This window comes from Rathayibacter sp. VKM Ac-2927 (genome assembly GCF_022815525.1).
Classification (GTDB): Bacteria; Actinomycetota; Actinomycetes; order Actinomycetales; family Microbacteriaceae; genus Rathayibacter; species Rathayibacter festucae.
On sequence record NZ_JALGRT010000007.1, the window covers coordinates 170,143 to 282,178 of the forward strand.

The window sequence follows — 112,036 nt, forward strand, 5'->3', positions numbered from 1 at the left end:
ACGACGACACCGACCTTGCGCGAGCCATAGACGCCGCGGTGCGAAACGTAAAAAAACACGACTGGGTCGACAACCTAATGAAGCGCAAGCAGGTCCGGCAGGCCATAGTCCGCTCGTTGCCTGATTGCGACCCGCGGGTCGACGCCGTCTTTGACCTCATCAAATCGCGTGATGAATATCGCTAGCGCGCACCTAACCGTCCGTGGACTCGATATCGACGTCATCCGTAAGGACATCAAGCACCTTCACGTCGGTGTTTACCCGCCTGCGGGTCGGGTTCGCGTTGCCGCCCCGATGGGGTTCGACGACGAACACATTCGCCTGGCGGTGGTGCAACGGCTTGGCTGGATTCGTCGGCAACGCAAGGTACTCCAGGCTGCTGAGCGTCAGTCTGTGCGCGAGATGATGACAGGAGAGTCCCACTACGTGTGGGGGCTTCGGAAGCGACTCAGGGTAGTCGAGCGCGCCGGCCGCGCAGATGTTGAGGTCGACGGGAATCGACTCACGCTGTACGTGGCACCGGATGCGTCAGTCGAGCAGCGCCGCACCTGCCTCGATCGGTGGTACCGCAAGCAGCTGCGTTCGGCCCTACCAGACTTGATCAGCACTTGGGAGCAGCGCCTTGAGGTGAGCGTGCCAAAGTGGACGATCCGAAAAATGAAGACGAAGTGGGGATCGTGCAACCGCGCTACGCACGACCTTTGCTTTAACGTGGAGCTTGCTAAGAAGCATCCCGACTGCCTCGAGTACATCGTCGTGCACGAGCTCACCCACTACTTCAACGCGAATCATGGTGCACGCTTTACAGCGCTGATGGATTGCAACCTGCCGGATTGGCGGTCGCGCCGCGATGAACTCAACGGGGCGCCTTTGGCGGAAGAGGATTGGACGGCGTGAGTAGTTGAGCGAAGGCCATGACAGCGCGCGCAGCGCCGCGCGCGTTGCAAAAGGAATGGCAGGCGCGTCTGCTGACGAACAGGTGACATCTCATCTGGCTTGCCTGCTAGAGTGGCCTGGAAGATAGGCCGACGAAAGCGTGATTAGCTCATTCTGCTCGCGCTTGACGTGTCGGAGGGCGCTGTCATAGTCAGGGGTGCTAAGGGGAGCGAGCGCTGATGACCGCACGCAAGGAGATGGACCGACAACAGGGATGACAGAAGTCGTCTACTTTGAGGAAGAGTCCGCGTCAGACTTTCGGGATATCTCTGCCGAGTGAACACTAGTGCGATCGATCCGCGCGGCGACTGCTGCTGCCCCATCAGTCCGACGTGCACTACGACGGTCCTCGACCGCCCCGACTCGAGGCCGGCGAAGTGACCCTCGAGGATGTCCCCGACGGCGATCGCCTGATCGTGGTTTCGCGCCTTGATCGGCGAGAGCTTACAGAGGTCGCTGTTAACGATCTCGGGCATCGTCCGCTGGGAGAGGTGCTCCTCCGTGCGCCGACGTCGAACACCTCGTAGAACGTCCGGGGTAGAACTCGCGGTCGAAGTAGTCCGCGTCGATGATCCCGGCGTTGTGGTTCAGGACCGTGAGCCTGCCCTCGCCGGAGAGTATCCGCAGCAGGAAGGACTCGAGGTCAAGCCACACTGACTTGTTGCAGGTGTCGTCCAGGACGTCCTGCACACGCTCGAGTCGGCTCTTCTCGGAGAAGTCCAGATGCTGACGTAGGCGCCCCTCCGCATTGAAGGACTCGCCGCCGTAGACCTCCGCCGCACTGTCGAGGAAGTAGACGACGGGGCAGTTGCGGTGCCGTGGATGGGTGGCTTCCCACGCGCGGACCTGATCTGAGTCGAAGGGCGATCGCTCGAAGCTAGAGCCGGCTCTACTTGTCGCTCCGCCCACGCGCCGTTTCGACGGGGTACTTCCCACGGGTCTTCCGGCGTTTGGCGAGCACGATATCGTCGCGGTCGACGCCGAGCCTGTCGACGGGCGGGAAGCAATAGGTCAGCACGTCGGCGAACTCCTCGACGGCCGAAGGCAGGCGGCGTGCGTCCGGAGGCTACTGTCGTCTTTCGGTGCCGAGTTCTTATTTGGCTGCAACCTTGTCCCGGCCTCACCGCCGGATGAACAGCGGGATATGGTTAAATTAGTGACCAGATTGATTCTGGTTCAGTTGTTCTTGGTTCGAGGCCAGGTACCCCAGCACTGAAGGTCTAGGCACCCCAGCGCTGAATTGCTCGCAAGAGTCGAAGCTTCGCCCGGATCCTCCGCCGCGACGGCTCCTCTCGCCGCCTCCGCTCACTTAGATCTCGCCGGCTGTGCGTCCGCCCGCTGCGATTCCGCTCGCTGTGAGAGCGGCGATCCGGTTTGCGTATCGGCGTCCCGAGGGCGGTCGTGCCCTCCGTCCGGCACCGCCGCACGTCCCGCGCGAACCACCCCGCATCCGCCGTCCGGCCGACGCCCGGGAATCCCGTCCATGCCACGATGAACCTGTACATCGCTCAGAAACCCGCCCCCCGCGGGTTCCGAGAAGGGGGTCCCTCGTCCATGCAATCTGATCTGTTCTGGATCGTCGGCGCCGGCATCGCCGTCGGTGTCGTCCTGCTGCTCGCCATCATCGGCTTCTTCATCTTCCGGGCCTGGTACCAGGTCCCGCAGGCCGACGAGGCCATCGTGATCGTCGGAAAGAAGCAGAAGGGCGACGACGGGCTGACGTCCAACATGACCGTCATCACCGGCGGCGGCGCCTTCGTCAACAAGCTGACCCAGCGCTCCGACCGCATCTCGCTGCGGTCGCGGCAGATCAAGATGGAGCCGGTCGCGCAGACCAAGAACGGCGTGACCATCCACCTCGCGGGCGTCGCCCTCGTCAAGATCGGCTCGACGCCGGATCAGGTGCGCGCCGCCGCCGAGCGGTTCGCCTCGCAGGACCAGTCGATCGACGTCTTCACCACCGAGCAGCTCGAGGGCGCACTGCGCGGCGTCGTCGCGAAGCTCAGTGTCGAGGAGGTCATGCAGGACCGCCAGAAGCTCGGCGACGAGATCGCCGAGGGCATCAAGGGCGACCTGCTCGCCCAGGGACTCGTCCTCGACTCCTTCGCCATCCAGGGCGTCACCGACCGCAACGGCTACATCGAGGCGCTCGGTGCGCAGGAGATCGAGCGCGTCCGCCGCGAGGCCGACGTCGCCCGGATCAACGCGGCCCGCGAGGTCAAGGCCCGCCAGCTCGCCACCGACGAGGCGAACCTGATCGAGCAGACCGCCTTCGACAAGAACACCGCCGCCTCGAAGTCCGAGGTCGGCCGGGCCAACGCCGAGGCCGAGCAGGCCGAGAACCTGGCCCGCGCCGAGCGCGAGCAGGCCGTCCTCGTCCAGCGCGCCGAGAACCGGCAGGCCGAGCTCGACGCCGACGTCAAGCGCGTGGCCGACGCCGAGAAGTACCGGCGCCAGACCGAGGCCGACGCCGACGCCTACGGCCGCGCGAAGAAGGCCGAGACCGACCGCCAGGTCGCGCAGCAGGTGTCCGACGCCGAGGCCTACGCCGTCCAGCGCCAGGCGGAGGCCCGCCAGGCGTCCGCCGCGGCCGAGGCGGCAGCGGTGAGTGCCCGCGCCGAGGCGGAGGCCCACGCGCTGCGCGCCAAGGCCGGCGCCGAGGCCGAGGCCCTGCGCGCGAACGCCTCCGCCGAGGCGGAGGCCATCCGCACCAAGGGTGAGGCGAGCGCGGCCGCGATCCAGGCCGAGGCGGAGGCGCTCCGCGAGAACCAGGAGGCGATCCTGGGCCGCGAGCTGATCGGCCAGCTCCCCTCCCTCATGGCCGAGTTCGCGAAGGGCTACCAGAACGTCGGCACCATCACCCTGATCGGAGGCGACACCGCGGCCACCCACATCGCCCGCGAGCAGGCGGCGAGCCTCTCGGCCACGTTCGACAGCGTCAAGTCCGCGACCGGCGTCGACCTCGGAGCCATCCTGCAGGGCCAGGCCTTCGGCCGGGGCGTGGCCTCGACCTCGGCCGCCGAGCCCGCCCCGTCGGCCGATCCCACCGCCGTCCCCTCGACGAGCTGACCCCCGGGGCCGCCCGCCCTCGACGCGGGCGGCCCCGACCTGCCCCGCCCCCGCCGCTGCCGCCGCATCGATCCGTCACCAACGGCTGCCTCGACGGTCTCCAGACGACCCTCCGCGCCGGGTCGATGCGCCCTCCTGCGCACCGAGCACGCGGAGGCCGATCCGTCCACTCCCGGTGCGCTCCGCAGCTGCGACGTACGCTGGCGCGATGAGGCAGGGTCGGACGCGCGGGTTCGGCCTCGCGGCCCTCGCCCTGACGGCGGTACTCCTGCTGGCCGGCTGCAGCGGCGACTCCTTCCGCGCCGACTTCACACGCACCTTCGCCACTGACGAGGCGGTCGCCCACGTCGAGCTCGCGACGGTCGAGGACATGCCGTTCACCGGCGGCGTCAGCGCCGAGATCGTGGCCCGCGGGGACCTGTCCGACGCCGACCTGACGTCCCTCGCCGAGCGGTTGGCCGCCTTCGCCGCGAAGCGCCCGACGGGTGACGTGCGGATCCTCCTCGACGCCGACGACCTCACCCTGCCCGTGTCCGGCGACGAGGACCTCACGTCCGGCCGGATCGCCGCCGCCCTCGCGCTCCGGGACGCCCCGCGGGTCTCCTCCCTCGCCCTCGCGGCCGATGACAGCGAGGACCGCGTGAGCGGCCTGAGCCTCTTCCTGGCGGAGCAGGCGACCGCCGACGACGCCTTCGCGCTCGCCCGCGACGCCCCCGCGCTCCTCCCCGACGCCCCGCCCCTGCACGTGAGCGTCCAGAGCGCCGACCGCTCGCTGCTCGTCACCGGCACTCCGGGCCCCTGGCTCGACGACGCCCAGCGCCTCTGGACGGCGATCTCGGCCGCCGTCCCCACCGCGGGCTTCCGCGCCGCCCCCGACCACCTCGACGTGACCCTGACGAGCGACGCCGACCGCGCCGCGGCGACACTCGCGGCCGCCGCGGTCCCCAGCGGCGCGACCGCCGTCACGTTCTCCGGCCCCTGACCGCCGAGGACGCCACTCCGTTCGCTGCCCATCACGCAGCGCACGCCAGAATGACGCTCACCGGGCCGACCACGGTCAAAACAGTCCTGATTTCGGTACTGTTTTGGCAGAGGAGGGCGAGATGGGATATCGCAGAGACCTGTGGGAGTTGGCCGCCGCGCGGAGCGGCGTGGTGACCATCGCGGAGGCGGGGGATGCCGGCGTTCCGGCCGTCGAGGTCCGGAAGCTCGCTGCTCGTGGGGCGCTCCGGGCGCACGGCCAGGGTGTGTACACGCACCGCGACGTGCCGACGACCCGGGTCACCCAGCCGGCGATCGCCGTCGCGCTCGCGGGGGAGGGTGCGTTCCTGCATCGGGAGTCCGTGCTCGATCTGCTGACACTCGGGCAGTTCAATCCGCCGAAGGTGCGCGTGGGCACCCGCCGCCGGGTTCGGCGGGCTCTGCCGGACTGGCTCGATCTGCAGAACCGGACCGACCTCTCCGACCACGAGCTCACCCGCTACGAGGGTGTCCCGGCGACGACCGTTCGGCGAGCGCTGGAGGACATGGAGCACCGGATGCCGCCCGACCGCTGGTCCGCCCTGGTCGAGGAGGCAGGGCGGCGGGAACTGGTCGAAGACCAGGAGGTCAGGACGTGGACGGCAGCGGCGCGATGACGGCGGTGCCTCCGCTGAACGTGACACAGCTGAACGAGAGACTCGCGCAGTCGGCGAGCGAGCTGGGGATCCCGGTAGCGCGTGCACGGGTGATGCTCTGCACGCTGATCGTGTCGCAGATGCTTCCCGACTCCGTCGCGGTGAAGGGTGGAATGGGTGTGAAGCTCCGCTTCGGTGAGCGCGGCACTCGCGCCACCTCGGACTTCGATGTCTCCACCCGTGACCGCGGGGAGGAGTTCGAGCGCGACTTCCGCTCGCGTCTGGCCGAGGGGTGGGGCGCGGTTCCGGCGTCCCGGGGCGAGCAGCGCCGCGACCCGGATGCGCCACCCCGTGTGGCGTTCACCGCGACGGTGCGCGCCGTCAGGCTCCACGATCCAGGGCTCACCCGCCCCGAGTACGTGATGCACCCTTACCGGGTATCGATCGCTTTCCTCGGCAGTTCTTGGGGTGCCCTCGACGTCGAGGTGTCCGACCCGGAGACGGAGCCGGACGGACACCTGCCTTCGAAGATCGACGACGAGCTCGTGCGGTTCGGGGCCGCCTTCGGCTTCGGTGATCTGCGGCCCGTCCGGGTGGTCGGTCTCGAATACCAGATCGCGCAGAAGCTCCACGCCGTGACCGACCCCACCTGCGTGCGGGCGCACGATCTGGTCGACCTGCAGCTGCTGTGGGAGGCCGGTCCCGATCCGGCGCTCGTCCTCAGCCTGTGCGTCCGGACCTTCGGCTGGCGACGTCGACAGCCGTGGCCGCCTCTCCCTCTGCGGTCCATGGACGGCTGGGGGTCCGCCTATCAGGACGCTCGTGCGGAGACGGAGGTCGGTGGTCGGACTCCGGTTGTGCCGACAGCCGATGCTGCGAGGACCTGGCTGACCCGGATCCTCGAGGAGGTCGCCGGCTGTGGCGACACTGATGGGTGAGCTGATGACCTCGGACCCCGCTCAGAAGTAGCGCGCCAGGTGCGCGCGGAGCGCTTCGTCGCAGACGTACACGTAGGTCCCCCTGATTCCGCGGGTGAGCAGCACCGTGTAGATGTTGCGGACGTACGCGAGCAGGTCCTCGTCGCTGTAGGTGATGCCGAGCTTCTTGTTGTTCTCGCGGCCCTTCTTGTCGAAGGAGTGCGCGCGATCGAAGACGATGCGGCCCGAGGCGGTGTCGTAGCGCAGGTCCCGGCCGATGATCACTCCGGCGTAGTTGAGGTCGTAGCCCTGCACCGTGTGAATGGAGCCGACCTCGTCGATCGCGCCGGCGGAGTTGATCCAGTCGCGCTGCGTCTGATTCCAGCGGAGCGATTCGTCGCCGATCACGATGTCGAAGGCGCCCTTGTCCGTCTTCGTGACCCACTTCCACGCATAGCCGGCGACCAGGCGCGAGAGGCCGTGCTCCAGGTCACGCTGAACCACGGCCCGCCGCAGCTCGCTCGGATCGTCGAAGAAGCGCAGGTCGTACCCGCCGAAGTCCTCGCGATGCTCGGGAGGCTCGTCGGACAGCACTGCGCGCACGTAGCCGACGTAGTCCTTGTCCGCGGCGACGCGCATCTGCGAGCGGAGCGGGTAGAGCCGACCCGCGGCCGACGCCTCCGCCAGCACCCCGCGGGTGACCCGGGCGGGCAGGTCCGCCGGGCGCACGGTCTGCGCGGTGTCCAGCATCAGGATCGTGTGCCGGCTCTGCGCGCGGATCCAGTCGAGCTGCGTGTGCTCCAGCGAGTCCTCGCCGAAGAGGTGCTCGTTGATGTCGATGAACTTCCGGTTGAGCGGCCCCGACGGCTGGTTCGCGCGCTGGCTGAGCCGGTGCGCCTCGTCCACGAGCAGCAGATCGAACGGCTCGTGGCTCTCGCCGACCTGGAACGGCGTCAGCACGGGGTCCTTCGACAGCCCCGGCGTGAGGGTGAACACCCGCGAGATCGACCCGCGCAGCGACTGCTGCGGCACGACGAGGCCGACCCGCAGGGTCGACAGCAGCTCGGCGTGCCCCGGGGTGAAGAACTCGCTGAAGACGGAGTCGGCGTCCAGCGGCTCCTCCGGGTCGTGCCGGCGGATGTCCTGCAGGAGCTTCAGCAGGTAGATCGCGACCACGGTCTTTCCGGTGCCCGGGTCGCCCTGCACGACGACGGTGCTCCGCTCGCCGGACTCGAGGTCGGCGAACAGCCCCTCGAGGATGTCCTCGACGGCGACGGCCTGATCATGGTTGAGCGCCTTGAACGGCGACAGCTTGAAGAGGTCGCTGTTGACGATCTCCGGGAGCGTCCGCTGGAAGAGGTGCTCCTGGGTGCGGAGCACCTCGAAGACCTCGTCGAACGTCTCCCGGTAGGAGGCGCGGTCGAAGTAGTCGGCGTCGGTGATGCCGGCGTTCTGATTGAGGACCGTCAGACGTCCCTCGCCGGCGAGCATCCGCAGGAGGAACGACTCGAGATCGAGGCAGGCCGACTTGTTGAACGTGTCGTCGAAGACCACCCGCACGCGCTCGAGTCGGCTCTTCGCCGGCGAGTCCAGGTGCTGGCGCAGCCGTGCCTCCGCGTTCAGCGACTCGCCGACGTAGACCTCCGAGGCGCTGTCGAGGACGTACACGACGGGCCAGTTGCGGTGGCGAGGGTCGGCGGCTCCCCACACGCGCACCCGGTCCGCCTCGAACGGGAGCCGCTCGAGCTCAAAGCCGGTCATGCTTCTCGCTCCGGCCCCGCGCCTTCTCCACCGGGTACTTCGCGCGCGTCTTCTCGAGCTTGTCGAGGACGATCGCGCCGGGATCGACCCCGAGCCGGTCGGCGAGGAGGAAGCAGTACGTCAGGACGTCCGCGAGCTCCTCGACCGCCGCCGGGAGGTCGCTCCCGCCCCACTGGAAGCACTCGAGCAGCTCGCCCGACTCGATGCTGATGCTCTTCGCGAGGTTCTCCGGCGAGTGGAACTGCGCCCACTCCCGCTCCCGGACGAAGGCGCGGAGGGCGTCGAGGACGTCGTCATCGGACATGGCTGCCAACCTACAGCGGTGCTCCCGATACCCCCTTCCTCCGACGAGAGGTGTCCCGCCGCCCCGGTCATCGGACCGTTGTGGCCCCGTTCCGCGTCCACTCGACTCTCGGTCCGTCGCCGACCGGACCCGAACGGGGCCCCGCGGCGACGCCGGGCCGCGTTCCGCGTCCGGTCAGCCGAACTCCTTGCGCATCTGGATCGACGTCGGCTCGTAGCCGAGCGACTCGTACAGTCCCCGCGCCGTCGTGTTGAAGCCGAAGACGTTGAGCGCGAGCGCCCGGTAGCCGCGCGAGCGGGCGTGCTCCTCCGCCAGCAGCATCGCCGCGCGGCCGAACCCGCGGCCGCGCTCCGACGGGTCGACCTCGACGTCCCAGATGTAGGCGACGCCCTCGAGCTCCTGCGGGTGCGGGCCGACCCAGATCACGCCGACCGGGCGTCCCTCGTCGAGGACCCGCAGCAGGTCGTGGCCCGGTGCGAGCACTCCGCCCGGGAACAGCCGCTCGTCGTTCGCGTCCGCGTTCCGCAACGCCGCGGCCTCGTCGTCGCCCGCGCGCATCCGGTCCGCGACGTAGGACGCGCGCTGGACGGACATCCACTCGGCGAGTTCGGCGAGCGGGAACGGCGCGAGCGACACGGGCATGCCCCCACGCTCGCACACCCGCCGCGCAACATCAGCTGAGACGGGTGGGCCTCGCCCCACAGGGGAGGCCCACCCCTCTCAGCTGATGTTGCGCGCGGCTCCGGCGCCGAACCGCGATCAGGAGCGGTCCGCGCCCTCGCGCTCCGCCGCCGCGGTCTGCTCCGCGTGCTTCTTCTTGCCGAAGCGCGTCGCCAGGAACAGCAGCGTGCCCACGATCACGTAGCCGGCGGTACCCAGCCAGACCACGCCGGTCTGCTGCGTCAGCAGCACGACGCTCGCGATGATCGCGAGGATCGGAACGACCCGCGGCACCGAGAAGTGCGGGTGGTCGACGCGGTCCTTCTTCAGCACCAGCACCGAGATGTTCGCCGAGATGAAGACCAGGAGCAGCAGGAGCACGGTCGTCTCGGCCAGCGTGCCGACGTCGCCGATCAGGCTGAGCAGCATGGTCACGCCGCCGACGACGACGATCGAGACCCAGGGGGTGCGGCGGTTCGGCAGCACGCGGCCGAAGGCGCTGGGCAGCAGACCGGAGGACGCCAGTCCGAACCCGACCCTGCTCGCCATCACCATGAACAGCAGCGCGCCGTTCGCGATCGCGATGAGCGCGATCAGGCCGAACAGCCACGGCGGCACCGCCACGCCGCTGGCCGCGACCACGTCGAGCAGCGGGCCGGTCGACTCCGCGAGCTCCTCGTTCGGCAGCACGATCACCGCGCCGAGGGCGATCAGCAGGTAGACCACGGCGGCGGTGATCAGCGCGCCGAACAGCGCGCGCGGGTAGACCTTCGAGGGATTGCGCACCTCCTCGGCCATGTTCGCCGCGGCCTCGAAGCCGAGGAAGGAGAAGAAGGCGACGATGGAGGCGGCGAACGCGCCCTGCAGCGGCGCGACCTCCGGGTTGAACTCCAGGACGCGGCCGGCGTCGCCGTTGCCGCCGCCGAAGAAGATCGCGGCGCAGACGATCACGATCACGAGTCCGCTGACCTCGATCACCGAGGCGACCAGGTTCGCGGTCAGCGACTCCTTCACCCCGCGCAGGTTGATCAGCGTGAGCACCGCGATGAAGACGATCGCGGTCGGCACGGGCGGCACGTCGAGCAGCGCACCGAGGTAGTCGCCGGCGAACGCGTTGGCGAGCGAGGCGGCGGTGGTGATCCCGGAGGCCATCATCAGGAAGCCGACCAGGAACGACAGGTACGGCTTGCCGAAGGCCCGGTCCACGTAGCGGGCGGCGCCGCCGGCGTGCGGGTACTTGGTGATCAGCTCGGCGTAGGTGCCGGCGGTCAGCAGCGCGATGACGAGCGCGATCAGCAGCGGCAGCCAGATGACGCCGCCGACGTCCGCGGCCATCGTGCCGACGAGCGTGTAGATGCCGGCGCCGAGCGTGTCGCCGACGATGAAGGCGAAGAGCAGCGGGCCGGTGATGACCTTCTTCAGCGACCCTCCGCCCTTCACGGGGGCACTGGCGGCGGCGTTCGTCGTTTCGGTCATCCGGTGATTCCAACGAGAACGGGCGCCAGGCGCAACCCCTGCCGCGAGATCGCTGCGTGATTTCTCATGCTCGAAACACGCGGCCCCTCCCGCCGTGCGCCACGATGGGCCCACGCCCCGCGACGGATCGAGGACCCCCTGTACGACAGCACCCCGCGTCCCGGTCTGCCCGAGCGGCTCGCGCGCCTGATCCGCCTCCGCACCGTCTCCGCCGAGCTCGAGACCGTCGACGAGGCGCTCGCGCTGCTCCGCGAGCTCTACCCCCTGACTCACGAGCATCTCGAGCCCGAGCGGATCACCGACCGCGGACTCCTCTACCGCTGGCCGGGCCGCGACTCCCGTGCGGACCCGCTGGTCCTGATGGCGCACCTGGACGTGGTGCCGGTCGAGGACCCGGCCGCCTGGACGCACCCGCCCTTCGGCGGCGACATCGTCGAGGGCGCCGTCTGGGGCCGTGGCGCCCTCGACGACAAGGGCCCGCTCGTCGTCGTGCTCGAGGCGGTCGAGAACCTGCTGTCCGCCGGCGTCGTGCCGGCCCGCGACGTCCTGCTGGCGTTCGGCGGCGACGAGGAGGTGCGCGGGGCATCGGCCCGCGCGATCGCCGAGACGCTGCACGAGCGCGGGATCGTTCCCTGGCTCGTGCTCGACGAGGGCAGCGCCGTCGTCGAGGCGCCGCTGCCCGGAGTCGTCGGGCCGGTCGCGATGATCGGCGTCGGCGAGAAGGGCCTGCTCACGCTCCGGCTGACCGCGCGCTCCGCCGGCGGTCACGCCTCCGCCCCGCCGCGACTCACCGCGGTCGGCAGCCTGGCGCGGGCGATCACCCGGCTCACGCCCTCGACCTTCCCCGCCCGGGTCCCGGAGGCGCTGGCCCGCGCGCTCGCGCTCCTCGCCGACCGAGCACCCGGCGCCCGCGGCGCGCTCTATCGGCTGCTCGGCGCCCGGCCGCAGCTCGCCGGGCCCGTGCTCGCGGCGCTCGGCGGCGAGACGGCAGCCCTGGTCCGCACCACGATCGCGCCGACGATGCTCCGCGCGGGGACCGCCGACAACGTGCTCGCGGCGGAGGCGTCCGCCGTGCTGAACCTGCGACTCGCCCCCGGGGAGACCGCGGCCGGGGCCGCCGAGCGCGTCCGCCGGCGGATACGCGACCGCGAGGTGACCGTCGAGGTAATGCTGGGGGAGGACCCGTCGCCGCAGTCGCCGAGTGACGGCGCCCCCTTCGCGGCGCTGCGGGCGGCGCTCGCCGTCTCGCACCCCGAGGCGGCGGTCGTCCCCTACGTCATCAACGCGGCGACCGACTCGCGCCACCTGCACCGCTTCGCCCCCGCGGTGTACCGCTTCGCACCGCTCCTGATGACGAAGGAGCAGCGCGCCGGGATCCACGGTGTCGACGAGCGCGTCGACATCGCGGCCCTCGAGCGCGGCGAGCTCTTCCACCGCGCCCTGATCACCGGGCTCGACGCGTGAGGGCCTGGTGAGCCGCAGGCCGCGCAGGCGCCGGGTGTAGGTTCGTCCGTCGTGGAGACGGTGCCGATGCAGAGCCAGGATCACGAGCGGACCCAGGACGGGCCACCGGCCGGGGACCGCGTGCTCGCCGATCTGCGCGAGCTGCTCGGCGACCGCGTCCTCACCGACGCCGACGTCCTCGAGGCCTACCGCCACGACGACGCCGAGTGGGCGCCCTCCGGGCTGCCGCTGGCGGTCGTCCTCGCCGAGAGCGCGGAGGACGTGGCGCACGCCGTCCGCGTCGCCGCCCGCGCGGGTCTGAGCGTCGTCCCGCGCGGAGCCGGCACCGGCCTCTCCGGCGGGGCCAACGCGCTCGCCGGCTGCCTCGTCGTCTCGCTCGAGCGGATGGACGCCGTCCTCGAGATCGACGCCGACGAGCGCTTCGTCGTCGCCCAGCCCGGCGTGATCAATGACGCGCTGCGGGCGGCCGTCGCCGAGGCCGGACTCTGGTACCCGCCGGACCCGGCCAGCTCCGCCATCTCGACCATCGGCGGCAACGCCGCCACCAACGCCGGCGGCATCTGCTGCGTGAAGTACGGCGTCACCCGCGACTACGTCCTCGGCATGAAGGTCGTCCTCGCCGACGGCTCGCTCGTCAGCCTCGGCCGCCGCACCGCGAAGGGCGTCGTCGGCTACGACCTCACCGGCCTGATGGTCGGCTCGGAGGGCACGCTCGGCATCATCGTCGAGCTGACGCTCCGCCTGCTCCCGCTCGCGGGCCGCGAGCAGCGCGCGATCGTCGGCTCCTTCGGCTCGCTCGAGGACGCCGGAGTCGCGGTCGCCGCGATCTCGGCCGCCGGCATCATCCCCTCCGCCCTCGAGATCATCGACAGCACCTGCCTGCGCGCCGTCGACGACTGGCAGCACCTCGGGCTGCCGCACGGCGTCGACACGCTGCTGCTGGCCAAGGTCGACGAGCCGGGGGAGGCGGGCCGCACCGCCGCCGACCGCGTCGAGGCGCTGATGGCCGGCGCCCGCGCGCTCTCGGTCGAGCAGGCCACCGACCAGGACGAGGTCGACCGGCTCTTCCTCGCCCGCCGCCTGGCCTACCCGGCGCTCGAGCGTCTCGGTCCGGTGCTCACCGAGGACGTCTGCGTGCCGCGCCGCGCCGTCCCCGAGATGCTCGCCCGCATCCGCTCGGCCGCCGCCGACCACGACGTGGTCATCGCGACCATCGCGCACGCCGGCGACGGCAATCTGCACCCGCTGATCATCGCGCCCGAGGGCGACGAGGCCGCGAAGGGCCGGGCGAAGAGCGCCTTCGACCGCATCGTCGAGGACTGCCTCGACCTCGGCGGCACCGTCACCGGCGAGCACGGCGTGGGCCTCCTGAAGCTGCCGGGGGCGGCTGAGGAGCTCGGCCCGCGCGTGCTCGGGATGCACCGCTCGATCAAGGACGCGCTCGATCCGCTCGGCGTGCTCAACCCGGGCAAGGCGTTCCCGGCCTGAGCCGGCGCGGGCGTCGGCCGTCGGCGGTCAGCGCGCCAGGAACTCCAGCAGTGCCTCGGTGAAGGCCTTCGGCTGCTCGATGTTCGCCGCGTGACCGTCCTTCTCGATGACGAGGGAGTCGCCGCGCGGGGCGAGCGAGGCCGCGGCGGCCGCGTGCTCGGCCGGCCAGAACTCGCTCTCGCGGCCGGCGACGAAGAGCACCGGCACGCTCGTCCGCGCGATCACCGGCCGCCAGTCCGCCGTCGCGTGGTCGTTCAGCAGCCGCCGCTCGGTCTCGTTCAGCTCCCGGCGCTCGCCGCCGCCGAGCGCCTTCAGCAGCCGCGCGATCCGCACCGGCCCCTTGGACGCGACACTCCAGCGGCCGGGATCCGGGATCGTCGTCGCGAAGAGGGTGTCGCGGTTCGCCTCGGTGTAGTCGTAGAAGCCGTAGGGCCAGTCGTCGCCGTTGAGCATCCGGGGCGTCTGGTCGACGATGACGATGCGGTCGACGCGGCTCTCGTCGGTGCTCTCTCCGGCGCTCTCGTCCGCGCTCGCTCCGGTACTCGCTCCGGTGCTCTCGTCGGTGCTTCCCGCCGTGCCTCCCGCGGAGCCGGCCAGGAACGCCCAGATCGAGTTCCCGCCCATCGACCCGCCGACCAGCGCCGCGCCGCACAGATCCAGGTGGCGCAGCAGCTGCGCGAGATCCGCGCCGTGCCGGAACATCGTCGCGCCGGCCTCCGTCCGCTCGGACAGCCCGTGCCCGCGCCGGTCGAACGAGATCACCCGGTAGCCGGCCTCCGCGAGCGGCCCCTGCTGGGGCTTCCAGCTCGTCGCCGGCGCCTTGAACCCGGCGATCAGCACCACCGGCCGCCCGGCCGGGTCGCCCTGCCCGGTCCAGTTCAGCCGGACCCCGTCGTCCGTGGTGAAGTCCGGCATCGTCGCCCCTCGTCGCTCTCGTCGCGACCTGCTCCGGCCGCTCCTCGCCACGCTAGTGCGGCGGGAGGCGCGGGTCGCTGCAGACGGAAGGGCGACTCGCGATCAGGCCTCCTCGAGCACGCTCCGCACCGCGTCGTTGGCCTCGCGCCACTCCTCCGGGTCCGCCTCCTCCCAGAGCTCGGTGAGCTCGCTGCCGGGCGAGTCGGAGGCGGCCAGCGCAGCGAGGGCGAGCGCCACGAGCTCGTCGTCCGGACGCCCGGCCCGCTGCACGAAGTGCGTGATCGTGTCGGCGTGCGGACCGCCCTCCCGGCCGAGCCCGCGTGCGACCACCTCGGCGGCCGCGATCGCGAGGGTCGCGGCATCCGCGTCCACCTGCGCCGGCCCGACCGCGGCGTCCAGCGCCTCGCGGACGTACTGCCAGTCGCCGGCCTCGTCGAGCTCGTAGACCCAGTCGCTCGCCGTGTCGTTGCCGAACGGCTCTCCACTCCATGCACCCATGGCCCGACGCTACGCCGACGCACGCGCGGCCGCACCGCCGACGCTCCGATCGATCCGTCGGGGAAGCACCTGCCGGAGAACGCGAGGCAGCCCTTCACGACGGATCGAAGCGGGCGGGACAGCCCTTCGCGACGGATCGATCCGCGCGGAGGAGGGTCGTGCCTCAGGCCAGCCGCTCGCTGAGCGCGACGATGACGCCCTCCGGGCCGCGGACATACGCCATCCGCCAGGCACCCTCGTACTCGCCGACACCGCCGACCAGCCCGTACCCGTCGCCTGCGAGCCGCTCGAGGACGGCGGCGAGGTCGTCGACGACGAAGGCCAGACTCCGGAGCCCCGGCTCGTCCGCCTCGACGGGGGCGGGGACGGGCCGCGGTGCGGGCCGGACGAACCGCGAGAGCTCGACGGCGGTCCCGCCGCCGGGCGGCCGCAGCATCACGATGTCGGTCCGGGCGTCCTGCATGCCGACCACCGTGTCGAGGAACTCGCCCTCCACGGGCGCCCGCCCCTCGAGCACGAGGCCCAGCCCGACGACGAAGAACGCCGTCGCCGTCTCGAGATCGTGCACTGTCACGCCGACGTGGTCGAATGCGGTGATCCCCACCATGAGCGCCTCCTCGTGTCGAGCACAGTCAGGCAGGGTGGGGGCCCGCTGTCAACGGGCGGCCGATCCCTGCTCCGGGGCGGTGAGCGGGCGGGTCGGCCCGCCGCTCCGAGTTCCCGAGGCGTTCATCACCGGGAGTCCCTCGCGCGTGACCCGGCTCGCCCGCACTGGGTAGGCTGTACTGCTCCGTCGTCGAGGGGGAGCGGTCGCGGAGGAACGATGGGCAAGAAGCGCAATCAGGGACGATCCGGGAACGGGCGCTCCGGCGGCTCCGGCGGCCAGGGCGGCGGCCGCACGGCCGAGACCGCGCTGATGGTGCGGTTCCGCAGCTGGTACCGGTCGCACCTCGCCGACGTCGCCGTCCTGCACGAGCACCTCGACGTCGACGAGGCCGTGGAGGTCCTCACCGACCTCTTCGCCATGACCCGCGACCTCCGCCCGCGCGGCTCGTTCGCCCAGCCGGACGCCGAGCTCCTCGAGGCCGTCTTCGACCAGATCGAGGCCGACCTCTCCGGCGAGGAGAGCGAGGCCGACCTGGACGACACCCTCTTCACCGTCGCCGAGGTCGTCGAGCACTTCCTCGACTTCCTCACCGACGAGGACCTCTGGACCGGCACCGACGAGGAGCTCGACGAGTGCCAGGCCGTGCTCGACGAGGTCCTCGACCTCGCCGGCTCCTTCGTCGAGGCCGTCCTCGACGACCTGCTCGAGGTCGAGGAGGTCCCGGACGCCGAGATGCTCTCCGCCGCCCGCGCCACCGCCCTCGTGCACGCCGCCGACGTCGTCGTCGAGCACCTCGCCGCCACCGACGGAGCGACGATCTCCGAGCGCGCCGCCCGCGAGATCGTGGTCGAGGCCGGTGTCGCCTCCGCCGGCTCGTCGCCGAGCGACGACGCCGTCCGCATCCCGGTCTCCGCCTGGTGGGACGCGCTGGTCGCCTCCGACGTGCTCGACGCCGACGGCTCCACCGCGGGCCTCGGTGACGCCGCGCCGGCCTGGCGCAGCTCCGAGGCGCGCGAGGCCACGGTCGAGCGCATCGCCTACATCGCCCGCTTCATCGAGCTCTGGCTCGTCAGCGCGCAGGAGGCGCTCGCCGCCGCCGACACCGAGAACGGCGCCTTCTCGCCGCGCGAGCGCGCGATCACCACCACCGACGCCGTCCTCGCGCGGATCGCGGTCGCCTGCCAGGCGCAGATCCACGAGGGCCTCGTCGTCGGCGAGCTGGTCGACGAGCTCGCCGCCGATCTCGACGTCTCGCTCGAGGACGCGCTGGACGAGCGCGAGCGGATGGTCGGCGCGGCCGAGCGGATGCTCGACGAGGCCGCCGAGCTCGGACTGCTGCTGCACTCGCCCGAGTTCGGCTACGTGCTCCCCGAGGGCCTGCAGCCGGTCCTCGCCTCGGTCGTCCGCGCGAGCATCGTGCTGCTCGGCGCCCGCGACGCCACCCGCCTCGAGATACTCGACGAGGCGACGGAGGACACCGACGCCGCCTACGCCCTGCACGTCTCGCTGCTGGGCACGAAGCCGGTCGTCTGGCGTCGGCTCGAGCTGTCCTCGGAGTCGTCGCTGCGCGATCTGCACCTCGCCCTGCAGCTCTCGCTCGGCTGGACCGACGCGCAGCCGCACTACTTCAGCGTCGGCGTGCCCGACGAGGAGCAGGCGCCGATCGGCTCGCCGGCCGACGCGGAGGAGCTCGGCTCCGGCCTCGTCGACGAGGGTGGTGTCGCGCTCGCCGAGGTGCTCGAGAGCGTCGGCGACGAGCTGTTCTACGTCTACGACCTCGAGGACGAGTGGCGGCACGTCATCCGCCTCGAGTCGGTGTCGCCGCTCGGCGCCGCTCTGCCGCGCTGCACCGGCGCGCGCGGCGCGGCTCCGCTCGACGCCCCCGGCGGCCCGGCGGCTTGGGCCGACACCGTCCGCGCCGCGACCGACCCGTCGTCCGCCGACCACGCGGAGGCGCTCGACGCCCTGGGCCTCGCCCCCGGCGCGACGTTCGACCCCGCGAGCGTCGACGTCGACGGCATCAACCGCTCGCTCGGCCTGCTCCGCGCGGCGGTCTGACCCGTCCGCGCCGCAGAACGTCAGCCGAGAGGCCCCGTCATCGCCGATCGCGGCTGACGGGGCCTCTCGGCTGATGCTGTGTCGTCAGTTCTCCGTCACGGCGTGAGCAGCAGCTTGCCGATGTGCCCGGAGGCGGTCATCCGCTCGTGCGCCCGCTCGGCCTCGGCCAGCGGGATCACCTCGTCGACCACCGGCCGCACCGTCCCGTCCGCGACGAGCGGCCAGACGCTCTCGCGCACCGCGGCGACGATCGCGCGCCGCTCCGCCAGCGGCCGGGCGCGGAGCGTCGTGGCGTGGACCGCCGCGCGCTTGCGCATCAGCGTCCCGATGTCGAGGGAGCCCTGCGCGCCGGACTGGTTGCCGATGAAGACGACGCGGCCGCCGAGCGCGAGCGCCTCGACGTCGCGGGCGAGGTAGTCGCCGCCGACCGGATCCAGGATCACGTCGACCCCGCCGTCCGTCTCGGCCGCGATCCGCTCCACGAAGTCCTGCTCGCGGTAGTCGATCAGGATGTCCGCGCCCAGCGCCCGGCAGGCGTCGAGCTTCCGCGGGCTGCCGGCCGTCACGGCCACCCGGGCGCCGATCGCGGAGGCGATCTGGATCGCGGTGGTGCCGATCCCGCTGCCGCCGCCGTGGATCAGCACGGTCTCGCCGGCGCGGAGCCCGGCGACCAGGACCAGGTTCGACCAGACGGTCGCGGTCGTCTCGGGCAGCGCGGCGGCCGAGATCAGGTCGACGCCCTCCGGCACCGGCAGCAGCAGCCCCGCGTCGACGACGACGTGCTCGGCGTAGCCGCCGCCGGAGAGCAGCGCGCAGACCTCGTCGCCCTGGGCGACCGTCGTGACGCCCTCGCCGAGGCCGACGACGGTCCCGGACACCTCCATGCCGAGGATCTCCGACGCTCCGGCCGGCGGCGGGTACACGCCGGCGCGCTGCCCGAGGTCGGCGCGGTTCACGCCCGCGGCGGCCACGCGGAGCAGCACCTCGCCGGGTCCGGGGGAGGGGGTGGCGGTCTCCTCGAGCACGAGGCGGGAGTCGGGGCCGGGGTTCTCGACGCGGATCGCAAGCATCCCGCGATGCTACGCCGCGCGCCTCCACGGGCGGTCCCGTCCGATCCGCAGGTGATCCGGCGCTCCGCCGGCGCCTCCGCGCGGACGAGAGCGCGCTCCCGCCGGGACCGCCTGCGGATCGCGCGCCGGCGTCAGGCGTGCTCCGCGAGGAACGCCAGCACCGCGTCCTTGAACGCCCGCGCCGGCACCGTGCTCGTGTGATCGCGGCCCGGGACGCTGACGAAGCGCGCGCCCGCCTCCTCCGCCAGCCGCGCCCCGCCTGGCGCGATCGGGTCGGCCCCGCCCGTCACCATCAGCGTCGGCAGCTCGGGGTGCGCGCCGAGCTCCGGATGCGCCCCACCGCGCACCCCGTCGGCCACCGCCACCAGGGCGGCCAGGTCGTTCCCGGCGACGCCCTCCGCCATGCCGATGAACGCGCGGGTGAACCGGTCGTCGATCTCGCCGCCGTCGGCCACCCGCGCCCGGGCCGCCGCCGCATCGAAGTGCCGCAGCGGCTCGCCCACCGTGAGCCCGCCGAGGCTGAGCGTCGCCAGCAGCTCCGGGCGCTCCAGCCCGAGCACCCAGCCCATCCGCGCGCCGAGCGAGTAGCCGAGATAGTGCGGAGCGATCAGGTCGTAGGTCTCGATGACCCGCACGATGTCGGCGACCATCAGGTCGACCCCGTACGCGCCGGCGCGATGCGGCTTCTCGCTGGCGCCGTGCCCGCGCTGATCGAGCGCGACGACCCGGTACCCGGCGCGAGTCAGCGTCCGCAGCCAGCCCGCCGTCTCCCAGTTCAGCACCGCGTTCGACGCGAATCCGTGCACGGCCAGCACGGTCGGCGCCCCCTCGTCGCCGAGCGCGTACGTCGCGATCCGCGTCCCGTCGTCGGCGACCACGGACACGGGCGGGGGGAAGGCGATCGGCGTCACCCCACCACCCTGCCATCCCGCGGACGCCTGCTCCTCCGCGCTCCGCGGTGTCCGGACCGGCGAGCCGGTGTCGGACCCTCGGACGGCGACGAGCCCGCGTCCGGCGCCATCCTCCCGCGAGCGCGATGAACATCGCATCGATCTCCGTCTCCGTCGTGACCACCTTCCTCATCAGCCGGCTGGTGCTCTTCCTCCGGCACCGACGACGCTGAGCACGACGACCGACGGACGCCGCGGTCAGCGTCGCGGAACAGGACCTCGAGTCGCCGTCAGCGCACCGGACGGGAGGAGCGGACGAACGGCACCGCGATGACGAGGCGGACGCTCCGGCCGCGGCCCGAGCGGACGCCGAGCACGACGCAGAGCACGAGGTTCAGCACGAAGAGGCCGAGGATGGCCGCGATGGTGAGGGTGGGCCAGCCGCCGCCCCAGGTGACGCGGACCGAGACGAGCGCGAGGTGCAGCGGCACGAGCATCAGCTGGAGGGCGAGATAGGTCAGCTGCCAGTTCACGGCGACGACGCCGTTGCGGTCGCTCAGAGTGCCGCCGCGACGCCGGGCGCCCCAGGCCAGCACCGTCGCCGTCACCGAGATCAGCGGGGAGAGGATCACGAAGCCCGCGATCGCCGACAGTCCGGCGAGCCAGACCGCGCGGGCCCCGCGGCCGTCGCGGCGACGGCGCAGCGTCTCGTCGTCGTCCATCCGCGGCCGCTCCCTCGCGATCGTCCCGGCGCACCGCCGGTCGTCCCAGTCTCGCACCGGCCCCCGGGAGTGAGCGGGGGGTTCCCCCTCCCGCCCGGGGGTTAGCCGGATGGGGGAGGATCCGCGTCCTCCGTAGCGTGGAGGCATCGCCGGGCGCCCCGGCACCGCACCCCGCAGAAGGAGCACCGACCATGTCGAACGCCGAGACCACCCCGACCGCCGCCACCACGTCCACCCGCACCACCTCCGCCGACGAGCAGCCCACCGAGGTCTACGGCTCGACCGCCGTCCTCACCGACCCGGCCCCGGAGTCGCGGCAGCAGCAGTCCGAGCAGCAGGACCCGCCGTTCGAGCGGCCCGTCGCGCAGCACCCGGCCCCGTACGGCGTCCCGCCCGTCGCCGCCGCCCCGGCCCCGTCCACCCCGTTCTCGCTGACCAGCCTCATCCTCGGCGTCACCTCCGTCTTCTTCGGCCTCACCGTCATCGCCCCCGTCGCCGGCCTCGTCTTCGGCATCCTGGGCCTCCGCCGCGAGCCGACCGGCCGCACACTCGCGATCTGGGGCATCGTCCTCAACGCGGTGATGATCAGCCTCGTCGTGCTCTTCGTCGTCGCCCTGCTCTTCCTCGGCCTGCTGGTGCCGTTCGTCGCGATCGCCACCGGCACCGACGTCGACTGACCGGGCAGGCGCTCCCGACTCAGGTCAGGAACGCCCGCAGCAGCGCCGCGGAGGCGTGCACGTGCTCGGTCATCAGCCGGGCCGCCTCCGCCGCCCGACCGGTGAGGATCGCCGTCACGAGTGCCCGGTGCTGCTCGTCCGCGTGGGCGATGTTCCGCGGCAGCAGCGGGATGTCGTCCAGCAGGGCGTTCACCCGCGTCCGGCTCTCGGCGACGAGCGGCAGCAGCGACGGGACGCCGGCCAGCTCGGCGATGGTCAGGTGCAGCCGCGAGTCGAGCCGCCGGTAGTCCTCGGGGCTCGCGTCCTCGACGTCGGCGAGAGCCCGGAACAGCTGCTCCCGATCGGCGGCCGTCAGGTCCGCGCCGGCCGCGAGCCGCGCCGCCCCCACCTCGAGGATCTCGCGCAGCGCCACCACGTCGTCGATCTCGGCCCGGTCGAAGCCGCGCCGGCCGACCGGCGCCGCCGGCAGCTCCTCCGCCACGAAGGCCCCGCCGTACCGGCCGCGCCGCACCACCAGGTAGCCCGCGTCCGCGAGCGAGGCGATCGCCTCGCGCAGGGTGTCGCGCCCCACGCCGAGCTGCGCGGCGAGCTCGCGCTCGGAGGGCAGCCGCTCCCCGGGCCCCACGAGCCCGAGGTTCACCGTCTGCATCAGCCGCTGCACCGTCTCCTCGAAGGCGTTGCCGCGGAGCAGCCGTCGCAGGACCGCCTCCGCGGCGCTCGCCGCGGGGGCCGCCCGGCGGCCCTCCGCGTCGGCGTCCGCCCCGCCCGCCCCCGTGTCCGCGCTCACTCCGGGGTCACGTAGGCGGAGGAGATGCCGCCGTCGACGAGGAACGTCGCCCCGGTGATGAAGGACGCGTCGTCGCTGGCGAGGAACGCCACCGCGGCGGCGAGTTCCTCCGGCTCCGCGAAGCGCCCGACCGGGATGTGCACCAGCCGACGCTGAGCCCGCACCGGATCGGCCGCGAACAGTTCCTGCAGCAGCGGGGTGTTCACCGGACCCGGGCAGAGCGCGTTGACCCGGATGCCCTGGCGCGCGAACTGCACGCCCAGCTCACGGCTCATCGCGAGCACCCCGCCCTTCGACGCGGTGTAGCTGATCTGCGACGTCGCCGAGCCGAGCACCGCGACGAACGAGGCCGTGTTGATGATCGATCCGCGACCCTGCTTCGTCATGTGCCGGAGTGCGGCACGGCAGCAGAGGTAGACCGACTTCAGGTTGACGTCCTGCACGCGCTCCCAGGCCGGCAGCTCGGTGGTCTCGATGGAGTCGTCGTCGGGCGGCGAGATGCCCGCGTTGTTGAAGGCGATGTCGACCGAGCCGTAGGCGTCGACCGCGGCCTGGAAGAGCGCGTCGACCTCCGCCTCGCTGGTGACGTCGACCCGCACGAACATCCCGCCGAGCGCCTCCGCCACCTCGGTGCCGCGCGCGATGTCGACGTCGGCGATCACCACGCGCGCCCCCTCGCGGGCGAAGCGCGTCGCGGTGGCGAGGCCGATCCCGCTGGCGCCGCCGGTGACGACGGCGACCTTGCCGGCGAGGCGCTGCGTGAGGTCGATCGGGGTGGTGTCGAGGGGAGGGAGAGCCATGGTGCGGCCTTTCACGGGAGGGTGCGGGGGTGGAACGGGGCGGGTCAATCGGCCGCGAAGAAGATGTTCTTGGTCTCGGTGAAGCCGAGTGCCGCGTCCGGTCCGAGCTCACGGCCGAGCCCGGACTGCTTGAAGCCGCCGAACGGGGTCGAGTAGCGGACCGAGGAGTGCGAGTTGACCGACAGGTTGCCGCTCTCGACCGCCCGTGACATCCGCAGCGCGCGGCCGAGGTCGCGGGTCCAGATCGAGCCGGAGAGGCCGTAGTCGGTGTCGTTGGCGAGCCGGATCGCGTCGGCCTCGTCCTCGAAGGGGAGGACGGAGACGACCGGACCGAAGACCTCCTCGCGCCAGACCGGGTCGCCGCTCGAGGGCAGCAGCACGGTCGGCGGGAACCAGAAGCCGGGGCCGGCGGGCGCCGAGCCGCGGAACGCGACGGGCGCTCCCTCCGGGACGAAGGCGGCGACGCGCTCGTGGTGGGCGGCCGAGACCAGCGGACCCATCTCGGTCGCCTCGTCGCGCGGGTCGCCGACGACGACGCCCTGCACGGCCGGCTCGAGCAGCTCGAGGAAGCGGTCGAGGACGCGCCGCTCGACGAGGATCCGGCTGCGGGCGCAGCAGTCCTGGCCGGCGTTCTCGAAGACGCCGTACGGGGCGGTGCTCGCGGCGCGCTCCAGGTCGGAGTCGGCGAAGACGATGTTCGCGCTCTTGCCGCCCAGCTCGAGGGTGACCCGCTTCACCTGGTCGGCGCAGCCCGCCATCACCCGCTTGCCGACGCGCGTCGATCCGGTGAAGACGACCTTGCGGACCAGCGGATGGCTGACGAAGCGCTCGCCGACGACGTCGCCGCGGCCGGGCAGCACCTGGAAGAGGCCCTCCGGCAGTCCGGACGCGAGGGCCAGCTCGGCGAGGCGGAGGCTCGTCAGCGGCGTCCACTCGGCCGGCTTCAGCACGACGGCGTTGCCCGCGGCGAGCGCCGGCGCGAAGCCCCAGGAGGCGATCGTCATCGGGAAGTTCCACGGCGTGATGATCCCGACGACGCCGAGCGGCTCGTGCACCGTCACGTCCAGGCCGCCGGCGACCGGGATCTGCGCGCCGAGCAGCCGCTCCGGAGCGGCGGAGGAGTACTCGAGGACGTCGCGGACGTGCCCCGCCTCCCAGCGCGACTGCGTGATCGGGTGACCGGAGTTCCGGGTCTCGAGCTGCGCCAGCTCCTCGATCGCGTCGTCGACGGCGGCGGCGAAGCGGCGGAGGGCGCGGGCCCGGTCGAGCGGGGCCAGCGCCGCCCAGCCGCGCTGCGCCACGGCCGCGCGCTCGATCGCGGCGTCGATGGTCGCGAGGTCGGCGAGGTCGACCTCGTCGAAGGCGGCGCCCGTCGAGGGGTCGACGAGGGTCTGCGTCGTCGTCTGCGCGGTCGTCGTCCGCGGGGCGGGCGTCTGCGGTGTCATCGGAGTGCGTCCTTCGGGGTGCTGAGGGAGGAGCCTTCTGCCGCGCCGGTGCCCGCGCGGTGCGCGAGCGCGGCGGCCACCAGGCCGGTGAAGAGGCGGGTGTCGGCGGTGTCCTCCTCCGGGTGCCACTGCACGCCTAGCGCGAAGCGGCGCCCCGGCAGCTCGAGCGCCTCGATGGTGCCGTCGGCAGTCCGCGCGGAGACCTCGAGGCCGTCGGCGACCCGGTCGACCGCCTGGTGGTGGTACACCTGCGCGACGACGGCGTCCTCGCCGAGCAGTCCGCGCAGTCGTGACTCCGGCTCGACCGCGACGTCCACGTGCGAGAACACGCCGCCGCCCGCCTGGTAGCGGCGGTCGCCGACCACGTCGGGCAGGTGCTGGTGCAGGGTGCCGCCGAGCGAGACGTTGAGCAGCTGCGCGCCGCGGCAGATGCCGAGGAACGGCAGGTCGGCCTCGAGCGCGGCGGTCATCAGGTGGTCCTCCCAGGCGTCGCGCTCGGGGCGGGGCGCGTCTGTCTCCGGGTGCGCCTCCTGGCCGTAGCGGGCGGGGTCGATGTCCTTGCCGCCGCAGACGATCAGCCCGTCGAGGCGCTCGACGACGGCGCGGGCGGTCTCCGCCGAGGCGGGCTGCGGCGGCAGGAGCAGCGCGACGCCGCCTGCCCGCGTCACCGAGTCGATGTAGTTCGCGGGCAGGAAGGACGCCTCGACGTCCCAGACGCCGGAGACGGCGCGCTCGCGGTAGGTGGTGAGCCCGATGATCGGACGCGGGGCGACGGGACCCTGCTCGGAGTCCGTCCGCGGGTCAGAGCCGCTCAAAGCCGCGCACCCTCTCCCAGTCGGTGACGGCGGCGTCGTAGGCGGCGAGCTCCACCCGGGCGTTGTTCACGTAGTGGTCGACGACCTCGTCGCCGAAGGCTGCCCTCGCCAGGGCGGAGGACTCGAACAGGTCGGCGGCCTCGCGCAGGGTCGTCGGGACGCGCGGCGCTCCGGACCCGTAGGCGTTCCCGGTGCAGACGTCCTCGAGCTCCAGCTCGTTCTCGATGCCGTGCAGCCCCGCGGCGACGAGTGCGGCGACGGCCAGGTACTGGTTGACGTCGCCTCCCGGAACCCGGTTCTCGACGCGCATCCCGGCGCCGTGGCCGACGACGCGCAGGGCGCAGGTGCGGTTGTCGAGACCCCAGGCGACGGCGGTCGGCGCGAACGACCCGTCGACGTAGCGCTTGTAGGAGTTGATGTTCGGCGCGAAGAAGAGGGTGAACTCGCGCATCGCGGCGAGCTGGCCGGCCAGGTAGTGCCGGAAGAGCGGCGACATCCCGTGCTCGCTCTCCGCGTCGGCGAAGACGGGCGTGCCGTCGGTGCCGCGGAGGGAGAGGTGGATGTGGCACGAGTTGCCCTCGCGCTCGTTGAACTTGGCCATGAAGGTCAGGCTCTTGCCGTGCTTGTCGGCGATCTCCTTCGCCCCCGACTTGTAGATCGAGTGGTTGTCGCAGGTGACGAGCGCGGCGTCGTAGCGGAAGCCGATCTCCTGCTGGCCCAGGTTGCACTCGCCCTTGATGCCCTCGCAGTACAGGCCGGCGCCCTCCATCGACACCCGGATGTCCCGCATCAGCGGCTCCATCCGGGTCGAGGCGAGCAGCGCGTAGTCGATGTTGTAGTCGCTGGCGGGCGTGAGGCCGCGGTAGCCCTTCGCGAAGGCCTCGCGGTAGGAGTCGTCGAACACGATGAACTCGAGCTCGGTGGCGACGAACGCCTCGAGGCCGCGCTCGGCCAGGCGGTTCAGCTGCGCGCGGAGGATCTGCCGCGGCGCCTCGCCGACCGGAGCGTCGTCGAGCCAGGTGAGATCGGCCGTGACCAGCGCGGTCCCCGGCAGCCACGGCGCGAGACGCAGCGTCGAGAGGTCCGGGATCATCTTCATGTCGCCGTAGCCGCGCTCCCAGCTCGAGATCGCGTAGCCCGCGACGGTGTTCATCTCGACGTCCACGGCGAGCAGGTAGTTGCAGCACTCGGCGCCGTGCGCGGCGACGTCGTCCTGGAACAGCCGCGCCGAGATCCGCTTGCCGACGAGCCGGCCCTGCATGTCGGTGAAGGCGACGATCACCGTGTCGATCTCGCCGGCCCCGATGAGGGTGTCGAGTCGCTCGAGGGTGAGCATGCCCCGCACCGGGGCGGGGTCGGCGGCACGGCGTCGATCGGCGGCACTGCTCTCGGCGCTGACAGGTGCCATGGGATGCCTCCGGGGGTCACTCCGCCGGGTGGCCGGACGAGGCCGCATGGTCGGATCGGGGTCCATTGAAGCACAGCCGCTGTCGCCGGGGAGTGACGCCGCGCTCGCTGGCGCGGAGCTCGCGCCGATCGTCGGATCCTTCGGATCGCGCCGTTCACACCGTCGTAACGCCATCGGTCTTCCCAGCGTCCATTGAGGTCCCTATGCTCGGACCACCCGAGCCGAGGAGACCCGATGGCAGAGCAGACGAAGCAGACTCCGACGAGCAAGGGTGCGAGGCGTCCGGCGGCGTCCGGACCCGACTCCGCGAACGTCACCAGCACCGCGGGGGTGACCTACCGCGAGGCCGAGGCCGGCTACTTCGAGAAGCGCACCCTGCGCCGCTCCGCCGGCGTCTGGGGGCTGTGGGGCCTGGCGGTCGCCGCCGTCATCTCCGGCGACTTCTCCGGCTGGAACTTCGGCATCGACTTCGCCGGCTTCGGCGGGATGCTGATCGCCTTCGCCGTCCTCGTGGTGATGTACTACGGCCTCATCTTCTCGATCGGCGAGATGTCCGCCGCGATGCCGCACACCGGCGGCGCCTACTCCTTCGCCCGCTCGGCCATGGGGCCCTGGGGCGGCCTGGTCACGGGGCTGGCCGAGACCATCGAGTACGTGGCCACCACCGCCGTGGTCGTGTTCTTCTCCGCGCAGTACGCGAACGGGGTGACGAGCGAGCTGCTCGGCTTCGATCTCTCCGGTGCGATGTGGATCTGGTGGCTGGTGCTCTACATCGTCTTCGTCGCCCTGAACTCGGCGGGCGCGGCGATCTCGTTCCGCTTCGCGATCGTCGTCTCGATCGTGTCCATCGCGATCCTCCTGGCCTTCTCCGTGATGGCGCTGCTGTCGCCGGCGCTGGACTGGTCGAGTCTGTGGAACATCGCGCCGGACGCGGGTCAGACCGAGTTCCTCCCGCACGGCGTCCTGCCGATCCTCTTCGCGCTGCCGTTCGCCATGTGGTTCTTCCTCGGCATCGAGGAGCTGCCGCTCGCGGCCGAGGAGGCGCACGACCCGGTCCGCGACATCCCCCGCGCCGGCTTCTGGGCCCGCGGCACCCTGATCGTGACCGGCCTGCTCGTGCTCTTCCTCAACACGGCGCTGATCGGCTCCGAGGACATGGGCGTCTCGACCGAGCCGCTGCTCGACGGCTTCCGCGCGATGGTCGGCGACGGCGCGGCCGCTGTGCTCGCGCTCTTCGCCCTGATCGGGCTGCTCGCGTCGCTGCAGGGCATCATGTTCGCCTACGGGCGCAACATGTACTCGCTCTCCCGGGCCGGCTACTACCCGCGGGTGTTCTCGCTCACCGGCAAGCGCCAGACTCCGTGGATCGCGCTCACCGTGGGGGCCGTGATCGGCTTCGTCGCCCTCGTCGTCGTCGACGTGCTCAGCAGGCTCGACCCGGACAACGCCGGCGCCGTCGCGGGCGCGATCGTGCTGAACATCGCGGTCTGGGGCGCGGTCGTCGCCTACTTCATGCAGATGGTGTCGTTCGTGCTGCTGCGCCGCCGGTTCCCGAACGCGAGCCGGCCCTACCGCAGCCCGTGGGGCCTCCCGGGTGCGGTGATCGCGGCACTGATCAACGTGCTGATCTTCCTCGGCTTCCTCTTCAACGACGCGTTCCAGCCGGCGATCATCGCCATCGCCGTGGTGTACGTGATCATCCTGATCGGCTTCGCCGTCTGGGGCCGGAAGCGCCTCGTCCTCTCGCCCGAGGAGCGCTACGCGCTGAGCGGCGGACTGCAGGCCGCGCCGAGCATCCCGGAGCCGGACCGCGTCGACTGAGCGCGGGGTGGCGGCACCGTGTCAGGCGCCGCCGCCCCGGCTGTCGTAGGCGCGGTCGAACGCGACGGGGGAGTAGCCGTCGCGCCGGACCGCGAGTGCGAGCGGAACCGCGACGGCGGCGAGGAGAGCGAGGACGAGGAGCAGGGCGAGCATGGGGCATCCGATCTCGAGGTGATGCTCCGAGAGTGGCCCGGTCCACGCGTCCCTGGGGGCGAGAAGAAGGGCCACTCTGCGCGCCACGGTCTTTCGGTGGCCGCTTCGTCCGAGGTGGCCCGACCGACGGTGGATCCGTCCACCCGTCCGGCGTCCGGTGATCCGTCGAGCAGGAGGCGAGCCGGAGCCTGCGCCGAACGCCGCCGATCCGCCCGGAGAGGAGCCCGGCGTAGGCTGGCGGCGCAGTTCGCGGACCCCCTGCACCCTTCGGGGCCGCACGACGACAGCGACGGAGCTGACGTGACATCCGCCTCGACCACCCTCCCCGAGAGCACCGACCCTGCGAGCACCGAACCTGCGAGCAACGACCCCCTAAGCAACGGCCCGCGGGGCGCCGCCCTGCAGGCCCCGCCGGAAGGACCCCCCGTGGACGCCGACACCCGCACCGAGACCGACTCGCTCGGCTCGCTCGAGATCCCGGCCGACGCCTACTGGGGCATCCACACCGCCCGAGCGCTGGACAACTTCCCGATCTCCAAGCGCCCGATCTCGATCTACCCCGATCTGGTCCGCGCCCTGGCGACCGTCAAGCTCGCCGCCGCGCGGGCGAACACCGAGATCGGCAGCCTCGCCCCGGCGAAGGCCGAGCTGATCGAGCAGGCCTGCCGCCGGATCATCGACGGCGAGTTCCACGACCAGTTCGTGGTCGGCGTGATCCAGGGCGGCGCGGGCACCTCGACCAACATGAACGCGAACGAGGTCGTCGCCAACGTCGCCCTCGAGATCGCCGGGCGCCCCAAGGGCGACTACGCCTTCCTGCACCCGCTCGACGACGTGAACCGCAGCCAGTCGACGAACGACGTCTACCCCACCTCGATCAAGATCGCGATGACGTGGTCGCTGCGCCGCCTGCTCGACGAGCTCGCCCTGCTCCAGGCCGCGTTCTCGCGGAAGGCCGTCGAGTTCGGCAGCGTCCTCAAGGTCGGCCGCACCCAGCTGCAGGACGCCGTCCCGATGACCCTCGGCCAGGAGTTCCACGGCTTCGCCACCACGCTCGGCGAGGACCACGCCCGCCTCTCGGAGACGATCTGGCTGCTCGCCGAGGTCAACATCGGCGCCACCGCGATCGGCACCGGCATCACCGCCGACCCGCGCTACGGCGCGGCCGCCGTCCGCCACCTCAACGAGCTCACCGACCTCGACCTCGAGATGGCGCAGGACCTCGTGGAGGCCACCAGCGACACCGGGGTCTTCATGTCGTTCTCGAGCGCGCTGAAGCGCTCGGCCATCAAGCTGTCGAAGATCTGCAACGACCTGCGCCTGCTCTCCTCCGGCCCGCAGGCCGGCTTCGGCGAGATCAACCTGCCGTCACGCCAGGCGGGCTCGAGCATCATGCCCGGCAAGGTGAACCCGGTGATCCCCGAGGTGGTCAACCAGGTCGCCTACTCGGTGGCGGGCGCCGACGTCACCGTGACGATGGCGGCCGAGGCGGGTCAGCTGCAGCTGAACGCGTTCGAGCCCGTCATCGCGCACTCGCTCCTGCAGAGCATCACCTGGATGACCCAGGCCTGCCTCACCCTTCGCATCAACTGCATCGACGGCATCACCGCGAACGTCGACCGGCTCGAGGCGATGGTCGCCTCCTCCGTCGGCGTCGTGACCGCGCTGACCCCGAGCATCGGCTACACCGCGTCGGCGGCGATCGCGAAGGCGGCGCTCGCCACCGGCCGCAACGTCGCCGACCTCGTCGTCGAGGCCGGCCTGATGTCCCGCGAGGAGGTCCTGCGCCTCATCTCGCCCGCCCGCCTCTCCGGCATCGAGGCGATGACCGCGTCCCTCCCGATCATCGAGCCCCCCACGGAGTAGCCCGCCCCGCCCCCTCCGCGAGATGCCACTTGTGCACGCTTTCCTCGGCGTGTCGCGCTTATAAGTGGCATCTCGCGGGGAGCGATTGCGCGAGCAGCCGCCGAGACGCATCACTCGGGCGGGTCGCACTCAGCGGCAGTGCGTCGCGGTCAGCTTTCCGCGAGATGCCACTTGTGCGCGCCCTTTGCGGCGTGTCGCGCTCATAAGTGGCATCTCGCGGCGAGGTGGCGGGCGGCGTAGCTGCGCCAGGGGGCCCAGGGGCGAGCGGTCTCGGCGAGGGCTCGGGGAGTCGAGGGGAGGCCGAGTGCGGCGGCGCTGGCGCGGACGGCGCGGTCGCCGGCCGGCAGGACGTCCGGGTCGCCGGTGATCCGCGCCGCGACGGAGACGGCCGTCGCCGGGTCGATGCCGTCGACGGCGAGCAGGCGCTCCACCAGGTCCTCGCGGCGGAGGCCCGCGTCCAGGCGCAGAGTGCCGTCAGCCAGGAGGGCCGCGCTCCGCCGGACCGTCTCGATGAGGCGTTCGGAGCCGCGCAGCACGTCCGCTCCGTTCTCCGCGATCGCCGCGGGAGACGGGAACGCGTGGGTGACGCCGCCGGCGGCGAGGCCGGCGGGCAGCGGCTCGCCGAGCGCCGCGACCAGCCGGGTCAGCGCCGTGCGCGCGACCGCAGCCGGCGCACCGAGCCCGATCAGCGCGCGCAGCAGGGTCTCGGCCGGGTCGACGGAGCCCGCCAGGCGTATCCCGGGGGTCTCGGCGACCAGCGGCGCCAGCACCGGATCGGCGCCGAGCGCCTCGTCGATCGCGGCGGAGTCGGCGTCGAGGTCGAGCAGCCGGCGCACCCGCGCGACCAGGGGGCCGACGTCGGCCACCGAGACCAGGGTCGCGGTGCAGCGGATCGCCTCGCCGTCCGGCTCGAGCCGCACGACCGCCGGGCCGCCGGGCAGCGCGAGCGAGCGCGAGTACCGGCCCTGCCCCGCCTCCTCGAGCCCCGGCACTGCGTCGGCGCCGAGGACGGCGAGCACGCCCGGATCGAACGGCGCCCGCACGGCGAGCCGCAGCTCGAGCGTCGTCGCGCCCGCGTGGACGGCCGCCTCCGACCGGCCTCCCCGGGCCGAGGCCCGCAGTGCGCTCGGGCTCCGCTCGTACACCTCCTGGATCGTCGCGTTGAACTGCCGGATGCTCGCGAACCCCGCGGCGAACGCCACCTCCGACACCGGCAGCTCCGTGCCGGTGAGCAGCAGCCGGGCGGTCTGCGCCCGCTGCGCCCGGGCGAGGGCGAGCGGCGGCGCACCCAGCTCGACGCGCAGGATCCGCCCGAGCTGGCGGGCGCCGTAGCCCAGGCGCCCGGCCAGCCCCTCGACCCCCTCGCGATCGACCACACCGTCGCCGATCAGCCGCATCGCGCGCGCCGCGGTGTCGTCGCGCAGGTTCCACTCCGGCGACCCGGGCACCGCGTCCGGCAGGCAGCGCTTGCAGGCGCGCAGGCCCGCCTCGTGCGCGGCCGCCGCGGTCGGGTAGAACCGGACGTTCGCGGGCCGGGGCGTCGTGGCGGGACAGCTCGGCCGGCAGTAGATGCCGGTCGAGTGCACCCCGGTGATGAACCGGCCGTCGAAGCGGGAGTCGCGCGAGGCGACCGCGCGGTAGCGCTCCTCGAACAGCGGATCCTCGATCATGCTCCGAGACTGGCACGCCCCGCGGCCGGAGGATCGCGGGAATCGGACACGGCTCCGCGCGCTGCGCTGCCTCCGACCCGCACGACGAAGCCGCTTCGCGACTCGGTGGTGAGGGGGAGGATGCGGCGGCGTCCGTCTTCACGGTGGTGGATCTCGATACGCCCGCTGCGCGGGCTCCTCGATCAGCAGGGACCTCCCGGCACCGACGAGGTCATGGTGGTCGAGTGGCCCCGGAGGGGCGTATCGAGACCCGCCGTGGCCAGCGGGGCGGGTCTGCGGACCGGGCTTCTGACGGTGGTGGATCTCGATAAGCCCGCTGCGCGGGCTACTCGATCAGCATGGACATCCCCGCACCGACGAGGTCATGGTGGTCGAGTAGCCCCGGAGGGGCGTATCGAGACCCGCCGTCGTCGGCGGGGCGGGTCTGCGGACAGGGCTTCTGACAACGGCGGATCTCGATGCGCCCGCTCCGCGGGCTACTCGATCACCCTGGCGGTCCCGCGGCACGCCACACCCGCACCCCCTGTCAACCGCCGGACCGCGCGCCCGCCGGTGCCCTACCCTCGGAGCCCATGAGCGCCTATCCGCCGCCGGCCCCCGCCCGCCCCTCGATCGTCCCGACGGTGCTGGGCGCGATCGGCGTCGCGCTGCTCGGGGTCCTGCTGCTCCTCGTCCTCGCCTACGTCGTCTCCGGGCTCGGCGCGACCGCGGCCGGGATCTGCGCGGTCGTCGCCCTGGTGCCGCTGCTGATCGTGCTGGCCGGCGTCCGCTGGGTCGACCGCTGGGAGCCCGAAGCGCCGCTCGGCCTCTGGTTCGCCTTCCTCTGGGGAGCGGCCGGCTCGGTGGCCATCTCGCTGCTGGTCGACCTCGGCGTGCAGATCGCGGTCTACGCCTCCGGTGCGCAGCCGAGCGAGTCGGACTTCGTCGGCGCCGTGATCCAGGCGCCGATCGTCGAGGAGTCGGCGAAGGGCCTCGGCGTGCTGCTGATCCTGCTGATCTGGCGCCGCAGCTTCGACGGACCGGTCGACGGCATCGTCTACGCGGCGGTCGTCGCCTCCGGCTTCGCCTTCGTCGAGAACATCCTCTACTTCGGCAGCGCGCTGGTGGAGGGCGGTCTCGGCTCGCTCGCCGTCACGTTCTTCCTCCGCGGCGTGCTGTCGCCCTTCGCGCACGTGCTCTTCACGTCCTGCACCGGTGCGGCCCTCGGGTTCGCGATGAGCCGCCCGCCGGCCGCGCGCCTGCCGATCGCGCTCCTGGGACTCGCCCTCGCGGCGTTCCTGCACGCGCTCTGGAACGGCTCGTCCTTCCTCGTCGCCGACTGGTTCGGCTTCTACGGCGTGGTGCAGGTGCCGCTGTTCGTGGTCGCCGTGGTGGTCGTGGCGCTCCTGCGCCGGCAGGAGCGGCGGGTCACGCTCGAGCGACTCGGCGATTACGCGGCTGCGGGCTGGCTCTCGCCGACCGAGGTGCGGATGATCGGCACAGCCGAGGGTCGTCGCACCGCGGCGCGCTGGGCCCGGGTGGCCGGGGGCGACCGGCCCCGGGCGATGCGCGGCTTCATCCGCTCCGCGACGAGGCTCGCGCACGTGCGCCAGCAGCAGCTCGCCGGCCGCGGCGGTCGAGCGGCCGCCGTCGACGAGCGCGTGCTGCTCGACGAGCTCGTCGCCCGCCGCGCGGCGCTCACCGGCGGTTGAGCGGTCCGGACCGAGGCATCAGCGGGCCGCGGGGTCCGCGAGAGGACAGGAGCAGGACATGGCCCCCACCATCGAGGTCGCGACCGGCGACGGCAGGACGCTCGTCGTCCACGACAGTGGCGACGAGGGGCGGCCGCTGCTCTGGCAGCACGGCTCCCCGCAGACCGGCGCCCTGCTCCCCCCGGTGCTCGAGGCCGCCCGCGCGCGCGGACTCCGCCTCCTCTCCTACGCTCGCCCCGGCTACGGCGGCTCGACCGAGCTCCCGGGCCGCGACGTCGCCTCCGCGGCGGAGGACGTCCGCGCCGTGCTCGACGCGCTGGGCCTCGACCGGATCCTCACCGCGGGCGCCTCGGGTGGCGGCCCGCACGCCCTGGCCTGCGCCGCACTGCTCGGCGACAGGGTCGACGGCGTCGTCGTCCTCGCCTCACCCGCCCCGGACGACGGCGACCCCGCCTGGTTCGACGGCATGGCCGCTCCGGGCGGCCTCGCGTCGGCGCGCGACGGCCGCGAGGCGCGCGCCCGCTTCGCCGAGACCGACGAGTTCGACCCCGAGTCGTTCGTGGCGGCCGACTACGCGGCCCTCGAGGAGGAGTGGACGGCCCTCGGCGAGGACGTCGCGCGCTCGGAGGAGTGGGGTGACGGCGGCCTGATCGACGACGACGTCGCCTTCGCCGCGCCGTGGGGAGTCGACCTCGCGGCGATCCGCTGCCCGGTCGTCCTCGTCCAGGGCGGCCTCGACCGCGTGATCCCGGCGCACCACGCCCGACGGCTCCGGGCGCTGCTCCCGACCGCCCAGCTGATCGAGCACCCCGACGACGGCCACGTCTCGGTGCTGCGCCGGCTGCCCGAGGCGCTCGGCCGCCTGATCGCCGTCAGCTGACGCCGCCCTCAGCTGACGCCGCTCTCCGCGGTCGAGCGCGCCGATCAGCGCGGCTGGACCGCCGCGACCTCCGCGACAGGCGCCGTCTCGACGCCGCGCCCCTCCGCGAGGCGACGCCGCAGATCGACGACGGCGACGACCCCCGAGGCGAGAGCGAGGACCGCCACGGCCGGCGCGACCAGGTCGATCGCCGCCTCCAGCCCGAGCGCCGTCGCCACGGCCCCGGCCGCGACGGCCGTGATCGCCTGGACCAGATAGCTCAGGAGGTACACGGCCGAGATCATCGAGCCGCGGTGCTCGGCCGGAGCCGCCTGCCCGACCAGCGCGAGCCCGCCGGAGAAGCTGAGCGAGTAGCCGACGCCGCCGACGATCATGAAGGCGACGAACAGCACGAGCGAGCCGCTGGCCGCCGTCCACTCCATCAGCGCGAGCCCGGCGATCGCGACCACGGCGCCGACGATGATCGCGAGGTGCGCGTGCACGCGCTGGATCGCCAGGGCGGTGAGCCCGATCACGATCGACGAGAGCGCGAGCACCGAGCCGATCACGAGCAGGTCGGTCGTGCCGGTCAGCTCCCGGGCCATCTGGGCGCCGAGGGAGAGCACGAGGGCGCCGACCGCGTAGGCGACCGAGACGGCGAGGGTCGCGCCGGCGTACGCCCTTCGGAGGCCGACCGGCACGGAGGGGAGGTGCGGCCGCCAGCGGGCGCCCGCGACCGGGCGGTCGTCGCGGCCGAGCGCCAGCAGGACGAGGGTGACCGCCCCGACCAGCGCCAGGACCCAGTAGCTCAGCTGCAGCGGCAGCGGCGCGTACTGCGCCAGCGCGCCCGAGAGCAGCAGCGAGAGGGTGAGCCCCGCGGCGGTCGACACGGTCGTGAGCGAGGAGGGCAGGCGCGGGTTCGCGGACACGTTGTCGTCCACGAGGGAGGCGCTCGCCGCACTGAGCGCCAGCGCGGTCCCGACGCCCTGCATCGCCCGGCCGACGTAGAGGAGCGCGACGCCGTCCGCGAGCGAGAACACGACCGCCGAGACCGCGATCAGCGCGATGCCCAGCAGCATCGTCCGCCGCCGCCCGATCACGTCGGACAGTCCGCCGATCAGGAGCAGCGCGAGCAGCAGCGCGACGGGGTAGGCGCCGAAGACGGAGGTGATGACGACGGGGGAGAGGCCCCACTCCTGGACGTAGCTCGGGTAGAGCACGGAGGGGGCGCCGCTGGACCAGAGGCAGAGCGCCAGCACGAGCGTCGAGACCCAGAAGGCGCCTCGCCGCCCGAAGCGCGCGGAAGGGCGGACGAGAGTGCTGGGAGTCGGCATGGAGGTCACGCTAGTGCCCTGGCTTGGAATGTCCAAGCGAGGTCGAGCCGGGTTAGTCTCGGTGAGTGTCCACCGCCCGCAGCCCCGTCGACGTCGACGACGACCGCGCCGAGCGCTGCTCGGTCGCCCGGTCGCTCGAACTGCTCGGCGAGCGCTGGAGCCTCCTGATCGTCCGCGAGGCGCTGCGCGGGGCGAGCACCTACTCGGAGTTCCGCGAGCGGCTCGGGGTGCCGAGCGATGTGCTCTCGGCGCGGCTGCGGACCCTGACCGAGGCGGGCGTCTTCGAGAAGGTGCCCTACCGGCCGGAGGGCTCGCGGGAGCGCTCGCGCTACGAGCTGACCGAGCAGGGCCGTGCGCTCAAGCTCGTCCTCGTCGCGCTCGCCCAGTGGGGCGACGAGAACCGCCCGGCCCCGCACGGCGCGGCCTCGCTCGCCTCCGACGCGGACTCGGGCGAGCGGCTCGAGCTCGCCTTCGTCGACCGGGAGGGGCGTCGGTCGGCGATCGACCGCGTCCGCATTGTGCCGGGCCCTGCCGCGCGCACGACCTGGGAGAGTCTCTGAGCCGAGGCCGGCGGACCCGAGGCCGGCGCCTCCCGCGGGAGACGGCCGACCCTGAGCCCGAGCGGCCTCAGTCGGCGCGCAGCACCCGGCGCTCGCCGGCGGTGACCGCGACGCCGAGGCGGTTCTGCGCGGGCGGCAGCGGGCAGTTGTAGTGCGGCGAGAACCCGCACGGCGGGATGTAGGCGCGATTGAAGTCGAGCAGCACCGGGCCGGGCGTCCCGGCGTCGGCCGCTCCGCCCAGGCGCTGCACCACGAGGAACCGGCCGACCGGGTAGCTCTTCAGCTCCGGGTCGTCACTGCGGTTGGTCGGGTCGCCGAACGGGACGAGCAGCGTGCCGCCGTCGTCGAACGCGGCGACCGTGTACTCGTGCGCCCGCCCGTCGTCGACGAGCGAGAAGGTGATGTCGCCGGGCACGACGAGGTCGCGCGTCGCTCCGTTGTCGCGGAGGTGCTCGAACGGGATGGTGCGCGCGTCGTCGACCGGCTCGAACCAGGCCTCGAGCACCCAGGCGGCGTCGAAGGGGAAGGTCTCGATCGCGTCGAACGAGCGGATGCCCTCGGAGGCCGCGTCCCAGACGCGGTAGCCGTACTCCTCCTCGCCGGTGTCCAGGCTCGCGCGGCGCATGCGCGTGAGGGTCGCGGTCGGCCCGTAGCCGGCCAGCGCGGCCTCGTCGTCGACGCGCTCGCCCGGCTCGAGCCAGCGGGTCTCGACCAGGGCCAGGTCGCCGCGCGGGCCGGTGACCCGTTCGGCGCGGCGCGCGAGCCACGACTCCCAGCCGGCGCGGGCCGACTCGGTGGTGTCGATCGAGGCGCGGGAGGGGGCGGTGACAGTGCTGCTCGTCGAAGGCATGCACCGTGCAACGCGGGGGCGGCCGCTTCTCTTCCCGAGCGGCGCAGCGAGACCCTCAGCCAGGTACGCCCGTTAAAAGACCTCGACGCCCTGCGGCAGCGGCAGGGCCGGCTGCTCTGACGGGGCGTCGAACTCTTCTTGGAGGACAGCATGCGCCTCTCGGCGGCCGCCCGCAAGAGGGCGGCGCCGTTCGCCCTCGGCGAGGCGCGAGAAGCCCCGTCGCGCCGGTCGGCGCCCGCGCGGTCGTTAGACTGGACCGCCTGTTTTCGACGGTCCCCGGAGCGCATCCGCCTCCCGCCCGAGACCGCGGAACCGGCAGGGAAGGGCGCACGATGACGGACAGCGACACGATCCTCGAGTCCGAGCTCTCGCGCGAGCGCGCGTACGTGGCGGGGCTCTACGCCCGCCTCGACGAGCTGATCGCGCAGTCCAGGGAGGCGCTCGACTCGGTCCGGATCGAGAGCGTCGGCGGCAACCACCAGAGCCGGTCCGAGCGCGACGCGTTCGCGCGCCTCTACGAGGACCGCATCCGCTCGCTCTCGGGCGCCGACGACCGGCTCGCCTTCGGCCGGCTCACCCTCGCCGACGCCGAGACGGAGCACCGCTACATCGGCCGCATCGGCCTCCGCGACGACGAGCAGGACACCCTGCTGCTCGACTGGCGCGCTCCCCAGTCGGCCGCCTTCTACCAGGCCACCGCCGCCCGGCCGATGGGCACCCGCGCCCGCCGGCACCTGACCCTCCGCGGCCGCGAGGTGGTCCGCTTCGAGGACGAGGTCTTCGACGAGGAGCTGCTCCGCGAGGGCACGGCGCTTCAGGGCGAGGGCGCGCTGATGGCGGCCCTCGGCGCCCAGCGCACGGGGCGGATGCACGACATCGTCGCGACCATCCAGAGCGAGCAGGACCGCATCATCCGCTCCGAGCTGCGGGGCGTGCTCGTCGTGCAGGGCGGCCCTGGCACCGGCAAGACCGCGGTGGCGCTGCACCGCGCCGCGTACCTCCTCTACTCGCACCGCGACCGCATCGCCTCGTCCGGGGTGCTCGTCGTCGGGCCGTCGCGCTCCTTCCTGCGCTACATCGAGGCGGTGCTGCCGTCGCTCGGCGAGACCGGCGTCGTGCTCTCCACCCTCGGCCAGCTCTACCCGGGCCTCGACCTGATCGAGGAGGACCGCCCGGCGGTCGCCCGGGTCAAGGGCTCCGCGCGGATGGCCGAGCTGCTCAAGCGCGCCGTCCGCTCGCGCCAGGCCGTGCCGGCCGAGACGCTGGTCCTCGACGTCAACGGCGAGAAGCTGCGGCTCGAGCCGCACGAGGTCGAGCGGGCGATCACCCGCGCCCGCGACTCCCGCAAGCCGCACAACGAGGCCCGCGTCACCTTCGTCAAGGCGATGATCACCCAGCTGACGCGGCAGCTCGCCGACCAGCTCCGCAGCCACGGCAACACGGTCGACGAGGCCGACGAGGCCGTCCTCCGCGAGGACGTCCGCACCGCCTACGACGTCCGCGTCGCCCTCAACACCGCGTGGATCCCGCTCACCCCGGAGAAGCTGCTGCAGGACCTCTACGCCCGGCCGAACTGGTTCGCCTCGCTCACCCCGCGCTGGACCCCGGACCAGCGCGCCCTGCTCCGCCGCGACCGCGACGCAGCCTTCACCGTCTCCGACGTGCCGCTGCTCGACGAGGCGGCCGAGCTCCTCGGCGCCTACGACGACCACGCCGACGCGCAGAAGAAGGCCGAGAAGGAGCAGCGCCGCCGCGACGTCGAGAACGCCGAGGCCGCGATCCGCAACATGGGCGTCGACGGGCTCGTCAACGCCAAGGACCTCGCAGCCGGCTTCGCCGAGCGCACCAGTGTCGGCACCACCGCCGAGCGCGCGGCGGCCGACCGCTCCTGGACCTACGGGCACGTCGTGGTCGACGAGGCGCAGGAGCTCTCGCCGATGCAGTGGCGGGTGCTGCTGCGGCGCTGCCCGATGCGCTCCTTCACCATCGTCGGCGACGTCGCCCAGGCGTCCGGCGCCTCTGCCGCATCCAGCTGGGACGCGGCCCTCCGCGACACCTTCGGCCGCCAGGGCCGCGACGGCGAGGCCGCGCCGTGGCGCCTCGAGGAGCTGACGGTCAACTACCGCACGCCCGCGCAGATCGTCGCCTACGCCGAGCGCACCGCGCGCGAGAACGGACTCGAGATCACCCCGGGCGAGGCGGTGCGCTCCACGGAGTGGCCGGTCCGCACCGTGCGCGACCGCGGCGACGCCGTGCTCGCCGACCGGGTGCTCGCCGTCGTCCTGGAGGACCGCGCGATCGGGGACGGCACGCTCGCCGTGATCGCGCCCGACGACGAGCTCGACGCGATCACCGCACGGCTGGAGCAGGAACTGGGCCGCGAGGTCGGCCGCGGCTCCCGCGGACTCGACCGGCCGGTCGCCGTGCTCTCGACGGCCGACGCGAAGGGGCTCGAGTTCGACTCCGTCGTGATCGCCCGGCCGCGGCTGATCGCGGCGGAGGAGCGCGGCGCCGCCTCGCTGTACGTCGCGATGACCCGGCCGACGCAGCGCCTCACCCTGGTGGAGTGAGCCGGTCCGGGCGGGGGAGCGGCCGGACCGAGCGTCCAGGGCGGCCCTCCTAGGATGGAGAGCATGAGCAGCGAGAACCTGACCAAGCCCGAGCTCGACGCCCCCGACGGCCCGGCCCCCGACACCCTCGTCGTCGAGGACCTCGTCATCGGCGACGGCGCCGAGGCCCAGCCCGGCTCCACCGTCGACGTGCACTACCTCGGCGTCGAGTACGACACCGGCGAGGAGTTCGACTCCTCCTGGAGCCGCAACCAGTCGATCAACTTCCCCCTCAACAACCTCATCCGCGCCTGGCAGCAGGGCATCCCCGGCATGAAGGTCGGCGGCCGTCGCAAGCTGATCTGCCCGCCCGCCCTCGCCTACGGCCCCGCCGGCGGAGGCCACCCCCTCTCCGGCAAGACCCTGATCTTCGTGATCGACCTCCTCGGCACCAAGTAAGCCCGCACTCCGCCGCATGCTGGTCGAATAGCCCCGAAGGGGCGTATCGATTCGTGCTGGTCGAGTACCTCGAAGGGGCGTCTCGATTCATGCTGGTCGAGTAGCCCCGAAGGGGCGTATCGAGACCCACCCCGCAAGCACTGAAGGCGCAGCCCCCGGATCACCGGGGTCTGCGCCTTCGCTCGTCGACTACCGAGGCCCTCAGCGCGGCTGCGCCCTCTTCACCCGCTCGACCAGCTCGCGCCAGGCCCCGTCGAGCTCCGTCTCACCGAGCCGCACCGTGTGCGTCTGCACCCGGATCTCGTAGACGAACCGGTCGGGCCGCCCGGCGGGGGTCGCCGCGGCGCGCGGCCGGTCGTCCCAGTCGAGCGAGCCGATCAGAGCGTGCCAGGCGCCCTCGTCCGGCTGCTGATCGACATCGATCCGCCAGACCCGGCGGAGCCCGGCGAAGCCGCCACTGCGCGACACGATCACATCCATGGCCGCGATCGTACGCGCCCGCCCCCACAGCATGCTGGTCGAGCAGCCCGCGCGGCGGGACCTCATGCTGCCCGTGTGGTCCGCGCGACGGGCGCTCATGCCGGCCGTGTGACCCGCGCGTTGGGCCCCCATGCTGATCGAGTAGCCCGCGCAGCGGGCGTATCGAGATCCACCACCGCCGAGAGGCGAGCCTGCAGACGGGACTGCTGACGATGGTGGGTCTCGATACGCCCCTGCGGGGCTACTCGACCAGCAGGGGGAGGCGGCTGCGCCGGCTCCTCGACCAGCAGGGGGAGCCGGCTACTCCGGCAGCGCGACCCCCACCGTCGTCCAGCCGGTGCGGACCGCCGCCTCGACCTCGGAGCCGCCGCCGAAGCGCTCGGCCGCGGCGGCCACGGTGAGGGCGGCGAAGCCCTCGAAATCCGCCGTCGCGGTGAGCACGCCGCCGGTCAGCACGTCGTACCAGACCTGCCCCGCGCGCTCCCACGAGGGACCGCCGAGCTCGATCGCCGCGACGGCGAACGCGCGGTTGGGGATGCCGGAGTTGATGTGCACGCCGCCGTTGTCGTCCTCGGTGTCGACGTAGTCGGCCATCGAGCCGGGCTGCGGGTCCTTGCCGAGCACGTCGTCGTCGTAGGCGGTGCCCGGCGCGATCATCGAGCGCAGCGCGGTGCCCTGCACCTCGTCGGTGAAGAGGCCCTCGCCGATCAGCCAGCTCGCGTCCTCCGCGCTCTGGCCGGCGCCGAACTGCTCGAGCATCGCGCCGAACACGTCCGAGATCGACTCGTTGAGCGCCCCCGACTGCCCGCGGTAGACCAGGTTGGCGGTGTACTCGGTGATCCCGTGCGCCAGCTCGTGGCCGATCACGCTCTGCGAGACCGTGAAGCGGCGGAAGACCTGCCCGTCGCCGTCGCCGAAGACCATGCGCGAGCCGTCCCAGAAGGCGTTGTCGTAGTCCTCGCCGAAGTGCACCGTCGCGTCCAGCGGCAGCCAGGCGTCGTCGATCGAGTCGCGGCCGAAGGCCTGCTGCAGGAACTCGGACATCGCGCCGAGCCCGTCGTAGGCCTCGTCCGCCGCGGCGTCGCCGGTGGCGGGAGCGCCCTCGGTGCGCACGACGGTGCCGGGCAGGGTCTCGGTCGTCTGCGCGTCCGAGATGGTCCGCTGGAGGGCGGCGACCCGCTCCGCGCGGGGGACCGGCGACGCGGTGGCGGTCGAGCGACCGGGGGAGGGCTCGCCCGGCCGGACGCGACGGAAGGGCACGTCCTGCTCGAGCGAGCGGCTGGCCGCCCGCGCGGCCCGGGCGAACGCCGGGTCGTCGAGTCGGGCGATGCGGACGAGGAGATACGGCGGCACGACTGTTCTGCTCATGGCCCGATCCTCGCACCCACCCCCGACACGGTCGCGGGCTCGCCGCTCGCGGCCCGATGCGGTAGCGGGGCGCCGCGCGCTAGCCTGGCGAGCGACGAGCGGCATCCACGGACCGGGGCGCACCCGAGGACTTGAGGCGGACATGGGCATCATCACGCGGGGCTTCTTCGGCAAGCGCGAGCAGAACCCGGACATCCCGCCGGGCCAGTACCTGGAGAAGGGCTTCCCCGTCCTCTCGATCGGACCGACCCCGAACATCCACGAGTGGGCCTTCTCGATCGACGCCGGCCCCGCAGGAGTGCGCCGCTGGACGGCGGACGAGTTCGCCGCGCTGCCCCGCGAGGACATCCACACCGATCTCCACTGCGTCACGCGCTGGTCCAAGCTCGCGACGAACTGGCGCGGCGTCTCGGTCGACCTCCTGCTCGACGGCATCGAGAGCGACGCCGGCTTCGTGATGGCGCAGAGCTACGGCGGCTACACGACCAACCTGCCGCTCTCCGAGATCCGTGACGGCAAGGCCTGGATCGCGACCGAGTTCGAGGGGGCGCCGCTCGCGGCCGAGCACGGCGGCCCCGCGCGGCTGCTCGTGCCGCACCTCTACCTCTGGAAGAGCGCGAAGTGGGTCCGCAGCCTCCGCCTCATGCCCGGCGACGAGCCCGGCTTCTGGGAGCAGAACGGCTACCACATGCACGGCGATCCCTGGAAGGAGGAGCGCTACTGGTGATCTGGACGGAGGCGGTGACCGAGTCGGTCCTGCCGCTCACTCCGACCTCTCGCCTCATCGCGCTCCGCGTCCCCGGCTGGCCCGGGCACCTCGCCGGGCAGCACCTCGACGTGCGGCTGACCGCGCCCGACGGCTACCAGGCGAGCCGCTCCTACTCCATCGGCGCGCCCTCCGACGGCGAGCGCGTCGAGCTGGCCGTCGAGCGCCTCGACGACGGGGAGGTCTCGCCCTACCTGGTCGAGGGCCTGGAGGCGGGTGACCGCCTCGAGGTGCGCGGTCCGATCGGCGGCTGGTTCGTCTGGCGTCCCGAGCAGACCGAGCCGGTGCAGCTGATCGCCGGCGGCAGCGGTCTGGTCCCGCTGATGGCGATGGCTCGCGAGCACGGCCGCGTCGGCAGCGCCGCCCCGATGCGCCTGCTCTACTCCGTGCGCTCCAGCGTCTTCGCCTACTACCGCGACGACCTGCGCGCACTCGGCGAGCTTCCCGCCGACCGCGGCGGCGTCGAGACCGAGCTCGTGTACACCCGCGTCGCCCCGCCCGACGCCGCACGTCCCGCGGGCCGGCTCACGCCCGAGCTGCTGGCCGCCACGGCGATCCCCGCCTCGGAGGAGCCGACGGTCTACGTCTGCGGCCCCACCGCCTTCGTCGAGGCCGTCGCCACCGCCCTCGTCGCCCAGGGCCACGACCCCGCCCGAGTCCGCACCGAGCGCTTCGGCGGCCCGTAACCTCTGCCCCCCTCCGCGAGATGCCACTTGTGCACGCGACACGCCGCAAAAGGCGTGCACAACTGGCATCTCGCGGAAAGAGTCCGCACTTCTACCCCTCCCGCGAGATGCCACTTATGAGCAAGACACGCCGTGAAAAGCGTGCACAAGTGGCATCTCGCGGAGAGGAAGGAGCCGCGGCTACTCGAAGGAGACGGTGCGGTTCTCGCCGATGTCGGGCTGGCCGCCGGTGACGGCCGCCTTGGCGACCTTGAAGAGCACGACGGGGGCGGGGGAGTCGGTCACCCAGAGCTCGACGGTCTCGGCCGAGACGCGCAGCAGCGCAACGGTCGGGTCGTCCTTGCCGTCGGGGAACCAGGCCGAGATCGAGGGCGACCACAGCTCGTCCACCTTGGCGGGGTCGTGCACGACGGTCGCCGAGCCGGCCACCGACAGGTAGCCCTTCTTCGATTCGAAGGCGACGTTGACGCTCGGGTTGGCGCGGATGTCGTCGACCTTCGCCGACGGGTCCTGAGTGAAGAACCAGAGGTCGCCGTCGAAGTCGACGTCCTGCGCGGCGAGCGGCCGGCTGACGAGCTGCCCGGTCTCGTTGACGGTGGTGAGGAGTCCGATCTTCGCGCTCTTCACGATCTCGGTGATCTGAGCGCGGTCGTCGTCCGTGGCGGGGGTGATGGTGGTGTCGGTCATGCTGCCGACGCTACGCGGAAGCACGGCCGCCGCAAGGGGTGGCGAGCGCGCCGACGGCCTGGCTAGCGTCGAGGGATGGACACCACCACGTACACGGCCATGCTCGACAGCGGCGCGGAGCAGGAGAGCATCCGCCTCGAACTCATCGACGGCTCCCCGCAGCGCTCCCTCACCCGCGTCGCCGACATCGACGGCGAGGAGGTCGAGGTCGTCTGGGAGCTGGACGGCGAGATCGACGGCTTCCACGTCTACCGCCCCGTCCGCGTCGAGGGACGCGACGACGACAGCGGCGAGGTCTCGAACGACCTCACCGACGGCAACGCCGCCGGCGCCTACGCGGGCGAGTAGCCCGTCGACCGCGTCGCACGCCCGTCCAGCGGGGTGCGGCGCGGTCCCCCGGGCCTCAGGCCACCGGGTGCAGCGCGTCGTAGCGCCGGAAGCCCGGGCTGAGCCGCAGCACCGCCGCCAGGATCAAGACGATCGCCAGTCCGCCGGCCAGCGGCGGCAGCCAGAGCAGTGCGAGCGAGGCGAGCAGCCCCGTGTAGAGGTCGCCCACCCGCGGCCCGCCCGTGACCACCACGATGAAGACGCCCTGCAGCCGCCCGCGCATGTTGTCGGGCACCGCGGTCTGCAGCATCGTCTGCCGGAAGATCGAGCTGACGTTGTCGGCCGCACCGGCTCCCGCGAGCGCGACCGACGCCGCCGCGATCAGGCCGAGGTTCGGCTCGGAGGCGTCGTGCGCCGTCAGCTCCGCGACCAGCAGCACCGCGCCGAAGCCGAGGATCAGCGCGCCGTAGGCCTGGATCGACCGGCCGATCGCGAGCCCCTGATGCCGCACCCCGGTCAGCCGCCCCGAGAAGACGCTGCTCAGCAGCGCCCCGACCGCGTACGCCGCGGTGAGGAAGCCGACGGTCACCGCCCCGCCGCCCAGCAGCAGCGCGGCCGCCGCCGGGAAGACGACCCGCGGCTGCCCGAACGTCATCGCCACGATGTCGACGAGGAAGGACAGCCGGATGTTCGGCGCCCCGCGGAGGAACCGCAGCCCGTAGCGCAGCGACTCCAGCCCCGGCCGCTGCCGCTCGCCCTCGGGCACCAGCGCGGGCAGCCCGGCGATGCCGAGGAATGCCGCGAGGAAGAGCACCACGTCGATCGTGTAGGTCACCGCGAAGCCGGAGGAGGCGACCAGCACGCCCGCGAGAGCCGGCCCGACCGTCACCTCCACGCCGCCCGCTATCCCGCCGAGCGCCGCCGCCGCCGGCACCAGCTCGAGCCGCAGCAGCCGCGGCGCCACCGTCATCCGGGTCGCGCCGATGATGGTCGTCGCCACGGCGTTGACCGCCGTCAGCGCGTAGAGGGTGAGCGGGGTCTCCGCCCCGAACCAGGCGAGCGCCGCGATCGCCGCGGTCGAACCCCAGGCGACGATCGCGGAGAGCAGCAGCACCAGCCGCCGGTCGAAGGCGTCCGCGAGCATGCCGCCGTACAGCCCGGCGATCACGGTCGGCACCAGCGCCACCACGCCGACCATCGCGACGGCGAGCGTCGATCCGGTCAGCTCGTAGATGTGCAGGCCGACGGCGACGATCGTCATCTGCCCGCCGATGCCGGAGATCACGTTGCCCGCCCAGAGGCGGGCGAAGGCGGGGGACTCGCGGAGGGGGGAGAGGTCGACGACGTGGCTGCGCCGGGGCGCGGAGGGGGGCTGGCTCACCCGCTCCATTCTCGTGCCTGCCCGCAGGGTCCGTGCGGAGGCGACGGCGGTGGTGCTGGGCGGTGGTGCTGCGCGGCGGTGCAGCGCGGCGATCGGGCGCGCGGGGCCGTCAGGACGGAGCCCGTAGGGTGGGGAGCATGAGCACGTCATCCGACGGCGCGCCCCGACGCCCGCGCACCACCGCGCCGCGCGCCGCCGGCGCCGCCCCCGCGCGCCGCGCCGCCCCCGCTCCGCGCACCCGGACCCGCACCGCGAGCTCGAGCGCCGCGGCCTCGGGAGGCCGCTTCGCCGCGCTCCGCCGACGCTACGGGGCCGCGACGGCGTCGATCCTCCTCGCGATCGTCGTCGTCCCGATCGCGTTCTTCGTCTGGTACGCGATCATCTCGCTCGGCGCCTACCCGGGCGACCAGGCCGTCAGCGACCTGCTCGTGGGCGTCCTCTACACCGCGATCATCCACGCGCTCCTGCTCGCCGGCGTGCTGCTCGGCGTCTCCTCGATCCGCGCGCGACGCCGCGAGGGCCGTCCGGCGATCGCCGGCTGGATCGGCGTCGGGCTGAACGTGCTCGTCGTCCTCTTCTGGGAGCTGCTCGTCTCGCCGTGGCTCGTCGAGCTCTGGAACCGGGCCGTCGGCGCCTGACCCACCGGTCCCCGCCGGCCCCCGCCGGCAGGCGACCGATCCGCTCGACCACCGGCCCCTGTGCTCTGGTAGGCTCCTCAGGTTGCCGTCCAACGGCCGCGGATCAAGAGAGCCCACGCATCAGGCGCCGGGCACCGCGCAACGAGAGAGAGGGGATCCCATTCATGGCACTCGAAGCAGACGTCAAGAAGGCGATCATCGAAGAGTACGCGACCCACCCCGGTGACACCGGATCCCCCGAGGTGCAGGTGGCCGTCCTGACCAAGCGGATCAAGGACCTCACCGAGCACCTCAAGGAGCACAAGCACGATCACCACTCGCGACGTGGTCTGCTGCTGCTCGTGGGTCAGCGCCGTCGACTCCTCGGCTACCTGTCGGACGTGGACATCAGCCGCTACCGCTCGCTGATCGAGCGTCTCGGCCTGCGTCGATAGTCCTCCCCGCTCCTCCCCTCACCGGGTCGAGCGCGGGGTCTCGATGACACCGCGATCTTCTTCAGAACGGGCCGCTCTCCTCCGGGAGGGCGGCCCGTTCCGCGTTCCCGGCCACCGAGTTCCCCGGCATCGCGCGCCCCGGCGGCGTGCTCAGTCCAGGCGCTCCGGCCGGTCGACGCCGCCCCAGGAGAAGCCGGCCGACGCCGCGAACCAGTCGGCCGCCGACCGCGCGAGCGCGGCGTCCGCCTCGGGTCGTCCGGGCAGCGCCAGGGCCTCGGCGAGACCGGGGAGGGTCCACCGGTCGTCGAGGGCCTTCGCCTGCGCCCGCTGCCAGGCGTCCGAGCAGGCGGGCTCGCCGGCCGCCCGGGTGATCGACGCGGCGCCGGGGGCGGCGCCGTCCCGCACGAGCGCGAGCGCGCAGGTCAGCGCCGCCGTCCGGACCACGCTCCGCGGCGCTCGCGCCGGCTCGGTGGCCCGCACCTGATCCTGGGCGCCGACGATCGCCGTCAGCGCGAGGAACAGCCGGGTCGCCTCCTCGTCCGGTCGCGGCGCCAGCCGGCCCGGACCGGCCGAGATCGCGGCGGACGCTCCCGGAGGGAGCACCAGGCCGCGACCGATCCGAGCGGAGTACGCGCTCAGCAGACCGGTGACTCCGGCGTCGCGGCGCGGGTCGCTCTGACCGACCACCCCGCGCACCCCGGGATCGCTCAGCACCCAGGCGACGGGGGTGTCATTGTGGATGGTCAGACTCCGGTGGTCGGCGTCGACGCAGGCCAGCAGATGCCCGGCCAGCGCCTCGCCCTCGCGGTCGACCACTGAGGAGGCGGCGAGCAGCTCGCGCGGCTCGTCGCACGGCCCGGTCGTCCCGCCGGCCGCGGAGGGCAGCCCGGCGAGGGGAGCGAGGGCGGCGAGGGCGAGCGCGAGCACCGCGATCGCGGCGGCGGAGGCGGCGGTCGCGCCGAGGAGCCGGCCGGGGGAGTCGCGGCGACGCACGGCGGCGACGGAGCGAGTCGGCCGCACTCCACCCCGCCGCACCCGATCGAGCGCGGACGCCACCGTGCCTCGACGCACCATGCGGGACTCCCTCTCCTCGGAGGCTAGACCCGGAACCGGGCCCTGACCAGGCCCTGAGCGCGACCGGTGGGGAAGGGACGGGAATTCCTTCGAGAATTCTCCGGTCCGGTGCATCCGCGGAGGCCCCTCGGCCGGAAGTAGTGGTGAAGGCCCTTCTCGAGAACCCACCGACCCGCCCGCGGGTCCCGTCGTGAAAGAGGAACACCGTGACCACCTCCCGCCTCACCCACCGCCTGCTCGCCGGAGCCTGCCTCGGCACCCTCGCCGTCGCCGGTCTCGCCGCCGCCCCCGCGAGCGCGGCCGACGCCGACTCGGCCGACCTCTACGTGCTGCACGCGGTCCCCGACACCCCGGTCGACGTGTACGTCAACGGAGCACTGACGCTCGACGACTTCACGCCCGGCTCGCTGGCCGGCCCGCTCGACCTGCCCACCGGGACGTACACCGTCGCGATCACCGCCGCGGACGCCGCCGACGCGAGCGCTCCCGTCATCGGCCCGGTCGACCTCGCGCTCGAGGCCGGCAAGAGCTACACCGTCGCCGCGCACCTCACGCCCGACAACACCCCCACCGCGACGCTGTTCCCGAACGACATCTCCGCCACCGCGGCCGGAGAGGGACGCCTCACGGTCCGCCACATCGCCGCGGCGCCCGCCGTGGACATCCTCGCCGGCGGCTCGCCCGTGCTGACGAACGTGACCAACCCGAACGAGGGCGTCCTGAACCTCGCTCCGGCCACGATCTCGACCGTGGTCGCCGCGACCGGGACCACCACCCCGGTCATCGGCCCGGCCGACGTCCAGGTCCAGGAGGGCGTCAACACGATCGTCTACGCCTGGGGCAGCCTGGAGAAGGGCAACCTCGCCCTCGCGACGCAGACCATCGGCGGTCTGCACTCCTCGCCGTCCGGTGTCCCCGCCGGTGAGGCCGGCCTCGCCGCCGACAACCGCACCGACGCGGCCGCGGGCTGGTGGGGCGCTGCCGCCCTCGCCTCGCTCGCGCTGATCGGCGCCGCACTGGTCGGCCGCCGCAAGGCCGCCGCCGGTCGCTGACCGACGCGGACGACCGCCGGTCCCCGACCGGCACCGAAGACCGCCGGCCCGGTGTGCCCCCGCACCCGGGCCGGCCGCCGACCACGACGAGAGGAGGACGTGATGAGCAGGATCCCCACCCGGCCGCGCGCTCTCCTCGTGGTCGGCGCGATCGCGGTCGGCCTCGGCCTCGGCGGCTGCTCGGCACAGGCGGTCGGGGTCGTGCCCGCCCCTGACGCGAGTGCGCCGCTCCCGACGTCGACGCCGGCCGCGATCCCCTCCAGCACTCCCGGCCCGTCCGCCGCCGCGGTGCCGGACGTCCCGGTCGCGGACGCCCGCCTCGGTGCGACTCCCGCGCCGGTGGTGCTCGCGCCGACGCGCCTGGTCGTCGACGGCCTGCCGATCGACATGCCCGTGCAGCCGGTCGGCGTCGCCGACGACGGCACGATGGAGCTGGTCGCCGACACCGACGTGGCCGGCTGGTACCGCTACGGCCGGGGGCTCGACGCCGCGGAGGGGACGACCGTGATCGCCGCCCACGTCGACTCCCTCACCTACGGCCTCGGCCCGTTCGCCGAGCTGAAGAAGGCGCAGCCCGGCCAGCGCATCGGCCTCACGGGCGACGACGGCGTCCAGCGTGTCTACACGGTGGACACCGTCGAGACCACGGAGAAGACCACGGTCGACCTCTCCAGCGTCTTCGTCCAGGACGGCGCTGCCCGGCTGGTCCTGATCACCTGCGGCGGCGACTTCGACTACGACACCCGCCACTACCTCAGCAACGTGGTCGTCACCGCGACCCCCTCGCCGTGACCGCCCGACGATGACTCCCGCCGGCCGCTTCCGTGCTCCCGCCGTGAGCGAGCCGTAGCATGAGCGTCACCGCAGCGCCGCCGGCCGCAGAGCCACTCGCGACCGGGCTCCGCTGCCGCCCCCAGTCCAGGAGGACCCCCCTGAGCGACGCCCAGACCCGCGAGCCCGACGACGAGGCCGCCGACGAGCGCGCCCTCGTCCAGCGCCTCGGCCTCCGGTTCGCCGCGGGGGAGGAGTCGGCGCTCGCCGAGGCCTACTCCCGCTGGTCCCCGCTCGTGTTCACCCTCGCCCTGCGCTCGCTCGGCGACCGCGGCGACGCCGAGGACGTCGTCCAGCGGGTCTTCGTCTCCGCCTGGACCGGGCGCGGCAGCTTCGACCCCGGCCGCGCGGCGCTCGGCGCCTGGCTGGTCGGAATCTCGCGCAAGCGCATCGCGGACGCCCACGAGAACCGCTCGCGCGAGCGCCGGCTCACCGCCGCGCTGGTCGCGGTCGCCCCGGCGGACGAGGGCGAGCCGGCGGTCGATCTCGAGGAGCGGGTCCTGGTGGCCGACGAGCTCGCCCGCCTCGACCCTGTCCCGCGGCGGGTGATGAGCCTCGCCTTCTACGACGACCTGACCCACACCGAGATCGCCGAGCTGACGGGCCTGCCGCTCGGCACCGTCAAGAGCCACATCCGCCGCAGTCTCGACAGACTCCGCTCCCGATTGGAGGTGAGCAGCACATGACCCACCTCGATCCCGACGAGCTCGCCCTCCTCGCCCTCGGCGAGGACTCCTCCGCCGACGCCGCCGCCCACCTCGAGGCGTGCCCCGAGTGCGCTCAGCAGCTGGTCGAGCTCGGCCACGCCGCCGGTCTCGGCCGGCAGAGCCGCTCGCTGACCCTCGAGGCGCCGCCGGCGGAGGTCTGGGACCGGATCCGCGGGGAGCTCGCGCTGGGGAGCGCGGATGCGCCGATCGCCCCGGTCACCGCGCTCCCGGTGGGCCGCCACACGCCCTCGCACCGCCGACCGCGCGCTCGCCGGCTGCTCCCCGCAGCGCTCGCCGCCCTCGCGGCCCTGGCGATCGGCGTCGTCGGCGGCTTCTGGCTGCAGGCGTCGCAGGGCACCGACGCGGTCGTGGTCGCCCGCGCCGATCTCGCCGCCTTCCCCGACTGGCAGGGCGCGAGCGGCAGCGCCGAGCTCGAGGACGCCGACGGCGAGCGCCGGCTGGTCGTGCACCTCGACGCGGCCGGCGCGACCGACTCCTACCGCGAGGTCTGGCTGATCGCCGCCGACGCCACCGGACTGGTGGGGCTCGGGGTGCTGGACGGCACGGACGGCCGCTTCACGGTCCCCGCCGACATCGACCTCTCCGAGTACTCGCTCGTCGACATCTCCGAGGAGCCCGACGACGGAGACCCGCAGCACTCGGGAGACTCGATCGTCCGCGGGCCCCTACGCGAGGGCTGAGCGCGCGCCGGGCCGGACCGGCCGAGGCGTCAGACCGCCCCGGTCCGCTCCGCCAGCAGCGCGGTGAGGGCCTGCACGGCCGCGGAGGGACGCTGCGCACTGCAGACCGAGACCTCCCAGACCAGCCCGGGCCAGTCGAGCTCGATCGCGGTCACCCCCTCCAGTGGCGCGATGCCCGATCGGGGGACCACCGCCGGTCCCAGACCGGCCTGCACGAAGAGCGGGATGGCGGGCAGATCGGCGACCTCGGTCGCGACCCGTCGCGTCGCTCCCGCCGCGCGGAAGGCCCGGTCCACGCTGACGCGGTTGCCGAACCCGGATGGGGTGTCGATGAACGCCGCGCCCTCCAGGTCCGCGGGGGAGGGCCGCACGAGCCCCGCCAGCGGGTCCGCGCTGTCGACCAGCAGCACGTACCGGTCGCGGACGACGGTCGTCACGGCGAGATCGTCCAGCTCGGCGACAGGCAGCGCGAGCAGCGCGACGTCGAGCCGGCCACGGCGCAGGTCCTCCGCCAGCCCGGTCGATCCGCTCGGCGAGGTGCGCAGGAGCAGGTCGACCAGCGGATGCCGCCGCCGGAACGCGCCGAGGACACCCGGCAGGTCGAGGATGTCGAGCGCCGAGAAGGTGCCGACCCGGACCCGGCCGCGGAGCCCCGCCGCGTCCTCCGCCGCGAGCGAGCGCATCCGGTCGACGCTGTCGATCGCCGCGCGGGCCGAGGGCAGCAGCGCCTCGCCGACGGCCGTCAGCGCCACGCGCCGCGTCGAGCGGGTGAACAGCGGCGCCCCCAGGTCCTGCTCGAGCGCGCGGACGGTCGCCGACAGCGTCGACTGCACCACGTAGAGGCGGGCGGCCGCGCGGGTGAAGCTGAGCTCCTCCGCGACGGCGACGAAGGCGGCGAGCTGACGATCGTCCATCCGAGAATCATGCAGGATCGTCGATCAATGCGTCCATGATCCTCCGTTGGACGTGGACGATCGGGAGGAGCAGTCTGGGCGCATGCCGACCACCGGAACCCCCGCCGAGCGCACGACCGCCCGCACCGCCTCCTCCGCCGCACGCCGCCCCGAGCTCGGGCACCACCTCGGCTTCTGGGTGATCGCGGTCGCCTTCCTCTCCGTGATGGCCTTCTCGACCGTGCCGACCCCGCTCTACGCGATCTACCAGCAGCGCGACGGCTTCCCCGCCTTCGTCGTGACGGTGATCTTCGCGGCCTACGCCGTCGGAGTGGTGGCCAGCCTCTTCCTCGCCGGTCACGTCAGCGACTGGCTCGGCCGGCGGCGCATCCTGCTCGCCGCGATCCTCGTCGAAGTGCTGGCGAGCATCGTCTTCCTGCTCTGGCCGGACGTGCCGGGCCTGATCGTCGCCCGCCTGCTGACCGGCATCGGCGTCGGCGCGCTCACCGCGACCGCCACCGCCCACCTCTCCGAGCTCCGCGCGATCGCCCGGCCGGAGGAGGGACCCGGCGCCTCGCGCGCCGTCTCGACCCTCGTCAACGTCGGCGGCCTCGCCCTCGGCCCGCTGATCGGCGGCGTCCTCGCGGTGACCGTCGACCGCCCCCTCGTCGTGCCCTACGAGGTCTTCCTGGTACTGCTCGTCGTGCTCGGCATCGCGGTCGCCCTCGTCCCCGAGACCGTCGAGCGCCGCGAGGAGCTGCCCGCCTACCGCCCGCAGCGGCTCGCCGTCCCCGCCGCCTCGCGCGGCACCTTCCTGTCGGCCGCGGTCGGCGCGTTCGCCGGCTTCGCCGTCTTCGGCCTCTTCACCTCGCTCGCACCGATCTTCCTGGCCGGCCGCTTCGGCGAGACCTCGCACCTGCTGGCGGGCGTCGTCTCCTTCGGTGTCTTCGCCGCCGGAGCCGTCGCCCAGCTGACCGCCGCGCGCCTGCCGGTCCGCCGCGCGCTGCTCCTCTCCGCCGCGGCCCTCACCGTCGGGCTCGCCCTGGTCGCCTGGGGCGCCGTCGCCGTGGTGCTGCCCGCCTTCATCGGCGGCGGCGTGATCGCCGGGGCCGGCGTCGGCCTGATCTTCCGCCTGGCGCTCGGGGTCGCCGGCTCGCTCGCCTCCGACGAGACCCGCGGCGAGGTCCTCGCCGGGATGTTCCTCGCCTCCTACGTCGGTCTCGCGGTCCCGGTGCTCCTGATCGGCGCGGCGCTCGCCGTGCTCCCCGCCGTCCCGGTGCTGGTCGGCTTCGTCGCGATCGTGCTCGCGCTGGTGCTGGTGGCGATCGCGCGGATGCTGCGCTCGGCCGTCTGAGGACGCCCGCCGCGGGAGGCGGGCGCGGCCCGCGACACGGGCGGCCCCGGCGCTCCATGATGGAGGCATGAAGCTCTTCTCGTTCGGCCGCTCCGACTCCGACCCCCTGCCCGCCGGCGACCGCGGCTCGGGCAAGCTCGACGACTACGACTACGAGCTGCGGCCGAAGTCCAAGCGCGGCGACACCCTCCTGGGCATCGCCGACTCCCTGCCGCACCAGGACGAGCTGGCCCGCGTGCACGCCCTCGGCGAGGAGGAGATCACGGCGGTCATCCCGCGCCGCACGATCGAGGAGGAGCGCACCGACGCCCCGATGCCGGTCCGCCTCTTCGCGAACCACCGGCCGACCGATCTCGTCGGCTACGTGCCCCGCGGGCTCGAGAACGTGGTCGAGGCGGCCCTGGCCCGGCTCGCCGAGGCCGGCAAGCAGCCGCGCATCCCCGCCCGCATCGTGAAGGGCAAGGGCGGTCTCCGGGTCCAGCTGCTGATGCACGAGACCCGTGGCTGACGCCGAGGGCCCGGCCGGCGCCGACCGCTCGGCGGCCGGCTTCTGGGACGAGCCGGCTGCGGCGGGTCCGCCGGCCGGCTGGTACCCGGACCCGGCGCAGGTGAACACGCAGCGCTACTGGGACGGCCGCGCGTGGACCGGCGACCTCGCTCCGCTCGCACCGCCCGCGGCCCCGCTCGGCAACGCCGCCGCGACCGCGTCTCTCGTCCTCGGGATCCTGGGCGTGCTCCTCACCCCGATCCCGCTGTTCATCGGCCTGCTGCTCGGCGGCCCGCTCGACCTGCTCGCCGTCGTCTTCGGTGTCGTCGGACTCGTCAAGGGCGGCGCGCGGCGGGGCGCGGGCGTGACCCGCGCGGTGGTCGGACTCGTCCTCGGCGCGCTGATGCTCGCGGCGATCACCGTCGGGGCCGGCACGATCTGGTAGCCGTGCGGCGGTGATCCCGGGGCGGAGCCGCGCGGCGATCCCGCGGTTCCTGGTCGATCGGGGCCCGCACTGATAGCATGAACCGGTTCCGAATCCGGGAGCGACCGCCGGTCGCCGTCGGGTTCGAACCACGGAGCAGGCCGGCAGGAAGCTGGTCCTCGGTGGTGGAGTCCCGGTTCGCGACATCACGCGCTGCTGCAGCGCAGTGGACGATGTCGGGCAGACCCGGAGCCCTTCTACTGGTGGCCAGCACGAACGCCCTCCACACGACGGCACGGCGCGAAGCCCTGCCGTGGGATCGCGTGCGATTCCTGACCGTCATGCCGCTCCGACGAACGCCGGCGCCCAGAGGGGTGCCGCTGCAGACGTTAAGGAGACAGACCTCTTGGAAGGTCCTGAAATCACATTCGCCGAAGCCGTTCTCGACAACGGCTCGTACGGCACCCGCACCGTCCGCTTCGAGACCGGCCGCCTCGCGCAGCAGGCTCAGGGCGCGGTCGCCGCGTACCTCGACGAGGACACCATGCTCCTCTCCGCCACCTCGGCGTCGAAGAACCCGAAGGACAACTTCGACTTCTTCCCGCTGACCGTCGACGTCGAGGAGCGCTCCTACGCCGCCGGCAAGATCCCCGGCTCGTTCTTCCGCCGCGAGGGCCGCCCCTCCACCGAGGCGATCCTGGTCTGCCGTCTGATCGACCGGCCGCTGCGCCCCTCGTTCGTCGAGGGCCTGCGCAACGAGGTCCAGATCGTCATCACGGTCCTCAGCATCGCCCCGGACGAGTTCTACGACGCCCTCGCGATCAACGCCGCGAGCGCCTCGACCCAGATCTCCGGCCTGCCCTTCTCGGGCCCGGTCGCCGGTGTGCGCCTCGCGCTCATGTCCGACGGCTCCGGCAACGACCAGTGGGTCGCCTTCCCCAAGGCCTCGCAGCTCGAGAACGCCGTCTTCGACCTCACCGTGGCCGGCCGCGTCGTCACCAACGAGGACGGCTCCTCGGACGTCGCCATCATGATGGTCGAGGCCGAGGCCACCGACGTCTCGTGGAACCTCATCAAGGCGGGCGCCACCAAGCCCGACGAGGCCGTCGTCGCCCAGGGCCTCGAGGCCGCCAAGCCCTTCCTCCGCGCGCTCGTCGAGGCGCAGTCGAAGCTGGCCGCCGAGACCGCGAAGCCGGTCAAGGACTACCCGGTCTTCCTGCCCTACGCGCAGGAGACCTACGACAACGTCGCCGAGCTCAGCTACGACGAGCTCGTCCGCGTCTACCAGATCGCCGACAAGGTCGAGCGTCAGGACGCCGACGACGCCCTCAAGGCGAAGGTCAAGGAGCAGATCGCCGAGCGCATCGCCTCCGGCCGCCTCTCCGCCGAGGCCTTCGCGCAGGTCGGCGCCGCGTACAAGTCCGTCACGAAGGTGGTCGTCCGCGGCCGCATCCTCCGCGACGGCGTCCGCATCGACGGCCGCGGCCTGGCCGACATCCGACCGCTCGACGCCGAGGTGCAGGTCATCCCGCGCGTCCACGGCTCGGCGATCTTCCAGCGCGGCGAGACCCAGATCCTGGGCGTCACCACGCTGAACATGCTCAAGATGGAGCAGCAGATCGACTCGCTGTCGCCCGTCACGAAGAAGCGCTACCTGCACCACTACAACTTCCCGCCCTACTCGACCGGTGAGACCGGCCGCGTCGGGTCGCCGAAACGTCGCGAGATCGGGCACGGCTTCCTCGCCGAGCGCGCCCTCGTGCCGGTGCTGCCGAGCCGCGAGGAGTTCCCCTACGCGATCCGCCAGGTGTCCGAGGCGCTCAGCTCCAACGGCTCCACCTCGATGGGCTCCGTCTGCGCATCGACCCTGTCGCTCCTCAACGCCGGTGTGCCGCTGCGCGCCCCGGTCGCGGGCATCGCGATGGGCCTCGTCTCCGACGTGGTCGACGGTCACACCCGCTACGCGGCGCTGACCGACATCCTGGGCGCCGAGGACGCGCTCGGCGACATGGACTTCAAGGTCGCCGGCACCTCCGAGTACGTCACGGCCATCCAGCTCGACACGAAGCTCGACGGCATCCCGTCGTCGGTCCTCGACGCCGCGCTCAAGCAGGCCAAGGACGCGCGCACCACGATCCTCGCGGTGCTCACGGCGGCCATCGACCAGCCCGACGAGATGGCCCCGACCGCGCCCCGCGTGATCTCGGTCCAGATCCCCGTCGACAAGATCGGCGAGCTGATCGGCCCCAAGGGCAAGACGATCAACGCGATCCAGGACGAGACCGGCGCCGACATCTCCATCGAGGAGGACGGCACCGTCTACATCGGTGCCGTCGACGGACCGTCGGCCGAGGCCGCTCGCGCCCAGGTCAACGCCATCGCGAACCCGACCAACCCCGAGGTCGGCGAGCAGTTCCTCGGAACCGTCGTCAAGATCGCGACCTTCGGTGCGTTCGTCTCGCTCCTCCCCGGCAAGGACGGCCTCCTGCACATCAGCGAGGTCCGCAAGCTCGCCGGCGGCAAGCGCGTCGAGAACGTCGAGGACGTCCTCGGAGTCGGCCAGAAGCTGCTCGTCTCGATCACCAAGATCGACGACCGCGGCAAGCTGTCCCTCGCGCCCGTCGTGGCCGAGGACGCCGAGGCGCCCGTCGAGGTCCCCGCCGAGAGCTGATCCCTCCCGCACGACCGACGCCCGTCCCACTCCGGTGGGGCGGGCGTCCGTCGTTCCTTGGTGCGGCCGCACCCCGGTGGGCCGGCGGCCCGTCGTCCGTGGGGTACGGTGGCGGGACCGTGCCGTCGCACCGCCCCGACCGGAGGACCCCGTGACCGACTCGACGCCCCCGGCCTTTGCGCCGGAGACGCCCCTTCCGCCCCGCCTCCTCGGAGCCACCGGTCTGCCCGTGCACCCGGTCGCCCTCGACGGCTCCGTCTTCGGCTGGGCCGCGAGCATCGACGAGACCACCGAGGTCCTCGACGCGTTCGCCGAGCTCGGCGGGACGCTGATCTCGACCGCCGACCACTACGCCACCGGGCGCAGCGAGTACATGATCGGCCGCTGGCTCGAGCAGTCCACCCGGCGCGACGAGCTGCTCGTCGCCACCAAGGTCGGCCGCCACCCCGACGCCCCGGGCCTCGCGGCCGAGGACGTGCGGGTCGCGATCGAGGGCTGCCTGGAGCGGCTCGGCACCCGGATCGACCTGCTCTCCTTCGACAGCGAGGACCCGGAGGTCCCGATCGCCGAGAGCCTCGCCGCCGTCGCCCCGTTCATCGAGAACGGCTCGGTCGGCGCCCTGGGCGCGGCGCACTTCAGCGGAGCCGCCCTGGCCGAGGCGGAGGCGGCGGCTCGCGACCTCGGCCTGCCCGCCTTCACCACGGTGATCGCCGAGTACAACCTGATGGAGCGCAAGCACTACGAGGCCGACGTCGCCCCCGAGGTGCTCCGCCAGGGTCTCGGCACCCTCGCCCGCCTGCCGCTCGCGAGCGGCTACCTGACGGGTCGGCTGCGCCACCGCTCCGACGAGCCGGAGTCGGTCATGTTCGAGGCCGCGCTCGACTACGTCGGCCGGCACGGCAACAAGGTGCTCGCGGCGCTCGACGAGGTCGCGGAGGCGCACGGCAGCAACCCCGGCACCGCCGCGCTCGCCTGGGTGCTCGCGCACCAGGAGGTCTCGGCCGTCATCGTGCGCGCCCGCGGCGCCGAGGAACTGGCGTCGATCTTCGGAGCCGCCACGCTGCCGATCACCCGGAGCGAGATCGCCCAGCTCGACCGCGCCTCCGCCTGAGCGGCGCCCCCACAGGTCGGTGGGCAGCACAGGCCGGCTCGGCAGCACCCCGCCGGAGCAGGGGCGCTGCCGAGCCGGCGGTCAGCGACGCAGGATGCGCGCCTCCCACGGTCCGAGCGTCGAGCCCGACGCGCCCGCGACGTTGCCCAGCACCGTCTCGGCTGCGGCCCACTCCTCGAGCAGCGCGACCTCGAGCGGCTCACCGGAGACGTTGCCGACCACGAGCAGCTCGCTCGCCCCGGTGCGGGTGAACGCGAAGAGCGTCGGATGCTCGGCCTCGAGCAGGGCGAAGCGGCCCAGCTGCACCGTCTCGTCCTCGTGCCGCAGCGCGATCAGCGCGCGGTAGTACTCGAAGACGGAGCGCTCCGCCCCGCGGTCGGCCGCGACGTTCACCTCGACGTGGTTCGGGTTGACCGGGATCCACGGCTCGCCCGTCGTGAAGCCGGCCTGCGGTCCGCCGTCCCACTGCACCGGCGTCCGCGCGTTGTCGCGGCTCTGCGCGCGCAGTCCCGCGAGCACCTGCTCCGGGTCCTCGCCGCGCTCCTCGACCGCCTCGGCGTAGTAGTTCAGCGACTCGACGTCGCGGAAGTCCTCGATGCCGGCGAACGGCACGTTGGTCATGCCGATCTCGTCGCCCTGGTAGATGTACGGCGTGCCGCGCTGCAGGTGCAGGAGCGTCGCCCAGAGCGTGGCCGACTCGTAGCGCCAGGCGCCGTCGTCGCCGAAGCGGGAGACCAGCCGGGGCTGGTCGTGGTTGCCGAGGTAGAGGCTGTTCCAGCCGCGCTCGGCCAGTCCGTCCTGCCAGCGGGCGAGATTCGCCTTGAGGGCGACGAGATCGAGTGGGATCGGGTGAAACTTGTCGACGCCGTGGTCGATCCCGACGTGCTCGAACTGGAAGACCATGTCGAGCTCGCGCCGCTCCGGGTCGGTGACGAGCACCGCCTCCTCGAGCGTGACGCCCGGCATCTCGCCGACCGTCATCAGCGCGGCGTCGCGCCCGGCGAACACCGCCTCGTTCATCTCGCGGAGGTACTCGTGCAGCCGGGGGCCCACCCCGCCGACGATCCCGGAGCCGCCGCCCGGCCCGTCGATCTCCTCGACGTTCTTCGAGACCAGGTTGATGACGTCCATCCGGAAGCCGTCGACCCCGCGGTCGAGCCACCAGTTCATCATCGCGTGCACCGCGTGCCGGACCTCCGGGTTCTCCCAGTTGAGGTCGGGCTGCTGCACCGCGAAGAGGTGCAGGAAGTACTCGTCGGTCGCCGGATCGAGGGTCCAGGCCGGGCCGGAGAAGTAGGAGCGCCAGCCGTTGGGCTCGGCGACGTCGAGGCCCGCCTCCGCGGTCGCCTCGAGCTCGGCGTCCGGCGCGAGCACCGCCTCCCGAGCCGCGTTCTCGCGCCCCTGCCGCCACCAGTACCAGTCGCGCTTCGCGTCCTCCTGCGAGGAGCGCGACTGCACGAACCAGGCGTGCTCGTCGCTGGTGTGGTTCACCACGAGGTCCATCACCAGCTTGATGCCGCGCTCGTGCGCCTCGGCGAGCAGCAGGTCGAACTCCTCGAGCGAGCCGAACAGCGGATCGATGTCCTGGTAGTCCGAGATGTCGTAGCCGTTGTCGTGCTGGGGTGACGGGTAGACCGGCGACAGCCAGACGACGTCCACGCCGAGGTCGGCGAGGTGGTCGAGATGCGCGCGGATGCCGCCGAGGTCGCCGAATCCGTCGCCGTTCGAGTCGGCGAACGAGCGGGGGTAGATCTGGTAGACGACCGCGCTCGTCCACCAGGGCGTCGCGGGGGTCGGGGTGAGGGGCTCCATGGCCCGAATCTAGCCGCCGCCACCGACGCCGGCGGGGTCGCCGCACCGTCGCCGGGCACCCTCGCGAAACTGCCGGAGAACACCGTGTAACGATCGGATTAAGCGTTCCCGAGCGCCCCGCGAGGCGCCCGCCGCGCTCGGATACTCTCGGTCTCGGCGGACCCGACCGCCGCGGGGGAGTGGGCGAGTGGCGAGGGTGAAGGCCGGCTCCGGCGCGCGGACGACGCGCGGCACCGCGGCGCATCCGCCCCTCGCGGACAGCGGGCCCGTCGTGGCCCCCGCCGCCCTCCGCCGCTCGCTCGGCGACACGGCCGAGGCCCTCTTCCCGCTCGTCCTCGACGCCGCAGCGCTCGCGCGGCGCGAGGTCGACGGCCCCGAGCTGCTCGAGCGCTTCGCGGCCTGGGGCGGCGACGGCGTCGTCGTCGCGGACACGGCCGGATCCGCGCCGGGGGAGGAGCGGGTCGGCGCCTGGCTCGCCGGCCACCGCGACCGCGATCGGTTCCGGCTGCTCGGCCGATTCGGCGGCTCCCCGTCCGCCGTCGCCTCCCCGCGCGCCCTGGTGACCCGCGTCGAGGAGTCGCTGCGACGCCTCGGAGTCGAGCGACTCGACGTCCTCGCAGTCCGCCCCGACGGCGCCGGTCGCCTCGACCAGCTGCTCAGCGCCGTCGAGGTGCTGCTCGCGCGCGGTCTCGTCGGCACCGCCGTCGCCTCGGGATTCGCCGCCGAGGAGCTCTTCGAGGCGCGCGTGCTCGCCGGCCACGGCCACCCGCGGTTCGCCGGCGTCGAGCTGCCCTACAGCCTGCTCGACAGCACCCGGGCGGACGGCGACCTCGGTCTGGTCGCGGCCGGCCAGGGTCTCTCGCTGCTCTGCACGGCGCCGCTCGCGCACGGCTTCCTCGAGGGCGTCGAGCGCGGGCGACGGCAGCTCGGCCGGCTCCCCGACGGCGTCCTCGCCGCCGCCCACGTCGGGCGGCGCGGGCGGCGCGTGCTGGTCGCCCTCGACGCCATCGGCGCCGAGCTCTCGGCCACCCCGGCCGCCGTCGCACTGGCCTGGCTGCTCTCCCGGCCGGGAGTGACCGCGGCTGCGGTCGCCCCGCGATCTCCCGCCGACGTCGACGCCGTGGTGCGCGCCGTCTCGCTCGAGCTCGACGCCGGGCACCTGGCGGCCCTGGAGCGCGCCCGCCGCTGACGGGTCGCGCAGGGATCACCCGGTGCAGGTGGCCTAGGCTGTGCCGGATGAACCACGGTGTCGCACTCCCTCTCGAACAGCCGGAGACGACCATCGGGGCCGCCGGCGGCTCGCTCGTCCGCCGGACCGTCCTCTCGAGCGGTGTCCGCATCCTCAGCGAGGCGATGCCCGGGGCTCGCAGCGCGACGATCGGCTTCTGGGTCGCGGCCGGCTCCCGCGACGAGGCGCCCGCCCTTCCCGCGGTCGACGGCCGTCCCGCCGTGCCGTCCAACTTCGGCTCCACGCACTTCCTCGAGCACCTGCTCTTCAAGGGCACGGGCACCCGGTCTGCGCTCGACATCGCGGTCGCCTTCGACTCGGTCGGCGGCGAGCACAACGCGCTGACCGCCAAGGAGTACACCTGCTACTACGCCAAGGTGCAGGACCGCGATCTGCCGATGGCGGTCGAGGTCATCGGCGACATGGTCACGTCGAGCCTGCTCGACCCGGCCGAGTTCGAGACGGAGCGGGGCGTCATCCTCGAGGAGCTCGCGATGGCCGACGACGACCCGGCCGACGTCGCCAGCGAGCGGCTCTTCGAGGCCGTCTTCGGCGAGCATCCGCTCGGGCGCCCGATCGGCGGCACCCCCGCCATCATCGGCGAGGCCACCCGAGACGCCGTCTGGGCGCACTACCGCGCCGCCTACCGCCCGCGCGACCTCGTCGTCACGGTCGCGGGAGCGGTCGACCACGAGGTGCTCGTCGCGCAGCTCGAGCGCGTCCTCGCCGCCGACGGCTGGGATCTCGGCACGCCGGCCGCGCCGGTCGAGCGCCGGGTCGGCGGCTCGGCCGTCTTCACCCGCGGTACCGCCCTCTCGATCACGCACCGCCCGACCGAGCAGGCGAACCTGCTGATCGGCTTCCCCGGCCTGGCCGCCGCGGACGACCGGCGGATGACGATGGGCGTGCTGAACTCGATCCTCGGCGGCGGCATGTCCTCGCGCCTCTTCCAGGAGGTGCGCGAGAAGCGCGGCCTGGCCTACTCCGTCTACTCCTTCGCCCCGTCCTACTCCGACGCCGGGCTCTTCGGCCTCTACGCGGCCTGCACGCCGTCGAAGGCCGGCACCGTCGCCGAGCTGCTGCTGGCCGAGTTCACCCGGCTGGCGGAGCACGGCGTCACCGCCGAGGAGCTCGCCCGCGCCCGCGGCCAGCTCTCGGGCGCGGCAGCGCTCGCCCTGGAGGACTCGGACACCCGGATGTCGCGGCTCGGCCGCTCCGAGCTCACCTTCGGCGAGTTCGTCGACCTCGACGAGAGCCTGCGCCGACTCGCCCTCGTCGGCGCGGAGGACGTCCAGGCACTCGCGGCAGACTTGGCCCGGGGGCCGTCGTCGATCTCGGCCGTCGGGGCGGTCGACGAGTCGACCTTCGCCGGCATCGCCGAGATCGAGACCACTCCAGCGGCCTGATCCGCTCTGAGAACACCCGCTGACCGCGCACCGTCGCGCCGCACCAGGGAGGACCTCCGTGTCCCACTACATCTACCTCGTCCGCCACGGCGAGCAGCAGGACGCCGAGCACGGCATGCCCGACGGGCCGCTGTCGGCCCGTGGCGAGCGCCAGGCCCGGCTCATCGCCGAGCGGCTCGGCGGCGTCCCCTTCACCGGGGCGTGGCACTCGCCGCTGCGCCGGGCGGAGGAGACCGCCGCACGCTTCCAGGCGGTCCTGCCCGGGCTGTCGATCGAGCCGTCCTCGCTGCTGTTCGACTGCATCCCCTCCGGCCCGACCCCGGACATGCCGCGCGCCTTCGAGCCGTTCTTCGGCAGCGTCACCCCGGCCGAGATCGACGCCGGGCACGCGCAGATGCAGGACGCCGTGGCCGAGTTCCTCGCCCCGTCCCGCGAGGACCGCCACGACCTGCTCATCACGCACAACTTCGTCATCGGCTGGTTCGTCCGGCACGTCTTCGACGCCCCCGACTGGCGCTGGCTCGGCGTGAACCAGGCCAACTGCGGCCTGACGATCATCCGCGTCCGCTCCCGCAAGCCCCCGGTCCTCGTCGTCCACAACGACCTCGCCCACCTCCCGGTCGAGCTGCGCACCGGCCTCCCCGAGGCCCAGTCCTACTGACATCGCCTGCATGCTGATCGAGCAGCCCGCGCAGCGGGCGTCTCGAGATCCACCAGCGTCAGAACAGAAGCCTGCAGACCCGCCCTGCCGGCGACGGTCGGTCTCGATACGCCCCACCGGGGCTGCTCGACCAGCATGAAGCGGAGCTGTCGCCGTCCCCGTGATCGCGCAGTCGCCTGCGGCCGTGTCGCCCTCATGCTGATCGAGTAGCTCGCGCAGCGGGCGTATCGAGATCCCGCTCCGCCCGCAGTCCCACCCCACCCGCGGTCGTTAGGCTGGCACGGTGACCACCTCCGTCGCCGTCGTCGGTGCAACCGGCAAACTCGGCTCCCTCACCTGCTCGCTCCTCGAGGCCTCGGAGGAGTTCGACCTCGTCGCCCGGCTCGGCTCGCGCAGCGACCCGCGCGAGATGCTCGCGGCGGACGTCGTCGTGGACATGACGCTTCCCGCCGTCAGCCAGCAGATCGTCGACCTCGCCGTCGCGAACGGCAGGAAGGTGCTCGTCGGCACCTCCGGCTGGACCGGCGACCGCATCGCGGCGCTCCGCCGCAGCGTCGACGCGCAGCCCGGCGCGGGCGTGGTGATCATCCCCAACTTCTCGCTCGGCTCGGTCCTCGCCACCGCGCTGTCCACCGTCGCGGCGCGCTTCTTCGACGCGGTCGAGATCGTCGAGACCCACGGCGCGCGCAAGGTCGACTCGCCCTCCGGCACCGCCGTGCGCACCGCCGAGCTGCTGCTCCGCGCGCGCGCCGAGCTGGGCCCCGTTCAGGCGCCGCACACCGACCAGCGCGCCCGCGGCCAGCAGGTGGCGAGCATCCCGGTGCACAGCCTGCGCCTGCCCGGGGTCGAGGCGCGCCAGGAGGTGGTCTTCGGCGGCACCGGCGAGACGGTCACGATCCGCCATGACACCACGTCCTCCGCGTCCTACGAGGCCGGCATCCTCCGCGCCCTCGACGCCGTGCGCAGCACCACCGGCGTGGTCGTCGGCCTCGACGCGCTGATCGACCTCCGCGCCGCCTTCGACGCCGCACCCCTGGCCGAGCAGGTCCGCGACGAGCCGGCGATCAGCGACGACGTGCCCTCCGGCCAGGCCGCGGCCGCCACGAGCGCCCCGTGAGGACCCGCATCGGCGTCGGCCTGATGGCCGTCCTCCTCGCGCTCTACCTCTTCGTCTGCCTGCAGTACTCGTACGTCGCCTTCGCCGCCGGAACGGTGCCGGGCATCGTGATGGGCATCGGCCTGCTCGTCCTCGGCGGAGTCGGCGTCTGGGGGCTCGTGCGCGAGATCTCCTTCGGCGTCCGCGCCGAGAAGCTGGCCCGGCGCCTCGAGTCCGAGGACGCCCTGCCCTCCGAGGTCCTCGAATCCAGTGCGACCGGCCGACTCGACCGGACCGAGGCCGACGCGCTCTTCCCGCGCTACGCGGCCGACGTCGACGAGGACCCCGAGAGCTGGCGCGCCTGGTACCGGCTCGGCCTCGCCTACGACGCGAGCGGTGACCGCAAGCGCGCCCGCGGGGCGATCCGCCGCTCGATCGCCCTGGAGCGCGAGCGGCCCGCCTGATCGGCGGCGCTCAGTCCGCCAGCACCGCCTGCAGCGCCTCGGCCACCGTGCGGTGCCGGAAGACGAAGCCGTCGTCGAGCAGCCGCTGCGGCACCAGCCGCTGACTCGAGAGCAGCAGCTCGTGCCCCGCGTCGCGCAGTGCGAGCTCGATGATCTTCTCGGGGACGGGCAGCTTGAACGGCCGGTGCAGCAGCTCGGCCAGCGTGCTCATGACCTCGTTCGCCGTCGCGGCCTCGGGCCCCGCGAGGTTGACCGGGCCGGACAGCGACGAGGTCAGCAGGTGCCGGATCGCGGCGGCCTCGTCGTAGTGGCTGATCCACGGCCAGTACTGCTGTCCGCCGCCGAGCGGGCCGCTCAGTCCCAGCTTCGTCAACGGCAGCAGCGGCTTCAGGGCGCCGCCGTTCCCGAGCACGAGCCCGGTGCGCACCGTCACGACGCGCGCGGTCTCGGGAGCGAGCAGCGCCGCCTGCTCCCAGCGCTCGACGACGTCGGCGAGGAAGCCCTCGCCGCGGGGGGACTCCTCGGTCAGCTCCTCGCCCGGCCGGTCGCCGTAGTAGCCGACGGCCGAGGCGTTGAGCAGGATCGACGGGGGAGTGGACGCCATCCGCATCGCGTCGGTGATGGTCTGCGTGGCCTGCACCCGCGAATCGAGGATCTCGCGCTTGTACGAGGAGGTCCACGGGAGGCGGCTGATCGAGGCGCCCGAGAGGTTGATCACGGCGTCGACCCGGTCGAGCACGCTGAAGTCGAGCATGTGCGAGGCGGGCGCCCAGTGGAACTCGTCCGGGCTGGTCGGGGCGTGGCGGACCAGGCGGAAGATCTCGTGCCCGTCCGAGCGGAGCTGGCGCACCAGCTCCGAGCCGATCATGCCGCTCGCCCCGGAGATCAGGACCCGCAGCCGCTTCGGAGCCGCGGGCTCCTCCTGCGCGCGGGTCGCCGTGTCCGGCGCCTCGCCGGGCGGCACGGCCGGCCGCGGTGCCGCCGTGCGGGTGGAGCGCCGGGGGGAGTCGCCGGCGCTGCCGGTGCCGTCCTGGTCCGAGTGCCGTGCGGTCGATTCGCTCATGGTGCCTCCCGAGGCCCGTCGCGGGCCGCCCGCGAAGCGGGATTCAGCCTAGGGCCTCAGGCCCGGGAGCCGGCCGTGCGGCCGAGGACCCCGGCGCGCACCAGGAGCAGGTAGAGCTCGCAGCCCAGGCAGAGGCCGAACGCCGCGTTGAGGAAGGCGGCGAGGAAGGCGATCGCTGCGGCGACGGGGACCGCGCCCGGCACTCCGGCGAGGTGCAGGACGACTCCCGCGGCGGTGACGAGCAGCCCGACCAGCTGGGCGAAGCGCGGGGGGCGGGCGTCCTCCCACTCCGCCGGCGGAGCGAGGCGGGGCCGGATGAGGCGGCGGAAGACGACCGCCCAGGGCCCCGAGCCGACACCGCGGGAGGCCGACCAGGCGAACAGCGCCGCGAGGACCGCCAGCAGCAGGAAGCCGGGCTGGACGAGTCGGGCGGTGGAGTCCGCCGGCACCGGCGCCGCGAGCCCGAGCCCCACGGCAGCGAGCAGCAGCACGGCGGTGACGGAGGCGGCGAAGCGCGGTCCGCGCGGATCGACGGAGCCGGCAGGCGGGGCGGTGGTCATGCTGTCTCCAGTCGGTCGAGCTCGGCGAGGACGACGGCGCGGGCCGGAGCGCCGGCGATGCGGCTGCGGGCCACGCCGTCGGCGTCGAGCACGAGCAGGGTCGGGGTCTGCAGGATGCGGAAGCGGTCGGCCAGGTCGGCGCGGCGGGTCAGGTCGACGTCGAGGTGCACGACGCCGTCGCGACCGCCGGAGACGTCCGTGAGCATCCGGTGCACCGCCGGGCAGCGCGCGCAGTAGTCGGTGGAGAACTGCACGATCGTCGCTCGCCGGCCGAGGACCGCGCCGTCGACCAGCGCGGCCGGATCGATGCGCTCGGCGGAGGCGTCGGGCCGCGCGCGGACACGCCCGGCCGCGCGGCGGCGCAGCAGCCCGAGGGCGGTTCCGAGCGCGACGAGACCCAGCAGGGCGGCCGCGATCTGGAGAGGGTCCACGCGATCACGGTAGGCGCCGACTGCCCTGCACGCCCGTTCATTGCGCTCTGCGTCGACGGACCGTGCTCTATCGTCGAAGCCGTGACCGAGCAGAGCGAACCCGACAGCCCCGTTTTCCGCTCCGATGTCGTGGTCGAGCTCGTCCGCTCCAGTGCCCACGACTCCGATGTCCTCTTCGCCGCCCGCGTCTCGACGCAGGGCGAGAAGACCCTCGCCGGCGCCCTCGACGAGGAGTCGGCCGACAGCGAGCTGCAGGGCAAGCGCGACCGCGGCCTGATCAACTACCTGATGCGCGACCGCCACGGCTCGCCCTTCGAGCACAACTCGATGACCTTCTACGTGCAGGCGCCGATCTTCGTCTTCCGCGAGTTCATGCGGCACCGCATCGCCTCCTACAACGAGGAGTCGGGCCGCTACCGCGAGCTCCGCCCCGTCTTCTACGTGCCCGGCCCCCAGCGCAACCTCGTCCAGGTCGGCAAGCCCGGCGCCTACTCCTTCGAGCCCGGCACCCCCGAGCAGACGGAGCTCGTGGTAGACGAGACGCGACGCGCCAGCACCCAGGCCTTCGAGGCGTACCAGCGGATGCTCGGCGAGGGCGTCGCCCGCGAGGTCGCCCGCATCGTCCTGCCGCTCAACATCTACTCCTCGATGTACGTGACGCTGAACGCCCGCTCGCTGATGAACTTCCTCTCCCTCCGCACCAAGCGCGAGGACTCGACGTTCCCCTCCTTCCCGCAGCGCGAGATCGAGATGGCCGCCGAGCAGATGGAGCAGCACTTCGAGCAGCTCATGCCCCTCACCGCCGCCGCCTTCACCGCGAACGGCCGCGTCGCCCCCTAGCAGCGTCCCTGCCCGCACCGCGTCCGCTCTGCAGGCGCCTCTCCGTTGTGCAGGTACCTGTCCGGTCTGCAGGCGATCCGAGGACGAAGCCGCCTCGAGCCGCGCGCGTAGGCCCGGGCAGGCCGGGATCGCCTGCACACCGCACCACTCCCCGCGGAGGCATCACCCTCCACAGGAGCCGTGGCGTCGGATTCTCCACCGATCGGAGCCCGCGCCGCCCGCGCGCCCTTCCTGCGCGGCCACGCTCTCCCTGTGCGCGCGTCCTCCGGCTCCGTCCTCCGCGCCGGAGGCCTGGTGAAGACCGAGCAGTTCCTCCGCGAGGGCTCCTCCGCACGCGAGCTCCGCGAGGCGGTGAAGACCGGAGCGCTCCTCCGCGTCAGGAAGGGCTGGTACGCCCTTCCCGGAGTCGACACCGGAGTCGAGCGCGCCTTCCGCGTCGGCGGGGCCCTCGCCTGCGCGAACGCCGCCGTCGCGCACGGGCTCTGGGTGCCGCGCTTCCGTGGCCTGCACATCGCTGTCCGCGCCCACGCCTCGCGACTCCGCGATCCGGACCGTCACGCCGTCCGGCTCTCCCATGATCCCGGCGTCGTCGTCCACTGGTCGAAGGAGGCACCGCGGCCCTCCGCGCTGATCCAGGCGCTCGAGGACTGCGTCGTCGAGGCGGCGGCCTGCCAGGGTGCCGAGTTCGCCTTCGTCCTCCTGGAATCGGCGCTGCACCGGCGGCTCCTCGACTCCGCAGGTCGAGCGCGGCTCCTCGCGCGGCTGCCGGCTCCCCATCGGCGGCTCCTCCGCTGGGCCGGTTCGTCCTCCGAGAGCGGGCTGGAGTCGATGGTCGCCTTCCGGCTGCGAACTCTCGGGATCGCCTTCCGCCAGCAGGTGCGCATCGGCCACCGGCGCATCGACTTCCTGCTCGGCGAGGTGCTCGCCCTCGAGGTGGACGGTGCTGCGTTCCACGATCCCGAGCACGACAACCGGCGCGATGTCGAGCTCGGCCTGCTCGGCTACCGCGTCCGCCACTACCGCACCTCCCTCGTCCTCGACGACTGGCCCCTCGTCGAGGCCGACATCCTCGCCGCCCTCTCCCGCGGAGATCACGTCCGCACCTGACTCCCTCCGTCGGCGCACGGCGGGGATCCGTTCGATCTGCAGGTGTTCCAGCCCCGTCGAGGTCTCCGGCGCGGCTGAAGAGCCGTTCGGCTCGGCGACGCCTGCAGATCGAACGAGCGCCCGCAGACCCGGCCGGCACCCGCGGATCAGAACGCCTCCAGCCCGCGGCCGCCGACCCGTTACCCTGGGCTCGTGTCAACTCCGGAGAATCCTTTCGGCCAGGTCCTGGTCGCCCTGGTCACCCCGTTCACCGCCGACGGCGAGGTCGACTGGCCCGGTGTCGAGAAGCACATCGACGACTGCATCGCGAAGGGCGCCGACGGCATCGTCGTGACCGGCACCACCGGCGAGACCAGCACCCTCACCGACCCGGAGAAGATCCGGCTCGTCGAGGTCGGCAAGTCCGTCGCCGCGGGACGCGCGAAGATCATCACCGGCGGCGGCTCGAACGAGACCGCGCACGCGATGCAGCTCGCCCGCCAGAGCGAGAAGGCCGGCGCCGACGGCAACATGATCGTCACGCCGTACTACAACAAGCCCACCCAGGCCGGCATCCTCACCCACTTCCGGATGATCGCCGACGTGACGGACCTCCCGGTCATCCTCTACGACATCCCCGGCCGCACCGGCGTGCCCATCCGCTACGAGACGATCCTCCGCGCGGCCAAGCACCCGAACATCCTCGCCGTGAAGGACGCCAAGGGCGATCTCTCCGAGGTCAGCCGCGTCCTCAACCAGACCGACCTGATGTACTTCTGCGGCGACGACGCCAACGTCCTGCCCGAGCTGGCCATCGGCGCCACCGGCCTGATCGGCGTCACCGCCAACATCGCCGCCTCGCCGTACCGCACCATCGTCGACGCCGTGAACTCCGGCGACCTCAGGGCCGCCACCCTCGCGCACCAGCAGCTCGAGCCGCTCGTGCGCGCCGTGATGACCCACGTCCCCGGCACCGTCGCGGCGAAGTACATCCTGCACGGCCTCGGCCGCATCTCCTCGCCCCGCGTGCGCCTGCCGCTGGTCGGCCCCGAGGAGTCGGAGGCCGCCCTGATCGAGGACGAGCTCGGCCTCGTGCGGGACATCCCCGGCGTCGACTTCCGCAACTTCCGGCCCGACCGCAACGCCGCCGCGGGCGGCGCGCTGCCGAAGGTCGCCGGCACCACACGCTGACGCCGCACGAGCGGCACGGACGACTCCCGACCGAGGAAGAGGAGGGCGCATGCCCAGTCCCGTGATCACTCCTGCCGCGCTCGAGGCGGGCACGCTGCGGATCATCCCGCTCGGCGGCCTCGGTGAGATCGGCCGCAACATGACGGTCTTCGAGATCGACGGCAAGATCCTCGTGGTGGACTGCGGCGTGCTCTTCCCGGAGGAGAACCAGCCGGGCGTGGACCTGATCCTCCCCGACTTCACCCCGATCAAGGGCCGCCTCGAGGACATCGTCGGCGTCGTGCTGACCCACGGCCACGAGGACCACATCGGCGCCGTCCCCTACCTCCTCAAGCTCAAGCGGGACATCCCGCTGATCGGCTCGACCCTGACGCTCGCACTGGTCGAGGCGAAGCTGAAGGAGCACCGGATCAAGCCGTACACGCTCGCGGTGAAGGAGGGCGACGTCGAGAACCTCGGGCCCTTCGAGCTCGAGTTCGTGGCCGTCAACCACTCCATCCCGGACGCTCTCGCCGTCGCGATCATCACCGACGCGGGCTCGGTGCTGCACACCGGCGACTTCAAGATGGACCAGCTCCCCCTCGACGGTCGCATCACCGATCTCCGCGCCTTCGCCCGCCTCGGCGAGGAGGGCATCGACCTCTTCCTGGTCGACTCGACCAACGCGGACGTTCCCGGCTTCACGCCGAACGAGCGCGACATCGGCCCGGTCATCGAGAGCGTGATCGCGAAGGCGACCCGCCGGGTGATCGTGGCCAGCTTCTCCAGCCACGTGCACCGGGTGCAGCAGGTGCTCGACGCCGCGCACGCGAACGGGCGCCGCGTGGCACTGCTCGGCCGCTCGATGGTGCGCAACATGGGCATCGCGGCCACCCTGGGGTACCTCAAGGTGCCGGAGGGTGTGCTGATCGACGTCAAGAAGGCGGGCGACATCCCGGAGGACAGGATCGTCTACATGTCCACCGGCTCGCAGGGCGAGCCGATGGCGGTGCTCAGCCGGATGGCGAACCTCGACCATCAGATCCAGCCCGGCGAGGGCGACACCGTCATCCTCGCGTCGAGCCTCATCCCGGGCAACGAGAACGCCGTCTACCGCGTGATCAACGGCCTGACCAAGCTCGGCGCCACCGTGGTGCACAAGGGCAACGCGAAGGTGCACGTCTCGGGTCACGCCGCCGCCGGCGAGCTGATCTACTGCTACAACATCCTCAAGCCGCTCAACGTCCTGCCGGTGCACGGCGAGTACCGCCACCTCGTCGCCAACGCGAAGCTCGCGCAGGCCACCGGCATCGCGGAGGAGAACACGATCATCGCCGAGGACGGCACGGTCCTCGACCTCCGCGACGGCGTGGTGACCGTGGCCGGCCAGCTCGACCTCGGCTTCGTCTACGTCGACGGCTCGTCCGTCGGCGAGATCACCGACGCCGACCTCAAGGACCGCCGCATCCTCAGCGAGGAGGGCTTCATCTCGATCATCGTCGTCGTGGAGGCGGGCACCGGCCGGATCGTCGTCGGTCCCGAGATCCACGCCAAGGGGTTCGCCGAGGACGACCGCGTCTTCGACGACGTGAAGCCGCGCATCGCAAAGGCCCTCGAGGAGGCGGTGCAGAGCGGAGTCAGCGACCAGCACGCGCTCTCGCAGAGCATCCGCCGCGTCGTCGGCCGCTGGGTGAACACCACCTACCGCCGCCGCCCGATGATCGTCCCCCTCGTCATCGAGGCCTGACCCCGGGCGGAGTGCCCCCGACGCTCCGACCCGTTCCCGCACCGTCACCCGCCCCCGGGCACCCGTCCGCACCTCATGCCAGACCCGATCCCCCACGGAGACCGCGCATGGACCACTCGATCCGCCCCGCCCGCCGCGAGGACGCCCCCTTCCTCGCCGACATGCTCGTCGACGCGGCGAACTGGAACTGGACGGCGGCCCGCACCCGCATCGACGTCCTCGAGGAGGAGTCGACCCGCCGCTACGTCGCCGGCTGGCCCCGGCCCGGCGATCTCGGCTCGGTCGCCGAGACCGCCGACGGCGAGCGGATCGGCGCCTGCTGGTTCCGCCTCTTCAGCGCCGCCGAACCCGGCCGCGGGTTCGTCGCCGCGGGCGTGCCCGAGCTGACCCTCGGGGTGCGGCCGGTCTGGCGCGCGCAGGGCATCGGCCGCGGGCTGCTGCGCGCCGCACTGGATCAGGCACGCACCGCCGGCTACGCGCGCGTCTCGCTCAACGTGTCGACGGACAACTTCGCCCGCCGGCTCTACCGGAGCGAGGGCTTCAGCGCGGTGGCCGACCGCGGCGACGCGGAGACGATGGTCGCGACGCTGCGCTGAGCAGGCGCGGTGAGGGCGCGGTACGGGCCCCGCGCGCCCGCCGCCCCCCGGCGCGGGTCCGCGGCGATGACGGAGGCGGCGGGTACGGTGGACCTATGGCGACGACTCCGAAGACGACCCCCCGCGCGAAGGCGAGCGCCCCCGCGCGCTCGAGCACTCCGCGCAACGGCCGCGGCTCCGGGCGGGGATCGTCCGAGAAGAGCACGGTCGCGTTCAGCTCGACCCCGCGCACCAATCCGCTCGTCACCGTCTGGATGGCGCTGGCGCACCTGGCCGGCGGTGCCGCCCGCGCGCTCGGTCCGGAGCGCCTGGCGAAGGAGGAGCGCCGCGACGGCGTCCCCTTCCTGCTCCTGCTGCTCGCAATCACCGGCGCGGTGGTGGAGTGGTTCCTCGCGACCGACCCGGTCGCCCTCGTGCTCGACGCCTGGAGCTTCGGCGGCCTGTTCGGCCGCGTCGCCTACGTCCTCCCCGTGGTGCTGCTGCTCTTCTCGCTCTGGCTGTTCCGCCACCCGCGCTCGGTCGACGACAACGGCCGCATCGGCGTCGGCCTCGCCGTCCTGCTGATCTCCTCCGCCGGGCTCTGCCACGCGCACCTCGGCGCGCCGCAGCCGGGGTCGGGCATCGAGCAGATGGCCGCCGCCGGTGGTGTCCTCGGCTGGCTCGTGGGCGCGCCCCTCGTGGCGATCGCGACCGTGCCGGGCGCCACGGTGCTCCTCTCCCTGGTCGTCCTGCTCTCCCTCTTCATCATCACCAAGACCCCGCCGAACCGGATCGCCGCCCGCTCGCGCGAGCTCTACGGCTACCTCTTCGGCGCCCCCGTCCTCGACGACGAGGAGCGCGCGCGCCTCAAGGCGGAGAGGGCGGCGAGCAAGGCCGCCGCGAAGGCCGAGAGCGAGAAGGCCGAGGACGAGCAGGAGGACGGCGGCGAGCTGCCCTGGTGGCGCCGCACGGACTCCGGTCGCGAGGACGAGCCGACCGTCCAGGCCGAGCTGCCGATCGACGCGCTCGGCGACGAGGACGAGGCGCCGAAGGGCCGGAAGGGCCGCGGCCGCGCGAAGGGCTTCGACACCGCGCTCGAGGAGCCGGCGTCCGCCGAGCGTGACGAGCCGGCCGACCCGCCCACCCGCTCCTACGCGACCGAGGTGATCTCCGAGGCCGAGTCGGCCGAGGCCGCCCTGGCCCGCCACGATCAGAGCGCGACCACCCGCATCCCGCTGGGCGTGGTGGACGACGACGCGACCGGCGTCATCGCGCTCGACGACCTCGACGTCGCCCCCGCGGTCCCGCTCCCGCCGGTGATCGAGACCGGTCCGATCGCGCCGATCGCCGCCGACCCGACCGCCGATTTCGACTCCTCCTTCGAGGAGGAGACCCCCTACCGCCTGCCGTCCGCCTCCGCCCTCTCCACCGGCACGCCGTCGAAGGCGCGCTCGGCGGCGAACGACGAGATGGTCCGCGCGCTCACCGAGGTGCTCCAGCAGTTCAACGTGGACGCGACGGTCACCGGCTTCTCCCGCGGCCCGACGGTCACCCGCTACGAGATCGAGCTCGGCCCGGGCGTCAAGGTCGAGCGCGTCACGGCGCTGAGCAAGAACCTCTCCTACGCGGTCGCCAGCAACGAGGTGCGGATCCTCTCGCCGATCCCGGGCAAGAGCGCGATCGGCGTCGAGATCCCGAACACCGACCGCGAGATCGTCTCGCTCGGCGACGTCCTGCGCTCCGCCGCGTCGACCACGTCGACCCACCCGATGACGATCGGCGTCGGCAAGGACGTCGAGGGCGGCTACGTGGTGGCCAACCTCGCCAAGATGCCGCACCTCCTCGTCGCCGGCTCCACCGGCTCCGGCAAGTCCAGCTTCGTGAACTCGATGATCACGAGCCTGCTGATGCGCGCGAGCCCGCAGGACGTCCGGATGGTGCTGATCGACCCCAAGCGCGTCGAGCTCACGATCTACGGCGGGGTCCCGCACCTGATCACGCCCATCATCACGAACCCCAAGAAGGCCGCCGAGGCACTCCAGTGGGTCGTGAAGGAGATGGACATGCGGTACGACGACCTCGCGTCGTTCGGCTACCGGCACATCGACGACTTCAACGCGGCGGTGCGCAGCGGCGAGATCAAGCTCCCCGCGGGCAGCAACCGCGTCCTCCGGCCCTACCCCTACCTCCTGGTGGTCGTCGACGAGCTCGCCGACCTGATGATGGTCGCCCCGCGCGACGTCGAGGACTCGATCGTCCGCATCACCCAGCTCGCCCGGGCCTCCGGCATCCACCTCGTGCTCGCCACCCAGCGGCCGAGCGTCGACGTCGTCACCGGCCTGATCAAGGCCAATGTGCCCAGCCGCCTGGCCTTCGCCGTGACGAGCGTCACCGACTCTCGGGTCATCCTCGACCAGCCCGGCGCCGACAAGCTCATCGGCCAGGGCGACGGCCTGTTCCTGCCGATGGGCACGAACAAGCCGATGCGCGTCCAGGGCGCCTGGGTCCGCGAGGAGGAGATCGCCAAGGTCGTCGAGCACGTCACGCGGCAGGCCCAGCCGGAGTACCGCCAGGACATCACGGTCCAGGCGCAGCGCAAGGAGATCGACTCCGACATCGGCGACGATCTCGAGCTGCTGATGGCCGCGGCGGAGCTCGTGGTCAGCACGCAGTTCGGCTCGACCTCGATGCTGCAGCGCAAGCTCCGCGTCGGCTTCGCTAAGGCGGGCCGCCTGATGGATCTGCTCGAGTCCCGCGAGGTCGTCGGCCCCTCCGAGGGGTCCAAGGCGCGCGACGTGCTGGTGACCGCCGAGCAGCTGCCGGGGGTCCTCTCGCGGATGCGCGGCGAGGAGCCCGGCGAGCACGCCGCCGCGCCGTCGCCGACCGCACCCGACGCCTACGCCGATCCGCTGGCGGAGCCCTCGGGCCCGGTCGCGACCGACTACCACGACGACGACGAGGGCTCCGACGACGACGCCTGGGCGCTCACGGGGCGCGACTGAGCGATGACCACGCCGCCGAATCGACCGATCACGAGGAACGGCTCAGACCGATGACCAGCCCCACCGCGCACGCCGACGCCGCCCCGAGCAACTGGAACCTGCCCAACGCGATCACCGTGGTGCGCATCCTGCTCGCCCCGGTGTTCTTCTGGCTGCTCCTGGCCGACAACGGCGAGGACGGCGGCGTGCGCATCGCGGCCGCGCTGCTCTTCGTCGTCGCGATCGCGACCGACGGGATCGACGGCCACATCGCGCGCAGCCGCGGGCTGGTCACCGACCTCGGCAAGCTGCTCGACCCGATCGCGGACAAGGTGCTCACCGGCGCCGCGCTGGTCGGCCTCTCGATCCTCGCCGAGCTGCCCTGGTGGGTGACGATCGTCATCCTCGTCCGCGAGATCGGCATCACCGTCTTCCGGATGGCCGTCCTCTCGGACCGGGTGATCCCCGCCTCCCGCGGCGGCAAGCTGAAGACGATCGTGCAGTCCGTCGCGATCTCACTCGCGCTCCTGCCGCTCTGGACCTTCCTCGGCGAGTGGGTGCACTGGCTGAACGGCATCACGATGACGGCCGCGGTCGTGCTCACCGTCGTGACCGGCATCGACTACCTCGCCGACGCGGCGCGCCAGAGTCGCGCGGCCCGCGGGCGCCGATGAGCGCCGAGGAGCTGCTGCAGGCACTCGCGGAGCGCGGTCTCGCGCTGGCGGTCGCGGAGTCGCTGACGGGCGGGGCGCTGAGCTCCGCACTGGTCGAGGTGCCCGGCGCCTCCGCCGTCTACCGCGGGGGAGTGGTGTCCTACGCCACGGACCTGAAGCACCGCCTGCTCGGGGTCGACGCGGAGCTCCTGGCGCAGGAGGGACCCGTCCACCCCGTGGTCGCCGTGCAGATGGCGCGCGGCGTCGCCCGGCAGCTCGGCGAGGCCGGCGCGCGGACCGTCGGCGTCGCGACGACGGGGGTCGCGGGCCCGGAGCCGCAGGGCGGAGCGGCCGTCGGCACCGTGTTCGTCGCGGCGGTCCTGGGCGGGGTCGAGCTCGTGCGCGAGTACCGCTTCGGCGGCGGGCGGCCCGAGATCCGCGCCGCGTCCGTCGCCGCGGCACTCGATCTGGCCGGCGAGCTCGCGGCCTCGGCCGTGTGACGTCCGAGAGTCCCGAACCGCCTCGGAATCGTGGAATGCGCGGGGTTTCGGCCGGGTTACATCTGACGTCGCTCACACGCAAAGTCCAGTCATCCGGTATTAGAGTCGACTCACACGAGCCGGGTAGTGAACAGCTATCCGGCTCTCTCGTACACATCCCCTTCGAATCCGATGCTCCGGCATTCCTCGAAGCGGTGCGCGAGAAGCGGTTGACGTGGAGAAGGAGGGTCCAGTGGTTCTAGTTCGTCAGGAGATCGGCGATGTCCTCAGGGACTTTCGCCTGCAGAAAGGTCGCACCCTGCGCCAGGTGGCGAGCAAGGCGAGTGTCGCTCTCGGCTACCTCAGCGAGGTCGAGCGCGGTCAGAAGGAGGCGTCGTCCGAGATCCTCGCTTCGGTGGCCGATGCGCTCGACACTCCGATCTCGGTGATCATGCGCGAGGTCGGCGACCGTCTCGCGGTCATCGAGGGGATCGACACGATCCCCGACACCATCCCGGCCGACATGGTCGCCGGATTCGACGCGGACCTCGTCTCGCAGTAGCGGATCCGACCTCTTCCCACCCACCGCACCGCACCTCGCGAAGGGCGCCCGAGCTCCGGCTCCGGCGCCCTTCGTCGTTCCCGGAGACGCACCCGCCCGCACCCTCCGGGCTTCCGCCCCGGTTCGGCTTGTTACCGTGGACGCATGCGCCTGAGCGAGTTCCAGCAGCTGGTCGACGACGAGTTCGGCGACGCGTACGCGCGCGTCCTCGTCTCCGACCTCGTGCTGACCGAGCTCGGCGGGAGGACCGCGCAGAGCGCCCTCCGCGACGGCGCGGAGCCCCGAGAGGTCTGGATCGCGCTGTGCCGCGCCAACGACGTCCCCGAGGGCCGCTGGCACGGGATCGACCCGGCGAAGCGCCGGCACTGACGTCGCGCGGCTCCGGCGGCGGTCTGCGGCCCGAAGTCGTGTTCGACACGCCGGGCGCGCCACCATCGAATCCCTGTTCGAACGGGTCTAAGCTCCTCACCAGAAGCAGGATCGCCTCCGTCTCCACAGAAGCGGTCCGGCTCGGCGCCGATGTCGGTGGTCGGGCCTACCGTCGACATCAGTCACACGGACTGCTTCACCGCCTTGTCGCAACCGGCCGGGACCGCATTCAGGGGCACTCACCCGCGAACGGTCCCGGTACGACACGACAGCCTGTAGGCGATACCACCACGACACGAGAGCGAGACGGCCATGCCCAGTTCCTCAGACCGCGAGAAGTCCCTCGAGACCGCACTCGCCCAGATCGACCGCCAGTTCGGCAAGGGCGCCGTCATGCGCCTCGGCAGCGACGACCGCGCCCCCGTCGAGGTGATCCAGACCGGCTCGATCGCGCTCGACGTCGCGCTCGGGATCGGCGGACTCCCGCGCGGCCGCATCGTCGAGATCTACGGCCCCGAGTCCTCGGGAAAGACCACGCTGACCCTGCACGCGATCGCCAACGCCCAGCGCAACGGCGGCATCGCGGCCTTCATCGACGCGGAGCACGCGCTCGACCCCGAGTACGCCAAGAAGCTCGGCGTCGACATCGACTCGCTCCTCGTCTCGCAGCCGGACACGGGCGAGCAGGCGCTCGAGATCGCCGACATGCTCGTGCGCTCCGGCTCCATCGACCTCATCGTCATCGACTCCGTGGCGGCGCTCGTGCCCCGCGCCGAGATCGAGGGCGAGATGGGCGACTCGCACGTCGGCCTCCAGGCCCGCCTGATGTCGCAGGCCCTCCGCAAGCTCACCGGTGGCCTGAACACCACGAACACCACGATGATCTTCATCAACCAGCTCCGCGAGAAGATCGGCGTCTTCTTCGGCAGCCCCGAGACCACCGCGGGCGGCAAGGCGCTGAAGTTCTACGCGTCGGTCCGCCTCGACATCCGCCGCATCGAGACCCTCAAGGACGGCACGGACGCGGTCGGAAACCGCACCCGTGTCAAGGTCGTCAAGAACAAGATGGCGCCGCCGTTCAAGCAGGCCGAGTTCGACATCCTCTACGGCATCGGCATCTCCCGCGAGGGCAGCCTGATCGACTTCGGTGTCGAGCACGAGATCGTCCGCAAGTCGGGCGCCTGGTACACCTACGACGGCGACCAGCTCGGCCAGGGCAAGGAGAAGGCGCGCCAGTTCCTCATCGACAACCCGGACATCGCGGCGGAGATCGAGAAGCGCATCCTGATCAAGCTCGGCGTCGTCGCCGACCCGAACGCCGTGGTTGACGCCGCCCCGGTCGCGATCGAGACGAAGCAGCCGGTCCGCGAGACCAAGCCGCCCGTCCGCAAGGGCGCCTAGCCCGTGGGGGAGAAGGCTGCGGAGGGGGCACAGGGTCGGCCCGTGGCCTTCCTCCCCTGGGTCAAGGACGACGGGGCGGCCGCCGAGGCGGCCGGGCCCGCCGTCGACGCGATCTCCGAGCTGTCGGCTCACGTCGCGCGGCGCGACGCCGCGCCCTCGAGGGCTCCGGGTCGGTCGTCCCGATCGGACGACTCCGCGGCGGACGTCGCAGAGGACTCCCCGGAGGAGGACTCCTTCGCTGAGGATCTCCCCGAGGAGCCCGACCCCGAGCAGATCGCCGACCGCATCGTCCGCGGCCTGTCACGCAAGAGCCTCTCGGTCGCCGAGGTCGAGGCACGCCTCTACACCGAGGGCGTCGCCGAGAAGGACGCGATCGACATCCTCGAGCGCTTCACCCGCTTCGGCTACCTCGACGACTACAAGATGGCGGAGTCGCTGGTGATCCAGCTGCGCGAGCGCAAGAAGCTCGGGCGCTCGTCGATCATGCAGGAGCTGCGCGCCCGCAAGCTCGACCCCGACGCGATCGCGACCGCGCTGGACGAGTTCGACGGCGACGACGAGTACCGCACCGCGATGGAACTCGCGCGCAAGCGCCTGCCGAGCCTGCGGTCGCTCTCCGACGAGGTCGCCGAGCGCCGCCTCTCCGGGTTCCTCGCGCGCCGCGGCTACGCCGGCGCGCTCGTCCAGCGCGTCGTCCGCGAGACGGTGCGCAAGCCCGGCTCGAGCGTCCGCTTCCGCTGAGCCTCCGCGCCGCCCGGTTGCCGAGAGTCGGCCGGAGCGGCGCGTAGAATCGCACACCATGAGCACGCTCGGTCCGGTGACCTCCCCCCTCGTCGATGCGCGGCCGAGGACCTACGAGGTCCGCACCTTCGGCTGCCAGATGAACGTCCACGACTCCGAGCGGCTCAGCGGCTCGCTCGAGGCGGCGGGCTACGTCTCGGCCGACGGCGCCGAGGCCGACATCGTCGTCATCAACACCTGCGCCGTCCGCGAGAACGCGGACAACAAGCTCTACGGCAACCTCGGCCACCTCGCCTCGGTCAAGCGCCGGCACGAGGGCATGCAGATCGCCGTCGGCGGCTGCCTCGCGCAGAAGGACAAGAGCGTCATCCTCGAGAAGGCTCCGTGGGTCGACGTGGTCTTCGGGACGCACAACATGGGCGCACTGCCGAGACTGCTCGAGCGGGCCCGGCACAACGACGAGGCCCAGCTCGAGATCCTCGAGTCGCTCGACGTCTTCCCCTCGACGCTGCCGACCAAGCGCGACTCGACCTACAGCGGCTGGGTCTCCATCTCCGTCGGCTGCAACAACACCTGCACCTTCTGCATCGTCCCCGCGCTGCGCGGCAAGGAGAAGGACCGCCGTCCCGGCGACGTGCTCGCCGAGATCCAGGCACTCGTCGACGACGGTGCGATCGAGGTCACCCTCCTCGGCCAGAACGTGAACTCCTACGGCGTCGAGTTCGGCGACCGGCAGGCGTTCTCGAAGCTGCTCCGCGCCGCGGGCACGATCGCGGGCCTCGAGCGGATCCGCTTCACCAGCCCGCACCCGGCCGCCTTCACCGACGACGTCATCGACGCGATGGCCGAGACGCCGGCCGTCATGCCGCAGCTGCACATGCCGCTGCAGTCCGGCTCCGACCGCATCCTCAAGGCGATGCGCCGCTCCTACCGCTCCGAGCGCTTCCTCGGGATCCTCGACCGTGTCCGCGACCGGATCCCGCATGCGGCGATCAGCACCGACATCATCGTCGGCTTCCCCGGTGAGACCGAGGCCGACTTCCAGGAGACCCTCCGCGTGGTCGAGGCGGCCCGCTTCGCCTCCGCCTTCACCTTCCAGTACTCCATCCGCCCGGGGACGCCCGCGGCGACGCTGCCCGACCAGATCCCGAAGGCCGTCGTCCAGGAGCGGTTCGAGCGACTGGCCGCGCTGCAGGACTCGATCAGCGAGAGCGAGAACCGCACGGTCGTCGGGCGCCGGGTCGAGGTGCTCGTCGCGACCGGCGAAGGCCGCCGCGACAGCGAGACGCACCGCCTCAGCGGCCGCGCCGAGGACAGCCGCCTGGTGCACTTCGACGTGCCCGCCGGCTCCGAGCGGCCGCGCCCGGGCGACGTCGTCAGTGTCGAGGTCACCCGCGCCGCACCCTTCTACCTGATCGCCGACTCGATCGACGGTGCTCCGCTGCAGGTCCGCCGCACCCGCGCCGGCGACGCCTGGGACCGTGCTCAGACGGAGTCCTGCGGCGTCCCCGCCGCGCCGGACGCCACCGGAGCACCGAGGGTCTCGCTCGGGCTGCCCTCGCTCCGCCTCCGCCCGATCACGCCGGCCGCGCCGGAGACGCTGACCACGCCGATCTACGACGCCCTCGATGGCGAGCGCTGAGCGGGCGGCGTCCGCCCTCCTCACCGTCGTCGGCGCCACGGGCACCGGCAAGTCCGACCTCTCGCTCGCCCTCGCCGCAGCGATCCGCGCGTCCGGCGTCGCGGCCGAGGTCGTCAACGCCGACGCGATGCAGCTCTACCGCGGGATGGACATCGGGACCGCCAAGCTCCCCGTCGAGGATCGGCAGGATGTGCCCCACCACCTGCTCGACGTCCTCGAGGTCACCGAGGACGCCTCCGTCGCCCGGTACCAGCGCGAGGCCCGCGCGGTGATCGACGACGTCCTGGCGCGCGGCGCGACCGCGATCCTCGTCGGCGGCTCCGGCCTCTACGTCTCGAGCGTGATCTTCGAGTTCTCCTTCGCCGGCACCGATCCCGCGCTCCGGCGGTCCCTCGAGGAGACGGCCGAGCGCGAGGGGTCCGCGGTGCTCTTCGAGCGGCTCCGCGCCGTCGACGCCGAGGTCGCCGCCCGGATCGGCCCGCACAACGTCCGACGGATCGTGCGCGCTCTCGAGATCACCGAGCTCACCGGCTCGCCGAACAGCGCGCTGATGTCGGACACCCCCGTCCCGTGGCGGCCGAGCACGGTCCTCGCGCTGTCCGCGCCGCGCGACGTCCTCGTCGAGCGGCTCGACCGCCGCGTCGAGCGGATGTGGGCGGGCGGCATGCTCGACGAGGTCGAGCGCCTCGTGCCGCTCGGCATCGAGCGGGGCGTCACCGCCAGCCGCGCCATCGGCTACGCCCAGGCGCTCGCGCAGCGCTCGGGCGAGCTGACCCGGGAGGAGGCGATCGCCTCCACCCAGGCTCTCACCCGCCGCTACGCGCGTCGGCAGAACAGCTGGTTCCGCCGTTACCAGGCGGCGCACTGGCTGCCCTTCGACGCTCCGGACCTGCTCGAGCAGGCGCTCGTCCTCGCCCAGGCCGGCGCTCCGGCGCCTCGCTAGGCTGAGCGCCATGACGATCGAGCTGCACTTCACCAAGGGCCAGGGCACCGGCAACGACTTCGTGCTCTTCAGCGACCCGGACGGTGAGGTCGACCTCTCGCCCGCGCAGATCGCGACGATCTGCGACCGGCACTTCGGCGTCGGCGCCGACGGCATCATCCGCGCGGTCCGCTCCCGGTCCCTCGCCGACGGTGCCGCCGCCCTCGAGCAGGAGCCGGAGGCGGAGTGGTTCATGGACTACCGCAACGCCGACGGCTCGATCGCCGAGATGTGCGGCAACGGCATCCGCGTCTACGCGGCGTTCCTGCTCGCCGGCGGTCTGGCGACCCTCGAGCAGGGCGACACCCTCCCCATCGGCACGCGTGCCGGGGTCCGCGACGTCACCCGCAGCGGCGCCGGCTTCCAGGTGGACCTCGGCCGCTGGGAGCTGGCCGGCGGCGAGCCGCTCGTGCGGGCCAAGGAGCTGAAGGTGCCGCGTCCCGGTCTCGGGCTCGACCTCGGCAACCCGCACATCGTCGTGGCGCTGAGCAACGACGAGGAGCTCGACGAGGCCGACCTCAGCTACATCCCGCAGATCGAGCCGGAGCCGGCCGACGGGGCGAACGTCGAGTTCGTCGTGCCGGGCGAGCCGCTGGTGCACGACGGCATCGGCCGGATCCGGATGCGCGTCCACGAGCGCGGCAGCGGCGAGACGCTCAGCTGCGGCACGGGCGCCGCCGCGGCGGCCCTCGCCGTGCGCTACTGGGCCGGAGCGCGCGCTCCGCAGTCCTGGCGCGTGGAGGTCCCCGGCGGCACGCTGGGCGTGACGATGTTCCCGACCGAGGAGGGCGAGCACGTCGGCCTGTCCGGCCCGGCCGACCTCGTCTACACCGGCACGATCCGGATCGACTAGCTCGGGATCGATCGATCGACCGGCGCGGCACCGATCCGTTCCGGCGAGCGCGGCCGACTCCTGCGATCAGGCGGTGCGCGTGGTGCGGATGACGCGGAAGCCCTTGGCCGAGGAGATCCGGTCGACCTCGAGGCGGCCCTCGAACGTCTCGGTCAGCCAGGTCAGCAGCGAGTCGGCGCCGAGGTTGCGCTGCACGACGAGCCAGCCCTCGGCATCGGGCTCGAGGCGCGGCAGCCAGCGCTCGAGCAGCGCGTGCAGCTCGGCTTTGCCGACCCGGATCGGCGGGTTCGACCAGACGGCGGCGAAGCGGACGTCCTCGGGAACATCCTCGGGCAGCACGGCGTTGACATTGGAGACACCGAGTTCTGCGCAGTTGCGACGGACGAGCTCGAGCGCCCGCTGGTTGACGTCGACCGCCCACACCCGGGCGTCGGGGGAGCCGAGCGCCAGGGCGAGCGAGATCGGTCCCCAGCCGCAGCCGAGATCCAGGAGGTCCCCGCTCGCGGGGGCGTCGGGGACCGCGTCCAGCAGGACACGGGTGCCGAGATCGACGTGGCCGGGGCTGAACACCCCGCCGGCGGTCGTGACCTCGAGGTCGCGGCCGGCGATCCGGGCGCTGATCCTCCGGGGTCGGAGGTCGCCGTCGGGAGTGCTGGTGAAGTAGTGCTCGGCGGCCATGAGAAGTGAACTTATCAACAGCTGAGGAGTTAGTGTTATCCGGATGACGGAAGACCTGAACGAGACCGACACGACCGAGGCCGTGGACGTCGTCTCGCGGGTCCTGGCGAACGCGCAGTCGCGCTCGTCGGGATATTCGCGGTTCGTCGCGGGCGGAGCCCAGGCGCTGCAGAGCGCCGGAGGCGACGTCGAGCGCGACGCCGAGCAGACCAGCGACGGCGATCAGTTCGATCGCGAGGACCGGCAGGCGCTGCGGCGCGTGGCGGGCCTCTCCACCGAGCTCGAGGACGTCACCGAGGTCGAGTACCGCCAGCTGCGCCTCGAGAACGTGGTGCTGATCGGCGTCTACTCGCAGGGCTCGATCGAGGACGCGGAGAACTCGCTGCACGAGCTCGCCGCCCTGGCCGAGACCGCGGGAGCGACCGTCCTCGACGGCCTGCTGCAGCGCCGGCCGCACCCCGACCCGAGCACCTACCTGGGCAAGGGCAAGGCCGAGGAGCTGGCCGGGCTCGTCGCCGCCCTCGGCGCCGACACGGTCGTCGCCGACACCGAGCTGGCTCCGAGCCAGCGCCGCTCGCTGGAGGACGTGGTGAAGGTCAAGGTCATCGACCGCACGGCCGTCATCCTCGACATCTTCAGCCAGCACGCCACGAGCCGCGAGGGCAAGGCGCAGGTCGAACTCGCGCAGCTCGAGTACCTGCTGCCGCGCCTGCGCGGCTGGGGCGAGTCGATGTCCCGCCAGGCCGGCGGCCAGGTCGGCGCCGGCGCCGGCATGGGCTCGCGTGGTCCGGGTGAGACGAAGATCGAGCTCGACCGCCGCCGCATCCACACCCGCATGGCGCGCCTGCGCAAGCAGATCACCGCGATGAAGCCCGCCCGGGAGGCGAAGCGCGCCAACCGCAAGCGCAACGCGGTGCCGTCGGTCGCCATCGCCGGCTACACCAACGCCGGCAAGTCCAGCCTGCTCAACCGGATGACGCACGCGGGCGTGCTCGTCGAGAACTCGCTCTTCGCGACCCTCGACGCGACCATCCGCAAGTCCGAGACCCCCGATGGGCGCGGCTACACGCTCGCCGACACCGTCGGCTTCGTGCGCGCCCTGCCGCACCAGCTGGTAGAGGCGTTCCGCTCGACCCTGGAGGAGGTCGCCGACTCGGACATCATCGTCCACGTCGTCGACGCCTCGCACCCGGACCCCGCGGGGCAGATCGCGACTGTCCGGGACGTCATCGGCGAGGTGGGCGCACGGAGCATCCCCGAGATCATCGCGTTCAACAAGTCCGATCTCGTCGACGAGGGCCAGCGGCTCGTGCTGCGCGGTCTCGCCCCCGGCGCCGTCTTCGTGTCGGCGCGCACCGGCGAGGGGATGGACGAGCTCCAGGCGAAGATCGCCGAGATCCTGCCGGAGCCGCAGATCGAGATCGACCTGCTGGTCCCGTACGACCGGGGCGACGTGGTCTCCTCGCTGCACCGCAACGGCCGGATCCTCTCGACGCAGTACGTCGAGGGCGGCACGCACGTCCACGCGCTCGTGCACGAGGACCTCGCCGGCTCGCTCGGCGAGTTCGCGGCTCCCGTCGCCGCCGTCGAGGCGTAGCGGCGGAGCCGGCACCCGGCGCTCGAAGCGCCCGCGACCACGGATCACCTCCGCGGTCGCGGGCGCTTCGTCGTCACGCTGCGCGAGCTGCTCGCCGTGCGTCCCGGTGAACGCAGGAGGGGCGGACGGCTCGATGCCGTCCGCCCCTCCTGCGTGTGTGCGCCGCCGCGTCAGACGGAGCGGAGCACCGCGACGATCTTGCCGAGGACCTCGGCCTCGTCGCCGAGGATCGGCTCGAAGTTGGAGTTGCGGGGGAGCAGCCAGGTGTGGCCGTCGCGCTGGCGGAGGACCTTGACGGTCGCCTCGCCGTCGAGCATCGCGGCGACGATCTCGCCGTTCTCCGCGGTGCGCTGCGAGCGGACGACGACCCAGTCGCCGTCGCAGATGGCGGCGTCGATCATGGACTCGCCGACCACCTTGAGCATGAACAGCTCGCCCTTGCCGACCAGCTGGCGGGGGAGCGGGAAGACCTCGTCGATCTGCTGGTCCGCCATGATCGGCACACCCGCCGCGATCCGGCCCACCAGCGGCACCATCGCCGCGTCGGCGACCGTCGCCGTCGACTCGAACGAGCCGTCGTCCTCGGTCGAGCTCGGCACGTCGATGAGGATCTCGAGCGCCCGGGGGCGGTTGGGATCGCGGCGCAGATATCCGCTCAGCTCGAGCTGGTTGAGCTGGTGGGTCACGCTGGAGAGCGAGGCGAGCCCGACGGCGTCGCCGATCTCGCGCATGCTCGGCGGATAGCCGCGGCTGGACACCGAGCGCTGGATGGCGTCGAGGATCGCGAGCTGCTTCGCGCTGAGGTTCTTCCGGCGGCGGCCCGCCGCGGGCTTCGCCGCCGCCTTCGCCTTCGGCGCCGGAGTCGTCGTCCTGGCCGCCTTCGCCCCGGCCGTCTGCGCGTCGCTCACGATCGTCCCTCTCTCGGTGCGCACGCCGCGTGCGCGCCCTCTCCGTCCGCGTCGAGCACCGATGTCGGTGGTCGCTGCTGTACTGACTGCGGACTCTCGAAACTGTATCCGGCGGGGGTCCGCGTTCGAAACATTCGTTCGAGTGTGTCGCGCGATCCAGCAACGGATGCGACGCGACCGGGTCTTGCCCGGCGCGGTGTTCGAAGATATATTCGGAACAGAGGTTCGGACCGGGTCCTCCCGGCCGAGGACCCGGCCCGAACCCCTGCTGAAAGGAGCGATCACCATGACCGCACAGCCCTCCACCATCGCGCAGCACCAGACCTCCGCACAGCACGTCACCGCTGCCGAGCAGCCCGGTGCGCGCACTCGCCTGCGCCTGACCCGTCGTGGCCGCGCCGTCCTCGCGACGCTCGGCGCCCTGCCCCTCGTCGCGGGCGCCTTCGTCTTCGGACTCAACGGCGGCGGAGCCGTCGCCTCGGGCGAGAGCGCCGACGTCGAGTTCCAGTACGTCACCGTCCGCGCCGGCGAGTCCCTCTGGTCCCTCGCGGAGGAGCTCGCACCGGACTCCGACCCGCGCGACGTCGTCTACGACATCCAGTCGCTCAACCAGCTGGCGAACGCCGGCCTCGAGCCCGGGCAGCGCCTCGCGATCCCGGCGCAGTACGACCTCGCGGACTGATCGAGCGCACCGAGTGCCCCGGTACCATTCCGGGGTGACGACTCTCGACGATCTCCCCCTCCGCGACGACCTGCGCGGTCAGCAGCCCTACGGCGCTCCGCAGGCCGTCGTGCCCGTGGCCCTCAACGTCAACGAGAACACCCACCCCATCCCTGACGACGTCATCGCCGACATCGTCGAGCGGGTGTCCGTCGCCCTCCGCACGGTCAACCGCTACCCCGATCGCGAGTTCCGGGAGCTGCGCGACTCCCTGGCCGGCTACCTCGGCCACGGTCTGACCGCCGACTCGATCTGGGCCGCCAACGGCTCGAACGAGGTGCTCCAGCACATCCTGCAGGCCTTCGGCGGCCCCGGACGGTCGCTGCTCGGCTTCTCGCCGACCTACTCGATGTACTCGATCCTCGCCTCGGGCAGCGGCACGCGCTGGATCGGCGTCGAGCGCGAGGCCGACTTCCGCGTGTCCGCTTCGTACGCCGCCGACTCGGTGCGCCGCGAGCGCCCCGACATCGTCTTCCTCTGCGCGCCGAACAACCCCACCGGAACCCCGCTGGACCTCGAGACGATCGCCGCCGTCTACGACGCGACCGACGGCATCGTCGTCGTCGACGAGGCCTACGCCGAGTTCGCCGGACGGGACGCGCCGACCGCCCTCGGCCTCCTCGAGGGCCGCCCTCGCCTGCTCGTCTCCCGCACGATGAGCAAGGCCTTCGCCTTCGCCGGCGTCCGCCTCGGCTACCTCGCCGCCGACCCCGCCGTCGTCGACGCCCTCCGACTGGTGCGCCTGCCGTACCACCTCTCCGCGCTGACTCAGGCGGCCGCGACCGCGGCGCTCGCCCACGCGGACGAGATGCTCGCGATGGTGGGCGAGATCATCGTCCAGCGCGACCGGATGATCGACGGACTGCGCGAGCTCGGCTACACCCCGCACGAGACCGGCAGCAACTTCGTCCTCTTCGGCGGCGTCGCCGACCCCGGAGCGATGTTCGAGGCGCTCCTCGCCCGCGGCATCCTGATCCGCGACGTCGGCATCCCGAACCACCTGCGGGTGAGCGCGGGCACCGAGGCCGAGACCACCGCCTTCCTCGAGGCGGTCGCCGCGCTGCCCGCCCGGACGGCGGACCCCGCGGTCGCCCTGGCCCGCGAGTAGCCGCCCGGAGGGTCGGCGGCCCCCGAATACACTGGAGACCATGACCTCCTCGAGCGCCGCTCCCGGGCGCACCGCCTCCCTCCGTCGTGCCACCAGCGAGTCGAGCATCGAGCTGTCGATCGACCTCGACGGCACCGGTGTCGCGGACCTCTCCACCGGCGTGCCCTTCTTCGATCACCTGCTGACGGCGTTCGCGAAGCACTCGCTGACCGACCTGACCGTCCGAGCCACCGGCGACATCGAGATCGACATCCACCACACCGCCGAGGACATCGGCATCGTGCTCGGCACCGCGATCAAGCAGGCGCTCGGCGACAAGGCCGGCATCTCCCGCTTCGGCGACGCCCTCGTGCCGCTCGACGAGGCGCTCGTCCAGGCCGTGGTCGACATCTCCGGCCGCCCCTACCTCGTGCACGGCGGCGAGCCGGAGGGCTTCGCGCTGCACCTGATCGGCGGCCACTTCACCGGATCGATGGTCCGCCACGTCCTCGAGGCGATCGCCTTCAACGCCGGTCTGACCGTGCACGTCACCGTGCTCGGCGGGCGCGACCCGCACCACATCGCCGAGGCCGAGTTCAAGGCGTTCGCGCGCGCGTTCCGCCAGGCCAAGGCCTTCGACCCGCTGGTCGCCGGGGTGCCGTCGACGAAGGGCGCGCTGTGAGCGGCGCCCAGCCGTCCGTCGTCGTCTACGATTACGGCTCCGGCAACGTCCACTCGGCCGTCAAGGCGCTCGAGCTCGCCGGCGCCGACGTCGAGCTGACCTCCGACCGCACCCGCGCCCTCGAGGCCGACGGCCTGCTGGTCCCGGGGGTCGGCGCGTTCAGCGCGGTGATGTCGGCGCTGACGGCGGCGCGCGGCGGCGAGATCATCGAGAAGCGCCTCGCCGGCGGTCGCCCGGTGCTCGGCATCTGCGTCGGGATGCAGGTGCTCTTCGAGCGCGGCGTCGAGCGCGGCGTCGAGAGCGAGGGTCTGGGGGAGTGGCCGGGGACGGTCGACCTGCTCCCCGCCGAGGTCGTGCCGCACATGGGCTGGAACACCGTCGCGGTGCCGTCCGGCTCGCGGCTGTTCGACGGCATCGAGGACGAGCGCTTCTACTTCGTGCACTCGTACGGCGCCCGGGAGTGGACGCTGGACGTCATGCCGCCGTTCCCGCGTCCGGCCGTCACCTGGGCCGACCACGGCGGCCCCTTCATCGCCGCGGTGGAGAACGGCCCGCTCTCGGCGACGCAGTTCCACCCCGAGAAGTCCGGCGCCGCGGGCCTGCGCCTGCTCTCGAATTGGCTGGGCGGGCTCCGCACGAACTAGGATCGGCCGGTGGTCGGCGGCTCCGGTGGAGCCGCGGCCGCACCAGCTCCGAGACTGAGGATGACGATGAGCGAGTTCACCAAGGCCCCGGGCCTGGTCCTTCTCCCCGCGATCGACGTGGCCGGCGGCAAGGCCGTCCGCCTGACGCAGGGCGAGGCGGGCACCGAGACGAACTACGGCGACCCGATCGACGCGGCCGGCGACTGGGCCGACCAGGGCGCGGAGTGGATCCACCTCGTCGACCTCGACGCCGCCTTCGGCCGCGGTGACAACCACGGCATCATGAAGAAGGTCATCCGCCAGGTCAAGGGCGTCAACGTCGAGCTCTCCGGCGGCATCCGCGACGACCGCAGCCTGGAGTCCGCGCTCAACGCCGGGGCGAAGCGCATCAACCTCGGCACGGCCGCTCTGGAGAACCCGGAGTGGGCCGCCAGCGTCATCGCGCAGTACGGCGACCAGATCGCGGTCGGCCTCGACGTGCGCGGCACCACCCTCGCGGCGCGCGGCTGGACCAAGGAGGGCGGCGACCTCTGGCAGGTCCTCGAGCGCCTCGAGGAGGCCGGCTGCACCCGCTACGTCGTCACCGACGTCACCAAGGACGGCACCCTCAAGGGCCCGAATCTCGAGCTGCTCGAGCAGGTCATGGCGCGCACCCACCGCCCCGTCATCGCCTCGGGCGGCATCTCCAACCTCGACGACATCGCGGCGCTCCGCGACCTCGTGCCGCAGGGCCTCGAGGGCGCGATCGTCGGCAAGGCGCTCTACGCCGGAGCGTTCACGCTCGCCGAGGCGCTCGACGTCGCCTCCGAGTGACCGGATCGCCCTCGGGTGAGGGCCGGGCGCTCCCCGCGCACCTGACCGACTCGGCCGGGACCCCGTGGGCCGGCCGCCACTTCGAGCAGAGCGCCTCGACGGACGACGACGGCAGCGCGCCCGAGGCCCTGGTCGCTGCCCTGCGCTCGTTCGGCGCCGGCATGGCGGGCCCGGAGGCGGTGGTCGACGCGCTGCGCGTCTCGCGCCTGCTCATCCCCCTGGTCGCGAAGCTCGGCGAGGAGGCCGAGGGGGTCGCCGGGCTGCGCGCCGACAAGTCGCAGGAGCTCTCGATCGTGACGGTCGCCGGGCCGGACGGCCGGACCGTGCTCCCGGTCTTCAGTGACGTCGAGGCGATGCGGCGCTGGGACCGCCTCGCACGCCCCGTCCCGGTCGACGGCCGGCGCGCGGCGCTGGCCGCGGTGGCGGAGGAGACCGAGCTGATGGTCCTCGACCCCGCCTCGCCGCACGAGTTCGCCGTCCGGCGCCCCGCGCTCTGGGCGATCGCCGAGGGCTCGCCGTGGCGATCGAGCCCGGCCGATCCGGAGGTCCTCACCGCGCTGCGGGCGAGCGCCGAGGGGGAGGACGCCGTCGTCTCGCTCGCCGTGCGGCCGGGCGACGCCCGTCAGCGGCTGACGGGACCGGAGCTCGTCATCGTGCTGGAGCTGCGGCCCGGCCTCGACCGCTCGGCGCTCGGCGAGCTGGTCGCGCGACTGGGCGAGCGCTGGGCCGCCGACGAGATCGTCGCCGCCCGGGTCGACTCGATGACCCTCCAGCTGGCGTCCGCTCCTCCGAGCTGACGCGGGGCCTCCCGACTCAGGTGACCGGGCCGGTCCACTTCTCGCCGGGGCCCTTGCCGATCGGGTCGGCGATCGGGGAGGCCTCGCGGAAGGCGAGCTGCAGCGTCCGGAGTCCGTCGCGCAGGCTGCGCGCGTGCATGTCGCTGATGTCGGGGGCACCTGCCGTGACCAGGCCGGCGAGGGCGTTGATCAGCTTGCGCGCCTCGTCGAGGTCGACCTGGGCGCCCGGCTCGTCGGCGAGGCCGCACTTCACCGCGGCGGCGCTCATCAGGTGCACCGCGGCGGTCGTGATGATCTCGACCGCCGGCACCTCGGCGATGTCGCGGGTCGCCTCCACGTCGGAATCGTCGCCGAACCGTCGGGCGTAGTCGTCGTCGTGCTGAGCCATGGGTCCCTCGTTCGGTGAGTCCGGCGCTCGCGAGGACCCCGAGGCGGTGCTCGAGGGGGCGCTCGCGGGGGAGGGGGAGTGGCGGGCTCCGCCCGCTGCCCTTCCGGCCGGAAGTCTGCTATGGTGATGCGGGCTCCGAGGCATGTCCTCGGTTCGAAAGTGGAGATTCTCCCACCCGCGCTTGACCGCTTCACTAGGTTACCGGGTCAGAAGCACTCCGCCTCCGGCAACGGGGGCAGGGCTGCGGTCCTCGAGACACGTCTCGGGGAGCGCGTCGTAGGGTGCAGCGCAGCGCAGTAGACGCGCTTCGCACAGGGAATCACCTCTCTCGGGATGCGCCGGACGAAGAATCCGGCCGCAGAGCAGCAACTCACCGAGATCAGAGGAGAAACGCAATCAGCGATCCCCGTACCAACGACCGAATCCGCGTCCCCGAGGTCCGCCTCGTGGGTCCCGCCGGAGAACAGGTCGGCGTCGTGAAAATCGAGGTCGCCCTGCGACTCGCGCAGGACGCAGACCTGGATCTGGTCGAGGTTGCTCCCAACTCCAAGCCTCCCGTCGCCAAGATCATGGACTACGGGAAGTTCAAGTACGAGCAGGCCCAGAAGCTCAAGGAAGCCCGTCGCAACCAGGCGAACACGATCCTCAAGGAGGTCCGTTTCCGCCTGAAGATCGACAAGCACGACTACGAGACCAAGCGCAAGCGCGCCGAGGGCTTCCTGAAGGCCGGCGACAAGGTCAAGGCCATGATCCTGTTCCGCGGTCGCGAGCAGTCCCGCCCCGAGATGGGCGTCCGGCTCCTGCAGCGCTTCGCGGAGGACGTGTCCGAGTTCGGCCAGGTCGAGTCCACCCCGACCATCGACGGTCGCAACATGGTGATGGTCATCGGCCCGCTGAAGAACAAGTCCGAGGCGAAGGCCGAGGCGAACGCCGTCCGCGCCGCTCGTCGCGAGGCCAACACCCCCGAAGAGGAATCGGCCGAGTCCGAATCCGTCTGATACTTCGCCGCCCCGTCCTCGGGGCCGGTGGACGCCCCGCTCGCGGGGCACCAGTTTCGCCCGCCGAGTGCGCGTGCGACGTCGACAAGGAGAGAACATGCCCAAGATGAAGACCCACTCGGGTGCCAAGAAGCGTTTCAAGGTCACGGGCTCCGGCAAGCTCATGAAGCAGCAGGCCGGCATGCGTCACAACCTGGAGTCGAAGTCCAGCGTCCGCACCCGCCGCCTGAACCAGGACCAGGTCCTCGCCCCGCAGGACGCCAAGGTCGCCAAGAAGCTTCTCGGCCTGTAGTCGACCACCGCGGCAGCCCCTGCCGCCGTAGTCCTCGACAACCGACCCGGATCGTAAGGAAGAAAGAGAAATGGCAAGAGTCAAGAGGGCGGTCAACGCCCACAAGAAGCGTCGCGTCATCCTCGAGCGCGCCAAGGGCTACCGCGGCCAGCGCTCGCGTCTGTACCGCAAGGCCAAGGAGCAGGTCACCCACTCCCTCGTCTACTCGTACCGCGACCGCCGCGCGAAGAAGGGCGAGTTCCGCCGCCTCTGGATCCAGCGCATCAACGCCGCGTCCCGCGCCAACGGCCTGACCTACAACCGCTTCATCCAGGGCCTCGCCCTGGCCGGCATCCAGGTCGACCGCCGCATCCTCGCTGACCTCGCGATCACCGAGCCCGCGACCTTCACCGCCCTCGTGGCGAGCGCGAAGGCCGCACTGCCCGCCGACACCTCGGCCCCGAAGGCCGCGTAGTCCGCAGCACTTCCCCGAAGGGGGTCACGACGACAGTCGTGGCCCCCTTCGTCGTTCCCGCAGGACCTGGTTCCCGCAGAACCTGGTTCCCGCAGGACCTCGTCCCCGCGGGTCGGCCTTCCCCACGGGCGACGTGTCGACCGGGCCCCGCGACGGTGCGCCGATAGGCTCGCCGCATGCTCGACAACCCCCGTTCTCCCCGTGTCCGCTCCGTCGCCAAGCTCACCCGGCGTCCGGCACGGCAGGAGTCGGGGCTCTTCCTCCTCGAAGGCCCGCAGGCGATGTCCGAGGCGCTGCGCTACCGGCCCGAGCTGCTGATGGAGTCTTTCGCGACCCCCACCGCGCTCGAGCGCCACCCCGAGATCGTCGCCGCGGCCGAGGAGGCCGAGGTCGAGATCGAGTACGTGACCGAGGACGTCCTCGACTCGATGGCCGACACCGTCACGCCGCAGGGCTTCGTGGCCGTCTGCCGGCAGTTCCCGACCTCCCTCAAGGACGTCGTCGCCTCCGAGCCCCGCCTCGTCGCCGTGCTCGAGGAGGTCCGCGACCCCGGCAACCTCGGCACGATCATCCGCGCGGCCGACGCCGCGGGTGCCGACGCCGTCGTGCTGACCGGCCGCTCCGTCGACCTCTACAACCCCAAGGTCGTCCGCTCGACCACGGGCTCGCTGTTCCACCTGCCCGTCGCGGTCGGTGCCGAGCTGCCCGACGTGCTGCAGCGGCTGCGCTCCGCGGGCCTTCGCGCCGTCGCCGCCGACGTCAAGGGCGAGGGCCTGCTCGACGTGCGCGCCCGGGGCGACCTCGCGCAGCCGACGGTCTGGGTGTTCGGCAACGAGGCCCGCGGCCTCGAGGACGAGTCGCTCGAGCTGATGGACGGCGTCGTGGCCGTGCCGATCTACGGCGCCGCGGAGTCGCTGAACCTCGCCACCGCCGCCTCGGTCTGCCTTTACGAGAGCGCCTTCGCGCTCCGCTCCTGACGACCCGACGCGCACTCGACCTGAGACGTTTCACGCCAGAACTGAGAGAAGACCACCTCGGCATGGTACGAGGCTGGGAGCGAGCCTCGGTTGTTGCGCTCTGGTTAAGAATCCGCTCATGATTTGACCCACCCATGCCCGTGTGATTCTCTGACGGAATGGAAGCACCCTCCCAGGCCGGGCGATCGTCCGCTGCCGCCCGCGAGCCCCTCGTCGTCCTCGACGGGGTCCAGAAGCACTACGGCGAGTTCCAGGCGCTGAAGGGCATCGATCTGACGATCAACCGCGGCGAGGTGGTCGTGGTCCTCGGTCCCTCCGGGTCGGGCAAGTCCACGCTCTGCCGCACGATCAACCGCCTGGAGACCATCTCCGGCGGCACGATCTCGATCGACGGTCAGACGCTGCCGGAGGAGGGCAAGGGGCTCGCCGCCCTGCGCGCAGACGTCGGCATGGTCTTCCAGTCCTTCAACCTCTTCGCGCACAAGACGATCCTCGAGAACGTCACGCTCGGGCCGATCAAGGTCCGCAAGCTCTCGCGCAAGGCGGCCGAGGCGGAGGCGCAGGCGCTGCTCGACCGCGTCGGCGTCGGGCACCAGGCGGGCAAGACGCCCGCCCAGCTCTCCGGCGGTCAGCAGCAGCGCGTGGCCATCGCCCGCGCCCTCGCGATGAAGCCGAAGGTGATGCTCTTCGACGAGCCGACCTCGGCGCTCGACCCCGAGATGATCAACGAGGTCCTCGACGTCATGGTCGGCCTCGCCGAGGAGGGCATGACGATGATCGTCGTCACCCACGAGATGGGCTTCGCGCGCAAGGCCGCGCACCGGGTCGTCTTCATGTCCGACGGCGAGATCCTCGAGGACACCGATCCCGAGTCGTTCTTCACCGCTCCCCGGACCGACCGTGCCAAGGACTTCCTCTCGAAGCTGATCACCCACTAGGTCTCCGGCGCCGCGGACGGACTCCGCCTCGGCCGCCGTTCGACGGGTCGCCCCCCGAACCCCCGGGAGCGACCGGACATCGCCCGCTCCAGCGGGCCACACCCCAGGAAGGACGATCATGCGCACCAAGCTCATGTTCATGACCGCGGGACTCGCCGCAGCGGCCCTCACCCTCGCCGGCTGCGCCGGTGACTCCGGGACCGGCACCGGCTCCGACTCCGGCTCCGAGGGGAGCGGAGCGGCCTACGAGGTCGCCACCGACGTCACCCTCGAGGGCAGCCCCACCTTCGACGCCATGACGGAGGACGGCACGGTCACCATCGGCGTCAAGGAGGACCAGCCCGGTCTGGGCTACCTCGACGCCGCGACCGGCGAGCGCTCCGGCTTCGACATCGAGATCGCGAAGTGGGTCGCCGCCTCCCTCGGCTTCTCCGCGGACAAGATCGAGTACCAGCCGATCCCCTCGGCGAACCGCGAGGCGTCGATCGTGAACGGCGACATCGACTACTACGTCGGCACCTACTCGATCACCGACAAGCGCAAGGAGCAGGTCGGCTTCGCCGGACCGTACTTCGAGACCGGGCAGCAGCTGCTGGTCGCCGCGGACAACGACACCATCACGGGTCCGGACGACCTCTCGGCCGACACCACCGTGTGCTCCGCGACCGGCTCCACCCCGATCCAGAACATCCGCACCAACTACCCCGAGGTCCCGACCGAGGAGTTCGACACCTACTCGCAGTGCGTCGACGCCCTGGCCGACGGCCAGGTCGACGCGGTCACCACCGACGGCGCGATCCTGATCGGCTACGCCGCCCAGCGTCCGGACGACCTGAAGGTCGTCGGCGAGCCCTTCAGCACCGAGCTCTACGGCATCGGCCTCGCGAAGGACGACACCGCACTGCGCGGCTTCATCAACGAGATGCTGACCGACGGCGGTGACACCTGGAGCGCGATCTACGACGAGACCCTCGGCCAGTCCGGCACCACGGTCGAGCAGCCCGCGGTCGACGCGTACTAGGCCGACACCCCTGAGGAGTCCCGGGGCGGCGCGTCGCGCCTCGCCCCGGGACCTCCTCTGCCCCGCGCCGCACCGGCGACCGCTTCCACCTCCCCGATGAAAGGGCACGCAGCATGGATGTTCTCCTGAACAACCTCGACGTGTTCGTCCCCGCGTTCGGCAACACCCTGCTGCTGTTCGTCGTGTCGCTCGTCTTCGCCCTCCTCCTCGGCACCGTGGTCGGAGCGATGCGCGTCTCGCCCGTCCCGATCGCGCGAGCGGTCGGCACCGTCTACGTCAACACCATCCGGAACACGCCGCTGACGCTGCTGATGTTCTTCTTCGCCTTCGGCTACCCCAAGCTCGACCTGCCGGACGTCGAGTACACGAACCTCGCGATCGCCGCCCTGAGCATCTACACCGCGACCTACGTCGCCGAGGTGCTCCGCTCCGGGATCAACACCGTGCCGATCGGCCAGGCCGAGGCGGCTCGAGCGATCGGCCTCGACTTCGGGCTCACGATGACCCAGGTGGTGCTGCCGCAGGCGTTCCGCTCGGTCATCCCGCCGCTGATGAGCGTGCTGATCGCCCTCCTCAAGAACACCACGGTCGCCGCCGGCTTCTCGGTCGCCGAGGCCGGGACGATCGTCCGCGTGCTGAACGAGCGCGGCGAGAACAGCCTCATCGTCGTGCTCTGGGTCGCCCTGGTCTTCGTGGTCCTCGTCACCGCACTCTCCCTCCTCCAACGTCAGCTCGAGAAGAAGTGGAGGGTCGCCCGATGAGCTCCGTCCTCTTCGACAACCCCGGACCCCGCGCGGTCGCCCGCAACCGCGTCATCGGCGCCGTCGTCGTCCTCGTCCTCGTGGCGCTGCTGGCCTTCGTGCTCTGGCGCTTCGCCGAGTCCGGCCAGTTCTCGCCGGCCAAGTGGCGGGCGTTCGGCTACCCGCTGGTCTGGCAGAGCATCGGCGCCGCTCTCGGGCAGACGCTCGCCGCCTTCGCCACCGCCGGCGTCGCGAGCATCGTGCTCGGCCTGCTGCTGGCGATCGGCCGCCTCTCCGACCGCCGCTGGATCAACATCCCGGTCACGCTCTTCATCGAGCTGTTCCGCGCGATCCCGGTCCTCATCCTGATGATGCTGATGTACTACGGGCTCCCGTTCGTCGGGCTCAAGCTCACGCCGTACCTCGCCGTGGTCATCGCGCTCACGCTCTACAACGGCTCCGTCTTCTCCGAGATCTTCCGCGCCGGCATCGAGGCGCTCCCGCGCGGCCAGAAGGAGGCGGGCTACGCGATCGGCCTGCGCAAGGCGGGCGTCATGCGCCTGATCCTCTTCCCGCAGGCGATCCGGTCGATGCTGCCCGTGATCATCGCCCAGCTCGTCGTCGCCCTGAAGGACACCGCGCTCGGCTCGATCATCACCTACAACGAGCTGCTCTACTACGCCCGCTACCTCGGCAACCAGCCGAGCCTGGACAGCCCGATCATCCCCGCCGCCATCGTGGTCGGCGCCATCTACATCGGCATCTGCCTGATCCTCTCCGGCATCGCCAAGTGGGTCGAGATCCGCACCAAGACCGGCGGCCGCAAGGGCACCGGCCACCCGGCGGTCCGCGCCACCACTGACACGGCACTGATCGCCGCGCAGGACTGAACCCGATGGTGGGGATCGCCTGCGGCGACCCCCACCGCGGTCGGCCACCGAGGCGGTCGCATTGGGAAGAGCGTCTTGCGTCCGGCTAGCGCGAATCGCTCGTATGCGATTCACACGTTCGCCTCGAGGGCGATCGCCGATCTGCAGGGTTCCTGTCCGGCAACGGTGCACATGCTGGTCGAGTAGCGCCGGAGGGGCGTATCGAGACCCACCGCTCCGCGAGGAGGACTGGCGGGCGTCGGTTCCGGCGCTGGTGGATCTCGATACGCCTGCTCCGCGGGCCGCTCGATCAGCATGGGGCCGGCCGGGTCCGCGATCAGCCGCGCCGGCGGGCGAGCGCGTCCGCCCGCCGCAGCGAGCGGGCCGCGCGAGGCATCCCTACACTGGGGGATCGTGTCTGACAGCAACCCGATCACCGACGAGGCCGTCTCGGCGGCGACCGCGGAGGCGCTCACCGCGATCCGCGCGGCCGCCGATTCCGCCGCCCTGAAGGCGGCTCGCACCGCCCACCTCGGCGAGGGCTCGGCCCTCGCCCGACTGAACGCGCTGATGCGCTCCGTTCCCCCGGAGTTCAAGGCGGCGTCCGGCAAGCTCGTGGGCGGCGCCCGCAAGCAGGTCGGCGACGCGTACGCCGAGCGCGAGGCGGAGCTGGTCGAGGCAGAGCAGGCCGCGGCGCTCGACGCCGAGCGCGTCGACGTCACCGCCGGCGCGAGCTTCGTGCGCCAGGGCGCCCGCCACCCGCTCTCGCTCCTCCAGGAGTCGATCGCCGACGTCTTCGTCGGCATGGGCTGGGAGATCGCGGAGGGGCCGGAGCTCGAGAACGAGTGGTTCAACTTCGACGCGCTGAACTTCGACGAGGACCACCCGGCCCGCGCGATGCAGGACACCTTCTTCGTCGACCCGGTCGAGTCGCACCTCGTGCTGCGCACCCACACCTCGCCGGTGCAGATCCGCTCGATGCTCGAGCGCACCCCGCCGATCTACGTGATCGCGCCCGGCCGCGTCTACCGCACCGACGAGCTCGACGCCACGCACACCCCTGTCTTCACGCAGTTCGAGGGCCTCGCCGTCGACCGCGGCCTGACGATGGCGCACCTGCGCGGCACCCTCGAGCACGTCGCCCGCCTCCTGTTCGGCGACGAGGCGAAGATCCGCCTGCGCCCCAACTACTTCCCCTTCACCGAGCCGAGCGCCGAGCTCGACATCTGGCACCCGACCTTCGTCGGCGGTGCCCGCTGGATCGAGTGGGGCGGCTGCGGAATGGTGAACCCGAACGTCCTGCGCTCGGTCGGCATCGACCCGGACGAGTACTCCGGCTTCGCCTTCGGGATGGGGATCGAGCGGACCCTGATGTTCCGCAACGACGTGAAGGACATGCGCGACATGGTCGAGGGCGACGTCCGCTTCAGCAAGCAGTACGGGATGGTGATCTGATGCGCATCCCGCTGAGCTGGCTGGGCGAGTACGTCGACCTCGAGCAGGGCGTCACGACCGAGGCCGTGCACGCGGCGCTCGTGTCGGTCGGCCTGGAGGAGGAGGACGTCCACCGCTTCGAGGTCTCCGGCCCCGTCGTGGTGGGCGAGGTCCTCGACCTCGTGCCCGAGCCGCAGAAGAACGGCAAGACCATCAACTGGTGCACCGTCCGCGTCGCGCCCGAGGGTGAGCGCGCGGCCGACGGCGGCGACGACGTCCGCGGCATCGTCTGCGGCGCGCACAACTTCGCGGCCGGCGACAAGGTCGTGGTCTCGCTGCCCGGCGCCGTGCTGCCCGGGCCGTTCCCGATCTCGGCGCGGAAGACCTACGGGCACGTGTCCGACGGGATGATCGCGTCCACCCGCGAGCTCGGCCTCGGCGACGACCACGAGGGCATCCTCCGGCTGGCGAGCCTCGGCATCGACCCCGAGGTCGGCACCGACGCGATCGCGCTGCTCGGGCTGGACGACGCCGCGGTCGAGGTCAACGTGACCCCGGACCGCGGCTACGCCTTCTCCATCCGCGGTATCGCCCGCGAGTACGCCCACGCGACCGGCGCCGCCTTCCGCGATCCCGCGCTGGCGATCAGCGCGCCCGAGCGGCTCGAGTCGGCTCCCGTCTTCCCTGTCACGGTCGAGGACGAGGCGCCGATCCGCGGTCGCGTCGGCTCGTCCGTCTTCGTCACCCGCGTGGTGCGCGGCATCGACCCGTCGCTGCCGACCCCGCCGTGGATGATCGCGCGGCTGCGCCTGGCCGGTGTGCGCTCGATCTCGCTGGTCGTCGACATCACCAACTACGTCATGTTCGAGCTCGGCCAGCCGCTGCACGGCTACGACCTCGAGCGCCTGGAGGGCGGCATCGTCGTCCGCCGCGCGCGCTCGGGCGAGACGCTCGAGACGCTCGACGGCCAGACCCGCCGCCTGCACCACGAGGACCTCCTGATCACCGACGACGGCGGGCCGATCGGGCTCGCCGGCGTGATGGGCGGCGCCCGCACCGAGATCACGGACACGACCGTCGACGTCCTGATCGAGGCCGCGAACTTCGACCCGGTCTCGATCGCGCGGACGGCCCGCCGCCACAAGCTGCCGAGCGAGGCCTCGCGCCGCTTCGAGCGCGGCGTGGACCCGCTGGTCGCGCCGGTCGCCGCCGCGCGCGCGGTGCAGCTGCTGGTCGAGCTCGCGGGCGGCACCGCCGACGAGCTCGGCTCGGTGCTCGCCGATTCCGGGATGGCGTCGGCGATCGAGCTCCCCGACGGCTACATCTCCGGCCTGATCGGCCTCGAGTACACGCCCGAGGAGATCCGCGGCGCCCTGGTCGAGATCGGCGCGAGCGTCGAGGCCGGGGGAGGGGGCCTGCTCGTCACCCCGCCGAGCTGGCGGCCCGATCTGACCGACCGCTCGACCCTCGCGGAGGAGGTCGCCCGGATCACCGGGTACGACCGCATCCCGTCGATCCTCCCCGTCGCGCCTCCCGGTCGCGGCCTCACGCCCGGTCAGCGCCTGCGCCGGACGGTCGCGCAGTCGCTGGCGGCCGCCGGGCTCACCGAGGTGCTGTCCTACCCGTTCCTCTCCCGCTCGATGAACGACCGCTTCGGCTCCGTCGACGGCGAGCCGGTGCAGCAGGTCTCGCTGGCGAACCCGCTGGACGCGACCGCGGGACAGCTGCGGCTCTCCCTCCTCCCCGGACTCGTGCAGGTCGCGGCCCGCAACCGCTCGCGCGGTCTCGTCGACCTGGCCGTCTACGAGATGGGCTCGGTCTTCCTGCCGCAGAGCGGCGCTCCGTTCGGCTCCGAGGGGCTGCCCCTCGCCGGCGCGCGTCCGTCCGCGGAGATCGAGGCGGCCCTGAACGCGGGGATCCCGCGGCAGCCGCTGCACGTGGCCGCGCTGCTGACGGGTTCGGCGCTCGAGCGTCAGCCCGGAGTGGCCGCGCGCGACTTCGACTGGCGCGACGCGCTCGACGTCGTCCGCGACGTCGCGGCCGCCTCGGGCGTGCAGCTGGAGATCCGGCAGGGCTCGCACGCCGCCCTGCACCCGGGCCGCACGGCCGAGGTGCTGCTGGACGGCGCCGTGGTCGGCCACGCCGGCGAGCTGCTCCCGTCGCTCGCCGACGACCTCGACCTGCCGCACCGCGTGGCGGTGGTCGAGCTCGACCTCGATCCGCTGATCGCCCGCGCCGGCCGCCTCGTGGCGGCGCGCCCGGTCGGGGCGCTGCCCGCCGCGACGCAGGACCTCTCGCTGGTCGTGCCCGTGGCCGTGCCGGCGGCCGACCTGCAGGCCGCCGTCGCCGAGGGCGCCGGCGAGCTGCTCGAGGCGATCCGCCTGGTCGACGACTACCGCGGTGCGGGCGTCCCCGAGGGCTCGAAGTCGCTGACCTTCGCGCTGCGCTTCCGTGCCGCCGACCGGACGCTCACCGCCGCCGAGGCCAGCGCGGCGAAGGAGAGCGGCACCGCGCTCGCCGCCGAGCGCTTCGGCGCGAGCCCGCGCGAGTGAGCGGACGGCCGCCGGCTCCGGTCGGCGGCCGCCCGCGGCGACCGGGCCAGGGCGGGTCCCGCCAGCGACTAGGCTCTCGGGCATGACTTTTTCCGTGGCGGTGGCCGGAGCGAGCGGGTACGCGGGCGGCGAGCTGCTCCGCCTGCTCGCCGATCACCCCGAGTTCGAGGTGCGCACGGTCACGGCGCACTCGAACGCCGGCCAGCCCCTCGCCGCGGTGCAGCCGCACCTGCGCTCGCTGCGCCACCTCGAGCTCGTCGACACGACGACCGAGAACCTGGCGGGCCACGACGTCGTCTTCCTCGCCCTGCCGCACGGCAGGTCCGGCGAGATCACGGCGACGCTCCCCGACGACGTGCTCGTCGTCGACTGCGGCGCCGACCATCGGCTGACCGACGAGCAGGACTGGGCCGACTACTACGGGGGCGAGTTCGCCGGCGCCTGGCCCTACGGGCTGCCCGAGCTGATGCTGCCCGGCACCGGCAGGCAGCGCGACGTGCTCGCGGGCGTCCGCCGCATCGCGGTGCCCGGCTGCAACGTCACCGCGATCACTCTCGGCCTCGCGCCGGGGCTGCACGCCGGCGTGATCGAGGCCGCCGACCTGGTCTCGGTCCTCGCCGTCGGCCCGTCCGGGGCGGGCAAGAGCCTGCGGACCGATCTGCTCGCGAGCGAGCTGCTCGGCTCGGCGCACGCCTACGGCATCGGCGGCGGGCACCGCCACAACCCGGAGATCCGGCAGAACCTCGCGCTCGCCGGTGCCGGTCCCGTCTCGATCTCGTTCACCCCGATCCTGGTGCCGATGTCGCGGGGCATCCTCGCGACCTCGACCGCTCGGCTCGCGCCGGGCGTGTCCGCGCAGGACGTGCGCGCCGCGTGGGAGTCGGCCTACACCGACGAGCCCTTCGTCCAGCTGCTGACGGAGGGGACGTTCCCGCGCACGGCCGACACCGTCGGCGCGAACACGGCGCTGATCGGGGTCGCCGTGGACGAGCGCGCGCGCCGCGTCGTGGTGGTCACCGCGCTCGACAACCTGGTCAAGGGCACCGCCGGCGCCGCGATCCAGTCGACCAACATCGCCCTCGGTCTCCCGGAGACCCTCGGCCTGAGCACGAACGGAGTCGCGCCGTGAGCATCACCGCCGCAGCAGGATTCGCCGCGGCCGGCGTCGTCGCCGGTCTCAAGTCGACCGGCGCCCGCGACCTCGCCCTCGTGCACAACCTCGGCCCGCTGCAGAACGCCGCTACGGTCTTCACCAGCAATCGCTGCAAGGCGAACCCGGTGCTCTGGAGCGAGCAGGTCATGCGCGACGGCGTCGTCTCGGCGATCGTCCTCAACTCCGGCGGCGCCAACTGCTACACCGGCGCCGCGGGCTTCCAGGTCACCCACGCGACGGCCGAGGCCGTCGGCGGGAGCCTGGGCGTCTCGGCCGGCGATGTGCTCGTCTGCTCCACCGGTCTCATCGGCGATCAGCTCGACCTCGGCAAGCTGACGGCCGGGGTGACCGAGGCGTCGGCGGCTCTTCCGGGCGCGACCGGTTCGGAGGCGGGCGAGGACGCGGCCCGCGCGATCATGACGACCGACACCGTGCCCAAGCAGGCGACCGTCCGCTCCGAGCAGGGCTGGACCGTCGGCGGCATGGCCAAGGGCGCGGGGATGCTCGCTCCCGGGCTGGCGACGATGCTCGTCGTGATCACCACCGACGCGGTCCTCGACTCCTCCGAGCTCGACACCGCGCTGCGGGCGGCGACCCGGGTCACCTTCGACCGCCTCGACTCGGACGGCTGCATGTCGACCAACGACACCGTGGCGCTGCTGGCGAGCGGCGCGAGCGGGGTGCGCCCCGAGGCGGCCGACTTCACCGCCGCGCTCACCGACGTCTGCCGCGATCTCACCCTCCAGCTCCAGGCCGATGCCGAGGGCGCCGCGCACGACGTCGCGATCCGGGTGCTGAACGCCGCGACCGAGGACGAGGCCGTCGTCGTCGCCCGCGCGGTCTCGCGGAGCAACCTCTTCAAGGCCGCGATCTTCGGCAACGACCCCAACTGGGGCCGGGTGCTGGCCGCGGTCGGCACCACCGATGCGCAGTTCGACCCCTACGGCATCGACGTGGCGATGAACGGCGTGCAGGTCTGCCGGGCCGGCGAGCCCGACGCGAGCCGCGACCTGGTCGACCTCGCCCCGCGCAAGGTCTCGGTCGACATCGATCTGCACGCCGGCGACGCCACGGCGACGATCTGGACCAACGACCTCACCCACGACTACGTCCACGAGAACTCGGCGTACTCCAGCTGATGGCCGACGAGAATCCGAGGGCCTCCGAGAACCCGGTGAGCACCGGGGACCCCACCGAGGCCGAGACGCTCGCGCTGCGCGACGCCGTAACCGTCAAGGCCGGCACCCTGATCGAGTCGCTGCCCTGGCTGCAGCGGTTCCACGGCAGGACGATGGTGATCAAGTTCGGCGGCAACGCCATGGTGTCGGAGGAGCTCCAGCGCGCCTTCGCGCAGGACATCGTCTACCTGCACTACGCGGGCATCCGCCCCGTCGTCGTGCACGGCGGCGGTCCGCAGATCTCCGCGATGCTCGACCGGCTCGGCATCGCCAGCGAGTTCCGCGGCGGCTACCGGGTGACCAGCCCCGAGGCGATGGACGTCGTGCGGATGGTGCTCACCGGCAGCATCAGCCGCGACATCGTCCGGCGCATCAACGAGTACGGGCCGCTGGCCGCCGGTATCTCCGGCGAGGACGCCGGCCTCTTCGTCGGCCGCCGGCGGGGCGTGGTCCTGGACGGGGTCGAGCACGACCTCGGCCTGGTCGGCGACGTGATCTCCGTGGACCCCGCGGCCGTTCTCGCCCAGCTCGACGCCGGCCGCATCCCGGTCGTCTCCTCGATCGCGCCCGACTCCGACGACCCGACGCAGTCGCTCAACGTCAACGCCGACGCCGCCGCGGCCGCGCTCGCCGTCGCCGTCGGCGCGGAGAAGCTCGTGATCCTCACCGACGTCCCCGGTCTCTATGCCGACTGGCCCGACCGCGACTCGCTCGTCTCGCACATCGCGTCCGACGAGCTCGCGGCGCTGCTGCCGTCGCTCGAGTCGGGGATGATCCCCAAGATGACGGCCTGCCTCGACGCGGTCCGCGGCGGCGTGCCGAAGGCCGCGATCATCGACGGCCGCGTCCCGCACTCGATGCTGCTCGAGGTCTTCACCTCCGAGGGCGTCGGCACCGAGGTCGTCGCCTCGGCCGACCCCCGCGACCGGGAGCGAACGTCGGGCCGCTGACCACCAGCGGCCCCGGCTCCGAGCGCCGCCCCGACGGGGTGCGCGCACCGACGGCCCTCCCGGCCGGTCCGCTTCTGCTCGAAAGGCTCGACATGTCCACCGATACCGCTCCCGGCGTCCCCGCGCCCGAGGTCCCCGCCTCCGATCCCGCACCCGTCTCCGCCCGTACCGCGGAGGCCCGCGACCGCTACGCCGCCGCGATGATGCAGACCTTCGCCGCTCCGCTCGCCGTCCTCGAGCGCGGCGAGGGCTGCCGGGTCTGGGACGTCGACGGCCGCGAGTACCTCGACTTCCTCGGCGGGATCGCGGTGAACTCGCTCGGCCACGCGCACCCGGTCTTCGTCGAGGCCGTGAGCCGCCAGGCCGGCGCGCTCGCGCACGTCTCCAACTACTTCGCCACCGCTCCGCAGATCCGGCTGGCCGAGAAGCTCCGCGAGCTCACCGGCGCGGGCGAGGCGGGCCGCGTCTACTTCGCGAACTCCGGCGCCGAGGCGAACGAGGCGGCCTTCAAGCTCGCCCGCCTGCACGCGGCCGGCGGCCGGCATCGGATCCTGGCGCTGCAGAACGCCTTCCACGGTCGCACGATGGGCGCCCTCGCGATGACCGGCAAGGCCGCGATGCGCGCGCCGTTCGAGCCGATGCCCGGTGGAGTCGAGCACATCGAGGCGACGGTCGAGGCCCTCGAGGCCGCGATCGACGAGTCGGTCGCCGCGCTGATCGTCGAGCCGATCCAGGGTGAGGCGGGCGTGATCCCGCTGCCGGACGGCTTCCTCGAGCGGGCGCGGGAGCTGACCCGGGAGCGGGGCGCCCTGCTGATCGTCGACGAGATCCAGACCGGCATCGGCCGCACCGGCAGCTGGTTCGCCTACCAGCGGGCCGGCATCCTCCCCGACGCGATCACCCTCGCCAAGGGACTCGGCGGCGGCTTCCCCGTCGGAGCCCTGGTCACCTTCGGCGCGGCCTCCGAGCTGCTGCAGAAGGGCCACCACGGCAGCACCTTCGGCGGCAACCCGCTCGCGACCGCGGTCGCCGGCGCGGTGATCGGCGAGATCGAGCGCGCCGACCTGCTCCGGAACGCCCGGGAGCGCGGGGCGCAGCTGACCGCGGGTGTGCTCGGCCTCGGCTCACCGCTGATCGCCGGCGTGCGTGGCGCCGGTCTCCTGCTCGGCATCGCGCTCAGCGAGCCCGTTGCCGCCCGGCTCGCCGCGGCCGCCATGGCGGAGGGACTCATCGTCAACGCGCCGAACGAGTCCAGCATCCGGATCGCTCCGCCCCTCATCATCACCGCCGCCGACGTCGACGAGTTCGTCGCCCGCTTCGGCCGCGCGGTGCAGGCGCTCGACGCCTGAACGACCCGACCTCCTTCCCCGATCGAAAGCGAACCGCAGCCGTGACCCGCCACTTCCTCCGCGACGACGACATCACCCCCGCCGAGCAGGCCGAGATCCTCGATCTCGCCCTGGAGCTCAAGCGCGACCGCTTCTCGCGGACGCCGCTCGCCGGCCCGCAGACCGTCGCGGTCATCTTCGACAAGTCCTCCACCCGCACCCGGGTGTCCTTCGCCGTCGGCATCGCCGATCTCGGCGGCAGCCCGCTGATCATCTCGACGGCGAGCAGCCAGCTCGGCGGCAAGGAGACCGCCTCCGACACCGCGCGCGTGCTCGAGCGCCAGGTCGCGGCCATCGTCTGGCGCACCTACGCGCAGTCCGGGCTGGAGGAGATGGCGGCGGGCACCCGCGTCCCCGTCGTCAACGCGCTCTCGGACGAGTTCCACCCGTGCCAGCTGCTCGCCGACCTGCTGACGATCCGCGAGCACCGCGGCCGCCTCGCCGGCCTCACGCTGACCTTCTTCGGCGACGGCGCGAGCAACATGGCGCACTCCTACCTGCTGGCCGGCGCGACGGCGGGGATGCACGTCCGGATCGTCTCGCCCGCGGACTACGCTCCCGCTCCGGCCGTGCTCGCGGACGCCCAGCGCATCGCCGCCACCACCGGCGGCTCGGCCACCACCACGACCGACCCGGCCGCGGGCGCCGCCGGCTCGGACATCGTGATCACCGACACCTGGGTGTCGATGGGCAAGGAGGAGGAGAAGGCCGCGCGGGTCGCCACCTTCCGCGACTACCGCGTCGACTCGGACACGATGGCGGCCGCCGCGTCCGACGCGCTCTTCCTGCACTGCCTCCCGGCCGACCGCGGCTACGAGGTGACCGCCGACGTGATCGACGGCCCGCAGAGCGTGATCTGGGACGAGGCGGAGAACCGCCTGCACGCCCAGAAGGCCCTGCTGGTCTGGCTCCTCGAGCGCGCCGGCACGCCCGACGCCGCTCAGTAGACTCGACAGCCGACCCCGAGGAGAACCATGACGGAACGACCCTCCGCCCGCGCGGGCGAGGCCGGCGCGCTCTGGGGAGGCCGGTTCGCCGGCGGCCCGTCGCCGGAGCTGGCCGCGCTCTCGAAGTCGACGCACTTCGACTGGCAGCTCGCCGAGTACGACATCGCCGGCTCCCGCGCGCACGCCCGGGCCCTCGCGACCGCCGGCTACCTCGACGACGCCGAGCTGACCGGGATGCTCGACGCGCTCGAGCGCCTGCGCTCGGCGGTGGTCGAGGGCCGCTTCACCGCGGACGACGCCGACGAGGACGTGCACGGCGCGCTCGAGCGCGGCCTGATGCTCGAGGCGGGCCCGGAGCTCGGTGGCAAGCTGCGCGCCGGGCGCTCGCGCAACGACCAGATCGCGACCTTCGTGCGGATGTACCTCCGCGACCACGCCGCCGTCATCGCCGAGCTGGTGGTGCAGCTGATCGACGCGATCGCCGCCCAGGCCTCCGCCCACCCGGCGGCGATCATGCCCGGCCGCACGCATCTGCAGCACGCGCAGCCGGTGCTGCTCGCGCACCACCTCCTCGCGCACGCCTGGGCGCTGCTGCGCGACCTCGAGCGGCTGCGCGACTGGGCGGTCCGCGCCGACGTGTCGCCGTACGGCTCCGGTGCCCTCGCCGGCTCGACCCTCGGGCTCGACGCCGAGGCGGTCGCCCGCGAGCTCGGCTTCGCCGCGAGCGTGCCCAACTCGATCGACGGCACCGCGAGCCGCGATCTCGTCGCCGAGTTCGCCTTCGTCAGCGCGATGATCGGCATCGACGTCTCGCGGATCGCGGAGGAGATCATCCTCTGGAACACGCGCGAGTTCGCCTTCGTCACCCTCGACGACGGCTACTCGACCGGGTCGTCGATCATGCCGCAGAAGAAGAACCCCGACATCGCCGAGCTCGCGCGCGGCAAGGCGGGTCGGCTGCTCGGCAACCTGACCGGCCTGCTCGCGACGCTGAAGGCGCTCCCGCTCGCATACAACCGCGACCTGCAGGAGGACAAGGAGCCGGTCTTCGACTCGGTGACCACGCTCGAGGTGCTCCTCCCCGCCTTCAGCGGGATGATCGCGACGCTGACCTTCCACACCGAGCGGATGGCCGAGCTCGCCCCGCAGGGCTTCTCGCTCGCGACCGACGTCGCGGAATGGCTGGTCAAGAAGCACGTGCCGTTCCGCGACGCGCACGAGATCACCGGAGAGCTGGTCAAGCTCGCCGAGACCCGGGGCCTCGGTCTCGAGGACCTCGACGACGAGGCGCTGCGCTCGGTGTCGCCGCTGCTGACGCCCGACGTCCGCTCGGTGCTCAGCATCGAGGGCTCGGTCGCCAGCCGCGACGGGGTCGGCGGCACCGCACCCGACCGTGTGGCGGAGCAGCTCGCGCAGCTGACCGAGCGCGTGCGCGTCGTCCGGTCCGCCCTCCGCGGGGACGCGTCGTGACCCTCCAGGGCCCGCCCGGCGACGACGGCCGTCCGCCGCTGCCGCCGTGGCAGCAGCGGACCCTGGTCGTCGTGGCCGGCGTGGTGATCATCGCGGTGATCATCGTCACCGTGGTCTCGGGCCAGAGCTTCTTCTAGGGATGCCGGAGCCGATCGACCTCTCGCGCCCGGCCCTCGAGGTCGCTCCCGATCTGCTCGGGGCGGTGCTGCTGCACCGCACCGGCGAGGGCGTCGTCGGCGTCCGGCTGACCGAGGTCGAGGCCTACCTCGGACTCGGCGAGGACCCGGGTTCGCACGCGCACCGGCGCCGGTCGCCGCGGAACGCCCCGATGTTCGGGGAGCCGGGGACGGTCTACGCGTACTTCACCTACGGCATGCACACCTGCGTCAACCTGGTCTGCTCCCCGGCGGGCACAGCCTCCGCGGTGCTGCTCCGCGCGGGCGAAATCGTGGCGGGGGAGGAGCTGGCCCTGCTCCGACGCGGACCGGTCCGCCCGAGGGACCTCGCCCGCGGTCCGGCGCGGCTCGCCAAGGCGCTGGGGGTGACCCTCGCGGAGTCGGGCGATCCGATGGCTCTCTCCTTCGAGCTGCTGCCGCGCGAGTCGCCGGTGCCGATCGAGTCGTCCGCCCGGACCGGGGTCTCCGGCGAGGGCGGCGACGCCGCCTTCCCCTGGCGGTTCCTCATCGCCGGCGACCCGACCGTCTCGCCGTACCGGCGCGCGGTGGCGCGTCGTCGCCCGGAGACGGGCGGCGGTCAGCCCGCCAGGTAGAGCCGCGCGAGGATCCCGAGCGCCGCGGACCAGGCGAGGCTGGCGAGCGTGCCGATGATGAAGCGCTCGCGTGCCTCCGGGGACGCCAGCTCACTGAAGCGGCCGACGCCCTTGACGGCGACGATCACGGCGACGCCCTCCGGCAGACCGCTGAGCAGGGCGCCCGCGGTGGCGATCCGCTCGAGCACGCCGATGGTGGTGCCGCCGCGCAGCACCTCGATCGGCTGGCCGATCGCGGACGGAGCGACCCCGGGGGTCCCGGGACGCTGAGCGGCGGCGATCATGATGCCGCCGTGTGCGCCGCTGCGGGAGTCGGTGGTCGCGAGATCGAGGGTGAGCAGGACCAGCGGCCCGCCGCCGAGGACCGCGAGTGCGAAGGCGAGCACCACGACGGCGAGAGCGAGCGCCGGGGGAGCGGAGGCGCCGGCCACGCCGGTCAGCAGGAAGGCGGCGGCCGCGGCGCCGATGCTGATCCAGCCGAGCGAGGGGCGGCGCAGGCGCGCCGCGAGGACGGCGCCCGCGACTCCGGCGAGGAGCACCAGGAGCACGCCGGTCCAGGAGGCGGACTGCGCGGCGACGGCGAAGGTCTCGGGCAGTGCGGTGCGGAGTGCCGTCATCGGGGTGTCCTCTCGGAAGCGGAAGCAGAAGCGGAAGGGTCGCTGGTCTCCGTGGAGCCGTGCGCCGACGGGTCGGCGGTCGCCGCCGCGTCGGGGTCGAGCGTACGGTCGACCACCGTCAGCAGCCGGGCGAGGGCGTCCCGTGCCGGTCCGTCGGCGCGCGCGCTCGCGGTCCGCACCCGGAGGCTGACCGCCTGGGGGGAGACGGCGAGACGCTCGGCCGCCTCCTTCTGCGAGAGCCCCGCGTCCAGGAGGTCGACGATCTCCCAGCCGGCCGGGGTCCGCGAGTCCCGGAGGTGGAGCAGCGGATCGAACAGCGCCTGGGCGTCGCCGACCGAGGGGAAGGCGTCGTCGGGGGAGCCGTGGCCGGACGGATCGGAGCCGGAGGCATCGGGGTCGAGCGAGAAGCGGGTCGCCCGTCCCTTCGCCGCCTCGACCGCGCGCCGCGCCGCGAAGTACGCCGCTCCGCGGGCGGCGCGGGTGGTCCGGGGCAGCGGCCGCTCGATCGCGCCGATGCCGAGGCCGATGCTCCAGTGCCCGGAGCGGTGGAGCGCGAGGACCACGGACACGACGGCCTCGGCGCGGTCGAGCACGAACTGGAACTCGTCGCCCGCGGTGCGCTCGGGAGGGAGCACGAAGGACGACTCCTCCGATTCGAGCAGAGCGGCGATCGCCTGCTCGACCCGGTCGTCGTCGTGACGACTGTCGCGCTGATCGGCAGTGATGACGAACACGATGACCTCCTCGATCAAGTATCAGGGCTTGATGCCGTGAGATCAAGCTCTTGGACTTGATCGCGCGCCGGGCGAGCCGCCGGCCTCGCGCTACCCTGGACGGGTGACCGATCAGGACTCCCGCGGATCCGCGACCATGCCGTCGCTCGATCCCTCGTTCGAGAACGTCTGGGACGAGCTCGTCTGGCGTGGCGCGATCCACGTGTCGACCGACGCGGCAGCGCTGCGCGAGCTCCTCGCCGGAGACCCGATCACCTACTACTGCGGCTTCGACCCGACCGCGCCGAGCCTGCACCTGGGCAACCTGGTCCAGCTGATCGTGCTCCGCCGGCTCCAGCTCGCCGGGCACCGGCCCCTCGGTCTCGTCGGCGGATCGACCGGGCTGATCGGCGACCCGCGGCCGACGGCGGAGCGGACGCTCAACTCCCGCGAGACGGTGGTCGAGTGGGTGTCCCGCCTGCAGGCGCAGGTGTCGCGGTTCCTCTCGACCGAGGGGGAGAACCCGCTGCGGCTGGTGAACAATCTGGACTGGACGGCGCCGCTGTCGGCGATCGACTTCCTCCGGGAGATCGGCAAGCACTTCCGGGTGGGCACGATGCTCAAGAAGGACGCGGTCAGTGCCCGCCTGAACTCCGACGCGGGGATCAGCTACACCGAGTTCAGCTACCAGATCCTGCAGGGGCTGGACTACCTCGAGCTCTACCGCCAGTACGGCTGCATCCTGCAGACGGGTGGCAGCGACCAGTGGGGCAACCTCACCAGCGGGACCGATCTGATCCACCGGACGGAGGGGGTCTCGGTGCACGCCATCGGGACGCCGCTGGTGATGAACTCCGACGGGACGAAGTTCGGCAAGAGCGAGGGCAACGCCGTCTGGCTCGACCCGTCGCTCACCAGCCCGTACGCGTTCTACCAGTTCTGGCTCAACACCGACGACCGCGATGTGGCGGCCCGGCTGAAGACCTTCACCTTCCTGCCGCGCACGGAGATCGAGCGGCTCGAGCAGGCGAGTGTGGAAGCACCGTTCAAGCGCGAGGCGCAGCGCGCGCTCGCGAGCGAGGTCACCGTCCTCGTGCACGGGGAGGCGGTGACGGCCTCGGTGATCGCGGCCTCCTCGGCGCTCTTCGGTCGCGGGTCGCTGGAGGGCATCGACCCCGGGATCCTGCGGGGA

Annotated in this window: 112 protein-coding genes (2 of these 112 running past the window's edge); 77 read left to right on the forward strand and 35 right to left on the reverse strand. The window is 72.6% G+C overall.

Annotated elements, in window-relative coordinates:
* Positions 1-185, forward strand: the final stretch of a protein-coding gene (locus MT353_RS18685) for a type I restriction endonuclease subunit R (protein ID WP_243625573.1). It extends 2,896 nt beyond the left edge of the window; 185 of the gene's 3,081 nt are visible here — the last part of the coding sequence; its start codon lies off the left edge, out of view; it ends in the stop codon at positions 183-185.
* Positions 172-897 (forward strand): M48 family metallopeptidase, encoded by a 726-nt coding sequence (locus MT353_RS18690; RefSeq protein WP_243625630.1) that lies wholly within the window; start codon positions 172-174, stop codon positions 895-897. The genes MT353_RS18685 and MT353_RS18690 overlap by 14 nt, the downstream gene beginning before the upstream one ends.
* 498 nt (positions 898-1,395) lie before the next feature.
* Here the strand turns inward: MT353_RS18690 and MT353_RS18695 are convergent, their stop codons facing one another.
* The gene (locus MT353_RS18695) at positions 1,396-1,845 is read right to left on the reverse strand and encodes a hypothetical protein (protein WP_243625574.1); all 450 of its coding nucleotides are present in this window, start codon (positions 1,843-1,845) and stop codon (positions 1,396-1,398) included.
* 645 nt (positions 1,846-2,490) lie between these two features.
* On the opposite strand from MT353_RS18695, the gene MT353_RS18700 reads away from it, so the two are divergent.
* The 4 genes from MT353_RS18700 (at position 2,491) to MT353_RS18715 (ending at position 6,559) form a co-directional block, all read left to right on the forward strand.
* Positions 2,491-4,005 carry an SPFH domain-containing protein gene (locus tag MT353_RS18700; RefSeq protein ID WP_243625575.1) on the forward strand — a complete coding sequence of 505 codons (1,515 nt, stop codon included), beginning with the start codon at positions 2,491-2,493 and terminating at the stop codon, positions 4,003-4,005.
* A 208-nt stretch (positions 4,006-4,213) separates the two neighbouring features.
* Complete coding sequence (locus tag MT353_RS18705; protein ID WP_243625576.1) at positions 4,214-4,987, forward strand: hypothetical protein; 774 nt, start codon at positions 4,214-4,216, stop codon at positions 4,985-4,987.
* Between the two features lie 103 nt (positions 4,988-5,090).
* Complete coding sequence (locus tag MT353_RS18710; protein WP_243625577.1) at positions 5,091-5,642, forward strand: type IV toxin-antitoxin system AbiEi family antitoxin domain-containing protein; 552 nt, start codon at positions 5,091-5,093, stop codon at positions 5,640-5,642.
* Positions 5,621-6,559, forward strand: a complete 939-nt coding sequence (locus MT353_RS18715) for a nucleotidyl transferase AbiEii/AbiGii toxin family protein (RefSeq protein WP_243625578.1) — start codon at positions 5,621-5,623, stop codon at positions 6,557-6,559. Before MT353_RS18710 ends, MT353_RS18715 begins: the two co-directional genes overlap by 22 nt.
* Before the next feature lie 21 nt (positions 6,560-6,580).
* Here the strand turns inward: MT353_RS18715 and MT353_RS18720 are convergent, their stop codons facing one another.
* From MT353_RS18720 to MT353_RS18735, 4 genes are all read right to left on the reverse strand, one after another.
* Complete coding sequence (locus MT353_RS18720; RefSeq protein WP_243625579.1) at positions 6,581-8,299, reverse strand: DUF2075 domain-containing protein; 1,719 nt, start codon at positions 8,297-8,299, stop codon at positions 6,581-6,583.
* Entirely contained in the window at positions 8,286-8,603 is a 318-nt protein-coding gene (locus tag MT353_RS18725) for a nucleotide pyrophosphohydrolase (protein WP_243598615.1), read from the reverse strand. Before MT353_RS18725 ends, MT353_RS18720 begins: the two co-directional genes overlap by 14 nt.
* A gap of 174 nt (positions 8,604-8,777) precedes the next feature.
* The gene (locus MT353_RS18730) at positions 8,778-9,245 is read right to left on the reverse strand and encodes a GNAT family N-acetyltransferase (protein WP_243625580.1); all 468 of its coding nucleotides are present in this window, start codon (positions 9,243-9,245) and stop codon (positions 8,778-8,780) included.
* 117 nt (positions 9,246-9,362) lie between these two features.
* Positions 9,363-10,739 carry an APC family permease gene (locus tag MT353_RS18735; RefSeq protein WP_243625581.1) on the reverse strand — a complete coding sequence of 459 codons (1,377 nt, stop codon included), beginning with the start codon at positions 10,737-10,739 and terminating at the stop codon, positions 9,363-9,365.
* A 66-nt stretch (positions 10,740-10,805) separates the two neighbouring features.
* On the opposite strand from MT353_RS18735, the gene MT353_RS18740 reads away from it, so the two are divergent.
* Positions 10,806-12,203 (forward strand): M20/M25/M40 family metallo-hydrolase, encoded by a 1,398-nt coding sequence (locus MT353_RS18740; protein ID WP_243625582.1) that lies wholly within the window; start codon positions 10,806-10,808, stop codon positions 12,201-12,203.
* 66 nt (positions 12,204-12,269) lie between these two features.
* Positions 12,270-13,691 (forward strand): FAD-binding oxidoreductase, encoded by a 1,422-nt coding sequence (locus MT353_RS18745; RefSeq protein WP_243625583.1) that lies wholly within the window; start codon positions 12,270-12,272, stop codon positions 13,689-13,691.
* A 27-nt stretch (positions 13,692-13,718) separates the two neighbouring features.
* On the opposite strand, the gene MT353_RS18750 is transcribed toward MT353_RS18745, so the two are convergent.
* The 3 genes from MT353_RS18750 to MT353_RS18760 form a co-directional block, all read right to left on the reverse strand.
* Positions 13,719-14,606: an alpha/beta fold hydrolase gene (locus MT353_RS18750; protein ID WP_243625584.1), complete on the reverse strand. Its 888-nt coding sequence runs from the start codon at positions 14,604-14,606 to the stop codon at positions 13,719-13,721.
* Between the two features lie 102 nt (positions 14,607-14,708).
* Positions 14,709-15,104, reverse strand: a complete 396-nt coding sequence (locus tag MT353_RS18755; protein WP_160090315.1) for a DUF4259 domain-containing protein — start codon at positions 15,102-15,104, stop codon at positions 14,709-14,711.
* A gap of 163 nt (positions 15,105-15,267) precedes the next feature.
* Entirely contained in the window at positions 15,268-15,711 is a 444-nt protein-coding gene (locus MT353_RS18760) for a VOC family protein (RefSeq protein WP_243598621.1), read from the reverse strand.
* A 216-nt stretch (positions 15,712-15,927) separates the two neighbouring features.
* Here MT353_RS18760 and MT353_RS18765 point away from each other — a divergent pair, with 216 nt between their 5' ends.
* A complete protein-coding gene (locus MT353_RS18765; protein ID WP_243625585.1) occupies positions 15,928-17,769 on the forward strand; it encodes a plasmid pRiA4b ORF-3 family protein in 1,842 nt (613 codons plus the stop codon).
* 95 nt (positions 17,770-17,864) lie between these two features.
* On the opposite strand, the gene MT353_RS18770 is transcribed toward MT353_RS18765, so the two are convergent.
* From MT353_RS18770 to MT353_RS18780, 3 genes are all read right to left on the reverse strand, one after another.
* Positions 17,865-18,839 (reverse strand): NAD(P)H-quinone oxidoreductase, encoded by a 975-nt coding sequence (locus MT353_RS18770; RefSeq protein ID WP_243625586.1) that lies wholly within the window; start codon positions 18,837-18,839, stop codon positions 17,865-17,867.
* A gap of 131 nt (positions 18,840-18,970) precedes the next feature.
* Positions 18,971-19,750 carry an alpha/beta fold hydrolase gene (locus MT353_RS18775; RefSeq protein WP_243598624.1) on the reverse strand — a complete coding sequence of 260 codons (780 nt, stop codon included), beginning with the start codon at positions 19,748-19,750 and terminating at the stop codon, positions 18,971-18,973.
* A gap of 269 nt (positions 19,751-20,019) precedes the next feature.
* The gene (locus MT353_RS18780) at positions 20,020-20,451 is read right to left on the reverse strand and encodes a DUF4870 domain-containing protein (RefSeq protein WP_243625587.1); all 432 of its coding nucleotides are present in this window, start codon (positions 20,449-20,451) and stop codon (positions 20,020-20,022) included.
* A gap of 191 nt (positions 20,452-20,642) precedes the next feature.
* Here MT353_RS18780 and MT353_RS18785 point away from each other — a divergent pair, with 191 nt between their 5' ends.
* Complete coding sequence (locus MT353_RS18785) at positions 20,643-21,128, forward strand: DUF4190 domain-containing protein (RefSeq protein WP_243625588.1); 486 nt, start codon at positions 20,643-20,645, stop codon at positions 21,126-21,128.
* A 19-nt stretch (positions 21,129-21,147) separates the two neighbouring features.
* Here the strand turns inward: MT353_RS18785 and MT353_RS18790 are convergent, their stop codons facing one another.
* From MT353_RS18790 to MT353_RS18810, 5 genes are read right to left on the reverse strand one after another with little or no spacing between them, the layout of a single operon-like run.
* The gene (locus MT353_RS18790; RefSeq protein WP_308197540.1) at positions 21,148-21,915 is read right to left on the reverse strand and encodes an FCD domain-containing protein; all 768 of its coding nucleotides are present in this window, start codon (positions 21,913-21,915) and stop codon (positions 21,148-21,150) included.
* On the reverse strand, positions 21,912-22,715 hold the full coding sequence (locus MT353_RS18795; RefSeq protein WP_243625589.1) for a 3-oxoacyl-ACP reductase: 804 nt from the start codon (positions 22,713-22,715) through the stop codon (positions 21,912-21,914). Before MT353_RS18795 ends, MT353_RS18790 begins: the two co-directional genes overlap by 4 nt.
* 44 nt (positions 22,716-22,759) lie before the next feature.
* On the reverse strand, positions 22,760-24,160 hold the full coding sequence (locus MT353_RS18800; protein WP_243625590.1) for an aldehyde dehydrogenase: 1,401 nt from the start codon (positions 24,158-24,160) through the stop codon (positions 22,760-22,762).
* A complete protein-coding gene (locus tag MT353_RS18805) occupies positions 24,157-24,975 on the reverse strand; it encodes a gamma-glutamyl-gamma-aminobutyrate hydrolase family protein (protein ID WP_243625591.1) in 819 nt (272 codons plus the stop codon). Before MT353_RS18805 ends, MT353_RS18800 begins: the two co-directional genes overlap by 4 nt.
* Complete coding sequence (locus MT353_RS18810) at positions 24,962-26,311, reverse strand: glutamine synthetase family protein (protein ID WP_243625632.1); 1,350 nt, start codon at positions 26,309-26,311, stop codon at positions 24,962-24,964. The genes MT353_RS18805 and MT353_RS18810 overlap by 14 nt, the downstream gene beginning before the upstream one ends.
* Positions 26,312-26,617: 306 nt before the next feature.
* On the opposite strand from MT353_RS18810, the gene MT353_RS18815 reads away from it, so the two are divergent.
* Positions 26,618-28,204 (forward strand): amino acid permease, encoded by a 1,587-nt coding sequence (locus tag MT353_RS18815; RefSeq protein ID WP_123447918.1) that lies wholly within the window; start codon positions 26,618-26,620, stop codon positions 28,202-28,204.
* 21 nt (positions 28,205-28,225) lie between these two features.
* On the opposite strand, the gene MT353_RS21755 is transcribed toward MT353_RS18815, so the two are convergent.
* Complete coding sequence (locus MT353_RS21755; protein WP_279392003.1) at positions 28,226-28,357, reverse strand: hypothetical protein; 132 nt, start codon at positions 28,355-28,357, stop codon at positions 28,226-28,228.
* Positions 28,358-28,783: 426 nt separating this feature from the next.
* Here MT353_RS21755 and MT353_RS18820 point away from each other — a divergent pair, with 426 nt between their 5' ends.
* Complete coding sequence (locus tag MT353_RS18820) at positions 28,784-30,223, forward strand: aspartate ammonia-lyase (RefSeq protein WP_243625592.1); 1,440 nt, start codon at positions 28,784-28,786, stop codon at positions 30,221-30,223.
* A gap of 200 nt (positions 30,224-30,423) precedes the next feature.
* Here the strand turns inward: MT353_RS18820 and MT353_RS18825 are convergent, their stop codons facing one another.
* Entirely contained in the window at positions 30,424-31,893 is a 1,470-nt protein-coding gene (locus MT353_RS18825) for an Ada metal-binding domain-containing protein (protein WP_243625593.1), read from the reverse strand.
* Between the two features lie 572 nt (positions 31,894-32,465).
* On the opposite strand from MT353_RS18825, the gene MT353_RS18830 reads away from it, so the two are divergent.
* Complete coding sequence (locus MT353_RS18830) at positions 32,466-33,584, forward strand: PrsW family intramembrane metalloprotease (RefSeq protein ID WP_243625594.1); 1,119 nt, start codon at positions 32,466-32,468, stop codon at positions 33,582-33,584.
* A gap of 58 nt (positions 33,585-33,642) precedes the next feature.
* The gene (locus MT353_RS18835) at positions 33,643-34,464 is read left to right on the forward strand and encodes an alpha/beta fold hydrolase (protein ID WP_243598636.1); all 822 of its coding nucleotides are present in this window, start codon (positions 33,643-33,645) and stop codon (positions 34,462-34,464) included.
* Positions 34,465-34,508: 44 nt separating this feature from the next.
* On the opposite strand, the gene MT353_RS18840 is transcribed toward MT353_RS18835, so the two are convergent.
* On the reverse strand, positions 34,509-35,777 hold the full coding sequence (locus tag MT353_RS18840; RefSeq protein ID WP_243625595.1) for an MFS transporter: 1,269 nt from the start codon (positions 35,775-35,777) through the stop codon (positions 34,509-34,511).
* Between the two features lie 65 nt (positions 35,778-35,842).
* On the opposite strand from MT353_RS18840, the gene MT353_RS18845 reads away from it, so the two are divergent.
* Positions 35,843-36,337: a helix-turn-helix domain-containing protein gene (locus MT353_RS18845; protein ID WP_243625596.1), complete on the forward strand. Its 495-nt coding sequence runs from the start codon at positions 35,843-35,845 to the stop codon at positions 36,335-36,337.
* 67 nt (positions 36,338-36,404) lie between these two features.
* Here MT353_RS18845 and MT353_RS18850 read toward each other — a convergent pair whose 3' ends face one another.
* A complete protein-coding gene (locus MT353_RS18850; protein WP_123737215.1) occupies positions 36,405-37,187 on the reverse strand; it encodes a DUF1684 domain-containing protein in 783 nt (260 codons plus the stop codon).
* A gap of 332 nt (positions 37,188-37,519) precedes the next feature.
* Between MT353_RS18850 and MT353_RS18855 the strand changes: the two genes are divergently transcribed.
* The gene (locus MT353_RS18855) at positions 37,520-39,757 is read left to right on the forward strand and encodes a UvrD-helicase domain-containing protein (protein ID WP_243625597.1); all 2,238 of its coding nucleotides are present in this window, start codon (positions 37,520-37,522) and stop codon (positions 39,755-39,757) included.
* 63 nt (positions 39,758-39,820) lie between these two features.
* Entirely contained in the window at positions 39,821-40,195 is a 375-nt protein-coding gene (locus MT353_RS18860; RefSeq protein ID WP_123447904.1) for an FKBP-type peptidyl-prolyl cis-trans isomerase, read from the forward strand.
* Between the two features lie 201 nt (positions 40,196-40,396).
* Here MT353_RS18860 and MT353_RS18865 read toward each other — a convergent pair whose 3' ends face one another.
* Both MT353_RS18865 and MT353_RS18870 read right to left on the reverse strand, forming a co-directional pair.
* Positions 40,397-40,675, reverse strand: coding sequence for a protealysin inhibitor emfourin (locus MT353_RS18865; RefSeq protein ID WP_133963663.1), 279 nt, complete (start codon positions 40,673-40,675; stop codon positions 40,397-40,399).
* 300 nt (positions 40,676-40,975) lie between these two features.
* Complete coding sequence (locus tag MT353_RS18870; RefSeq protein WP_243625598.1) at positions 40,976-42,043, reverse strand: M4 family metallopeptidase; 1,068 nt, start codon at positions 42,041-42,043, stop codon at positions 40,976-40,978.
* A gap of 142 nt (positions 42,044-42,185) precedes the next feature.
* On the opposite strand from MT353_RS18870, the gene MT353_RS18875 reads away from it, so the two are divergent.
* Together MT353_RS18875 and MT353_RS18880 are read left to right on the forward strand one after the other, a co-directional pair.
* The gene (locus MT353_RS18875; protein WP_123447901.1) at positions 42,186-42,770 is read left to right on the forward strand and encodes a molybdopterin-dependent oxidoreductase; all 585 of its coding nucleotides are present in this window, start codon (positions 42,186-42,188) and stop codon (positions 42,768-42,770) included.
* Complete coding sequence (locus MT353_RS18880; RefSeq protein ID WP_243598642.1) at positions 42,767-43,495, forward strand: ferredoxin reductase; 729 nt, start codon at positions 42,767-42,769, stop codon at positions 43,493-43,495. Before MT353_RS18875 ends, MT353_RS18880 begins: the two co-directional genes overlap by 4 nt.
* A gap of 180 nt (positions 43,496-43,675) precedes the next feature.
* Here MT353_RS18880 and MT353_RS18885 read toward each other — a convergent pair whose 3' ends face one another.
* On the reverse strand, positions 43,676-44,182 hold the full coding sequence (locus tag MT353_RS18885) for a pyridoxamine 5'-phosphate oxidase family protein (RefSeq protein WP_123737212.1): 507 nt from the start codon (positions 44,180-44,182) through the stop codon (positions 43,676-43,678).
* A 75-nt stretch (positions 44,183-44,257) separates the two neighbouring features.
* Between MT353_RS18885 and MT353_RS18890 the strand changes: the two genes are divergently transcribed.
* Complete coding sequence (locus MT353_RS18890) at positions 44,258-44,530, forward strand: hypothetical protein (RefSeq protein ID WP_243598643.1); 273 nt, start codon at positions 44,258-44,260, stop codon at positions 44,528-44,530.
* Positions 44,531-44,585: 55 nt separating this feature from the next.
* Here MT353_RS18890 and MT353_RS18895 read toward each other — a convergent pair whose 3' ends face one another.
* The gene (locus MT353_RS18895) at positions 44,586-45,899 is read right to left on the reverse strand and encodes an MFS transporter (protein WP_374204725.1); all 1,314 of its coding nucleotides are present in this window, start codon (positions 45,897-45,899) and stop codon (positions 44,586-44,588) included.
* Positions 45,900-46,027: 128 nt separating this feature from the next.
* Here MT353_RS18895 and MT353_RS18900 point away from each other — a divergent pair, with 128 nt between their 5' ends.
* Together MT353_RS18900 and rpsO are read left to right on the forward strand one after the other, a co-directional pair.
* Positions 46,028-46,528, forward strand: coding sequence for a hypothetical protein (locus MT353_RS18900; protein ID WP_243625599.1), 501 nt, complete (start codon positions 46,028-46,030; stop codon positions 46,526-46,528).
* Positions 46,529-46,692: 164 nt separating this feature from the next.
* Entirely contained in the window at positions 46,693-46,962 is a 270-nt protein-coding gene (rpsO, locus tag MT353_RS18905; protein WP_123447896.1) for a 30S ribosomal protein S15, read from the forward strand.
* A 150-nt stretch (positions 46,963-47,112) separates the two neighbouring features.
* Here rpsO and MT353_RS18910 read toward each other — a convergent pair whose 3' ends face one another.
* Complete coding sequence (locus MT353_RS18910; RefSeq protein WP_243625600.1) at positions 47,113-48,036, reverse strand: hypothetical protein; 924 nt, start codon at positions 48,034-48,036, stop codon at positions 47,113-47,115.
* 206 nt (positions 48,037-48,242) lie between these two features.
* Here MT353_RS18910 and MT353_RS18915 point away from each other — a divergent pair, with 206 nt between their 5' ends.
* The 4 genes from MT353_RS18915 to MT353_RS18930 all read left to right on the forward strand — a co-directional run bounded on the left by MT353_RS18915 (position 48,243) and on the right by MT353_RS18930 (position 51,327).
* Entirely contained in the window at positions 48,243-49,088 is an 846-nt protein-coding gene (locus tag MT353_RS18915; RefSeq protein WP_243625601.1) for a DUF4397 domain-containing protein, read from the forward strand.
* A 102-nt stretch (positions 49,089-49,190) separates the two neighbouring features.
* A complete protein-coding gene (locus MT353_RS18920; RefSeq protein WP_243616326.1) occupies positions 49,191-49,880 on the forward strand; it encodes a class F sortase in 690 nt (229 codons plus the stop codon).
* A 59-nt stretch (positions 49,881-49,939) separates the two neighbouring features.
* Entirely contained in the window at positions 49,940-50,605 is a 666-nt protein-coding gene (locus MT353_RS18925) for an RNA polymerase sigma factor (RefSeq protein WP_243598649.1), read from the forward strand.
* Positions 50,602-51,327: an anti-sigma factor gene (locus MT353_RS18930; protein ID WP_243625602.1), complete on the forward strand. Its 726-nt coding sequence runs from the start codon at positions 50,602-50,604 to the stop codon at positions 51,325-51,327. The genes MT353_RS18925 and MT353_RS18930 overlap by 4 nt, the downstream gene beginning before the upstream one ends.
* A gap of 29 nt (positions 51,328-51,356) precedes the next feature.
* Here MT353_RS18930 and MT353_RS18935 read toward each other — a convergent pair whose 3' ends face one another.
* Entirely contained in the window at positions 51,357-52,241 is an 885-nt protein-coding gene (locus MT353_RS18935) for a LysR family transcriptional regulator (RefSeq protein WP_123447890.1), read from the reverse strand.
* A gap of 82 nt (positions 52,242-52,323) precedes the next feature.
* On the opposite strand from MT353_RS18935, the gene MT353_RS18940 reads away from it, so the two are divergent.
* The 5 genes from MT353_RS18940 (at position 52,324) to MT353_RS18960 (ending at position 58,267) form a co-directional block, all read left to right on the forward strand.
* Positions 52,324-53,574: an MFS transporter gene (locus MT353_RS18940; RefSeq protein ID WP_243616325.1), complete on the forward strand. Its 1,251-nt coding sequence runs from the start codon at positions 52,324-52,326 to the stop codon at positions 53,572-53,574.
* Positions 53,575-53,641: 67 nt separating this feature from the next.
* Positions 53,642-54,082, forward strand: coding sequence for a hypothetical protein (locus MT353_RS18945; RefSeq protein ID WP_243616324.1), 441 nt, complete (start codon positions 53,642-53,644; stop codon positions 54,080-54,082).
* Entirely contained in the window at positions 54,075-54,506 is a 432-nt protein-coding gene (locus MT353_RS18950; RefSeq protein WP_243598653.1) for a DUF2510 domain-containing protein, read from the forward strand. The genes MT353_RS18945 and MT353_RS18950 overlap by 8 nt, the downstream gene beginning before the upstream one ends.
* Before the next feature lie 385 nt (positions 54,507-54,891).
* Positions 54,892-57,156, forward strand: coding sequence for a polyribonucleotide nucleotidyltransferase (locus MT353_RS18955; protein ID WP_123447886.1), 2,265 nt, complete (start codon positions 54,892-54,894; stop codon positions 57,154-57,156).
* Positions 57,157-57,307: 151 nt separating this feature from the next.
* Positions 57,308-58,267: an aldo/keto reductase gene (locus tag MT353_RS18960; protein ID WP_243625603.1), complete on the forward strand. Its 960-nt coding sequence runs from the start codon at positions 57,308-57,310 to the stop codon at positions 58,265-58,267.
* Positions 58,268-58,348: 81 nt separating this feature from the next.
* Here MT353_RS18960 and MT353_RS18965 read toward each other — a convergent pair whose 3' ends face one another.
* Positions 58,349-60,079: an alpha-glucosidase gene (locus tag MT353_RS18965; RefSeq protein ID WP_243625604.1), complete on the reverse strand. Its 1,731-nt coding sequence runs from the start codon at positions 60,077-60,079 to the stop codon at positions 58,349-58,351.
* A gap of 187 nt (positions 60,080-60,266) precedes the next feature.
* Between MT353_RS18965 and MT353_RS18970 the strand changes: the two genes are divergently transcribed.
* The 5 genes from MT353_RS18970 to MT353_RS18990 all read left to right on the forward strand — a co-directional run bounded on the left by MT353_RS18970 (position 60,267) and on the right by MT353_RS18990 (position 64,934).
* A complete protein-coding gene (locus MT353_RS18970; protein WP_243625605.1) occupies positions 60,267-61,268 on the forward strand; it encodes an aldo/keto reductase in 1,002 nt (333 codons plus the stop codon).
* A 47-nt stretch (positions 61,269-61,315) separates the two neighbouring features.
* Positions 61,316-62,713 carry a pitrilysin family protein gene (locus MT353_RS18975; protein WP_243625606.1) on the forward strand — a complete coding sequence of 466 codons (1,398 nt, stop codon included), beginning with the start codon at positions 61,316-61,318 and terminating at the stop codon, positions 62,711-62,713.
* 58 nt (positions 62,714-62,771) lie between these two features.
* A complete protein-coding gene (locus MT353_RS18980; RefSeq protein ID WP_123447881.1) occupies positions 62,772-63,374 on the forward strand; it encodes a histidine phosphatase family protein in 603 nt (200 codons plus the stop codon).
* A gap of 283 nt (positions 63,375-63,657) precedes the next feature.
* Positions 63,658-64,491, forward strand: coding sequence for a 4-hydroxy-tetrahydrodipicolinate reductase (dapB, locus tag MT353_RS18985; protein WP_243625607.1), 834 nt, complete (start codon positions 63,658-63,660; stop codon positions 64,489-64,491).
* Entirely contained in the window at positions 64,488-64,934 is a 447-nt protein-coding gene (locus MT353_RS18990) for a hypothetical protein (protein WP_243587340.1), read from the forward strand. The genes dapB and MT353_RS18990 overlap by 4 nt, the downstream gene beginning before the upstream one ends.
* 10 nt (positions 64,935-64,944) lie before the next feature.
* Here MT353_RS18990 and MT353_RS18995 read toward each other — a convergent pair whose 3' ends face one another.
* Genes MT353_RS18995 through MT353_RS19005 form a run of 3 tightly spaced genes read right to left on the reverse strand, consistent with a single transcriptional unit; the run spans position 64,945 to position 66,988 of the window.
* On the reverse strand, positions 64,945-65,997 hold the full coding sequence (locus MT353_RS18995; RefSeq protein WP_279400894.1) for a TIGR01777 family oxidoreductase: 1,053 nt from the start codon (positions 65,995-65,997) through the stop codon (positions 64,945-64,947).
* A gap of 56 nt (positions 65,998-66,053) precedes the next feature.
* A complete protein-coding gene (locus MT353_RS19000; RefSeq protein ID WP_243598657.1) occupies positions 66,054-66,557 on the reverse strand; it encodes a DUF4395 domain-containing protein in 504 nt (167 codons plus the stop codon).
* On the reverse strand, positions 66,554-66,988 hold the full coding sequence (locus MT353_RS19005) for a thioredoxin family protein (protein ID WP_243598658.1): 435 nt from the start codon (positions 66,986-66,988) through the stop codon (positions 66,554-66,556). The genes MT353_RS19000 and MT353_RS19005 overlap by 4 nt, the downstream gene beginning before the upstream one ends.
* 81 nt (positions 66,989-67,069) lie before the next feature.
* Between MT353_RS19005 and thyX the strand changes: the two genes are divergently transcribed.
* The 15 genes from thyX (at position 67,070) to dapF (ending at position 83,069) form a co-directional block, all read left to right on the forward strand.
* On the forward strand, positions 67,070-67,828 hold the full coding sequence (gene thyX / locus MT353_RS19010; protein WP_243598659.1) for an FAD-dependent thymidylate synthase: 759 nt from the start codon (positions 67,070-67,072) through the stop codon (positions 67,826-67,828).
* Between the two features lie 252 nt (positions 67,829-68,080).
* Positions 68,081-68,935, forward strand: a complete 855-nt coding sequence (locus tag MT353_RS19015) for a type IV toxin-antitoxin system AbiEi family antitoxin domain-containing protein (protein ID WP_243598660.1) — start codon at positions 68,081-68,083, stop codon at positions 68,933-68,935.
* Between the two features lie 192 nt (positions 68,936-69,127).
* Positions 69,128-70,105 carry a 4-hydroxy-tetrahydrodipicolinate synthase gene (gene dapA / locus MT353_RS19020; protein WP_173287593.1) on the forward strand — a complete coding sequence of 326 codons (978 nt, stop codon included), beginning with the start codon at positions 69,128-69,130 and terminating at the stop codon, positions 70,103-70,105.
* Positions 70,106-70,154: 49 nt separating this feature from the next.
* On the forward strand, positions 70,155-71,831 hold the full coding sequence (locus tag MT353_RS19025; protein ID WP_243625608.1) for a ribonuclease J: 1,677 nt from the start codon (positions 70,155-70,157) through the stop codon (positions 71,829-71,831).
* Between the two features lie 107 nt (positions 71,832-71,938).
* Positions 71,939-72,427: a GNAT family N-acetyltransferase gene (locus MT353_RS19030; protein ID WP_243625609.1), complete on the forward strand. Its 489-nt coding sequence runs from the start codon at positions 71,939-71,941 to the stop codon at positions 72,425-72,427.
* A gap of 95 nt (positions 72,428-72,522) precedes the next feature.
* Positions 72,523-75,408 (forward strand): DNA translocase FtsK, encoded by a 2,886-nt coding sequence (locus MT353_RS19035; protein WP_243598662.1) that lies wholly within the window; start codon positions 72,523-72,525, stop codon positions 75,406-75,408.
* Positions 75,409-75,458: 50 nt separating this feature from the next.
* On the forward strand, positions 75,459-76,061 hold the full coding sequence (gene pgsA / locus MT353_RS19040) for a CDP-diacylglycerol--glycerol-3-phosphate 3-phosphatidyltransferase (protein WP_243598663.1): 603 nt from the start codon (positions 75,459-75,461) through the stop codon (positions 76,059-76,061).
* Positions 76,058-76,540: a CinA family protein gene (locus MT353_RS19045; protein WP_243625610.1), complete on the forward strand. Its 483-nt coding sequence runs from the start codon at positions 76,058-76,060 to the stop codon at positions 76,538-76,540. The genes pgsA and MT353_RS19045 overlap by 4 nt, the downstream gene beginning before the upstream one ends.
* A gap of 232 nt (positions 76,541-76,772) precedes the next feature.
* On the forward strand, positions 76,773-77,081 hold the full coding sequence (locus MT353_RS19050) for a helix-turn-helix domain-containing protein (RefSeq protein ID WP_123704950.1): 309 nt from the start codon (positions 76,773-76,775) through the stop codon (positions 77,079-77,081).
* A gap of 144 nt (positions 77,082-77,225) precedes the next feature.
* The gene (locus MT353_RS19055; RefSeq protein WP_123737187.1) at positions 77,226-77,450 is read left to right on the forward strand and encodes a DUF3046 domain-containing protein; all 225 of its coding nucleotides are present in this window, start codon (positions 77,226-77,228) and stop codon (positions 77,448-77,450) included.
* A gap of 312 nt (positions 77,451-77,762) precedes the next feature.
* Positions 77,763-78,851 (forward strand): recombinase RecA, encoded by a 1,089-nt coding sequence (recA, locus tag MT353_RS19060; RefSeq protein ID WP_123444530.1) that lies wholly within the window; start codon positions 77,763-77,765, stop codon positions 78,849-78,851.
* A gap of 42 nt (positions 78,852-78,893) precedes the next feature.
* On the forward strand, positions 78,894-79,592 hold the full coding sequence (locus MT353_RS22065; RefSeq protein WP_243598665.1) for a regulatory protein RecX: 699 nt from the start codon (positions 78,894-78,896) through the stop codon (positions 79,590-79,592).
* 58 nt (positions 79,593-79,650) lie between these two features.
* On the forward strand, positions 79,651-81,234 hold the full coding sequence (gene miaB, locus MT353_RS19070) for a tRNA (N6-isopentenyl adenosine(37)-C2)-methylthiotransferase MiaB (RefSeq protein WP_243625611.1): 1,584 nt from the start codon (positions 79,651-79,653) through the stop codon (positions 81,232-81,234).
* Positions 81,221-82,177 carry a tRNA (adenosine(37)-N6)-dimethylallyltransferase MiaA gene (miaA, locus tag MT353_RS19075; protein ID WP_243625612.1) on the forward strand — a complete coding sequence of 319 codons (957 nt, stop codon included), beginning with the start codon at positions 81,221-81,223 and terminating at the stop codon, positions 82,175-82,177. Before miaB ends, miaA begins: the two co-directional genes overlap by 14 nt.
* Before the next feature lie 10 nt (positions 82,178-82,187).
* A complete protein-coding gene (dapF, locus tag MT353_RS19080; RefSeq protein WP_243625613.1) occupies positions 82,188-83,069 on the forward strand; it encodes a diaminopimelate epimerase in 882 nt (293 codons plus the stop codon).
* Between the two features lie 66 nt (positions 83,070-83,135).
* Here dapF and MT353_RS19085 read toward each other — a convergent pair whose 3' ends face one another.
* Entirely contained in the window at positions 83,136-83,747 is a 612-nt protein-coding gene (locus MT353_RS19085; RefSeq protein WP_132438245.1) for a class I SAM-dependent methyltransferase, read from the reverse strand.
* A 43-nt stretch (positions 83,748-83,790) separates the two neighbouring features.
* Here MT353_RS19085 and hflX point away from each other — a divergent pair, with 43 nt between their 5' ends.
* Positions 83,791-85,344, forward strand: a complete 1,554-nt coding sequence (gene hflX, locus MT353_RS19090) for a GTPase HflX (RefSeq protein ID WP_123704939.1) — start codon at positions 83,791-83,793, stop codon at positions 85,342-85,344.
* Between the two features lie 170 nt (positions 85,345-85,514).
* Here hflX and lexA read toward each other — a convergent pair whose 3' ends face one another.
* Entirely contained in the window at positions 85,515-86,126 is a 612-nt protein-coding gene (gene lexA / locus MT353_RS19095; protein WP_243582392.1) for a transcriptional repressor LexA, read from the reverse strand.
* A 412-nt stretch (positions 86,127-86,538) separates the two neighbouring features.
* On the opposite strand from lexA, the gene MT353_RS19100 reads away from it, so the two are divergent.
* The 6 genes from MT353_RS19100 (at position 86,539) to MT353_RS19125 (ending at position 90,996) form a co-directional block, all read left to right on the forward strand.
* Positions 86,539-86,934, forward strand: a complete 396-nt coding sequence (locus MT353_RS19100) for a LysM peptidoglycan-binding domain-containing protein (RefSeq protein ID WP_123737180.1) — start codon at positions 86,539-86,541, stop codon at positions 86,932-86,934.
* Positions 86,935-86,968: 34 nt separating this feature from the next.
* On the forward strand, positions 86,969-88,081 hold the full coding sequence (locus tag MT353_RS19105) for a histidinol-phosphate transaminase (RefSeq protein ID WP_243625614.1): 1,113 nt from the start codon (positions 86,969-86,971) through the stop codon (positions 88,079-88,081).
* 40 nt (positions 88,082-88,121) lie between these two features.
* The gene (gene hisB, locus MT353_RS19110) at positions 88,122-88,742 is read left to right on the forward strand and encodes an imidazoleglycerol-phosphate dehydratase HisB (protein ID WP_243625615.1); all 621 of its coding nucleotides are present in this window, start codon (positions 88,122-88,124) and stop codon (positions 88,740-88,742) included.
* The gene (hisH, locus tag MT353_RS19115) at positions 88,739-89,386 is read left to right on the forward strand and encodes an imidazole glycerol phosphate synthase subunit HisH (RefSeq protein WP_243625616.1); all 648 of its coding nucleotides are present in this window, start codon (positions 88,739-88,741) and stop codon (positions 89,384-89,386) included. Before hisB ends, hisH begins: the two co-directional genes overlap by 4 nt.
* Positions 89,387-89,452: 66 nt before the next feature.
* Positions 89,453-90,199 carry a bifunctional 1-(5-phosphoribosyl)-5-((5-phosphoribosylamino)methylideneamino)imidazole-4-carboxamide isomerase/phosphoribosylanthranilate isomerase PriA gene (gene priA, locus MT353_RS19120; protein WP_123705565.1) on the forward strand — a complete coding sequence of 249 codons (747 nt, stop codon included), beginning with the start codon at positions 89,453-89,455 and terminating at the stop codon, positions 90,197-90,199.
* Positions 90,196-90,996 carry an SseB family protein gene (locus tag MT353_RS19125; protein WP_243625617.1) on the forward strand — a complete coding sequence of 267 codons (801 nt, stop codon included), beginning with the start codon at positions 90,196-90,198 and terminating at the stop codon, positions 90,994-90,996. The genes priA and MT353_RS19125 overlap by 4 nt, the downstream gene beginning before the upstream one ends.
* Before the next feature lie 16 nt (positions 90,997-91,012).
* On the opposite strand, the gene MT353_RS19130 is transcribed toward MT353_RS19125, so the two are convergent.
* On the reverse strand, positions 91,013-91,384 hold the full coding sequence (locus MT353_RS19130; protein WP_123444520.1) for a DUF1844 domain-containing protein: 372 nt from the start codon (positions 91,382-91,384) through the stop codon (positions 91,013-91,015).
* A gap of 395 nt (positions 91,385-91,779) precedes the next feature.
* Here MT353_RS19130 and infC point away from each other — a divergent pair, with 395 nt between their 5' ends.
* The 18 genes from infC (at position 91,780) to MT353_RS19220 (ending at position 109,514) form a co-directional block, all read left to right on the forward strand.
* Positions 91,780-92,382, forward strand: a complete 603-nt coding sequence (gene infC, locus MT353_RS19135; protein WP_123444546.1) for a translation initiation factor IF-3 — start codon at positions 91,780-91,782, stop codon at positions 92,380-92,382.
* Between the two features lie 97 nt (positions 92,383-92,479).
* On the forward strand, positions 92,480-92,674 hold the full coding sequence (gene rpmI / locus MT353_RS19140) for a 50S ribosomal protein L35 (RefSeq protein WP_056042364.1): 195 nt from the start codon (positions 92,480-92,482) through the stop codon (positions 92,672-92,674).
* Between the two features lie 70 nt (positions 92,675-92,744).
* A complete protein-coding gene (gene rplT, locus MT353_RS19145) occupies positions 92,745-93,128 on the forward strand; it encodes a 50S ribosomal protein L20 (protein ID WP_123444519.1) in 384 nt (127 codons plus the stop codon).
* Between the two features lie 176 nt (positions 93,129-93,304).
* The gene (locus tag MT353_RS19150) at positions 93,305-94,105 is read left to right on the forward strand and encodes an RNA methyltransferase (protein WP_123444518.1); all 801 of its coding nucleotides are present in this window, start codon (positions 93,305-93,307) and stop codon (positions 94,103-94,105) included.
* Positions 94,106-94,263: 158 nt separating this feature from the next.
* The gene (locus tag MT353_RS19155) at positions 94,264-95,043 is read left to right on the forward strand and encodes an amino acid ABC transporter ATP-binding protein (RefSeq protein ID WP_243625618.1); all 780 of its coding nucleotides are present in this window, start codon (positions 94,264-94,266) and stop codon (positions 95,041-95,043) included.
* A 118-nt stretch (positions 95,044-95,161) separates the two neighbouring features.
* The gene (locus MT353_RS19160) at positions 95,162-96,064 is read left to right on the forward strand and encodes a glutamate ABC transporter substrate-binding protein (protein ID WP_243598674.1); all 903 of its coding nucleotides are present in this window, start codon (positions 95,162-95,164) and stop codon (positions 96,062-96,064) included.
* Positions 96,065-96,177: 113 nt separating this feature from the next.
* The gene (locus tag MT353_RS19165; protein WP_123444515.1) at positions 96,178-96,825 is read left to right on the forward strand and encodes an amino acid ABC transporter permease; all 648 of its coding nucleotides are present in this window, start codon (positions 96,178-96,180) and stop codon (positions 96,823-96,825) included.
* Positions 96,822-97,694: an amino acid ABC transporter permease gene (locus MT353_RS19170; RefSeq protein WP_123444545.1), complete on the forward strand. Its 873-nt coding sequence runs from the start codon at positions 96,822-96,824 to the stop codon at positions 97,692-97,694. The genes MT353_RS19165 and MT353_RS19170 overlap by 4 nt, the downstream gene beginning before the upstream one ends.
* A 393-nt stretch (positions 97,695-98,087) precedes the next feature.
* Positions 98,088-99,128 carry a phenylalanine--tRNA ligase subunit alpha gene (gene pheS, locus MT353_RS19175; RefSeq protein WP_123444514.1) on the forward strand — a complete coding sequence of 347 codons (1,041 nt, stop codon included), beginning with the start codon at positions 98,088-98,090 and terminating at the stop codon, positions 99,126-99,128.
* A complete protein-coding gene (pheT, locus tag MT353_RS19180; protein ID WP_243625619.1) occupies positions 99,128-101,659 on the forward strand; it encodes a phenylalanine--tRNA ligase subunit beta in 2,532 nt (843 codons plus the stop codon). The genes pheS and pheT overlap by 1 nt, the downstream gene beginning before the upstream one ends.
* 82 nt (positions 101,660-101,741) lie before the next feature.
* Complete coding sequence (gene argC, locus MT353_RS19185; RefSeq protein WP_243625620.1) at positions 101,742-102,788, forward strand: N-acetyl-gamma-glutamyl-phosphate reductase; 1,047 nt, start codon at positions 101,742-101,744, stop codon at positions 102,786-102,788.
* Entirely contained in the window at positions 102,785-103,951 is a 1,167-nt protein-coding gene (argJ, locus tag MT353_RS19190) for a bifunctional glutamate N-acetyltransferase/amino-acid acetyltransferase ArgJ (RefSeq protein ID WP_243625621.1), read from the forward strand. Before argC ends, argJ begins: the two co-directional genes overlap by 4 nt.
* Complete coding sequence (argB, locus tag MT353_RS19195) at positions 103,951-104,940, forward strand: acetylglutamate kinase (RefSeq protein ID WP_243625622.1); 990 nt, start codon at positions 103,951-103,953, stop codon at positions 104,938-104,940. The genes argJ and argB overlap by 1 nt, the downstream gene beginning before the upstream one ends.
* 92 nt (positions 104,941-105,032) lie before the next feature.
* Complete coding sequence (locus MT353_RS19200) at positions 105,033-106,289, forward strand: acetylornithine transaminase (RefSeq protein WP_279400895.1); 1,257 nt, start codon at positions 105,033-105,035, stop codon at positions 106,287-106,289.
* 41 nt (positions 106,290-106,330) lie between these two features.
* Complete coding sequence (gene argF / locus MT353_RS19205) at positions 106,331-107,275, forward strand: ornithine carbamoyltransferase (RefSeq protein ID WP_127887041.1); 945 nt, start codon at positions 106,331-106,333, stop codon at positions 107,273-107,275.
* A gap of 27 nt (positions 107,276-107,302) precedes the next feature.
* Entirely contained in the window at positions 107,303-108,745 is a 1,443-nt protein-coding gene (argH, locus tag MT353_RS19210; protein ID WP_243598680.1) for an argininosuccinate lyase, read from the forward strand.
* Positions 108,742-108,882, forward strand: coding sequence for a hypothetical protein (locus MT353_RS19215; RefSeq protein ID WP_159422422.1), 141 nt, complete (start codon positions 108,742-108,744; stop codon positions 108,880-108,882). The genes argH and MT353_RS19215 overlap by 4 nt, the downstream gene beginning before the upstream one ends.
* Before the next feature lie 2 nt (positions 108,883-108,884).
* Entirely contained in the window at positions 108,885-109,514 is a 630-nt protein-coding gene (locus MT353_RS19220) for a DNA-3-methyladenine glycosylase (RefSeq protein WP_243625623.1), read from the forward strand.
* Here MT353_RS19220 and MT353_RS19225 read toward each other — a convergent pair.
* Together MT353_RS19225 and MT353_RS19230 are read right to left on the reverse strand one after the other, a co-directional pair.
* A complete protein-coding gene (locus MT353_RS19225; RefSeq protein ID WP_243625624.1) occupies positions 109,499-110,131 on the reverse strand; it encodes a hypothetical protein in 633 nt (210 codons plus the stop codon). The two genes, MT353_RS19220 and MT353_RS19225, sit on opposite strands and share 16 nt — an antisense overlap.
* Positions 110,128-110,865, reverse strand: a complete 738-nt coding sequence (locus MT353_RS19230) for a DNA-binding protein (RefSeq protein WP_243598683.1) — start codon at positions 110,863-110,865, stop codon at positions 110,128-110,130. Before MT353_RS19230 ends, MT353_RS19225 begins: the two co-directional genes overlap by 4 nt.
* 136 nt (positions 110,866-111,001) lie before the next feature.
* On the opposite strand from MT353_RS19230, the gene tyrS reads away from it, so the two are divergent.
* Positions 111,002-112,036, forward strand: the 5' portion of a protein-coding gene (tyrS, locus tag MT353_RS19235; protein WP_243625634.1) for a tyrosine--tRNA ligase. It continues 243 nt past the right edge of the window; the window shows 1,035 of its 1,278 coding nt (coding positions 1-1,035); its start codon is at positions 111,002-111,004; the stop codon falls past the right edge of the window.

Bases quoted from the DNA above. Each gene is read 5' to 3' on its own strand.
- argC (WP_243625620.1), top strand. From the start codon at position 101,742: ATGACTTTTTCCGTGGCGGTGGCCGGAGCGAGCGGGTACGCGGGCGGC.
- MT353_RS18840 (WP_243625595.1), bottom strand. From the start codon at position 35,777: ATGCCGACTCCCAGCACTCTCGTCCGCCCTTCCGCGCGCTTCGGGCGG.
- MT353_RS18850 (WP_123737215.1), bottom strand. From the start codon at position 37,187: ATGCCTTCGACGAGCAGCACTGTCACCGCCCCCTCCCGCGCCTCGATC.
- rpsO (WP_123447896.1), top strand. From the start codon at position 46,693: ATGGCACTCGAAGCAGACGTCAAGAAGGCGATCATCGAAGAGTACGCG.
- MT353_RS18925 (WP_243598649.1), top strand. From the start codon at position 49,940: ATGAGCGTCACCGCAGCGCCGCCGGCCGCAGAGCCACTCGCGACCGGG.
- MT353_RS18860 (WP_123447904.1), top strand. From the start codon at position 39,821: ATGAGCAGCGAGAACCTGACCAAGCCCGAGCTCGACGCCCCCGACGGC.
- MT353_RS19045 (WP_243625610.1), top strand. From the start codon at position 76,058: ATGAGCGCCGAGGAGCTGCTGCAGGCACTCGCGGAGCGCGGTCTCGCG.
- MT353_RS19225 (WP_243625624.1), bottom strand. From the start codon at position 110,131: ATGACGGCACTCCGCACCGCACTGCCCGAGACCTTCGCCGTCGCCGCG.
- MT353_RS18910 (WP_243625600.1), bottom strand. From the start codon at position 48,036: ATGGTGCGTCGAGGCACGGTGGCGTCCGCGCTCGATCGGGTGCGGCGG.
- MT353_RS19000 (WP_243598657.1), bottom strand. From the start codon at position 66,557: ATGACCACCGCCCCGCCTGCCGGCTCCGTCGATCCGCGCGGACCGCGC.
- MT353_RS19085 (WP_132438245.1), bottom strand. From the start codon at position 83,747: ATGGCCGCCGAGCACTACTTCACCAGCACTCCCGACGGCGACCTCCGA.
- MT353_RS18945 (WP_243616324.1), top strand. From the start codon at position 53,642: ATGAAGCTCTTCTCGTTCGGCCGCTCCGACTCCGACCCCCTGCCCGCC.
- MT353_RS18855 (WP_243625597.1), top strand. From the start codon at position 37,520: ATGACGGACAGCGACACGATCCTCGAGTCCGAGCTCTCGCGCGAGCGC.
- MT353_RS18755 (WP_160090315.1), bottom strand. From the start codon at position 15,104: ATGGGTGCATGGAGTGGAGAGCCGTTCGGCAACGACACGGCGAGCGAC.
- MT353_RS18965 (WP_243625604.1), bottom strand. From the start codon at position 60,079: ATGGAGCCCCTCACCCCGACCCCCGCGACGCCCTGGTGGACGAGCGCG.
- MT353_RS18750 (WP_243625584.1), bottom strand. From the start codon at position 14,606: ATGCCGGACTTCACCACGGACGACGGGGTCCGGCTGAACTGGACCGGG.
- rpmI (WP_056042364.1), top strand. From the start codon at position 92,480: ATGCCCAAGATGAAGACCCACTCGGGTGCCAAGAAGCGTTTCAAGGTC.
- MT353_RS18730 (WP_243625580.1), bottom strand. From the start codon at position 9,245: ATGCCCGTGTCGCTCGCGCCGTTCCCGCTCGCCGAACTCGCCGAGTGG.
- MT353_RS18830 (WP_243625594.1), top strand. From the start codon at position 32,466: ATGAGCGCCTATCCGCCGCCGGCCCCCGCCCGCCCCTCGATCGTCCCG.
- MT353_RS18740 (WP_243625582.1), top strand. From the start codon at position 10,806: ATGCTCGAAACACGCGGCCCCTCCCGCCGTGCGCCACGATGGGCCCAC.
- MT353_RS18940 (WP_243616325.1), top strand. From the start codon at position 52,324: ATGCCGACCACCGGAACCCCCGCCGAGCGCACGACCGCCCGCACCGCC.
- MT353_RS18975 (WP_243625606.1), top strand. From the start codon at position 61,316: ATGAACCACGGTGTCGCACTCCCTCTCGAACAGCCGGAGACGACCATC.
- MT353_RS19035 (WP_243598662.1), top strand. From the start codon at position 72,523: ATGGCGACGACTCCGAAGACGACCCCCCGCGCGAAGGCGAGCGCCCCC.
- MT353_RS19220 (WP_243625623.1), top strand. From the start codon at position 108,885: ATGCCGGAGCCGATCGACCTCTCGCGCCCGGCCCTCGAGGTCGCTCCC.
- MT353_RS18870 (WP_243625598.1), bottom strand. From the start codon at position 42,043: ATGAGCAGAACAGTCGTGCCGCCGTATCTCCTCGTCCGCATCGCCCGA.
- MT353_RS18725 (WP_243598615.1), bottom strand. From the start codon at position 8,603: ATGTCCGATGACGACGTCCTCGACGCCCTCCGCGCCTTCGTCCGGGAG.
- MT353_RS19200 (WP_279400895.1), top strand. From the start codon at position 105,033: ATGTCCACCGATACCGCTCCCGGCGTCCCCGCGCCCGAGGTCCCCGCC.
- MT353_RS19130 (WP_123444520.1), bottom strand. From the start codon at position 91,384: ATGGCTCAGCACGACGACGACTACGCCCGACGGTTCGGCGACGATTCC.
- MT353_RS18770 (WP_243625586.1), bottom strand. From the start codon at position 18,839: ATGCTTGCGATCCGCGTCGAGAACCCCGGCCCCGACTCCCGCCTCGTG.
- MT353_RS19055 (WP_123737187.1), top strand. From the start codon at position 77,226: ATGCGCCTGAGCGAGTTCCAGCAGCTGGTCGACGACGAGTTCGGCGAC.
- MT353_RS18810 (WP_243625632.1), bottom strand. From the start codon at position 26,311: ATGCTCACCCTCGAGCGACTCGACACCCTCATCGGGGCCGGCGAGATC.
- MT353_RS18895 (WP_374204725.1), bottom strand. From the start codon at position 45,899: ATGGAGCGGGTGAGCCAGCCCCCCTCCGCGCCCCGGCGCAGCCACGTC.
- MT353_RS18835 (WP_243598636.1), top strand. From the start codon at position 33,643: ATGGCCCCCACCATCGAGGTCGCGACCGGCGACGGCAGGACGCTCGTC.
- MT353_RS18795 (WP_243625589.1), bottom strand. From the start codon at position 22,715: ATGGCTCTCCCTCCCCTCGACACCACCCCGATCGACCTCACGCAGCGC.
- MT353_RS18900 (WP_243625599.1), top strand. From the start codon at position 46,028: ATGAGCACGTCATCCGACGGCGCGCCCCGACGCCCGCGCACCACCGCG.
- MT353_RS18815 (WP_123447918.1), top strand. From the start codon at position 26,618: ATGGCAGAGCAGACGAAGCAGACTCCGACGAGCAAGGGTGCGAGGCGT.
- MT353_RS21755 (WP_279392003.1), bottom strand. From the start codon at position 28,357: ATGCTCGCCCTGCTCCTCGTCCTCGCTCTCCTCGCCGCCGTCGCGGTT.
- MT353_RS19025 (WP_243625608.1), top strand. From the start codon at position 70,155: ATGCCCAGTCCCGTGATCACTCCTGCCGCGCTCGAGGCGGGCACGCTG.
- pheT (WP_243625619.1), top strand. From the start codon at position 99,128: ATGCGCATCCCGCTGAGCTGGCTGGGCGAGTACGTCGACCTCGAGCAG.
- MT353_RS18875 (WP_123447901.1), top strand. From the start codon at position 42,186: ATGGGCATCATCACGCGGGGCTTCTTCGGCAAGCGCGAGCAGAACCCG.
- argB (WP_243625622.1), top strand. From the start codon at position 103,951: ATGGCCGACGAGAATCCGAGGGCCTCCGAGAACCCGGTGAGCACCGGG.
- MT353_RS18865 (WP_133963663.1), bottom strand. From the start codon at position 40,675: ATGGATGTGATCGTGTCGCGCAGTGGCGGCTTCGCCGGGCTCCGCCGG.
- MT353_RS18920 (WP_243616326.1), top strand. From the start codon at position 49,191: ATGAGCAGGATCCCCACCCGGCCGCGCGCTCTCCTCGTGGTCGGCGCG.
- MT353_RS18720 (WP_243625579.1), bottom strand. From the start codon at position 8,299: ATGACCGGCTTTGAGCTCGAGCGGCTCCCGTTCGAGGCGGACCGGGTG.
- MT353_RS18890 (WP_243598643.1), top strand. From the start codon at position 44,258: ATGGACACCACCACGTACACGGCCATGCTCGACAGCGGCGCGGAGCAG.
- pgsA (WP_243598663.1), top strand. From the start codon at position 75,459: ATGACCAGCCCCACCGCGCACGCCGACGCCGCCCCGAGCAACTGGAAC.
- MT353_RS19160 (WP_243598674.1), top strand. From the start codon at position 95,162: ATGCGCACCAAGCTCATGTTCATGACCGCGGGACTCGCCGCAGCGGCC.
- MT353_RS18705 (WP_243625576.1), top strand. From the start codon at position 4,214: ATGAGGCAGGGTCGGACGCGCGGGTTCGGCCTCGCGGCCCTCGCCCTG.
- MT353_RS18780 (WP_243625587.1), bottom strand. From the start codon at position 20,451: ATGGACGACGACGAGACGCTGCGCCGTCGCCGCGACGGCCGCGGGGCC.
- MT353_RS18700 (WP_243625575.1), top strand. From the start codon at position 2,491: ATGCAATCTGATCTGTTCTGGATCGTCGGCGCCGGCATCGCCGTCGGT.
- rplT (WP_123444519.1), top strand. From the start codon at position 92,745: ATGGCAAGAGTCAAGAGGGCGGTCAACGCCCACAAGAAGCGTCGCGTC.
- MT353_RS19100 (WP_123737180.1), top strand. From the start codon at position 86,539: ATGACCGCACAGCCCTCCACCATCGCGCAGCACCAGACCTCCGCACAG.
- MT353_RS19030 (WP_243625609.1), top strand. From the start codon at position 71,939: ATGGACCACTCGATCCGCCCCGCCCGCCGCGAGGACGCCCCCTTCCTC.
- MT353_RS18765 (WP_243625585.1), top strand. From the start codon at position 15,928: ATGGGCAAGAAGCGCAATCAGGGACGATCCGGGAACGGGCGCTCCGGC.
- hflX (WP_123704939.1), top strand. From the start codon at position 83,791: ATGACGGAAGACCTGAACGAGACCGACACGACCGAGGCCGTGGACGTC.
- MT353_RS18760 (WP_243598621.1), bottom strand. From the start codon at position 15,711: ATGGTGGGGATCACCGCATTCGACCACGTCGGCGTGACAGTGCACGAT.
- miaB (WP_243625611.1), top strand. From the start codon at position 79,651: ATGAGCACGCTCGGTCCGGTGACCTCCCCCCTCGTCGATGCGCGGCCG.
- MT353_RS19150 (WP_123444518.1), top strand. From the start codon at position 93,305: ATGCTCGACAACCCCCGTTCTCCCCGTGTCCGCTCCGTCGCCAAGCTC.
- dapF (WP_243625613.1), top strand. From the start codon at position 82,188: ATGACGATCGAGCTGCACTTCACCAAGGGCCAGGGCACCGGCAACGAC.
- hisB (WP_243625615.1), top strand. From the start codon at position 88,122: ATGACCTCCTCGAGCGCCGCTCCCGGGCGCACCGCCTCCCTCCGTCGT.
- MT353_RS19165 (WP_123444515.1), top strand. From the start codon at position 96,178: ATGGATGTTCTCCTGAACAACCTCGACGTGTTCGTCCCCGCGTTCGGC.
- MT353_RS18785 (WP_243625588.1), top strand. From the start codon at position 20,643: ATGTCGAACGCCGAGACCACCCCGACCGCCGCCACCACGTCCACCCGC.
- MT353_RS18995 (WP_279400894.1), bottom strand. From the start codon at position 65,997: ATGAGCGAATCGACCGCACGGCACTCGGACCAGGACGGCACCGGCAGC.
- MT353_RS18885 (WP_123737212.1), bottom strand. From the start codon at position 44,182: ATGACCGACACCACCATCACCCCCGCCACGGACGACGACCGCGCTCAG.
- miaA (WP_243625612.1), top strand. From the start codon at position 81,221: ATGGCGAGCGCTGAGCGGGCGGCGTCCGCCCTCCTCACCGTCGTCGGC.
- MT353_RS19155 (WP_243625618.1), top strand. From the start codon at position 94,264: ATGGAAGCACCCTCCCAGGCCGGGCGATCGTCCGCTGCCGCCCGCGAG.
- MT353_RS18935 (WP_123447890.1), bottom strand. From the start codon at position 52,241: ATGGACGATCGTCAGCTCGCCGCCTTCGTCGCCGTCGCGGAGGAGCTC.
- MT353_RS18735 (WP_243625581.1), bottom strand. From the start codon at position 10,739: ATGACCGAAACGACGAACGCCGCCGCCAGTGCCCCCGTGAAGGGCGGA.
- MT353_RS18745 (WP_243625583.1), top strand. From the start codon at position 12,270: ATGCAGAGCCAGGATCACGAGCGGACCCAGGACGGGCCACCGGCCGGG.
- argH (WP_243598680.1), top strand. From the start codon at position 107,303: ATGACGGAACGACCCTCCGCCCGCGCGGGCGAGGCCGGCGCGCTCTGG.
- MT353_RS18800 (WP_243625590.1), bottom strand. From the start codon at position 24,160: ATGACACCGCAGACGCCCGCCCCGCGGACGACGACCGCGCAGACGACG.
- MT353_RS18825 (WP_243625593.1), bottom strand. From the start codon at position 31,893: ATGATCGAGGATCCGCTGTTCGAGGAGCGCTACCGCGCGGTCGCCTCG.
- recA (WP_123444530.1), top strand. From the start codon at position 77,763: ATGCCCAGTTCCTCAGACCGCGAGAAGTCCCTCGAGACCGCACTCGCC.
- priA (WP_123705565.1), top strand. From the start codon at position 89,453: ATGAGCGAGTTCACCAAGGCCCCGGGCCTGGTCCTTCTCCCCGCGATC.
- MT353_RS18930 (WP_243625602.1), top strand. From the start codon at position 50,602: ATGACCCACCTCGATCCCGACGAGCTCGCCCTCCTCGCCCTCGGCGAG.
- MT353_RS19170 (WP_123444545.1), top strand. From the start codon at position 96,822: ATGAGCTCCGTCCTCTTCGACAACCCCGGACCCCGCGCGGTCGCCCGC.
- MT353_RS18690 (WP_243625630.1), top strand. From the start codon at position 172: ATGAATATCGCTAGCGCGCACCTAACCGTCCGTGGACTCGATATCGAC.